General features: G+C 62.7%; 107 protein-coding genes and 2 tRNA genes (2 of these 109 cut by a window edge). 37 read left to right on the forward strand and 72 right to left on the reverse strand.

The features are described 5' to 3' along the window. The 18 genes from ACR3EL_RS11325 to ACR3EL_RS11410 form a co-directional block, all read right to left on the reverse strand. Nucleotides 1-111, reverse strand: partial view of a hypothetical protein gene (locus ACR3EL_RS11325; protein ID WP_170340398.1) — the start only. Its footprint begins 267 nt before the window's first position; only the first 111 of its 378 coding nucleotides appear in the window; the start codon lies at nt 109-111; its stop codon lies beyond the left edge, outside the window. Then, the gene (locus tag ACR3EL_RS11330) at nt 111-527 is read right to left on the reverse strand and encodes an MAPEG family protein (RefSeq protein WP_170340397.1); all 417 of its coding nucleotides are present in this window, start codon (nt 525-527) and stop codon (nt 111-113) included. Before ACR3EL_RS11330 ends, ACR3EL_RS11325 begins: the two co-directional genes overlap by 1 nt. 5 nt (nt 528-532) lie before the next feature. Further along, nucleotides 533-1,831, reverse strand: coding sequence for an NADH-quinone oxidoreductase subunit NuoF (nuoF, locus tag ACR3EL_RS11335; protein WP_170340395.1), 1,299 nt, complete (start codon nt 1,829-1,831; stop codon nt 533-535). A gap of 12 nt (nt 1,832-1,843) precedes the next feature. Further along, entirely contained in the window at nt 1,844-2,065 is a 222-nt protein-coding gene (locus ACR3EL_RS11340; RefSeq protein WP_093964908.1) for a DUF5337 domain-containing protein, read from the reverse strand. Nucleotides 2,066-2,097: 32 nt separating this feature from the next. Further along, complete coding sequence (locus ACR3EL_RS11345) at nt 2,098-3,246, reverse strand: NADH-quinone oxidoreductase subunit E (RefSeq protein ID WP_480721625.1); 1,149 nt, start codon at nt 3,244-3,246, stop codon at nt 2,098-2,100. Next, nucleotides 3,246-4,469 (reverse strand): NADH-quinone oxidoreductase subunit D, encoded by a 1,224-nt coding sequence (locus ACR3EL_RS11350; RefSeq protein WP_170340391.1) that lies wholly within the window; start codon nt 4,467-4,469, stop codon nt 3,246-3,248. Before ACR3EL_RS11350 ends, ACR3EL_RS11345 begins: the two co-directional genes overlap by 1 nt. Beyond that, nucleotides 4,469-4,594, reverse strand: a complete 126-nt coding sequence (locus tag ACR3EL_RS11355; protein ID WP_261391884.1) for a hypothetical protein — start codon at nt 4,592-4,594, stop codon at nt 4,469-4,471. Before ACR3EL_RS11355 ends, ACR3EL_RS11350 begins: the two co-directional genes overlap by 1 nt. Nucleotides 4,595-4,601: 7 nt before the next feature. Beyond that, nucleotides 4,602-4,775 (reverse strand): hypothetical protein, encoded by a 174-nt coding sequence (locus ACR3EL_RS11360; protein ID WP_010442775.1) that lies wholly within the window; start codon nt 4,773-4,775, stop codon nt 4,602-4,604. A 2-nt stretch (nt 4,776-4,777) separates the two neighbouring features. Next, nucleotides 4,778-5,380, reverse strand: coding sequence for an NADH-quinone oxidoreductase subunit C (locus ACR3EL_RS11365; protein ID WP_170340389.1), 603 nt, complete (start codon nt 5,378-5,380; stop codon nt 4,778-4,780). A 12-nt stretch (nt 5,381-5,392) separates the two neighbouring features. Next, nucleotides 5,393-5,926, reverse strand: a complete 534-nt coding sequence (locus ACR3EL_RS11370; RefSeq protein WP_093964904.1) for a NuoB/complex I 20 kDa subunit family protein — start codon at nt 5,924-5,926, stop codon at nt 5,393-5,395. After that, nucleotides 5,917-6,282, reverse strand: a complete 366-nt coding sequence (locus ACR3EL_RS11375) for an NADH-quinone oxidoreductase subunit A (protein ID WP_093964903.1) — start codon at nt 6,280-6,282, stop codon at nt 5,917-5,919. The genes ACR3EL_RS11370 and ACR3EL_RS11375 overlap by 10 nt, the downstream gene beginning before the upstream one ends. 187 nt (nt 6,283-6,469) lie before the next feature. Beyond that, the gene (locus ACR3EL_RS11380; RefSeq protein ID WP_480721628.1) at nt 6,470-7,258 is read right to left on the reverse strand and encodes a crotonase/enoyl-CoA hydratase family protein; all 789 of its coding nucleotides are present in this window, start codon (nt 7,256-7,258) and stop codon (nt 6,470-6,472) included. A 9-nt stretch (nt 7,259-7,267) separates the two neighbouring features. Next, nucleotides 7,268-8,122: a hydroxymethylglutaryl-CoA lyase gene (locus ACR3EL_RS11385; protein ID WP_170340385.1), complete on the reverse strand. Its 855-nt coding sequence runs from the start codon at nt 8,120-8,122 to the stop codon at nt 7,268-7,270. 57 nt (nt 8,123-8,179) lie between these two features. After that, the gene (locus ACR3EL_RS11390; RefSeq protein ID WP_170340384.1) at nt 8,180-10,111 is read right to left on the reverse strand and encodes an acetyl/propionyl/methylcrotonyl-CoA carboxylase subunit alpha; all 1,932 of its coding nucleotides are present in this window, start codon (nt 10,109-10,111) and stop codon (nt 8,180-8,182) included. Between the two features lie 5 nt (nt 10,112-10,116). Further along, the gene (locus tag ACR3EL_RS11395; protein ID WP_170340382.1) at nt 10,117-10,533 is read right to left on the reverse strand and encodes an ASCH domain-containing protein; all 417 of its coding nucleotides are present in this window, start codon (nt 10,531-10,533) and stop codon (nt 10,117-10,119) included. A gap of 13 nt (nt 10,534-10,546) precedes the next feature. Beyond that, the gene (locus tag ACR3EL_RS11400; protein ID WP_170340380.1) at nt 10,547-12,151 is read right to left on the reverse strand and encodes a carboxyl transferase domain-containing protein; all 1,605 of its coding nucleotides are present in this window, start codon (nt 12,149-12,151) and stop codon (nt 10,547-10,549) included. After that, on the reverse strand, nt 12,148-12,948 hold the full coding sequence (locus ACR3EL_RS11405; RefSeq protein WP_170340378.1) for a hypothetical protein: 801 nt from the start codon (nt 12,946-12,948) through the stop codon (nt 12,148-12,150). Before ACR3EL_RS11405 ends, ACR3EL_RS11400 begins: the two co-directional genes overlap by 4 nt. Continuing rightward, nucleotides 12,938-14,470, reverse strand: a complete 1,533-nt coding sequence (locus ACR3EL_RS11410) for an AMP-binding protein (protein WP_170340376.1) — start codon at nt 14,468-14,470, stop codon at nt 12,938-12,940. Before ACR3EL_RS11410 ends, ACR3EL_RS11405 begins: the two co-directional genes overlap by 11 nt. A gap of 136 nt (nt 14,471-14,606) precedes the next feature. Between ACR3EL_RS11410 and ACR3EL_RS11415 the strand changes: the two genes are divergently transcribed. After that, nucleotides 14,607-15,212: an OmpW/AlkL family protein gene (locus ACR3EL_RS11415; protein WP_093965074.1), complete on the forward strand. Its 606-nt coding sequence runs from the start codon at nt 14,607-14,609 to the stop codon at nt 15,210-15,212. A gap of 51 nt (nt 15,213-15,263) precedes the next feature. On the opposite strand, the gene ACR3EL_RS11420 is transcribed toward ACR3EL_RS11415, so the two are convergent. From ACR3EL_RS11420 to ACR3EL_RS11430, 3 genes are all read right to left on the reverse strand, one after another. Beyond that, nucleotides 15,264-16,427 carry an isovaleryl-CoA dehydrogenase gene (locus ACR3EL_RS11420; RefSeq protein WP_170340374.1) on the reverse strand — a complete coding sequence of 388 codons (1,164 nt, stop codon included), beginning with the start codon at nt 16,425-16,427 and terminating at the stop codon, nt 15,264-15,266. A gap of 156 nt (nt 16,428-16,583) precedes the next feature. Beyond that, nucleotides 16,584-17,774, reverse strand: coding sequence for a DegT/DnrJ/EryC1/StrS family aminotransferase (locus ACR3EL_RS11425; RefSeq protein WP_480721633.1), 1,191 nt, complete (start codon nt 17,772-17,774; stop codon nt 16,584-16,586). 40 nt (nt 17,775-17,814) lie between these two features. After that, nucleotides 17,815-18,486 carry an HAD-IA family hydrolase gene (locus ACR3EL_RS11430; protein WP_480721634.1) on the reverse strand — a complete coding sequence of 224 codons (672 nt, stop codon included), beginning with the start codon at nt 18,484-18,486 and terminating at the stop codon, nt 17,815-17,817. 133 nt (nt 18,487-18,619) lie between these two features. Between ACR3EL_RS11430 and glmU the strand changes: the two genes are divergently transcribed. The 3 genes from glmU to ACR3EL_RS11445 are packed head-to-tail and all read left to right on the forward strand — an operon-like array spanning nt 18,620 to nt 22,493. After that, nucleotides 18,620-19,972, forward strand: a complete 1,353-nt coding sequence (gene glmU / locus ACR3EL_RS11435) for a bifunctional UDP-N-acetylglucosamine diphosphorylase/glucosamine-1-phosphate N-acetyltransferase GlmU (RefSeq protein ID WP_480721636.1) — start codon at nt 18,620-18,622, stop codon at nt 19,970-19,972. Between the two features lie 4 nt (nt 19,973-19,976). Further along, nucleotides 19,977-21,800: a glutamine--fructose-6-phosphate transaminase (isomerizing) gene (glmS, locus tag ACR3EL_RS11440; protein WP_480721638.1), complete on the forward strand. Its 1,824-nt coding sequence runs from the start codon at nt 19,977-19,979 to the stop codon at nt 21,798-21,800. Between the two features lie 6 nt (nt 21,801-21,806). Next, nucleotides 21,807-22,493 (forward strand): DNA alkylation repair protein, encoded by a 687-nt coding sequence (locus tag ACR3EL_RS11445; protein ID WP_170368166.1) that lies wholly within the window; start codon nt 21,807-21,809, stop codon nt 22,491-22,493. On the opposite strand, the gene ACR3EL_RS11450 is transcribed toward ACR3EL_RS11445, so the two are convergent. Next, nucleotides 22,481-22,885 carry a hypothetical protein gene (locus tag ACR3EL_RS11450; protein ID WP_170368165.1) on the reverse strand — a complete coding sequence of 135 codons (405 nt, stop codon included), beginning with the start codon at nt 22,883-22,885 and terminating at the stop codon, nt 22,481-22,483. The two genes, ACR3EL_RS11445 and ACR3EL_RS11450, sit on opposite strands and share 13 nt — an antisense overlap. 91 nt (nt 22,886-22,976) lie before the next feature. On the opposite strand from ACR3EL_RS11450, the gene moaA reads away from it, so the two are divergent. Both moaA and ACR3EL_RS11460 read left to right on the forward strand, forming a co-directional pair. Next, the gene (gene moaA / locus ACR3EL_RS11455; RefSeq protein WP_093964889.1) at nt 22,977-23,984 is read left to right on the forward strand and encodes a GTP 3',8-cyclase MoaA; all 1,008 of its coding nucleotides are present in this window, start codon (nt 22,977-22,979) and stop codon (nt 23,982-23,984) included. 1 nt (nt 23,985) lies between these two features. After that, nucleotides 23,986-25,296 carry a 3-deoxy-D-manno-octulosonic acid transferase gene (locus ACR3EL_RS11460; protein ID WP_170340362.1) on the forward strand — a complete coding sequence of 437 codons (1,311 nt, stop codon included), beginning with the start codon at nt 23,986-23,988 and terminating at the stop codon, nt 25,294-25,296. A 39-nt stretch (nt 25,297-25,335) separates the two neighbouring features. Here ACR3EL_RS11460 and ACR3EL_RS11465 read toward each other — a convergent pair whose 3' ends face one another. The 5 genes from ACR3EL_RS11465 to ACR3EL_RS11485 are packed head-to-tail and all read right to left on the reverse strand — an operon-like array spanning nt 25,336 to nt 31,919. After that, nucleotides 25,336-26,499 (reverse strand): M20 aminoacylase family protein, encoded by a 1,164-nt coding sequence (locus ACR3EL_RS11465; protein WP_170340360.1) that lies wholly within the window; start codon nt 26,497-26,499, stop codon nt 25,336-25,338. A gap of 25 nt (nt 26,500-26,524) precedes the next feature. After that, a complete protein-coding gene (locus ACR3EL_RS11470) occupies nt 26,525-27,688 on the reverse strand; it encodes a M20 aminoacylase family protein (RefSeq protein ID WP_170340358.1) in 1,164 nt (387 codons plus the stop codon). A gap of 16 nt (nt 27,689-27,704) precedes the next feature. Next, nucleotides 27,705-28,871 (reverse strand): M20 aminoacylase family protein, encoded by a 1,167-nt coding sequence (locus tag ACR3EL_RS11475; protein ID WP_170340356.1) that lies wholly within the window; start codon nt 28,869-28,871, stop codon nt 27,705-27,707. A 55-nt stretch (nt 28,872-28,926) separates the two neighbouring features. Beyond that, on the reverse strand, nt 28,927-30,093 hold the full coding sequence (gene argE / locus ACR3EL_RS11480; protein WP_170340354.1) for an acetylornithine deacetylase: 1,167 nt from the start codon (nt 30,091-30,093) through the stop codon (nt 28,927-28,929). Between the two features lie 5 nt (nt 30,094-30,098). Next, on the reverse strand, nt 30,099-31,919 hold the full coding sequence (locus ACR3EL_RS11485; RefSeq protein WP_170340352.1) for an ABC transporter ATP-binding protein: 1,821 nt from the start codon (nt 31,917-31,919) through the stop codon (nt 30,099-30,101). A gap of 282 nt (nt 31,920-32,201) precedes the next feature. Here ACR3EL_RS11485 and ACR3EL_RS11490 point away from each other — a divergent pair, with 282 nt between their 5' ends. From ACR3EL_RS11490 to ACR3EL_RS11500, 3 genes are all read left to right on the forward strand, one after another. Then, nucleotides 32,202-33,908: a peptide ABC transporter substrate-binding protein gene (locus ACR3EL_RS11490; RefSeq protein WP_093965071.1), complete on the forward strand. Its 1,707-nt coding sequence runs from the start codon at nt 32,202-32,204 to the stop codon at nt 33,906-33,908. Between the two features lie 94 nt (nt 33,909-34,002). Continuing rightward, nucleotides 34,003-35,010 (forward strand): ABC transporter permease, encoded by a 1,008-nt coding sequence (locus tag ACR3EL_RS11495; RefSeq protein ID WP_170340351.1) that lies wholly within the window; start codon nt 34,003-34,005, stop codon nt 35,008-35,010. After that, nucleotides 35,003-35,983 (forward strand): ABC transporter permease, encoded by a 981-nt coding sequence (locus ACR3EL_RS11500; protein WP_093964881.1) that lies wholly within the window; start codon nt 35,003-35,005, stop codon nt 35,981-35,983. Before ACR3EL_RS11495 ends, ACR3EL_RS11500 begins: the two co-directional genes overlap by 8 nt. A 7-nt stretch (nt 35,984-35,990) precedes the next feature. On the opposite strand, the gene ACR3EL_RS11505 is transcribed toward ACR3EL_RS11500, so the two are convergent. The 6 genes from ACR3EL_RS11505 to ACR3EL_RS11530 form a co-directional block, all read right to left on the reverse strand. Beyond that, complete coding sequence (locus tag ACR3EL_RS11505; RefSeq protein ID WP_170368163.1) at nt 35,991-37,127, reverse strand: MFS transporter; 1,137 nt, start codon at nt 37,125-37,127, stop codon at nt 35,991-35,993. A 69-nt stretch (nt 37,128-37,196) separates the two neighbouring features. Next, nucleotides 37,197-38,474 (reverse strand): DUF3422 family protein, encoded by a 1,278-nt coding sequence (locus ACR3EL_RS11510; protein WP_480721644.1) that lies wholly within the window; start codon nt 38,472-38,474, stop codon nt 37,197-37,199. A 105-nt stretch (nt 38,475-38,579) separates the two neighbouring features. Continuing rightward, nucleotides 38,580-38,936 carry a VOC family protein gene (locus tag ACR3EL_RS11515; protein WP_480721645.1) on the reverse strand — a complete coding sequence of 119 codons (357 nt, stop codon included), beginning with the start codon at nt 38,934-38,936 and terminating at the stop codon, nt 38,580-38,582. A 98-nt stretch (nt 38,937-39,034) separates the two neighbouring features. Further along, entirely contained in the window at nt 39,035-40,489 is a 1,455-nt protein-coding gene (locus ACR3EL_RS11520) for an NAD(P)(+) transhydrogenase (Re/Si-specific) subunit beta (RefSeq protein WP_093964877.1), read from the reverse strand. 13 nt (nt 40,490-40,502) lie between these two features. After that, a complete protein-coding gene (locus ACR3EL_RS11525; protein ID WP_170340345.1) occupies nt 40,503-42,074 on the reverse strand; it encodes a Re/Si-specific NAD(P)(+) transhydrogenase subunit alpha in 1,572 nt (523 codons plus the stop codon). Nucleotides 42,075-42,204: 130 nt separating this feature from the next. Then, complete coding sequence (locus ACR3EL_RS11530; RefSeq protein ID WP_093964875.1) at nt 42,205-42,654, reverse strand: methyltransferase family protein; 450 nt, start codon at nt 42,652-42,654, stop codon at nt 42,205-42,207. A 198-nt stretch (nt 42,655-42,852) separates the two neighbouring features. Between ACR3EL_RS11530 and kynU the strand changes: the two genes are divergently transcribed. Beyond that, nucleotides 42,853-44,046 (forward strand): kynureninase, encoded by a 1,194-nt coding sequence (kynU, locus tag ACR3EL_RS11535; RefSeq protein WP_170340343.1) that lies wholly within the window; start codon nt 42,853-42,855, stop codon nt 44,044-44,046. Here the strand turns inward: kynU and ACR3EL_RS11540 are convergent. Beyond that, complete coding sequence (locus ACR3EL_RS11540; protein ID WP_480721647.1) at nt 44,039-44,617, reverse strand: TetR/AcrR family transcriptional regulator; 579 nt, start codon at nt 44,615-44,617, stop codon at nt 44,039-44,041. The two genes, kynU and ACR3EL_RS11540, sit on opposite strands and share 8 nt — an antisense overlap. A 99-nt stretch (nt 44,618-44,716) precedes the next feature. Here ACR3EL_RS11540 and ACR3EL_RS11545 point away from each other — a divergent pair, with 99 nt between their 5' ends. Continuing rightward, nucleotides 44,717-45,181, forward strand: a complete 465-nt coding sequence (locus ACR3EL_RS11545; protein WP_170340339.1) for a (2Fe-2S)-binding protein — start codon at nt 44,717-44,719, stop codon at nt 45,179-45,181. A gap of 3 nt (nt 45,182-45,184) precedes the next feature. Further along, the gene (locus ACR3EL_RS11550) at nt 45,185-47,425 is read left to right on the forward strand and encodes a xanthine dehydrogenase family protein molybdopterin-binding subunit (RefSeq protein ID WP_170340337.1); all 2,241 of its coding nucleotides are present in this window, start codon (nt 45,185-45,187) and stop codon (nt 47,423-47,425) included. A gap of 64 nt (nt 47,426-47,489) precedes the next feature. On the opposite strand, the gene ACR3EL_RS11555 is transcribed toward ACR3EL_RS11550, so the two are convergent. The 3 genes from ACR3EL_RS11555 to ACR3EL_RS11565 form a co-directional block, all read right to left on the reverse strand. Then, nucleotides 47,490-48,269: a gamma-glutamyl-gamma-aminobutyrate hydrolase family protein gene (locus tag ACR3EL_RS11555; RefSeq protein WP_170340336.1), complete on the reverse strand. Its 780-nt coding sequence runs from the start codon at nt 48,267-48,269 to the stop codon at nt 47,490-47,492. A gap of 188 nt (nt 48,270-48,457) precedes the next feature. Next, nucleotides 48,458-48,883 (reverse strand): GlcG/HbpS family heme-binding protein, encoded by a 426-nt coding sequence (locus ACR3EL_RS11560; RefSeq protein WP_170340334.1) that lies wholly within the window; start codon nt 48,881-48,883, stop codon nt 48,458-48,460. Nucleotides 48,884-48,919: 36 nt separating this feature from the next. After that, on the reverse strand, nt 48,920-51,055 hold the full coding sequence (locus tag ACR3EL_RS11565; protein ID WP_170340332.1) for a malate synthase G: 2,136 nt from the start codon (nt 51,053-51,055) through the stop codon (nt 48,920-48,922). A 215-nt stretch (nt 51,056-51,270) separates the two neighbouring features. On the opposite strand from ACR3EL_RS11565, the gene pepN reads away from it, so the two are divergent. The 6 genes from pepN (at nt 51,271) to ACR3EL_RS11595 (ending at nt 59,210) form a co-directional block, all read left to right on the forward strand. Next, complete coding sequence (gene pepN / locus ACR3EL_RS11570; RefSeq protein ID WP_480721649.1) at nt 51,271-53,823, forward strand: aminopeptidase N; 2,553 nt, start codon at nt 51,271-51,273, stop codon at nt 53,821-53,823. Next, nucleotides 53,820-54,263 carry a hypothetical protein gene (locus ACR3EL_RS11575; RefSeq protein ID WP_480721651.1) on the forward strand — a complete coding sequence of 148 codons (444 nt, stop codon included), beginning with the start codon at nt 53,820-53,822 and terminating at the stop codon, nt 54,261-54,263. Before pepN ends, ACR3EL_RS11575 begins: the two co-directional genes overlap by 4 nt. A gap of 142 nt (nt 54,264-54,405) precedes the next feature. After that, complete coding sequence (locus ACR3EL_RS11580; RefSeq protein WP_480721652.1) at nt 54,406-55,653, forward strand: hypothetical protein; 1,248 nt, start codon at nt 54,406-54,408, stop codon at nt 55,651-55,653. A gap of 90 nt (nt 55,654-55,743) precedes the next feature. Further along, nucleotides 55,744-57,255: an Asp-tRNA(Asn)/Glu-tRNA(Gln) amidotransferase subunit GatB gene (gene gatB, locus ACR3EL_RS11585; RefSeq protein ID WP_170340324.1), complete on the forward strand. Its 1,512-nt coding sequence runs from the start codon at nt 55,744-55,746 to the stop codon at nt 57,253-57,255. Nucleotides 57,256-57,403: 148 nt separating this feature from the next. Then, on the forward strand, nt 57,404-58,660 hold the full coding sequence (gene pepT, locus ACR3EL_RS11590; protein WP_480721653.1) for a peptidase T: 1,257 nt from the start codon (nt 57,404-57,406) through the stop codon (nt 58,658-58,660). Between the two features lie 82 nt (nt 58,661-58,742). Next, nucleotides 58,743-59,210: a DUF4177 domain-containing protein gene (locus tag ACR3EL_RS11595; protein ID WP_170340321.1), complete on the forward strand. Its 468-nt coding sequence runs from the start codon at nt 58,743-58,745 to the stop codon at nt 59,208-59,210. 12 nt (nt 59,211-59,222) lie between these two features. Here the strand turns inward: ACR3EL_RS11595 and ACR3EL_RS11600 are convergent, their stop codons facing one another. Both ACR3EL_RS11600 and ACR3EL_RS11605 read right to left on the reverse strand, forming a co-directional pair. After that, nucleotides 59,223-59,612 carry a DUF805 domain-containing protein gene (locus ACR3EL_RS11600; RefSeq protein ID WP_170340319.1) on the reverse strand — a complete coding sequence of 130 codons (390 nt, stop codon included), beginning with the start codon at nt 59,610-59,612 and terminating at the stop codon, nt 59,223-59,225. A gap of 81 nt (nt 59,613-59,693) precedes the next feature. Continuing rightward, a complete protein-coding gene (locus ACR3EL_RS11605) occupies nt 59,694-59,948 on the reverse strand; it encodes a BolA family protein (protein ID WP_093964863.1) in 255 nt (84 codons plus the stop codon). A 107-nt stretch (nt 59,949-60,055) separates the two neighbouring features. On the opposite strand from ACR3EL_RS11605, the gene ACR3EL_RS11610 reads away from it, so the two are divergent. Continuing rightward, nucleotides 60,056-60,676, forward strand: coding sequence for a J domain-containing protein (locus ACR3EL_RS11610; protein WP_170340931.1), 621 nt, complete (start codon nt 60,056-60,058; stop codon nt 60,674-60,676). Nucleotides 60,677-60,681: 5 nt separating this feature from the next. Here the strand turns inward: ACR3EL_RS11610 and ACR3EL_RS11615 are convergent, their stop codons facing one another. Continuing rightward, entirely contained in the window at nt 60,682-61,521 is an 840-nt protein-coding gene (locus ACR3EL_RS11615; RefSeq protein ID WP_170340930.1) for a Hint domain-containing protein, read from the reverse strand. Nucleotides 61,522-62,189: 668 nt separating this feature from the next. Here ACR3EL_RS11615 and cobS point away from each other — a divergent pair. From cobS to ACR3EL_RS11635, 4 genes are all read left to right on the forward strand, one after another. Continuing rightward, the gene (cobS, locus tag ACR3EL_RS11620) at nt 62,190-63,176 is read left to right on the forward strand and encodes a cobaltochelatase subunit CobS (protein WP_093964859.1); all 987 of its coding nucleotides are present in this window, start codon (nt 62,190-62,192) and stop codon (nt 63,174-63,176) included. A gap of 125 nt (nt 63,177-63,301) precedes the next feature. Beyond that, nucleotides 63,302-65,179 carry a cobaltochelatase subunit CobT gene (cobT, locus tag ACR3EL_RS11625; RefSeq protein WP_170340315.1) on the forward strand — a complete coding sequence of 626 codons (1,878 nt, stop codon included), beginning with the start codon at nt 63,302-63,304 and terminating at the stop codon, nt 65,177-65,179. Between the two features lie 84 nt (nt 65,180-65,263). Further along, on the forward strand, nt 65,264-67,054 hold the full coding sequence (locus ACR3EL_RS11630; protein WP_480721660.1) for an aminopeptidase P family protein: 1,791 nt from the start codon (nt 65,264-65,266) through the stop codon (nt 67,052-67,054). A 78-nt stretch (nt 67,055-67,132) separates the two neighbouring features. Further along, nucleotides 67,133-67,477, forward strand: coding sequence for a DUF427 domain-containing protein (locus tag ACR3EL_RS11635; RefSeq protein WP_170340310.1), 345 nt, complete (start codon nt 67,133-67,135; stop codon nt 67,475-67,477). 33 nt (nt 67,478-67,510) lie between these two features. On the opposite strand, the gene ACR3EL_RS11640 is transcribed toward ACR3EL_RS11635, so the two are convergent. From ACR3EL_RS11640 to ftsW, 17 genes are all read right to left on the reverse strand, one after another. Beyond that, the gene (locus tag ACR3EL_RS11640; protein WP_170340308.1) at nt 67,511-68,176 is read right to left on the reverse strand and encodes an outer membrane protein; all 666 of its coding nucleotides are present in this window, start codon (nt 68,174-68,176) and stop codon (nt 67,511-67,513) included. Between the two features lie 123 nt (nt 68,177-68,299). Continuing rightward, entirely contained in the window at nt 68,300-69,985 is a 1,686-nt protein-coding gene (locus ACR3EL_RS11645; protein WP_170340306.1) for a chloride channel protein, read from the reverse strand. A gap of 101 nt (nt 69,986-70,086) precedes the next feature. Beyond that, nucleotides 70,087-71,736 carry a DNA repair protein RecN gene (recN, locus tag ACR3EL_RS11650; protein WP_170340304.1) on the reverse strand — a complete coding sequence of 550 codons (1,650 nt, stop codon included), beginning with the start codon at nt 71,734-71,736 and terminating at the stop codon, nt 70,087-70,089. Between the two features lie 36 nt (nt 71,737-71,772). Continuing rightward, a complete protein-coding gene (locus ACR3EL_RS11655; RefSeq protein WP_480721663.1) occupies nt 71,773-72,636 on the reverse strand; it encodes an outer membrane protein assembly factor BamD in 864 nt (287 codons plus the stop codon). A gap of 125 nt (nt 72,637-72,761) precedes the next feature. Continuing rightward, a complete protein-coding gene (gene lpxC, locus ACR3EL_RS11660; protein WP_093964852.1) occupies nt 72,762-73,682 on the reverse strand; it encodes a UDP-3-O-acyl-N-acetylglucosamine deacetylase in 921 nt (306 codons plus the stop codon). A gap of 213 nt (nt 73,683-73,895) precedes the next feature. Beyond that, a complete protein-coding gene (ftsZ, locus tag ACR3EL_RS11665; RefSeq protein WP_170340301.1) occupies nt 73,896-75,527 on the reverse strand; it encodes a cell division protein FtsZ in 1,632 nt (543 codons plus the stop codon). Between the two features lie 344 nt (nt 75,528-75,871). Further along, a complete protein-coding gene (locus ACR3EL_RS11670) occupies nt 75,872-76,255 on the reverse strand; it encodes a hypothetical protein (protein WP_367646650.1) in 384 nt (127 codons plus the stop codon). Nucleotides 76,256-76,274: 19 nt separating this feature from the next. Further along, nucleotides 76,275-77,609, reverse strand: a complete 1,335-nt coding sequence (gene ftsA / locus ACR3EL_RS11675; protein WP_170340546.1) for a cell division protein FtsA — start codon at nt 77,607-77,609, stop codon at nt 76,275-76,277. Between the two features lie 7 nt (nt 77,610-77,616). Then, nucleotides 77,617-78,624, reverse strand: a complete 1,008-nt coding sequence (locus ACR3EL_RS11680) for a cell division protein FtsQ/DivIB (protein WP_170340297.1) — start codon at nt 78,622-78,624, stop codon at nt 77,617-77,619. Further along, nucleotides 78,612-79,532 carry a D-alanine--D-alanine ligase gene (locus ACR3EL_RS11685; protein ID WP_170340296.1) on the reverse strand — a complete coding sequence of 307 codons (921 nt, stop codon included), beginning with the start codon at nt 79,530-79,532 and terminating at the stop codon, nt 78,612-78,614. Before ACR3EL_RS11685 ends, ACR3EL_RS11680 begins: the two co-directional genes overlap by 13 nt. Nucleotides 79,533-79,636: 104 nt before the next feature. After that, nucleotides 79,637-80,563: a UDP-N-acetylmuramate dehydrogenase gene (gene murB, locus ACR3EL_RS11690; protein WP_170340294.1), complete on the reverse strand. Its 927-nt coding sequence runs from the start codon at nt 80,561-80,563 to the stop codon at nt 79,637-79,639. After that, a complete protein-coding gene (locus ACR3EL_RS11695) occupies nt 80,560-80,853 on the reverse strand; it encodes a hypothetical protein (RefSeq protein ID WP_170340293.1) in 294 nt (97 codons plus the stop codon). Before ACR3EL_RS11695 ends, murB begins: the two co-directional genes overlap by 4 nt. Before the next feature lie 25 nt (nt 80,854-80,878). Continuing rightward, the gene (locus ACR3EL_RS11700) at nt 80,879-81,145 is read right to left on the reverse strand and encodes a DUF2484 family protein (RefSeq protein ID WP_005984154.1); all 267 of its coding nucleotides are present in this window, start codon (nt 81,143-81,145) and stop codon (nt 80,879-80,881) included. Then, nucleotides 81,142-81,390: a DUF2484 family protein gene (locus ACR3EL_RS11705; RefSeq protein ID WP_170340291.1), complete on the reverse strand. Its 249-nt coding sequence runs from the start codon at nt 81,388-81,390 to the stop codon at nt 81,142-81,144. Before ACR3EL_RS11705 ends, ACR3EL_RS11700 begins: the two co-directional genes overlap by 4 nt. A gap of 75 nt (nt 81,391-81,465) precedes the next feature. Continuing rightward, nucleotides 81,466-82,875, reverse strand: a complete 1,410-nt coding sequence (gene murC / locus ACR3EL_RS11710; RefSeq protein ID WP_170340290.1) for a UDP-N-acetylmuramate--L-alanine ligase — start codon at nt 82,873-82,875, stop codon at nt 81,466-81,468. After that, nucleotides 82,872-83,969, reverse strand: coding sequence for a UDP-N-acetylglucosamine--N-acetylmuramyl-(pentapeptide) pyrophosphoryl-undecaprenol N-acetylglucosamine transferase (locus ACR3EL_RS11715; protein WP_170340288.1), 1,098 nt, complete (start codon nt 83,967-83,969; stop codon nt 82,872-82,874). Before ACR3EL_RS11715 ends, murC begins: the two co-directional genes overlap by 4 nt. Then, nucleotides 83,969-85,132 (reverse strand): putative lipid II flippase FtsW, encoded by a 1,164-nt coding sequence (gene ftsW, locus ACR3EL_RS11720; RefSeq protein WP_093964841.1) that lies wholly within the window; start codon nt 85,130-85,132, stop codon nt 83,969-83,971. The genes ACR3EL_RS11715 and ftsW overlap by 1 nt, the downstream gene beginning before the upstream one ends. Nucleotides 85,133-85,261: 129 nt before the next feature. Here ftsW and ACR3EL_RS11725 point away from each other — a divergent pair, with 129 nt between their 5' ends. Next, nucleotides 85,262-86,443 (forward strand): BaiN/RdsA family NAD(P)/FAD-dependent oxidoreductase, encoded by a 1,182-nt coding sequence (locus ACR3EL_RS11725; RefSeq protein ID WP_170340286.1) that lies wholly within the window; start codon nt 85,262-85,264, stop codon nt 86,441-86,443. Here ACR3EL_RS11725 and ACR3EL_RS11730 read toward each other — a convergent pair. From ACR3EL_RS11730 to mraZ, 9 genes are all read right to left on the reverse strand, one after another. Beyond that, nucleotides 86,440-86,814, reverse strand: coding sequence for a glycine zipper family protein (locus ACR3EL_RS11730; RefSeq protein WP_093964839.1), 375 nt, complete (start codon nt 86,812-86,814; stop codon nt 86,440-86,442). The two genes, ACR3EL_RS11725 and ACR3EL_RS11730, sit on opposite strands and share 4 nt — an antisense overlap. A gap of 110 nt (nt 86,815-86,924) precedes the next feature. After that, nucleotides 86,925-88,319: a UDP-N-acetylmuramoyl-L-alanine--D-glutamate ligase gene (murD, locus tag ACR3EL_RS11735; protein ID WP_170340284.1), complete on the reverse strand. Its 1,395-nt coding sequence runs from the start codon at nt 88,317-88,319 to the stop codon at nt 86,925-86,927. Between the two features lie 150 nt (nt 88,320-88,469). Then, entirely contained in the window at nt 88,470-89,552 is a 1,083-nt protein-coding gene (gene mraY / locus ACR3EL_RS11740) for a phospho-N-acetylmuramoyl-pentapeptide-transferase (RefSeq protein ID WP_093964837.1), read from the reverse strand. A 34-nt stretch (nt 89,553-89,586) separates the two neighbouring features. Beyond that, on the reverse strand, nt 89,587-90,981 hold the full coding sequence (locus ACR3EL_RS11745; protein ID WP_170340283.1) for a UDP-N-acetylmuramoyl-tripeptide--D-alanyl-D-alanine ligase: 1,395 nt from the start codon (nt 90,979-90,981) through the stop codon (nt 89,587-89,589). After that, a complete protein-coding gene (locus tag ACR3EL_RS11750; protein ID WP_480721669.1) occupies nt 90,978-92,459 on the reverse strand; it encodes a UDP-N-acetylmuramoyl-L-alanyl-D-glutamate--2,6-diaminopimelate ligase in 1,482 nt (493 codons plus the stop codon). Before ACR3EL_RS11750 ends, ACR3EL_RS11745 begins: the two co-directional genes overlap by 4 nt. Nucleotides 92,460-92,480: 21 nt before the next feature. After that, nucleotides 92,481-94,268 carry a peptidoglycan D,D-transpeptidase FtsI family protein gene (locus tag ACR3EL_RS11755; RefSeq protein WP_170454582.1) on the reverse strand — a complete coding sequence of 596 codons (1,788 nt, stop codon included), beginning with the start codon at nt 94,266-94,268 and terminating at the stop codon, nt 92,481-92,483. Continuing rightward, on the reverse strand, nt 94,265-94,633 hold the full coding sequence (ftsL, locus tag ACR3EL_RS11760; RefSeq protein WP_093964833.1) for a cell division protein FtsL: 369 nt from the start codon (nt 94,631-94,633) through the stop codon (nt 94,265-94,267). The genes ACR3EL_RS11755 and ftsL overlap by 4 nt, the downstream gene beginning before the upstream one ends. Beyond that, on the reverse strand, nt 94,630-95,625 hold the full coding sequence (rsmH, locus tag ACR3EL_RS11765) for a 16S rRNA (cytosine(1402)-N(4))-methyltransferase RsmH (RefSeq protein WP_170340544.1): 996 nt from the start codon (nt 95,623-95,625) through the stop codon (nt 94,630-94,632). The genes ftsL and rsmH overlap by 4 nt, the downstream gene beginning before the upstream one ends. 4 nt (nt 95,626-95,629) lie before the next feature. After that, nucleotides 95,630-96,133 (reverse strand): division/cell wall cluster transcriptional repressor MraZ, encoded by a 504-nt coding sequence (mraZ, locus tag ACR3EL_RS11770; RefSeq protein WP_093965061.1) that lies wholly within the window; start codon nt 96,131-96,133, stop codon nt 95,630-95,632. Between the two features lie 917 nt (nt 96,134-97,050). On the opposite strand from mraZ, the gene ACR3EL_RS11775 reads away from it, so the two are divergent. Beyond that, complete coding sequence (locus ACR3EL_RS11775; protein WP_093964832.1) at nt 97,051-97,275, forward strand: DUF1127 domain-containing protein; 225 nt, start codon at nt 97,051-97,053, stop codon at nt 97,273-97,275. Between the two features lie 514 nt (nt 97,276-97,789). Here the strand turns inward: ACR3EL_RS11775 and ACR3EL_RS11780 are convergent. Next, a complete protein-coding gene (locus ACR3EL_RS11780) occupies nt 97,790-100,192 on the reverse strand; it encodes an ATP-dependent helicase (protein ID WP_170340277.1) in 2,403 nt (800 codons plus the stop codon). A gap of 161 nt (nt 100,193-100,353) precedes the next feature. On the opposite strand from ACR3EL_RS11780, the gene ACR3EL_RS11785 reads away from it, so the two are divergent. Further along, nucleotides 100,354-101,514 carry an alpha-hydroxy acid oxidase gene (locus ACR3EL_RS11785; protein ID WP_480721673.1) on the forward strand — a complete coding sequence of 387 codons (1,161 nt, stop codon included), beginning with the start codon at nt 100,354-100,356 and terminating at the stop codon, nt 101,512-101,514. A 120-nt stretch (nt 101,515-101,634) separates the two neighbouring features. Next, nucleotides 101,635-105,072, forward strand: a complete 3,438-nt coding sequence (locus ACR3EL_RS11790; protein ID WP_170340273.1) for a pyruvate carboxylase — start codon at nt 101,635-101,637, stop codon at nt 105,070-105,072. Nucleotides 105,073-105,134: 62 nt separating this feature from the next. Here ACR3EL_RS11790 and ACR3EL_RS11795 read toward each other — a convergent pair whose 3' ends face one another. Continuing rightward, complete coding sequence (locus tag ACR3EL_RS11795; protein WP_170339495.1) at nt 105,135-106,103, reverse strand: hypothetical protein; 969 nt, start codon at nt 106,101-106,103, stop codon at nt 105,135-105,137. A gap of 123 nt (nt 106,104-106,226) precedes the next feature. Beyond that, nucleotides 106,227-106,379, reverse strand: a complete 153-nt coding sequence (locus ACR3EL_RS11800; RefSeq protein ID WP_170340270.1) for a hypothetical protein — start codon at nt 106,377-106,379, stop codon at nt 106,227-106,229. A gap of 148 nt (nt 106,380-106,527) precedes the next feature. On the opposite strand from ACR3EL_RS11800, the gene ACR3EL_RS11805 reads away from it, so the two are divergent. The 3 genes from ACR3EL_RS11805 to ACR3EL_RS11815 all read left to right on the forward strand — a co-directional run bounded on the left by ACR3EL_RS11805 (nt 106,528) and on the right by ACR3EL_RS11815 (nt 107,663). Further along, nucleotides 106,528-106,602 (forward strand) — tRNA-Gly (locus tag ACR3EL_RS11805). Between the two features lie 34 nt (nt 106,603-106,636). After that, nucleotides 106,637-106,711 (forward strand) — tRNA-Gly (locus tag ACR3EL_RS11810). An 88-nt stretch (nt 106,712-106,799) separates the two neighbouring features. Then, nucleotides 106,800-107,663 carry a GNAT family N-acetyltransferase gene (locus tag ACR3EL_RS11815; RefSeq protein ID WP_170340268.1) on the forward strand — a complete coding sequence of 288 codons (864 nt, stop codon included), beginning with the start codon at nt 106,800-106,802 and terminating at the stop codon, nt 107,661-107,663. A gap of 3 nt (nt 107,664-107,666) precedes the next feature. On the opposite strand, the gene ACR3EL_RS11820 is transcribed toward ACR3EL_RS11815, so the two are convergent. Then, complete coding sequence (locus ACR3EL_RS11820) at nt 107,667-107,906, reverse strand: Lrp/AsnC family transcriptional regulator (protein ID WP_050602861.1); 240 nt, start codon at nt 107,904-107,906, stop codon at nt 107,667-107,669. Nucleotides 107,907-108,059: 153 nt separating this feature from the next. On the opposite strand from ACR3EL_RS11820, the gene hisB reads away from it, so the two are divergent. Both hisB and hisH read left to right on the forward strand, forming a co-directional pair. Then, the gene (gene hisB, locus ACR3EL_RS11825; RefSeq protein ID WP_170340267.1) at nt 108,060-108,647 is read left to right on the forward strand and encodes an imidazoleglycerol-phosphate dehydratase HisB; all 588 of its coding nucleotides are present in this window, start codon (nt 108,060-108,062) and stop codon (nt 108,645-108,647) included. After that, entirely contained in the window at nt 108,648-109,286 is a 639-nt protein-coding gene (hisH, locus tag ACR3EL_RS11830) for an imidazole glycerol phosphate synthase subunit HisH (protein WP_170340265.1), read from the forward strand. 4 nt (nt 109,287-109,290) lie between these two features. On the opposite strand, the gene ACR3EL_RS11835 is transcribed toward hisH, so the two are convergent. Next, a complete protein-coding gene (locus tag ACR3EL_RS11835) occupies nt 109,291-109,698 on the reverse strand; it encodes a DUF2147 domain-containing protein (protein WP_005977442.1) in 408 nt (135 codons plus the stop codon). Between the two features lie 135 nt (nt 109,699-109,833). Here ACR3EL_RS11835 and hisA point away from each other — a divergent pair, with 135 nt between their 5' ends. Further along, nucleotides 109,834-110,556 (forward strand): 1-(5-phosphoribosyl)-5-[(5-phosphoribosylamino)methylideneamino]imidazole-4-carboxamide isomerase, encoded by a 723-nt coding sequence (gene hisA / locus ACR3EL_RS11840; RefSeq protein ID WP_170340263.1) that lies wholly within the window; start codon nt 109,834-109,836, stop codon nt 110,554-110,556. A gap of 4 nt (nt 110,557-110,560) precedes the next feature. Further along, nucleotides 110,561-111,043, forward strand: a complete 483-nt coding sequence (locus ACR3EL_RS11845; RefSeq protein WP_170340261.1) for a DUF2867 domain-containing protein — start codon at nt 110,561-110,563, stop codon at nt 111,041-111,043. 6 nt (nt 111,044-111,049) lie between these two features. Here the strand turns inward: ACR3EL_RS11845 and ACR3EL_RS11850 are convergent, their stop codons facing one another. Then, nucleotides 111,050-111,496, reverse strand: coding sequence for a DUF302 domain-containing protein (locus ACR3EL_RS11850; protein WP_390895973.1), 447 nt, complete (start codon nt 111,494-111,496; stop codon nt 111,050-111,052). A 117-nt stretch (nt 111,497-111,613) separates the two neighbouring features. Between ACR3EL_RS11850 and hisF the strand changes: the two genes are divergently transcribed. The 3 genes from hisF to ACR3EL_RS11865 all read left to right on the forward strand — a co-directional run. Continuing rightward, complete coding sequence (hisF, locus tag ACR3EL_RS11855; RefSeq protein ID WP_170340259.1) at nt 111,614-112,375, forward strand: imidazole glycerol phosphate synthase subunit HisF; 762 nt, start codon at nt 111,614-111,616, stop codon at nt 112,373-112,375. Then, nucleotides 112,372-112,689, forward strand: a complete 318-nt coding sequence (locus ACR3EL_RS11860; protein ID WP_170340257.1) for a phosphoribosyl-ATP diphosphatase — start codon at nt 112,372-112,374, stop codon at nt 112,687-112,689. Before hisF ends, ACR3EL_RS11860 begins: the two co-directional genes overlap by 4 nt. Nucleotides 112,690-112,774: 85 nt before the next feature. Then, nucleotides 112,775-113,165: the 5' portion of a hypothetical protein gene (locus ACR3EL_RS11865; RefSeq protein ID WP_254436584.1), read on the forward strand. Its footprint extends 185 nt past the window's final position; only the first 391 of its 576 coding nucleotides appear in the window; its start codon is at nt 112,775-112,777; its stop codon lies beyond the right edge, outside the window.

Genomic DNA, 113,165 nt, shown 5'->3' on the forward strand with positions numbered 1-113,165 from the left:
CCGGTCGCTTGTTGGAGCCGTCCCGCAGGCCGAAAGCAGCGTCAGCAGAACAAGCACACCGACAGCCGGGCGACGCAGGTTCGCGGTGATATCAACAAGTGTGACGGCCATCAGAACGCAGCCACCAATGCAAGGATCCCAAGCACAAACATGCAGGCCCAAGCCACCACATACAGGACTGAACGAATACCGCTATGCGGTTTGCCAACGCCCTGAATGTGTACGACAAGCATCACCAGTCGCGCGACCAAGGCAATCGCGGCCAGCCAGTTCACCCAGACCGGGCTGGCGCCCAACAGAATGGCTGCCACAGTAACGGTCAGAAACGCGGGCAAAGTCTCGGTGCCGTTCAGATAGGCACGGTTCAGGCGATAAGCCTTGTCGGCATAGTCCTGGTCGGGGGTCGCGCCAGGAGCCAGCCCTTTGCCCTGTTTCGCCAGTGCCGAAAACGGCGATAGGAACAAAACGACCAGTGTGAAAATCACCAAAGACGCAATCGCGTGGGAATACTCTGCATAGGCTTCCATCGTTGTCACTCCGCCGCCAGCGCACCCATACGGCCCGATTTCTGAGCCTTGATGCGGTCTTCGATTTCTTCGCGGAAGTTGCGGATCAGGCCCTGGATCGGCCATGCGGCCGCGTCACCCAGCGCACAGATCGTATGGCCTTCGACCTGCTTGGTCACCTCGAACAGCATGTCGATCTCTTCCAGTTCGGCCTCGCCGCGCACCAGGCGGTCCATCACCCGCATCATCCAGCCCGTACCCTCGCGGCAGGGCGTACACTGGCCGCAGCTTTCGTGCTTGTAGAATTTCGACAGGCGCCAGATGGCCTTGATGATGTCGGTGGACTTGTCCATTACGATCACCGCCGCCGTGCCAAGCCCCGAGCCCAAATCGTTGCGCAGATAGTCGAAATCCATGATCGCGTCGCGCATGTTCTCGCCGCGCACGCAAGGCACGGACGAGCCACCGGGGATCACGGCCAACAGGTTGTCCCACCCGCCGCGGATGCCACCGCAATGGGTCTCGATCAATTCTTCAAAGCTGATCGACATCGCCTCTTCGACCACACAGGGGGTATTGACGTGACCCGAGACGGCAAAAAGCTTGGTGCCCGCGTTGTTCTGGCGGCCGAAACCGGCGAACCAGTCGGCGCCACGCCGCAGGATCGTGGGGACAACCGCGATGGATTCCACGTTGTTCACCGTGGTCGGGCAGCCATACAGACCCGCCCCCGCCGGGAAAGGCGGCTTCATGCGCGGCATGCCCTTCTTGCCTTCCAGGCTTTCGATCAGCGCGGTTTCCTCGCCACAGATATAGGCGCCTGCCCCGTGGTGCAGGAACAGGTCGAAATCCCATCCCGATCCGGCGGCGTTCTTGCCCAGCAGGCCCGCATCATAGGCCTCGTCGATTGCAGCCTGCAGTGCCTCGCGCTCACGAATGTACTCGCCGCGCAGGTAGATGTAGCAGGTGTGCGCATTCATCGCGAAAGACGCAATCAGGCAGCCTTCGATCAGCGTGTGCGGATCGTGGCGCATGATCTCGCGGTCCTTGCAGGTGCCCGGTTCGGATTCGTCGGCGTTGACCACCAGATAGGACGGGCGGCCATCGCTTTCCTTCGGCATAAACGACCATTTCAGGCCGGTCGGGAAGCCCGCACCGCCACGCCCGCGCAGGCCTGAGTCTTTCATCGTCTGGATGATCCAGTCGCGACCCTTTTCCATCAGGCCAGCAGTGCCGTCCCAATGCCCCCGGGCCTGGGCGCCCTTCAAGGTGCGCTCGTGCATCCCGTAGATGTTGGTAAAGATCCGGTCCTGATCCTTCAGCATCGCGTGTTACCTTCAGCTGTCCTGACGCATGCGCCAGAGTTGAAATATGTTGACGCCCGCATAGATGAACGCCGCGATCGCGGCGAAATCGAACAGCAGCGCAAAGCGTCCCGGCAGCTCCAGGGCCGGGCCGATGAACAGGGTCATGGCAAGCCACAACAGCATGGTCACCGCGATGACCACGCCGATATGTCGGCCCTTGCGGGCGATGGCCTGTTCCTTGTCCTTGTCCATCACACTCCGATGCACGTATCGGGCACCGTCTCTCAGTCTTCGTAGGTGCCGTCTTGCTTGGCACGTTTGGAAAATTCGGTTTCCTCACCAGCAGCCAGCTTGGCCGCCTGCTCGATCCAGCCGTCGCGTTCGATCCGGCCCTTGAACTTCAGCCGGGCATCAACCCAGGCCACATGTTCGGGCGTCCAGGCCGCGATCTGATCGAAGTGGTAGAACCCGAGCTCGTTCAGCGTCTGCTCGAGCTTCGGCCCCACACCTTTCAGCAGCTTGAGGTCGTCGGGCTTGCCGTCGCGCGCACCGCTCAGCGTTTCGGGCTGAGCCTCAGCCGTTTCCGGCTTGGCCGCGGCGCCCTCGGGCGAAGATGGCTCGGCCTTGGCGGATTTCTTGGGTGCGGCCTGGCGGGCGGCTGGTTTGCCCTGCTCTGGCACCTTCGGCGGCTTGGGCGCGGCTTTCGCGCCGGCGACCTTGCCATCCTTGCCCAACCAAGGCGTCAAAATCGGAACCTCGGTTCCGTCGATGCGCTTGACGGTATCGCCCAGTTCCGTGGCCAGTTGCACACTGGCATTGTGCTTTGCCTTGCCACCCTCGTAGTCCTCCAGGCTGGTCACCCCGCCCAGAGGCTCGGCCGCATAGCGCCCATTCTGGGGACCCGGCACCGGAACCTTGCCAGCGACCACTTCATCAATGATCCGACCAAAACTCTCGGCGGTCAGGTCCTCGTAATAGTCTTTACCGATCTGTGCCATCGGGGCGTTGGTGCAGGAGCCCAGGCACTCGACCTCTTCCCAGCTCAGCTTGCCGTCCGCCGACAGCTGGTGCGGCTTGGGCGCGATCTTTTCGCGGCAGACCGCGATCAGGTCTTCGGCCCCGCAGATCATGCAGGACGTGGTGCCACAGACCTGAATATGCGCAACGGACCCAACCGGTTGCAGCTGGAACATGAAGTAGAAGGACGCAACTTCGAGCACCCGGATGTACGACATGCCCAGCATGTCAGCGACGGTTTCAATCGCCGGACGGCTCAGCCAGCCCTCCTGCTCTTGTGCGCGCCACAGCAGCGGGATGACCGCGCTGGCCTGACGGCCCTCGGGGTACTTGGTGATCTGCGCCTTGGCCCAATCCATATTGGCGGGAGTGAAGGCAAAGCTATCAGGTTGTTCGGGATGAAGACGGCGGAGCATTAGCGGTCAATCTCTCCAAATACGACGTCCATGGTGCCAATGATGGCGGCGACGTCGGCCAGTTGGTGGCCCTTGGCGACGTGGTCCATGGCTTGCAGGTGCAGGAAACCGGGCGCACGCAGCTTGGCGCGGTACGGCTTGTTGGTGCCGTCGGCGACGAGATAGACGCCGAACTCGCCCTTGGGCGCTTCGACGGCGGCATAGACTTCACCCGCCGGAACGTGGAACCCTTCGGTGTACAGTTTGAAGTGATGGATCAGGCTCTCCATCGAGGTCTTCATGTCCGAGCGTTTCGGCGGCGTGATCTTGCCGCGGGCCAGAATGTCGCCCGGGCAGTCGCGCAGCTTGGCGATGGCCTGACGGATGATCGACACCGACTGGCGCATCTCTTCCATCCGCACCAGGTAGCGGTCATAGCAGTCCCCATTCTTGCCGACGGGGATTTGGAACTCGAACTCGTCGTAGCATTCATAGGGTTGCGCGCGACGCAAGTCCCAGGCGAGGCCCGATCCGCGCACCATCACGCCCGAGAAGCCGTATTGCTGGATATCCTCCTCGGTCACCACGCCGATGTCGCAGTTGCGCTGTTTGAAGATCCGGTTCTCGGTCAGCAGTCCGTCAATGTCGTCCAGAACGGCGGGGAACTCGTGGCTCCAGGTCTCGATGTCGTCCAGCAACTCGGGCGGCAGGTCCTGATGCACACCGCCGGGGCGGAAATAGGCCGCGTGCAGGCGCGCACCGCAGGCACGCTCGTAAAACACCATCAGCTTTTCACGCTCTTCAAAGCCCCACAGCGGCGGGGTCAGCGCGCCCACGTCCATCGCCTGCGTGGTCACGTTGAGCAGATGGTTCAAAACGCGCCCAATCTCGGAATACAGGACCCGGATCAACGAGGCCCTGCGTGGAACTTCGACGCCGGTCAGCTTTTCGATGGCCAGGCACCAGGCATGTTCCTGGTTCATCGGCGCCACATAGTCCAATCGGTCGAAATACGGCAGGTTCTGCAGATAGGTCCGGCTTTCCATCAGCTTTTCGGTACCGCGGTGCAGCAGGCCGATATGCGGGTCGCAACGCTCGACGATCTCGCCGTCCAGCTCAAGCACAAGACGCAAAACTCCGTGCGCCGCAGGGTGCTGCGGGCCGAAGTTGATATTGAAGTTGCGGATCTTCTGTTCTCCGCTCAGCGCGTCCGTGCTGCCGTCATCGTATCTTGAGCCGTCCATCAACGCCCTCGTTTCTTTTTCGCTTCGGCCCGAACCCGGACCTTTTCCGCCTCAAGCGCTTTGGCTGCGGCCCCCGCCAGCAGGACCCCCAGCGCACCCAACGCAATAAGTTCCCCCAGCAGCATGACCATCTCAGCGGCGCTCCAGTTCCTGCAGTTTCAACCCGACCCACCACAGCAACGCGATCGTGCCGAATGGGACCAGGCAGAGAAGGCACCAGTATTTGTTGATCCCGAAAAACGGCAAGATCTTCACCATCGGAATGATGGTCAGTGCAGAAAGGATCAGCCACCAGATGCCACCCATTGTCAGGTCTCCTGTTTTTCATCCCCCGGCAGAACATAGTTCGCACCTTCCCACGGGCTCATGAAATCGAACTGGCGATATTCCTGAACCAGCGAGACCGGTTCGTACACGACCCGTTTCTGCGCTTCGTCATAGCGGACTTCGATATACCCGGTGGTCGGAAAATCCTTGCGCAACGGATAGCCGCGAAAGCCATAGTCGGTCAGAATGCGACGCAGGTCCGGGTGGCCCGAGAACAGGATGCCGAACATGTCGAACACTTCACGCTCGAACCAGTTGGCCGAGGGGTGCACATCGACGATCGACGGAACCATGTCTTCCTCGCGCACCGAGATCCGGATCCGGATGCGCTGGTTCTGGTACATCGAAAGAAAGTGGTAAACCACGTCGAACCGTTTGGCGCGTTCGGGGTAGTCAACTCCGGTAATGTCGACCAAGGTAGAAAACTTGCAGTTCTGATCCGTTTTCAGAAACTCGACAAATTCCACCAGGCTCGAGGGCGCAACATCAACCGTCAGCTCGTCATGGGCCACGCTCCATGACAGAACACAGTCCGTGCGCTTGAGCTCGATATGCGTGCCGAGTTCCTTGAGTGCTTCGCTCATCTCGGTCCCTCCTCAGCGGACAATAGTGCCGGTGCGGCGGATCTTGCGCTGCAGCTGCAGCAGACCGTACAGCAGAGCCTCGGCCGTCGGCGGGCAGCCGGGCACATAGATGTCCACCGGAACAATCCGGTCGCAGCCACGCACGACGGAATAGGAATAGTGGTAGTACCCGCCACCATTGGCGCAGGACCCCATCGAAATCACATAGCGCGGCTCGGGCATCTGGTCATAGACCTTGCGTAGCGCCGGGGCCATCTTGTTGGTCAGCGTACCGGCCACGATCATCACGTCCGACTGGCGCGGGGATGCGCGCGGCGCGATGCCGAAGCGTTCGGCGTCGTAACGCGGCATCGAGGTGTGCATCATCTCGACCGCACAGCAGGCCAGACCAAAGGTCATCCAGTGCAGCGAGCCGGTGCGCGCCCAGTTGATGATGTCCTCGGACGAAGTCAGCAGGAACCCTTTGTCCTGCAACTCGGCGTTCAGGGCCTGGGTGGCGACTTCCTTGTCGACGCCAGCGGTGTTTGCACCCGTCATCACTCCCATTCCAGGGCCCCCTTCTTCCATTCATAGGCAAAGCCGATGGTCAGAACGCCGAGGAACACCATCATCGACCAGAAGCCGACATCGCTGATGTCCTTGAAGCCCACGGCCCAGGGAAACAGGAACGCAATCTCGAGGTCGAAGATGATGAACAGGATCGACACCAGATAGAATCGGACATCGAACTTCATCCGCGCATCGTCGAACGCGTTGAACCCGCACTCATAGGCGCTGACCTTTTCGGGGTCGGGATTTCGGACTGCCAGAACGACGGCGGCCAGAATCAGGACGATTCCAAGGCCCACGGCGACGGCCAGAAACACCAGGATCGGGAGATACTCCCGCAACAGCTCTTCCACGAGTGGCTCCTTTCCTGCGCATCCCGAACGAGACACGCCGTCAATTGGCGTGTTGACTGGACATTCTCTATCCGCGCGGGGTCAGAGGGTCAACCGAGCAGAAGCGCGCATGGCACCGAATATTCGGCTTGCCAACGCCCAGCGCTGCACTAGGCGCAAACCCTTGGCTTCAAATGGTCGCGGGCGGTCAAACCTTACTATTCCATGAAGGTTTTCGCTTGTCGAAGAAAGCGCCGATTCCCTCACGCGCCTCGTCAGTTTCCCAGCGGTCGACCAGCGCCCGGATCGTGTGGTCGATCACCGCGTCGTCCATACGCGGTCCGAGGTTCCGAACCAGCGCCTTGGCCGAGGCCACGGCGCCCGGCGCACAGGAGAGATAGGGCTGCACTTCGGCTTCTATCGCGGCATCCAACTCATCCGCCGGAACGGCCCGCGCCAACAGGCCAAGATCCACCGCCTCGGCCGCGTCGAACAGACGGGCCGACATGAACACGCGCCGCGCGCGGGCCTCGCCCATGCGGGCGATGACATAGGGGCCGATGGTGGCCGGGATCAGCCCCAGCCGGGTTTCGGTCAGCCCCATCTTCAGGCTGTCCACGCCGACGGCCACATCACAGACCGCGGCCATGCCCACGCCACCGCCAAAGGCGTTGCCCTGAAGCGCGCCGATCAAGGGTTTTGGCAGGGTGTTCAGGGCGTTCAGCATCTCGGCCAGCTTGCGCGCCTCGACAAAGCGGGTCTCGGGGTCGGCGGCCATCTGGGCCTGCATCCAGCCCAGGTCACCCCCGGCGCAGAAGCTCTTGCCCGCGCCGGTCAGAACTACGACACGCACGTCGTTGGTTTCCCCCAGTTGCGCGGCGGCCCGGGTCAGCTCGGCGATCATCTGCGCCGACATCGCGTTGTGTTTTTCCGGCCGGTTCAGCGTCAGCGTGGCAACGCCGCGCAAATCGGTGGAGATCGAGATGGTCTCAAACATGTCAGCCTCTTATCCCGCCCGCATCGCGCGGGCCATTTCCGCCGCTTGGTTCAGCACGGCAACGTCCAGCCCGGTATCATAGCCCAGCCGTTCGAGATGCGCGGCAACGGCTTCGGTGGCCACATTCCCGGCCGCGCCAGGCGCGTAGGGGCAGCCGCCCAATCCGCCCACGGCTGCGTCGAACACCCGGACGCCCAGCGCAAGAGACGCGTCGATATTGTCGATCGCCCGCCCGTTGGTGTCGTGGAAATGCCCGGCCAGACGGGTCGCGGGCACGTATTCACGCACCGCCAGCAGCATTCGTGCGATGCTGTCGGGTGTCCCCTGCCCGATCGTGTCGCCCAGCGAGATCTCGTAACAGCCGTGCGCGAACAGCAGGTCGGCCACCTCGGCCACCTTGGCGGGTGGCGTCGGCCCGTCATAGGGGCAGTCGGTCACGCAAGAGACGTATCCCCGCACCGGCAGGTCGATATGGCGCGCCGCCTCAAGGATCGGGACGAACCGCTCGATGGATTCGGCGATGGTCGCGTTGATGTTGGCCTTGGAAAACCCCTCCGACGCCGAGGCAAACACCGCGATCTCATCCGCCCCGGCGGCCAGCGCGTCCTTATAGCCACGCATGTTCGGGGTCAGCGCGGCGTAGCGCACGCCGGGGGCGCGGGTGATCCCGGCCAGCACCTCGGCGCTGCCGGCCATTTGCGGCACCCATTTGGGCGATACGAAACTGGCCACCTCGATCCGGCTGAACCCCGCCCGGCTGAGGCAGTCGACCAGCGCGATCTTCTCGGAAACCGGGATTTCACGCTTTTCGTTCTGCAGCCCGTCGCGCGGCCCCACTTCGAAAATCTCGACACGTTCCGCCATGGCGGTGCCCTCCTGTACAGTCCCGGCCCGCCCCGTTCAGGGCGGGCGTTCAGGGTTTCAGTCGTCTTCCAGCCGGACCAGCGCCGCACCGGCCTCGACCTGCGATCCGGCCTCGGCCAGAACCTCGGCCACGACACCGTCGCGGGCGGCCAGCAGCGAATGCTCCATTTTCATGGCCTCGAGGATGGCCAACCGGTCGCCTTCCTTCACCGCCTGCCCCGGCGCGGCAAATACCGCCTTGACCAGCCCGGGCATCGGCGCTTCGACCACGTTGGTGTCACCGGCGGCGCTGACATCGCGGTCCAGCGGGTCCAGCATCTCGAAGTTCACGCCATAGGCGTCGAACACGGTGACATCGTGGCCCGCAATCGCAACCGGAGGCATCGGCTGGCCGTCGATGATCCAGCGGCCGTTGACCCGTTCGGCGATCACGCTGGCCCCGCCAACCTGCCAGTCCTGCCGGTCCGGCCCTGCGACCTGGACGTCCAGATCCAGAACCTCGCCGTCGCGCTTCAGCTGAAGCGCCCGGTGCAGCGGGGCCCAGAGGGTAAATCCGGTATCCTGGGCGGGTTTGTCCAGCCCGGTCGCGGCCATCGCCGCCGCAACGGTCATTGCCGGGGTGACGGCGGGTTCGCGCACCAGATCGTCCAGATCGCGGCCGATCAACCCGGTATCGACATCGCCCGCCGCAAACCCGGCGTGCCGGGTCAGTGCGCCCAGGAAAGACAGGTTGGTGACGGTTCCCGCCACCTGCGTCCGGCGCAGCGCGCGGTGCAGTTGTTCCAGCGCCACCGCGCGGGTCCGGCCGTGCACAATCACCTTGGCGATCATCGGGTCATACCATGGGCTGATCGTGTCACCCGCCCGCACGCCGCTGTCGGCGCGGCAGCCGTGCGGAAACTCCAGATGGGTCAGAGTGCCCGTCGCGGGCAGGAACCCTTTGGGCACGTCCTCGGCATAGAGCCGGGCCTCGAAGGCATGACCGTTGATCGACAGCTCTGCCTGCCGCTTGGGCAGGCTTTCCCCGGCTGCAACCCGCAACTGCCATTCGACCAGGTCGATTCCGGTGATGGCCTCGGTCACCGGGTGTTCGACCTGCAGGCGGGTGTTCATCTCCATGAACCAGAAGCGGTCGGGGCGCAGCCCGTCCGAGGCATCGACGATGAACTCCACGGTGCCTGCGCCCTTGTAGCCGATGGCCTCGGCCGCGCGCACGCCCGCCTGGCCCATCGCTTCGCGCATCTCGGGCGTCATTCCGGGCGCCGGTGCTTCCTCGATCACCTTCTGGTGGCGGCGCTGCAGCGAGCAGTCGCGTTCGAACAGATGCACGGCATGGGTGCCGTCACCAAAAACCTGAACCTCGATATGACGGGGCTTGGCCACGAATTTCTCGACCAGAACGGCATCATTGCCAAAAGCAGTCTTGGCCTCACCCCGGGCGCTGTCCAGAGCAGCGGCGAAATCCGCCGGCCTCTCGACCAGCCGCATCCCCTTGCCACCACCGCCGGCCACCGCCTTGATCAGAACCGGATAGCCGATGGTGTCGGCCGCTCCGGCCAGATGCTCAGGGTCCTGGTTGTCGCCGTGATAGCCGGGCACGACCGGGACGCCGGCGTGCTCCATCAGCGCCTTGGCGGCATCCTTCAGGCCCATCTTGCGGATCGCATCCGCCGAGGGGCCGATGAAGGTCAGGCCCGCGGCCTGCACGGCATCCACGAAATCGGGGTTCTCGGACAGAAACCCGTACCCTGGGTGGATCGCCTGCGCGCCGGTATCCAGCGCGGCCTGAATGATCACGTCGCCCTTCAGATAACTGTCGGCCGGAGCCGCCCCGCCAATATGTACGGCCTCATCCGCCATCTGCACATGCTTGGCGGCCGCGTCCGCATCCGAGTACACGGCAACGCAGGCCACGCCCATCTTGTGCGCGGTTTCGATGACCCGGCAGGCAATCTCGCCTCGGTTGGCGATCAGGATCTTGTCAAACATGGCTGTTACCCTTTCCCTGCCAGATCTTCCACAAGGCGAAACCGTTCGCAGACCAACTCCATCTTTGGGTCGAAGCCGCCGTTTCGTTCGAAATATCTGCGATGATCCTCGCGCCAGCCTTCCAGGCTGTCGTTTTCGCCCTCGGCCAAGGCAAATGCCTCGTCCACATCGCAATAGCGCCGGACCGTCACATCGACCGTTTCGATGACCAGCGCGGGCTGCCCGTCCCAGTCCAAAGCGATGTCGCGGCGGCCAACTTGCGGCATTGCCTCGCCATCCGCCGTAAAGTCACGCAACGCGCCACATGTCGCGGTCTTGCGGCCCGAGCGGACAAGAGCCAGCAATTCGTCGCACAATGCACGGTTGTCGCCGAACTGAAAGGTCTCGGCCCCCGGATATCTTTCTTTCAGGTTTTCCAGCATCAAACCGCCCCTTCTACATCCGAAACACGCCAAAGCGCGTGTCCTCGATGGGCGCGTTCAACGCGGCGCTCAGCGACAGGGCCAGGACGTCACGGCTTTTGCGCGGGTCGATGATGCCGTCATCCCACAGCCGGGCAGAGGCATAAAGCGGGTGCGACTGCTCCTCGAACATCTCGAGCGTTGGGCGTTTGAATTCGGCCTCTTCTTCGGCCGACCATGTGCCGCCCTGCCGTTCGATCCCGTCGCGCTTGACCGTTGCCAGAACACCGGCGGCCTGCTCGCCGCCCATGACCGAGATACGGCTGTTTGGCCACGTCCACAGGAAGCGGGGCTGATAGGCGCGCCCGGCCATGCCATAGTTCCCGGCCCCGAACGAGCCGCCCACCAGCATTGTGATCTTGGGCACGCTTGTGGTGGCCACGGCGGTCACCATCTTGGCGCCATGGCGCGCGATGCCTTCGTTCTCGTACTTGCGGCCAACCATGAAGCCGGTGATGTTCTGCAGAAAGACCAGCGGAATCTTGCGCTGGCTGCACAGTTCGACGAAATGCGCGCCTTTCTGCGCGGCCTCGGAGAACAGCACGCCATTGTTGGCGATGATGCCGATGGGGCAGCCTTTGACATGAGCAAAGCCTGTCACCAACGTTTCACCGAACCGAGGCTTGAACTCGTCAAAGCGCGAGCCATCGACCAGACGCGCGATCACCTCGCGAATGTCGTACGGTGTGCGCAGATCGGCCGGGACGACGCCCAGAATTTCCTCGGGGTCATAGGCCGGTTCTTCGGGGCTGGCCCAATCCACCGTCTGCGGCTTGTTCCGGTTCAACGAGCCAACGGCCCGGCGGGCCAGAGCCAGCGCGTGGGCGTCATCCTCGGCCAGATAGTCCGCGACGCCGGACAGGCGGGTGTGCACGTCGCCGCCGCCCAGGTCTTCTGCACTGACAACCTCGCCCGTTGCCGCCTTGACCAGCGGCGGACCGGCCAGAAAGATCGTGCCCTGTTCCTTGACGATGATCGTCACGTCGGACATGGCCGGCACATAGGCGCCGCCAGCGGTGCACGAGCCCATGACCACGGCGATCTGCGGAATGCCCTTGGCGCTCATCCGGGCCTGGTTGTAGAAGATGCGGCCGAAATGGTCGCGGTCGGGAAAGACCTCATCCTGGTTGGGCAGGTTCGCGCCGCCGCTGTCGACCAGATAGATGCAGGGCAGATGGTTTTCCTCGGCGATCTCTTGCGCGCGCAGGTGCTTTTTGACCGTCATCGGATAGTAGGTGCCGCCCTTCACGGTGGCGTCGTTGCAGACCACCATGACCTCTTGCCCCTGCACCCGGCCGATCCCTGCGATGACACCGGCACAGGGGGCCGCACCACTATACATGCCATGCGCCGCCGTCGCGCCGATTTCGAGGAACGGAGACCCCGGATCCAGCAGGTTGGCCACCCGCCGGCGCGGCAGCATCTTGCCCCGCGACACATGGCGGTCGCGCGATTTCTCGCCCCCGCCCATACGCGCGGCCTCGGCGGCGTCCGAGATCTGCGCCAGCGCCTCAAGGTGCGCGGCACGGTTTTGCTTGAAGCCATCGGACGAGGGCAAAGCGGAAGATCGCAGCTTCATCTGGTATACTCTCTCAGAAATTCGCGAACGGGGTTTTCGCTGACGCCAAAGCTCTGCATGATGCGCGCATAGCCCTGCGACACGTTGCTGGAACAGACGGTGTCCAGCTTCTTGATTTCCGGCTCTTCGAGGAAATCCTCAAGGTCCCACATCGGAACCATGAAATAGTATTCGAACGGCTGCATCTCGGCCGCCATTTCCATCGCCTCGACGGCCTGGTCCTGTTCACCCCGGCACAGATAGGCCAGCGACAGGTTACGATAGGCGCTCCCGAGGCTCTCATAGTCGTCGTCTGCCTCGTATTGGCTGACCGCAAGCTTGAGCCGCCCCACGACCTGACGGTCGAAATACCCGTCATCCGCCTGTGCCTCGGGCAGGAACATTGCGACATAGGCCAGCTTCTCGTCGTGCCAGCCGTCGGTCTGCATCTCGTTGCTGAAGACGCTGTGCAGCATCCGGATTTCCGGTTCGAATTTCAGGGTGCCGTCGGAATCGGCCACCGCATCCAGATAGTTGTCGTAGAACGCGATCCTGCGTTTGTCTTCAGCGTCCAGCCTCGCGACCCGATCGGCGATCTTGCGCAATTCCGAGATGGCCTCATCCGGGTAGCCGTATAAAACCAGAAGGTCGGCCAATTGCAGTTTTTCGATGACGGCGATCTTTTCTTCGACAGCCTTGTCGATCGTGTCGTGCATCCACGTTTCGAAATAGGTCTTTCCGGCCCACACAGCCCCGATGACCGCGATGACGGTCGCGCTGAACTCGATTCCGGTCCGGACGCTGGATTTATCTGCCATGGCATATCTCCTCGGACGCGCGACGTTTCAATTCCTTGCGAATGACTTTTCCCGTCACGGTCAAAGGCAAGTCTTGCACAAAAGCCACCTCACGCGGGTAGGAATAATGCGCCAGACGGTCCTTGACCCAATCCTGCAACTCGGCCTCCGAGGCCTCAGACCCCGGTTTCAGCACCACATAGGCCTTCACGATCTCGGTCCGCAGCGGATCGGGTTTGCCGACCACGCCCACGGTGGCCACCGCCGGATGGGTCAGCAGGCAATCCTCGATCTCGGCCGGGCCGATGCGGTATCCGGCCGAGGTGATCACGTCATCCTCGCGGCCGACAAAGCGCAGATAGTCGCCCTCCCACAAGCCGCGGTCACCGGTGATCAGCCAATCGCCGCGAAACTTCTCGGCCGTGGCCTGCGGGTTGTTCCAGTATTCCAGCAGCATCGAGGCCGAGCCGCGCCGGATGGCCACGTCGCCCTCGGCGTCGGTCGGGTTGCCTGTGGCGTCGATCACCGCGACCTCGTGGCCCGGCACTGGCTTGCCGATGCAACCGGGGCGCGCGGGGAAATCCTCGGCACAAGACGAGACAACCATATTGCATTCGGTCTGGCCGTAGAATTCGTTGATCGTCAGGCCAAAGGCCCGCTCTCCCCACGCCAGCATTTCCGCGCCCAGCGGCTCGCCGCCCGAGGCCACGGACCGCAGACCGGGGATCGTCATGTCCGCGGCCTTCAGCATCCGCAGCGCCGTGGGGGGAAAGAACACGTTGCGCACGCCGCCGCGAGCGATCAAATCCGCGCAGGCCTCGGGAGTGAACTTGTCGAGCCGCGCGGCAACGACCGGGATGCCCAGCGCCAGCCCAGGCATCAGCACGTCGAACAACCCGCCGATCCAGGCCCAGTCGGCCGGCGTCCACAGGCAGTCGCCCGCGCGCAGATGGTTGTGGCTGATCGAAACGCCCGGCAGATGCCCGGTCAGCACCCGGTGCCCATGCAGCGCGCCTTTGGGTTTGCCCGTCGTGCCCGAGGTATAGATCAGCACCGCCGGATCCTCGGGGCCGGTGTCAGCAAAATCCACGGCGGGCCCGTCCGCCCCCAGCTCGGACACGATCAGCGGCTGCGCCAAATTGCCCAACATATCGGCGCCCTCGCCGTCGGTCAGCACATACCCGGCCCCCGCATCGCCGATGCGCGAGGCCAGGGCATCGCGCTTGAACAGCTTGAACAACGGCACCGAGATTGCCCCGATCTTCCAGATGGCCAGATGCGCCGCCGCGCACCACGGCGACTGGCTGAGCAGCACGCCGACCCGGTCGCCGGGTTGCACGCGGCCCAGCAACCCGCGCGCCAGCCGGTCGGTCATTAGGTCAAGTTCACCATAAGTGATCTCGGTCGTAGCCGCGGAAGACAGATCGAGTATCGCCACCTGCTCAGCGGGCCGCGAGAGACACTGGTGCGCCATGTTCAGCCTGGGCGGTATGTCCCAGCTGCCACCAGACCGCAAACCCGGTATGAGCTCAGCGGGACACATGGCGTTTTTCCCTTATATTTATACAGGTTGCTGCGCCAAGTTGAATATCGAACATCGTCGAAACTTGATGCAGATCAGAGTGGGCGCCCCATCCTGCGGGCATGGTCGGCTTGCACACAAAACCAAAGGCAAGAACATGACCAGCAAACTCGCCATCCTCACCCTTTCCACCGCGTTGGCCGCTGTTTCGGCCCCCGCATTCGCCCAGTCTCAGGGGGACTGGACCGTTGGTGTCGGTATCGGCTACCTCGACCCGAAATCCGACAACGGGTCCCTCGCCGGCTTCAGCGCCGACGTCGACTCGGACACCCGCCCGATCTTCACCGCCGAGTATTTCATCCGCGACAATCTGGGCATCGAGCTTTTGGCCGCAACACCGTTCAGCCATGACATCACGCTGGGCGGAAGCGTCGACGCGGGCAGCGTCAAGCACCTGCCGCCCACACTGTCGCTGAACTACCACTTTGCAACCAACAGCGCCTGGAAACCCTATGTCGGCGCCGGTTTGAACTACACCGTGTTCTTTGACGAGGAATCGCCGCTGGGCGATCTCAAGGTCGACGACTCGTTCGGCGTGTCGCTGCAGGCCGGCCTGGACTACATGGTCACGGACAAGGGCGCGGTTCGCCTGAACGTCCGCTGGTTCGACATCGACTCGGACGTCACCCTCAACGGAGCCGACATCGGCAAGGCCGAGATCGATCCGTGGCTGGTTGGCGTGTCCTACGTCCATCGCTTCTGATCCCTTGATCGGAAACGCCTCGCCGTGACCTCGTCGGCGAGGCGTTTTTCTTCAGAGCATTTCGTTCATCAATTCGCGGCCGATCAGCATCCGGCGGATCTCGCTGGTGCCCGCGCCGATCTCCATCAGCTTGGCATCGCGGAAGATCCGGCTGACTGGCGCATCCGCCAAGAACCCGGCCCCGCCCATGGCCTGAACAGCCTGATGCGCCTGCACCATCGCCTGCTCGGACGCATAGAGGCAGCACGCCGCCGCATCCTGCCGGGTCACGTCGCCCCGGTCACAGGCCTTGGCGACCTCATAGACATAGGCCCGGGCCGAATTCATCGCGGTGTACATGTCGGCGATCTTGCCCTGCATCAGCTGGAAGGTTCCGATCGGTTTGCCGAACTGCTTGCGCTCGGCCAGATAGGGCATGATCTCGTCCAGGCAGGCAGCCATGATGCCGGTGCCGATCCCGGCCAGAACCACGCGCTCATAGTCGAGGCCCGACATCAGCACGGCGACGCCCTTGCCTTCTTCGCCCAGCACGTTCTCGAACGGCACCTCGACATCTTCAAAGATCAGCTCGGCCGTGTTCGAGCCCCGCATACCCAGCTTGTCGAAATGGGGCGAGGTCGAGAACCCTTTCATCTCTTTCTCGATCAGGAAGGCCGTGATGCCCTTGGACCCGGCCTCCGGGTCGGTCTTGGCATAGACGACCAGCGTATCGGCATCCGGCCCGTTGGTGATCCAGTATTTGTTGCCGTTCAGGCGGTAATGGTCGTTGCGCTTTTCCGCTCGCAGTTTCATCGACACAACATCCGACCCCGCCCCGGGTTCCGACATTGCCAGGGCACCTACGTGTTCGCCCGAAATCAGGCGCGGCAGGTATTTCTGCTTCTGTTCTTCAGTGCCGTTCAGCTTGATCTGGTTGACGCAGAGGTTGGAATGCGCCCCGTAGGACAGCGCCACCGATGCCGAGGCGCGTGCGATTTCTTCAACCGCGATCGTATGCGCCAGATAGGTCATTTCGGCGCCGCCATACTGTTCGGGAACGGTTACGCCCAGCAGACCGAGTTCACCCATTTCCTTCCACAGTTCGTTGGGAAAGGCGTTGGTCTTGTCGATCTCGGCCGCCAGCGGCTTGACCCGCTCCTGCGCCCAGCGGTGCACCATCTCGCGCAGCGCGTTCACATCTTCACCCAGATCGAATTGCATTGTCGCCGTGAACATCCGCGCTCTCCTCTTTCGCGTTAATGAACAGGTGTTCAATAAACTGATACAGACCTTTCCCCGCGCGGTCAATCATCGCGTGACCCAAATGAAAAAGCCGCCCCAAGGCGGCTTTTTCAGGATTCGAGCGTGCGCCGCATGGCGCACTCGATTGAATTACTGTTGGAAAACAGCGCCGACCTCGGCGCGGATGATGCCGGCAATCAGGCGGCAATCGTCCAGCGAGAAGGTCAGCGGAACGCGCATGTCGATGATCCCGCGCAGAATCCGGTCGGTCTCGGGCATCCGCTCCGACTCGGCATAGCGCCAACTGTCATAGCGCGAGGTGAACCCGGTCGGCTCGGCCCCACCGAACCATTTCAGCTCGACCCCGCGATCTGCGCAGCGCCGCAAAACCTCGGCGATTTGCTCAGGCGCCCAATCCAGCAGCAGGAACTGGATCGACGAGCCGACATAGCTCTCCTCGGCGGGCCGCTCGACGATGGTCAGGCCGGGCGTGCCGCGCAGGCCCGACTCGATCTCGGCATAACGTTCGTTCCAGCGCCGCACCTGCCGATCCAGATCGCGCAATTGGGGCCGCAGGATCGCCGCGCGCAGATTGTCCATCCGCCCCGACACGTTCGGCGTGGTGTACTTGATCCGCTCGAACACCTCGGGACCCGGCGCCGCAAGGTGGCGTTCATACAGCATGTACGAGCCCGAAAGCATTGTGGCCTTGGCCGCCAGCATCTCGTCATCTGTAACCAGCAGACCACCCTCGCCCGAGTTCACATGTTTGTAGGTCTGGCAGGAATAGCAGCCGATCGCCCCCTGACGGCCGGACAGTTGCCCGCGCCAAGCGGCGCCCATCGTGTGGGCGCAGTCCTCGATCACCGTCACTCCGGCGGCGTCGCACATCTGCATCAACCGGTCCATGTCACACAGATGCCCGCGCATGTGGCTGAGCATCAGAACTTTGGCGCGGTCCAGCTTGGCCGCCAGATCGCCCAGATCGATGGTCAACCCCTCGGTCACGCCCACAAATACCGGGCGCGCATTGACCGAGGCGATCGCCCCCGGCACCGGGGCCAGCGTGAAAGCGTTGGTCAGAACCGCATCCCCCGGCTGGACCCCCACGGCACGCAGGGCCGTGGCCAGCGCATAGCCGCCCGAGGACACGGCCAGACAGTATTTCGCGCCCATCTGCGCGGCAAATTCCTGTTCCAACAGAGCGGTTTCGCTCAGCTCTCCCGGGGCCACGTTGTAGCGGTGCAACCGCCCGTGACGCAGAACGGCCAGCGCAGCCTCGATCGCCTCGTCGGGGATCGGCTCCTGCTGGGTGAAACTGCCAGAAAATCGCTCGGTCATGGAGTCGTTTGTGGGGCCAGTCGCAGCGCGGGTCAAGAGATCAGGCCGCCGCGCCCACAAGCTCGGCGACGATTGCGGGCAGATCGTCAAAATGGTGCAGCAGCGCCTCGGGCTGCAGCGCGGCCATGTCATCGCCGGACGGGCCGAAGGTCACAAGGATCGACGGCACTCCGGCGGCGCGGGCCGTGTTCCGGTCGGTATCCGAGTCGCCCACCAGAATGCAGTGGTCGGGATGCCCACCGGCCCGGCGCGCCGCTTCGCGCAACGGCGCGGGGTCGGGCTTGCGCACCGGCAGAGTATCCGCCCCCACCAGCGAGCCGAACAGCGCCCGCGCGCCCAGCCGCGCCATCAGCAGCTCGGCCAGCGCCTCGGGCTTGTTGGTGCAGATGCCGACACCGTACCCGGCGGCCTTTAGCGCCTCGACCGCCTGCAGCGCGCCGGGATAGAAGGTGGTGTGGGTGTCGATTGCCTGGGCGTAAGCATCCAGAAGGACCGGGTAATAGGCATTCACGGTCTCTTCGTCGTAGGCGCCCACGCGTTTCAACCCGTGGGTCAACATCATCCGTCCCCCACGCAAAGCCACCGCCGCATCCTGCCCGTGCACCAGCACATCGCCATGCCCCATCTGCCGGAAACAGTGGTTCGCCGCCGCCAGCAGATCCCCCGACGTATCGGCCAAAGTCCCGTCCAGATCGAAGATGACCGTGCGCATTCTGTCTCCTTGCTCGGCAGTTTTCCGCCATCTCGTGTTGCAAACGGCAATCTTGTTTGATGGCCGAACGGCTTGCGCCTTTGCCCTCAGCGGATAAAACGGACCGCGACAAAACAAAAGAGAAAACGCATTCATGAGCACTGCCCTTGTCATCCTTGCCGCCGGAAAAGGCACCCGGATGAATTCGGATATCCCAAAGGTTCTGCACCCGATCGCCCAGGTTCCGATGCTGGTGCACGCCATGCGCGCGGGGTCGGTTCTGGAACCCGAACGCACGGTCATCGTCACCGGCCACGGCGCTGAGGCGGTGGCCAAGGTCGCGCAGGCCGAGGATGAAGACGCGCGCATCGTCGTGCAGGACCAACAGTTGGGCACCGCCCATGCCGTCGCCCAGGCGCGCGCGGCTTTGGACGGGTTCACCGGCGACGTGGTCGTTCTGTACGGCGATACCCCGTTTCTGCAGCCCGACACGCTGGAGCGCATGATCGCCGCGCGGGCTGACAACGATCTGGTGATCCTGGGCTTCGAGGCCGCCGACCCGGCCCGGTACGGCCGTTTGGTGGTGAACGGCGACGCCCTGGAGCGGATCGTCGAGTTCACGGATGCTTCAGATGAAGAACGCGCCATAACCTTCTGCAACTCGGGCCTTCTGGCCTGTAACGCGGGCACTCTGTTCGACCTGATCGACGCGGTCGGAAACGAAAACGCCTCGGGCGAGTACTACCTGACCGACGTGGTCGCGATCGCGCGCGACCGCGGCCTGAAGGTCACAGCCGTTTCGTGCGACGAGGCGCAGACGCTGGGCGTGAACTCGCGCGCCGATCTGGCCGCGGCCGATGCCGTGTTCCAGGCCCGCGCCCGGGCCGAACTGCTGGATCTGGGCGTCACCTTGATGGCCCCCGAGACGGTCTATCTGGCCGCCGACACGGTGATCGGCCGCGACACGGTGATCGAACCCAACGTGGTCTTCGGCCCCGGCGTCACGGTCGAAAGCGGCGCGGCGATCCGGGCGTTTTCGCACCTGGAAGGCTGCCATGTCAGCCGCGGCGCCGTGGTCGGCCCCTATGCCCGGCTGCGTCCGGGGGCGGAACTGGCCGAGAACACCCGTATCGGCAATTTCGTCGAGATCAAGAATGCCGAAATCGCCGAGGGCGCCAAGGTCAATCACCTCAGCTATATCGGCGATGCGTCGGTCGGCGCGGGTACGAATATCGGCGCGGGCACCATCACCTGCAACTATGATGGCGTGATGAAGCACCGCACGGTGATCGGCGAGAACGTCTTTGTCGGCTCGAACACCATGCTGGTGGCCCCGGTCACCGTGGGCAGCGGCGCGATGACGGCCACGGGCACCATCGTGACCCGCGACATCGAACCCGACGCCCTGGCGGTGGGTCGCGCCAAACAGGAAAACAAACCGGGCTATGCCCGCAAGCTGTTCGAGATGCTGAAGGCGAAAAAGGCACGCCGGGACAAGGGAGCCTGAGTAAATGTGTGGAATTGTTGGCGTATTGGGCAAGCACGAGGCGGCGCCCATCCTGGTCGAAGCACTGAAACGACTGGAATACCGCGGCTATGACAGTGCGGGCATCGCAACCCTAAACGGCGGCAAGCTGGGCCGTCGGCGCGCGGTTGGCAAGCTGGTCAATCTCAGTGACCTGCTGGTGCATGACCCCCTGCCTGGCAAGTCCGGCATCGGGCACACGCGTTGGGCGACCCATGGCGCACCCTCTGTCAGCAACGCGCACCCGCATCAGGCCGGGCCGGTCGCCGTGGTCCACAACGGCATCGTCGAAAACTATCGCGAGTTGCGGGCCGAACTGGCTGAGAACGGCATCGATTTCCAGACCGAGACCGACACCGAAACCGTCGCGTTGATGACGGAATTCTACATGAAATCGGGGCTGAGCCCGGTCGAGGCCGCCTTCAAGACCATCGACCGGCTGCAAGGCGCCTTTGCGCTGGCCTTCCTGTTCGACGGCGAAGATGACCTGATCGTCGCCGCCCGCAAAGGCTCGCCGCTGGCCATCGGGCACGGGGATGGCGAGATGTTCGTCGGCTCGGACGCCATTGCGCTGGCGCCGCTGACCGACCGGATCACCTATCTGGAGGAAGGCGACCGCGCCGTGGTCACCCGCACTTCGGTCGAGATCCGCAACGAGGCCGGTGAGATCGCAAATCGCGAGATCCGCAAGATCCAGCTGGATCAGACCCGGACCGACAAGGGCGGGCACAAGCACTTCATGGCCAAGGAAATCGCCGAACAGCCGGTGGTGGTGGCCGAGGCGATCCGCTCGTACCTGCCCACCGGCGGCGACCGGGTGGTTCTGCCGGACACTGATCTTGATTTCTCCAAGCTGGACCGCCTGACCATGGTGGCCTGCGGCACGGCCTTCTATGCCTGTCTGACCGCCAAGTACTGGTTCGAGCAGCTGGCCCGGATGCCGGTCGAGGTCGATATCGCCAGCGAGTTCCGCTATCGCGAACCGCCGATCACCGACCGCACGCTGGCCCTGTTCGTCAGCCAGTCGGGCGAAACCGCCGACACCTTGGCCGCGCTGCGCTATTGCGAGGGCAAGGCCGACAAGATCGTTTCGGTGGTCAATGTCCCCGAAAGCTCGATCGCGCGGGAAAGCGACGTGGCACTGCCCATCCATGCCGGGGTCGAGATCGGCGTGGCCTCGACCAAGGCCTTCACCTGCCAGCTGAGCGTTCTGCTGATGCTGGCGCTCAAGGCCGCGGCCGACCGGGGCACACTGGACGACGATGCGCTGGCCGATCACGCCGCCGCGCTGCGCGGCCTGCCGACACTGCTGAATGCCGCGCTGGACCAGGAGGAGGCGATCCGGAAATCCGCCCAGCGCCTGTCCGAGGCGCGCGACGTTCTGTTCCTGGGACGCGGCCTGATGTACCCGCTGGCCCTCGAAGGGGCGCTGAAACTCAAGGAAATCAGCTATATCCACGCCGAGGGCTATGCCTCGGGCGAGTTGAAGCACGGCCCCATCGCCTTGATCGACAAGCACATGCCGGTGGTGGTGATGGCCCCGCGCGATGCGGTGTTCGACAAGACCGTGTCGAACATGCAAGAGGTCATGGCACGCAAGGGCAAGGTCATTCTGGTCTCGGACGACGACGGGATCGCAGATGCCAAGGACGGCGTCTGGAGCACGATCCGAATGCCGCATGCCCACGCCTCGGTGGCGCCGATCCTGTATTCGGTGCCCGCGCAGCTGCTGGCCTATCACACGGCGGTCGCCAAGGGCACCGATGTGGACCAGCCGCGCAACCTGGCGAAATCCGTCACGGTCGAGTAAGCCGCCATGCCGGACAGCCCCTTGGACCAGATCAAGGCCCATGCCGACCCGGACCGGGCCGCCCAGATGGCGGCCTATCACAAGGTCGATCGCCCCTATCTTGGGGTACCGAATCCGGTGCTGAATGATCTGACCAAAAGCTGGCGGCAGCAGATGGACGTGGACGCCCGTGTCGCGCTGGCCGATCAGCTGTGGCAGACCAACATCCACGAGGCGCGGCTGGCCGCCGCCAAGCTACTGACGCAGGCGCGCATCCGCCCCGATCAGGCGGTTTGGGACCTGCTGCAAAGCTGGCTGTCCGATTTCGACGCTTGGGCGGTGGCCGACCATGCCAGCATGGCCATGCAAAAGCGCCTGTGGGCCGATCCGTCGCGGCTGGATCAGGTCGAAGGCTGGACGACCTCGGATCACATGTGGACCCGACGCGCGGCACTGGTCGCCACCCTGCCCTGGACCAAGCAAAACCACCCCAAGCCCGAGGACCTACAGCGCCGCGACCGCATCCTGGGTTGGGCCGCCAAGTATGTCCCCGATCGCGACTGGTTCATCCAGAAGGCGGTGGCCTGGTGGCTGCGCGACCTGTCCAAACACGATCCCAATCGGGTCCGGGCGTTTCTGGCCACGTACGGTGACGCGATGAAGCCCTTTGCCCGCAAAGAGGCTGGCAAGTACCTGAAAGATCAATTGGAATAAACGTCCAGTTCGACCAGTTCGTCAAACGGCACCAGCAGCGCACGCATCGCCTCAACCGACAGGCGGCTGCCGCCCGAGGGTGCTGGCACAAGGGTGATGTAAGCCTGCGCGCCCGTCTTGGGTACGACCACCCGGCCATTGATCTCAGTTTCGACCAACGGCGTTTCAAGCCAGCGTCCGGGCTTGTTCGGATCGCCCAGTCCGGCAATCGTTGTCTTGGCGCCGGCCCATCCGGTGTTCACGGCCGCAACAGGCGTTGCTTCCACCTCTGCGGTCGCAGCGGCGGCTTCTGTCGCTTGCGCAGGTTCCGCATCCGGGGCGCGATCAAGGCCTTGCCGCACCGCATCACAGCCGGTCAGAAACGCAGGAAGAAGGACAAACAGGTATCGCATGCGACCAGCCTACCCCTGCCCGCGCCCGCGTTCCACCCCTCAAGCGCAGTTCTGACTTGTCGCAAGGCACCGTGCGCTTTACCTATTGAGCATGACTGCTCCGCTGATCGACCCGTTTGCCCGCGCAATCACCTATCTCCGCGTCTCCGTCACGGACCGCTGCGATTTCCGCTGTGTCTACTGCATGTCGGAGAACATGACCTTTCTGCCCAAGAAAGAGCTGCTGACGCTAGAAGAACTGGACCGGATGTGCTCGACCTTCATCCGGCTGGGCGTGGAAAAGCTGCGGATCACCGGCGGTGAGCCGCTGGTGCGCCGTGGGATCATGGGCTTCTTCGACTCGATGACCCGGCATCTGGACAGCGGCGCACTGAAAGAGCTGACGCTGACCACCAATGGCTCGCAACTGGCCCGGTTCGCCGACGACCTGTATGCCGCCGGGGTGCGGCGGGTGAATGTTTCGCTCGACACGCTGGACGAGGATAAGTTCGCCAAGATCACCCGTTGGGGTCGCTTGAAACAGGTCTTGGGCGGGATCGATGCCGCACAGAAGGCCGGGTTGCGCGTCAAGATCAACGCGGTGGCCCTGAAAGGGTTCAACGAGGAAGAACTGCCCAAGATCACACGATGGTGCGCCGAGCGCGACATGGACCTGACCTGGATCGAGGTCATGCCGATGGGTGACATCGGCAACGAGGATCGGCTGGACCAGTACTGGTCACTGAAAGACGTGCGGGCCGAGTACGAAAACCACTATACCGTCACTGATCTGGCCGAGCGCACCGGCGGCCCGGCGCGCTATGTCCGGTTGGAGGAAACCGGGCAAAAGATCGGTTTCATCACACCGCTCAGCCATAATTTCTGCGAAAGCTGCAACCGCGTACGCCTAACCTGTACGGGCGAGTTGTACATGTGCCTGGGGCAAGAGGACATGGCCGACCTGCGCGCGCCCCTACGCGACCACACCAACAGCGAAGAGCCGCTGGAACAGGCGATCCGCGCGGCGATTACCCTCAAGCCCAAGGGCCATGATTTTGACTATTCCCGCCAGAAGATCGACGGCCAGATGAGCCGTCACATGAGCCATACGGGCGGCTGACATGTCAGACTTGTCGGGGCGACCCACGGCGCTGTACCGTGTGTACTGCGCGTTGACGTCCATCGCCATGCCGTTGGCCTGGCGCACCGTTCGCGCCAAGCTGCAATCGGCGGGTGTTTCCGAAATCCGTCAGCGCGAGCGGCTGGGCCATGCGAGTCTGCCCCGCCCTAACGGTCGGCTGATCTGGTTCCATGCGGCCAGCGTTGGCGAAAGCCTGTCGGTTCTGAGCCTTATCAGGCGCATGAGCGAACGGATCGAGGATGCACAGTTCCTGATCACCTCTGGCACCCCGACCTCGGCGGCGCTGGTGGAAAAACGTCTGCCGCCGCGCACCCGCCACCAATACCCCCCTCTGGACAGCGCCGGCCCGGTGGCGCGGTTCCTGGATCACTGGCGGCCCGATGCCGGCGTCTTTGTCGAAAGCGAGATCTGGCCACGACTGATCGTCGAGACCGCCCAGCGTGGGACACCACTGGCCCTGCTGAACGCGCGCCTGTCCGAGAAATCGGTGGCCGGGTGGAAGAAGCGCCCCGACACCGCCCGCTTTGTCCTTAGCCAGTTCCGCCTGTTCCTGACGCAAAACGACCGCACGGCCGCAAACCTGATCGCCATGGGCGCGCCCGCCGATCTGGTGCAGCCCGGAACCAACCTCAAGGCCATGTCCGATCCGCTGCCGGTGGATCAAGACACGCTGATACAGATCCGCGCGCAGATCGGCGCGCGGCCGGTTTGGATCGCCAGCTCGACCCACGCAGGCGAGGAAGAGACCGTTCTGGCCGCCCATGCCGAATTGCTGAACCGCTGGCCCGGCCTGCTGCTGCTGCTGATCCCCCGCCACCCGGAACGGCGGGACGAGGTCTGCGCCCTGATTGATGCCGCAGGTCAAAGCCACGCCCTGCGCAGCGCCGGGCAGCCGATCACCGGCGACACGCAGGTCTATGTGGCCGATACGCTGGGCGAAACCGGAACGTGGTACGCTTTGTGCCCGATCGTGTTTCTGGGCGGGTCGCTGAAAGAGATTGGCGGCCACAACCCGTTCGAGCCGGCGCAGGCTGGCGCCGCGGTGATCACCGGGCCGGGTTACTACAATTTCGCCGAGACATTTGCCCCGCTGGTGGACAGCGGCGGCGCGGTCGAAGTCGCTTCGGCGCCGGAGTTGGCCAAGGCGGTCGAGCTCTGGCTGTCGGACAAATCGGCGCTGGCAGCGGCGCAAGCGGCGGCGCAATCCTGCGTGAACACCCAGAAATCGGCGCTTGATGCGATTGTGGATACGCTGTGCGACAAACTGGATCTTGAGGACGCAGGCCCCTGACCGCAAGCGGCAGCGGGGGCCTGCGCCCCCGCCACGGTATCAGGCTGCGGGCATCCGCTGTTCGACGATCTCGGCCCACCAGCTGCACCCGGCAGGGATCGCCTCGTCGTTGAAATTGTATTCCGGGTGGTGAACCATCGCCGTGTCGCCATTGCCGACCAGGATATAGGCGCCGGGGCGCTCTTCCAGCATGTAGGCGAAATCCTCGCCGCCCATGACCAAAGGCGCCTCCTCGCAGGCCCCCGAAACCGAGCGGGCGACCTCGGCGGCGAACTCGGTCTGCTCGTCGCTGTTGATCATGACCGGATAGCCCCGGATATAGTTGACATCGGCAGTACCGCCGAATGTCGCGGCGACGCCCGAGCAGATTTCGTTGATGCGCTGCTCAGCAAGGTCGCGCATCTCTTTGCTCATCGTGCGCACGGTGCCCTTGATCTGCACTTTCTGCGGGATCACGTTGAACGCCTTCGACGAGGTCTCGAACGAGGTGACCGAAACAACGACCTGATCGATCGGATCGGCATTGCGCGACGCGATGGTCTGCAACGCCAAAACCGCCTGCGCAGTCATGACAGTGGTGTCCACGGTTTCGTGCGGTTTGGCGGCATGACCGCCACGACCTTCGAAAGTGATATCGAACTGGTCAGTTGCCGCGAAGAACGCCCCCGGACGGATCGAGAAGCTGCCCACAGGCTTACCGGGCCAATTGTGCATTCCGTAGACTTCCTGAATGCCCCAACGCTCCATCAGGTTGTCTTCGCACATTTCGCGGCCGCCGCCGCCACCCTCCTCGGCGGGCTGGAAGATCACAACGACGGTTCCGTCGAAATTGCGCGTTTCGGACAGGTATTTGGCCGCCCCCAGCAGCATGGCGGTGTGGCCGTCATGGCCGCAGGCATGCATCGCACCCGGCGTTTTCGAAGCATAGTCCAACCCCGTCGCCTCGTGGATCGGCAAAGCGTCCATATCCGCCCGCAATCCGATCACCTTCCCCTTGGTGTCGGCCTTGCCTTTGATCACCCCGACCACTCCGGTGCGGCCAATCCCCGTGACCACCTCGTCGCAGCCGAATTCTTTCAGCTTTTCCGCGACCAGCGCACTGGTGCGATGCGTATCGAACAGAATTTCAGGATTCTCGTGAATATCACGCCGCCAGGCGGTGATTTCATCCTGCAATTCGGCAAAGCGGTTCTTCACTGGCATTTTCGTCTTCTCTCCTTAAAAAATCTCAGGCCACCGGCATCCGGCGTTCGACCATTTCTGCAAACCACGAGCATCCGATCGGAATGATCTCGTCATTGAAATCGTATTCGGGGTGGTGAAGCCCGGCGCTGTCGCCATTTCCCAAGACTATGAAGGCCCCGGGACGTTCCTGCAACATGAACGAGAAGTCTTCGCCCCCCATCACCATCGGTGCCTCGGCACAGCTGCCACCGACGGCAATTGCCGCGGATTCTGCATATCCAGTCTGCTCTTCCGCGTTGATCGTGACGGGAACGCCGCGCGAGTAGGTCACCGTGGCGGTGCCACCCATGGTCGCCGCGACACCTTGCACAACTTCTTTCAGCCGCTGTTCGATCAGGTCGCGCATCTCGTTCGAATGGGTGCGAACGGTGCCACGCAGCCGGGCCGATTGCGGGATCACGTTGAACGCTTTCGACGAGGTCTCGACCGCAGTGACCGACAGAACGGCCTGCAAGATCGGGTCGGCGTTGCGCGAAACGATGGTCTGCAGGGCCACGATCAGTTGCGACAGCATGACCGTCGTGTCCACGGTTTCCTGCGGCTTGGCGGCATGACCGCCGCGGCCTTCAAGATGGATGTCGAACTCGTCCGCCGCTGCCAGCAGAGGCCCGGAGCGAATGGCAAACTGCCCGGTCGGCAGGCCCGGCACGTTGTGCATCGCATAGACTTCCTGGATTCCGAAGCGGTCCATCAAACCGTCCTGGCACATGGCTTCAGCACCGTTGCCGCCTTCTTCGGCCGGCTGAAAGATCACGATCGCGGTCCCATCGAAGTTCCGGGTCTCGGCCAGATATTTGGCGGCGCCCAGAACCATCGCAGTGTGACCGTCATGGCCACAAGCATGCATGGCGCCCGCAGTCTTGGAGGCATATTCCGCTCCCGTCTGCTCCTGCATTGGCAGCGCATCCATATCGGCCCGCAGACCGATCACGCGGCCTTGGGTGTCGGTCCTGCCCTTGATCACACCGACCACCCCGGTCCGGCCAATCCCGGTCACGACATCGTCGCAACCGAACTCCTTCAATTTTTCGGCAACCAATGCGCTGGTCCGATGGGTATCGTAGAGAATTTCAGGGTGTTGATGTATGTCGCGCCGCCAACCGGTGATTTCGGGGTGCATTTCGGCAAAACGGTTCTTGATCGGCATGACTGTCTTTCCTGTTTCAGGCGATGGGCATTCGTCGTTCGACAAGCTCGGCGAACCAGCTGCATCCGGCCGGAATGGCCTGGTCGTCGAAATTGTATTCGGGATGGTGGCACATGGCCGTGTCGCCGTTCCCCAAGAAGATGTAGGCTCCGGGCCGTTCTTCAAGCATGTAGGCGAAGTCTTCCGACGGCATGATCGGATCCGTTGCGTCATTGACCTTGCCGGCCACCGCCTCGGCGGCTTCGGCGGCGAAGGCCGTTTCCGCTTCGGAATTCACCGTCACCGGGTAGCCGGGCGTCCAGGTCACGCGGGCTTTGGCGCCAAAAGCCGAGGCTGTGTCTTCGGCGATCCGGCGCACGCGCTCCTCGGCGATGCCACGGTATTCCGGGTCCAGTGTGCGAACCGTGCCCTGCAGCCGGACCGTGTGCGCAATCACGTTCGAGGCGACGCTGTCAGTTTCAAACGTCCCCACCGTCAGCACCACCCGTCGGATCGGATCGACGGTGCGGGATACAACCGATTGCAGCGCAACCACGATATGCGATGCGACCAAGGTTGTGTCGATGGCTTCATGCGGTGCGGCGGCGTGGCCACCTTTGCCGGTCACGACAATCTCGAACTCGTCCGACGACGCCAGCAGCGCGCCGGGCCGGATTGCGAACTCTCCGACAGGCAGGCCGGGCATGTTGTGCAAGCCGTAGACTTCCTGAATGCCCCATCGATCCATTAGCCCATCACGGCACATGGCCAGACCGCCGGCCCCGCCTTCTTCAGCCGGTTGAAAGATCAGTACCACCGTTCCGTCGAAATTGCGCGTCTCGGCAAGGTATTGCGCAGCGCCGAGCAAGATCGACGTGTGCCCGTCATGCCCGCAGGCATGCATCTTGCCCGGCACGGTCGAGGCATAGTCCACTCCGGTCGCCTCGTTGATCGGCAAGGCATCCATGTCGGCCCGCAACCCGATCACGCGGCCCTGCGTGTCCGTCCGCCCTCGGATCACGGCCACGACACCGGTTTTGCCTATACCCGGCGTGATTTCATCGGCACCGAACGCCTTGAGCCGGTCGACAACGAAGCCGGCGGTTTCATGCACGTCGTACATCAACTCGGGATGCGCATGCAGGTGCCGCCGCCACTTGGTGATCTCGGCGTGCATTTCGGCAAGTCTGTTTTTGACCGGCATGTTCAACTCTCCGAGCTTCTGACTGAAATCCTGAGTTTCCAGTGCCTCTTTTGGGTCACGCCGCCAGTTTGTAGATCAGACGCTGCATGAAGTCATGGCCGGCGTTGAACTGAGCGATCGTGATGTATTCGTTCGGCTGGTGCGCCTGGGCGATATCCCCGGGCCCACAGATCACGGCCGAGTATCCGGCTTCCTGAAACTGACCGGCTTCGGTGCCATAGCTGACGACATGGGTAGCGTTGTCGCCCGTAAGGGCGCGCACCAGCGTCTCGGCTTCGCCATCGGTTTCCGGGACCAACGCCGGAACGGCAAAGCTGGCCTTCACCTCGATATGGGCGTCCGGATGCACTTGCTGCATCTTCCTTTCCGCCGCTCTTACCTGTTCCAGATAGGCTTCTTTCCACGTCGATGCCTGCTCGCCGGGGACGACCCGGAAATCCATCATGAAACGGCAATCCTTGGCCGTGATGTTGTGCGCAGTGCCGCCCTTGATCATGCCCACGTGACAGGTTGTCCAAGGAGGATCAAAGACTGCCGCGATGTCGCTGGGGTCCGCCGCCATGTTGATGTCGTTCTGGGCATTTGCCCAGTCGATCAGCGGCGCTGCATACATGATCGCATTGACACCGGTATGCATGATCGAACTGTGCACCTCGTATCCAACCACATGGGTATCATAGCCGAAACCGCCCTTGTGGCCGGTGACGGCCTGCATCATCGACGGCTCGCCCACCACCACGGCCGAGCCCTTGGGCAAAACCTCCTGCATGGCGACGATCATGGGCGGCGCACCGGTGCAGCCGACCTCCTCGTCAAAGCTCAGCGCCAATTGCAGCGGGCGTTTGACGTCGGCGTACTGCGCCTCGACCAGCGCCCAGATGGCGAGGGCGTCAAAGCCCTTCATGTCACAGGTGCCACGTCCGAAATACTTGCCGTCCCGTTCGGTCACGACAAACGGGTCGCTGTCCCAGGGTTGTCCGTCCACCGGCACCACATCCGTGTGACCGGAAAGCACGACCGCGCCTTCCTCCCAGGGGCCGACATGGGCAAACAGGGCCGCCTTGTGCGGCTGATCCGGATCCGGCCATCGGTGGGCACGGATACCGTGGCCGTTCAGGTAGTCTTCGACCCAGTCGACCAGCGGCAGGTTGCTGTCGCGGCTGACGGTGGGAAACGAGATCAGCTTGGTCATGATCTCAAGCGGAGTCAGGCGCTGTGGCATATGGGTCAGTAACCGCTGTCGGTCGTCAGAATGAAGTGACCCGGCTCGACCTCGCGGTATTCCGAAGGCGCAGGCTCATAGCCGATTGGGTGAATTGGAGACGGGATCGGTTTGAAATTCAGATCTTTTTCCGACTTGCGCTGATTGGGATCGGCGATCGGAACCGCCTTCATCAATGCCTGCGTATAGGGGTGCTGCGGGTTCTCAAAAACACGCGCCCGTGGGCCCAGTTCGACGATCCGGCCCAGATACATCACACCCACGTGGTGGCTGACCCGCTCAACCACGGCCATGTCGTGGCTGATAAACAGATAGCTCAGGCCAAGTTCGGACTGCAATTCCATCATCAGGTTCAGAACCTGCGCCTGAACAGAAACGTCCAGCGCGGAAACGGCTTCGTCCGCAATGATCAGTTTCGGGTTCAGGGCCAGCGCCCGGGCAATCGCAATTCGCTGCCGCTGCCCACCCGACATTTCGTGCGGGAACCGGCGCATGAAGCTGCGTGGCAGGTGCACCTTGTCGAACAGCTGTGCGACCCGGTCCTGCAGTTCCGACCCCGATGCCACGCCATAGTTGCGCATCGGCTCGGCCACCTGATCAACCAACTGCATCTGCGGGTTCAGCGATGCGAATGGGTCCTGAAAAATCATCTGCATATCCAGACGGGCCTTGCGCAGGCCCTTCTGTTCCAGCTTCATGATGTCCACACCATCAAGACTGATTTCGCCGGCCATCGGCTCTATCAACCGCAGGATCGAGCGGCCGGCCGAGGATTTTCCACAACCCGACTCCCCAACAAGGCTCAACGTCTGCCCTCTGTTCAGGGTGAATGAGACATCTTCAACCGCATGCACATTCGAAATGGTGCGGCGCAGGATCCCGCCTTTGACCGGGAACCGCGTGGTCAGGTTCCGGACTGACAGCAAAACTTCCTCGGTTCCGGGAATCGGGGCGATCTTCTGTCCTTCGACACCCAACAACTTCATCGGCTCGGGGGCGGACTTTCCGCGCATCTCACCCAGCTTGGGCACCGCGGCTAGCAGAGCCTTGGTGTAGTCATGCTGGGGATTCTCGAAAATCTCGGTGACGGTGCCCTCTTCGACCTTGTTGCCGCGGTACATGACGACGACCCTGTCGGCCATCTGGGCGACCACGGCCATGTCATGGGTGATGAACATGACCGCCGTGCCGGTTTCACGCTTCAGCCGATCCATCAGAGCGAGGATCTCGGCCTGGATCGTCACGTCCAGCGCCGTGGTGGGTTCATCGGCGATCAGCAGGCGCGGCTCGCAGGCCATGGCCATTGCAATCACAACCCGCTGGCGCATCCCACCCGACAATTCGTGCGGATACTGCTTGAGCCGCCGCTCGGGTTCGGGGATACGGACCTGTTTCAGCAGTTCCAGGGCCCGTGCTTCGGCCTGGGACTTGGACATATCCTTGTGAATCCGCAACCCTTCGGTCAGCTGTCGCCCAACCGTGAAGACGGGGTTCAGCGCCGTCATCGGCTCCTGAAAGATCATCCCGATTTCGTTGCCGCGAATCTGCTTCATAAGGTCCTGATCGGTCTTGGCCAAATCCAGCTCGGTTCCGTCGGTACGGTCGAAAATCAGCTGTCCGCCGGCGATCTCACCCCCGCCAAATTCAACAAGGCGCATCAACGACAGCGAAGACACGGACTTGCCCGACCCCGATTCGCCCACGATGCAAACGGTTTCGCCCGGACGGACCTCGAACGAGACGTCCTCGACCCCGACGACGGGCCCATCCTTGGTTTGGAATTCGACCCGAAGTTCCCTGATCTGGGCGATAGGCTGATCCAGCACGCGAGCGCTCCCCTTGGCTGCATGAGTGTTTTGATTGCCGAACGCTAAGGCGGGCTGACAGGAAAAGTCAAACGCATTGCCAGTTTCGCTGCGGCAAGGCTTGCAATTTCTGCAAACTCTGTTTCGATACCCCGCGTAACCGTGCCGAGAAATTGGGCGTAGTGCGCAGACATTTGCGCAATTGTCTTTTGTTTCAGCGACTTGAGCCCGGCACGGCAACGCCAAATCCGCAGGCCTTGCGGAGAAAATCGAGACACGAATGTGTCCAACAAGGAGTGTATGATGAAAATCAAAACCCTTTTGCTTGGTGCGATTGCAAGCACGGCGATGGCCCCGATGGCCATGGCCGAGCGCGGATCGGACGGCAACGTCAGCATCATCTATTGGCAAGCACCCTCGATCCTGAACCCGTTCCTGTCGGGCGGCACCAAAGACGTCGAAGCGGCCTCGCTGGTGATCGAACCCCTGGCACGCTACGACCAAGACGGCAACATGGTGCCCTATCTGGCAGCCGAAATCCCGACCGTCGAAAACGGCGGTGTGAGCGAGGATCTCACCTCGATCACGTGGAAGATCGCTCCGGGGATCACCTGGTCGGATGGCACGCCGTTCACCTCGGCCGACGTGAAATTCACCGCCGATTACTGCATGGACCCCGAAGGTGGCTGTGCGCAGGTGACCAAGTTCGAAGGCGTCACCAGCGTCGAAGCTGTGGATGATCTGACCGTCAAGGTCACTTTCGACAAGCCGACCCCGTTCCCCTACGGTCCGTTCGTCGGCGGCGAAAGCCCGATCATCCAGGCAGCTCAGTTCGCGGACTGCATGGGCGCGAAAGCTCCGGAATGCACCGAGCAGAACTTCAACCCGATCGGCACCGGCCCGTTTGTCGTCACCGAGTTCAAGCCGAACGACGTGATCACCTTCAAGGCCAACGACAACTATCGTGACCCGGCGAAACCGGCCTTCGCAACCGTGACCTTCAAGGGCGGCGGCGATGCGACCGCGGCCGGTCGCGCCGTGATGGAAACCGGCGAGTTCGACTATGCCTGGAACCTGCAGCTGGCGCCCGAAGTGATCGCGCAGATGCAGGAAGGCGGCAAAGGCACTCCGGTGGCAGGCTTTGGTCCGCTGGTCGAGCGCATCATGCTGAACCAGACCAACCCGTCGCCCGAACTGCCGGAAGGCGAGCGTTCGACGGCCAAGCACCCGCACCCGTTCCTGCAGGATCCGGCGGTCTACAAGGCTATGTCGATGGCAATCGACCGCCCGCTGCTGGTTGAGATCGGCTATGGCCAGGCGGGTAAAGTGACCTGCAACTGGGTACCGGCTCCGGCTGCGTTCAACTCGACCTCGATGACCTGCGACACGCAGGATATCGAAGGCGCCAAGAAACTTCTGGATGATGCCGGCATCGTCGACACCGACGGCGACGGCGTCCGCGAGAAGGATGGCGTTCCGCTGAAGATTGTCTATCAGACCTCGACCAACGCTGTCCGCCAGGACTTCCAGGCGCTGATCAAGGAATGGTGGAGCCAGATCGGCATTGAAACCGAACTGCGCAACATCAACGCTTCGGTCTTCTTCGGTGGTGACCCGGGCTCGCCCGACACGTTCCAGAAGTTCTATGCGGACGTTGAAATGTACGCCAACACCTTCAACGGCACCGACCCGCAAAGCTATCTGGGCAACGGCCTTTGCGACAAGGCACCGCGTCCCGAGACCCAGTGGCAGGGTGAGAACATCAGCCGCTTCTGCAACGAAGAGTTCGACAAGCTGCACGCCCAACTGGCGCAGACCGCCGGTCTGGAGCAGCGCGCCGAAATCGCGAAGCAGCTGAACGACATCATGGTTCAGAACGGCGGCATGATCCCGCTGGTCCACCGTGGTCGTCTGTCGGCCCACGCCAACACTCTGGGCGGTGTCGTCCTGAACGTGTGGGACAGCGAACTGTGGAACATCGCTGACTGGTACCGCAAGACCGGTTCCTAAGCGCTAGCCTTGCACAGCCGCGTCCCGATCTGTATCGGGGCGCGGTCTTTCGCAAGTTCCACCAACAAGAAGACGCATATAAAGGCGCCTCTTAATGCTCAACTTCACCATTCGACGACTGATTCTGGCCGTTCCGACGCTCTTGTTCATCAGCCTCGTCATCTTCCTGCTGCTCGAGCTCGCCCCCGGCGACCCGATGGCACAGGTTCCGCTTACCGTTCCGCCCGAAGTCAAAGAGAAGATGCGCGAGGCGCTTGGCCTCGGCCAGCCGATGCATGTCCGGTTCTGGAAATGGATCGTGCAGTTCTTCTGGATCGAACCGCAGGTTCTGGTCGACCACATCTTTGGCACCACCTTTTCCGAAGGTGACCTGCGTGTGATTTCGTGGCAGACCCGCTCGCCCGTCATGGACATCGTCGTTCAGCGTATCCCGCAGACCCTGTGGGTTGTCGGCACCGCTTATGTGGTCGCCATCCTGATCGCGCTGCCCATCGGCATCTATTCGGCCTATCGCCAGTATTCGTGGTTCGACCAAATGGGTACTTTCGTGTCGATGGTCGGTTTCTCGGTTCCGCCGTTCTTCTCGGGGGTGCTGGTGATCGTGATCTTCTCGGTCCAGTTGGGCTGGTTCCCGTCGATCTATGACACGACGCATGTGGTCAATGACTGGGACAGCTTCGTCGTTCAGCTGAAACAGATGATCATGCCCGTGATGGTGCTGGCGTTGCAGATCACCGCGCAGCTCAGCCGGTTCATGCGCGCCTCGATGCTGGACAACCTGAACCAGGACTACGTCCGTACTGCTCGCGCCAAGGGCCTGAGCGAGTACACCGTCGTCATGGTGCATGTCCTGCGCAACTCGATGATCCCGGTGGTCACCGTGATCGCCCTAGGGATCCCGGCGATATTTGGTGGCGCGATCATCACCGAGCAGGTGTTCAAGGTGAACGGCATCGGCCAGCTGCTAATCGGCGCCATTCAGGCCAATGACCTGCCGATGGTGCAGACGCTGACCTTCATCTTTGCCGTGCTGATCGTCCTGTTCAACCTGATCGCAGACGTTCTCTATGGCATTCTGGACCCGAGGATCCGCTATGACTGATCACAATCAATCAGACACGCTGGTCCCTGATGAGGGCCTTGCGCCGGCCTCGACGGCCTTGCCGACTGCCGATGTAATGGAAGAACTGACCACCCCGCCCCGCAGCCAGTGGCGCGACGTGTGGGACCAGTTCAAGACCCACAAGGGCGCCATGATCGGCGCAATGCTGTTCATCTTCATCGTCGCAGCCGTCTACCTGGGCCCGTTCCTGTGGACCATCGACCCGACCCAGATCGACATCCGTGCCCGCAACCAGGGGCCCAGCTGGGCCCACCCGTTCGGCACCGATCAGCTGGGCCGGGACATCATGGCGCGAATGATGTCGGGGGGGCAGACTTCGGTCTCGGTCGGCATCACTGCGATGCTGCTGGCGCTGTTCCTGGGGTCGTTCATCGGCGTGGTTGCCGGGTTCTTCAAACGGCTGGACGGGCCGCTGATGCGCCTGACTGACCTGTTCCTGGCCCTGCCGCTGCTGCCGCTGCTGCTGGTGATGATGCTGCTGTTCCGCGAGCCTCTGTCCGCTGCGTTCGGGCTCGAGCGCGGGATCTTCATCCTGATCGTCTGCGCCATCGGAATCACCTCGTGGATGCCTACGGCGCGGATCGTGCGCGGCGACGTGCTGGCCATCAAGGAACGCGAGTTTGTTCTGGCTGCCCGCTCGATCGGCACAAGCAACACGCAGATCATCACCCGGCACATCCTGCCCAACGTGCTGTCGCCGATCATGGTGTCGGCCACGCTGGGCATCGCCACGGCGATCATCACCGAAAGCGCGCTGTCCTTCCTGGGGCTGGGCTTCCCGCCCGATTTCCCCACCTGGGGCCGGCTGCTGTTCGATGGTGTCGACTATCTGCAGCAATACCCCGAGCGTGTGTTCTGGCCCGGCCTGGCGATCTCGCTGACCGTTCTCAGCGTGAACTATCTGGGCGACGGCCTGCGCGATGCGCTCGATCCGCGGATCCGCGGACGCTGAACCAAAGTCAGTCGGCGCGCCTGAGCGCGCCGGCCAACACCACGATCACAACGGCCAGCGGCAGCAGGACAGCAAAGGCCAGCCGCAGTGACAGAATACCTGCCAGAAGCCCGATCAGCGGCGGACCGATCAGCAAACCTCCGTATCCCAAAGTGGCCACACTGGCGATGGCCTGCCCCGGCGGGACATGCGGGTCGTTCGCGGCCCGGCTGAAAGCCAGCGGCATGATCACCGCATAGCCCACGCCCATCATCGCGAATCCAACCAGCGCCCCGACCGCGCCTCCGGCCGATACCACCAGGAACACGCCAACGGCCGCGCAGACTCCGCTGACCCGGGCCACCGGCACCGGGCCGAACCGGGCGATCACGAGACCGCCCAGCAGCCGCACAGCAACCATGAACACCGAAAAGACGGCATAGCCCAAGGCCGCAACGCTTTCAGCCACACCCGTGACATCCCGCAGGAAGATGGCGCTCCAGTCAGCCACTGCGCCCTCGCCCAGCGCGCCGCACATCGCGGTCAGCCCGACCAGAACCAGAACGCCGCTGGGCAGGGCAAAGATGGCGGTTACATCAGACTGCACCCGCCGCGATGTCCATCGAACCCAAGACAGGGCAAGCGCCAGCGCCACGGTTGCCCCGCCGGCCAGCAGGAAATGCGGCAACACGTCAAGCTGCAGCTGAACCGCGCCATAGCCGCTGAGCGCTCCCAACCCGGCGCCGAGGCTCCACATCGCATGGAACGAGGACATCACCGGTTTGGCATAGGCCTGTTCGACCTCGGCGGCCCAGGCGTTCATTGCCACATCCATCGAGCCGTGGAAGGCCCCGAAGATGAACAGGAACGCTGCCAGCATGGCGAAGCTGTCGGCGGCCGCAAGAAGGATCAGTGATGCTGTGTACAGAACCGCGATCACCCGCGTCACCGTTACCGCGCCGAACCTGTCGGTCAGGCGTCCGGTGACCGGAAAGGAACACACCGCGCCGGCTGCCATGAACAACAGGCCATAACCAAGCTCCTCGTGGCTCAGCCCCAGACGGTCACGGACGGCCGGAATGCGCGAGGCCCAGATGCCGAACAGGGCGCCGTTCAGGATGAACATGGCGGCCACGGCCCGCCAGGCTGAAACCAATCCGATCATGAAACCTGCCCTGCCTGCGAAATATCTGCTTTGCAGCAATACAGGCGGCGCGCCGGTTGGCAAGCCGCGCTATTCCAGCTTGCGGCGGATGCGGCGAACGGCCAGCCAGACAAGCGCCACAACAGGCAGCGTCACGCCTGCGGTCAGCAGCCCCTTGCTGATCCCGGCATTGGTCAACGGGTACAGCAGGTAACTGACCAGCGACACGGCGTAATAGCTGATGGCGACCACCGACAGGCCTTCGACCGTGTGCTGCAATCGCAGCGCCAGATCCGCCCGGCGGTCCATGCTCTCCAGCAAGGCCTGGTTCTGCGCGCTGCGCTCGACATCGACCCGAGTTCGCAGCAGGTCACCGGCCCGAATGGCCCGGTCCGAAAGCGCCTGCAGCCGACGTTCGGTCGCTTTGACCGTGCGCATGGCCGGGTCATAGCGGCGCATCATGAAATCGGCGAATGTCTGACGCCCATGAAAGCGATCCTCGCGCAGCGCCTCGATCCGCTGGTGCACGATGGCCTCGTAGGCCCCCGTCGCGGCAAAGCGAAAGGCCGAACGCGCCGACAGCGTCTCGAGCTCGGTCGAGGTGGCCAGCAATTGCGGCAGCAGGTCGTCGGGATGGGTCGTGTCCTTGGTCATTTCGCCCATCAGCTGGGTCAGTTGCCGGTCCAACTCGCCGATCTGGGGCATCAGGGCCTTGACCCGAGCAAAGCCCAACATGGACATCGCCTTGTAGGTCTCGATCTCGCACAGGCGTTGGATGATCCGGCCGGTGCGCCTGCGCCCGGTGCCCTCGGACACGAACAGGGCAAACCGCATGTGACCCGCTGGGTCGATGCGAAAATCGCTGGCGCAGATCGCCGAGTCGTCCAGCACCCGCGACACCGCCAGGCTTTCCGGCTCGAACCAATCCGCCAGCGTGGCTTGCGTGGCCCCGTCATCCGGGCGCGGCACCACCCGCAGCATGATCGAGGTCACGCGCTGGCCCGGACTGGCCATCAGCCAGTCGGGGGGGAATACCTCGAAATCGGCGGGGTTGAACGCGCGCTCGCTGACATTCTGAGTAATGGCCGTATAGGTCACGAATTCCGTGTGGTGCTCCCACTTCAACCAATGCCGACCGATCTGGCCGGCATAGTGGGTGGCATCGGGCTGCGGATGCTGCGCCCCGTGGCGGTCCAACAGGTCGATCAGGTGGGCCATATCTTCGGCCCGGTCGCGCGCCACCGCGGCGACCGGCTTTTTGATCGCAAGGAAGACAACCGTGCACGGCGCCTGCGCCACGGGGAACGGCCGCGCGTGCAATTCATTGGCCAACGCATAGCGCAGCGGATGATCCTCGATTGGCGTCATGAACAGCTCCTTGTGTTCCGGGCACTATACGACACCGGAGGATTTCATCAATTCTCTTTTATTTCATATACTTACGTGGATACCGCGGTATACAAGCCGGCTATCTCATTGATTTGGCTGCCAGAGCTCAATGGGATTGCCCTCGGGGTCGTGCAAGCGGGCGAATTTTCCGATCTCGCTGTTCCATTCGTCACGGGTCTCCACCTCGATTCCAGCCGCACGCAGTTGGTCGACCATGGCCGCCAGATCGTCGACTCGGAAATTGATCATCCATTGTTGCGCCGCATCGCCGAAATAGTCCGTGTCTGCGGCGAAAGGGGCAAACACGGTGTAGCCTTCGCGCTGCTTCCACGGGACCGGGTCATAGTGATTGACGCCCAGATGGGCCTCGTACCATTGCGACAGAGCCTTCGGATCACGGGCGCGGAAGAACACTCCGCCAATGCCGTTTACCTTCTGCATGGAACACCTCCTGCCGTTGGGGGTTGATACGGCATCATACCCTGAAACGAAAAAAGGCGCCCGCGAGAGGCGCCTTTTCCAAGGATATGAGCCACGGATCAGTCGATCATTGGCAGCAGCTTGTCCAGCGACTGCTTGGCGTCGCCATAGAACATACGGGTGTTTTCCTTGTAGAACAGCGGGTTTTCGATGCCCGAATACCCGGTGCCCTGCCCGCGTTTCGAGACGATCACCTGCTTGGCCTTCCAGCATTCCAGAACCGGCATCCCGGCAATGGGGCTGTTCGGGTCCTCCTGCGCCGCAGGGTTCACGATGTCGTTCGAGCCGATGACGATCGCCACATCCGTTTCCGGGAAATCGTCGTTGATCTCGTCCATTTCCAGCACGATGTCATAGGGCACCTTGGCCTCGGCCAGCAGCACGTTCATGTGGCCCGGAAGACGGCCCGCGACGGGGTGGATGGCAAAGCGCACATTCTTGCCCTTCGCGCGCAGCTTACGGACCAGCTCGCTGACCGATTGCTGCGCCTGCGCCACCGCCATTCCGTAGCCGGGGATGATGATGACGCTGTCGGCATCGTTCAACGCTGCTGCAACACCGTCGGCGTCGATCGCCACCTGTTCGCCTTCGACTTCCATCTGGGGCCCCGAAGTGCCGCCAAAGCCGCCCAGGATCACGCTGACAAAGTGACGGTTCATCGCCTTGCACATGATGTAGGACAGGATCGCGCCCGACGAGCCGACCAGCGCGCCGACGACGATCAGCAAGTCGTTGCCCAACGAGAAACCGATCGCAGCCGCGGCCCAGCCCGAGTAGCTGTTCAGCATCGAAACCACCACCGGCATGTCGGCACCGCCGATGCCCATGATCAGGTGATAACCGATGAACAGCGCCGCCAGCGTCATCAGGAACAGCGGGAAGAAGCCACCCGAAGCGGTGTACCAAATCAGACAGATCAGCGAGAGGCCAGCCGCCGCCGCGTTCAGCGCATGCCCGCCCGGCAGCTTGGTGGCCGCCGAGGTGACCTTGCCGGCCAGCTTGCCATAGGCCACGACCGAACCGGTAAAGGTGATCGCACCGATGAAGATGCCCAGGAACAGCTCGACATGCAGAATGGCCAGCTCGGCCGGGGTTTTCTTGGCGATCAGTTTCGCGAAGGCCCCCAGATCCGACAGGTCGGCATCCTTGGCCGCGTCAACGATCGCAAAGACTTCGGCGACGTTCTTGATCTCAAAATGGGCGTTGTAGCCGACAAAAACCGCCGCCAGACCCACCAGCGAGTGCATGGCGGCCACAAGCTGCGGCATCTCGGTCATCTGGACGCGCTGCGCCACGTATTGACCAATCAGACCACCGCCGATGATCAGCAGCAGCGACAGCAGCCACAGGCCCGACCCGGGGCCGACCAGCGTGGCGAACACCGCCAGCGCCATGCCGACGATGCCGTACCATACCGCGCGCTTGGCGCTTTCCTGGTTCGACAGGCCGCCGAGCGAAAGGATGAACAGAACAGCCGCAACGACATAGGCGGCAGTGGTGAAGCCAAATTCCATGTGCCCGGCCTCCTTAAGATTTCTGGAACATGGCGAGCATGCGCCGGGTTACGAGGAAACCGCCGAAGATGTTGATCCCGGCCATGAAGATCGACAGCGCCGCCAGCAGAATGACGAGGAAAGACCCCGACCCGATCTGCATCAACGCGCCTACGATGATGATCGAGGAAATCGCGTTGGTGATCGCCATCAACGGTGTGTGCAGACTGTGGCTGACGTTCCAGATCACTTGGAAGCCCACAAAAACGGCCAGCACGAAGACGATGAAATGCTGCATGAAGCTGGCCGGAGCCACCAGCCCCACCAACAGCATCAGCGCCCCGCCCACGCCCAGCAGGGTAACCTGCTGCTTGGTCTGCGCCTTGAAGGCCGCGATCTCTTGCGCGCGCTTTTCTTCGGGCGTCAGTTCCTTGACCTCGGCCTTGGGTTTGGCCGCGATGGCCTGCACCTTGGGCGGTGGTGGCGGGAATGTGATCTCACCTTCGTAGGTGACGGTCGCGCCACGGATCACGTCATCTTCCATGTTGTGATTGATCTGACCGTCCTTGTCGGGGGTCAGGTCAGTCATCATGTGACGGATGTTGGTCGCATAAAGCGACGAAGACTGAGCCGCCATCCGGCTGGGAAAGTCGGTATAGCCGATGATGGTCACGCCATTGTCGGTCACGACCTTTTCATCCGGCACGGTGCCTTCGACATTGCCTCCACGCTCGGCCGCAAGGTCTACAATGACCGAGCCGGGCTTCATCGCCTTGACCATATCCTCAAGCCACAGCTTGGGGGCCGGGCGGTTGGGGATCAGGGCCGTAGTGATAACGATGTCCATCTCGGGCGCCAGCTCGCGGAACTTGGCCAGCTGAGCATTGCGGAACTCCTCGGACTGAACGGAAGCATACCCACCGGTGGCCGAGCCATCCTGCTGTTCTTCCTCAAAGTCCAGATAGACGAATTCGGCGCCCATCGACTCGACCTGTTCGGCGACCTCGGGGCGCACATCGAACGCATAGGTGATCGCGCCAAGCGACGTCGACGTCCCGATGGCGGCCAGACCTGCCACGCCGGCACCAACGATCAAAACCTTGGCCGGCGGCACCTTGCCCGCGGCCGTCACCTGGCCGGTGAAGAAACGGCCAAAGTTGTTGCCCGCTTCGATCACCGCACGGTACCCGGCGATGTTGGCCATCGAAGACAAAGCGTCCATCTTCTGCGCGCGGCTGATGCGGGGCACCATTTCCATCGCGATGACATTGGCGCCCTTGGCTTTCGCCAATTCCATCCCTTCTTCGTTCCCTGCCGGGTTGAAGAACGAGATCAGCGTCTTGCCCTTGGTCAGGCGCTTCATTTCGGTCTCGGTGGGCACGCGCACCTTGGCGATGATGTCCGACGATTTCCACAAAGAGGCGGCTGTCTTGACGATTTCCACCCCGACGGCCTCGTAAGCCTCGTCCGAGAAACCGGCGGCAGCACCGGCCCCCTTCTCGATGGCGCATTCGTAGCCCAATTTCTGCAGCTGCACGGCTGACTCCGGAGTCATCGCGACCCGGTTCTCGCCTTTCAGTATTTCCTTTGGCGTGCCTATTTTCACCGGCAAGTCCCCCTAATTTTCACTCTGACCGAGCGGGTGGTCGGTATTGTTTGTTAAGCAAAGATCTATCCTGCGCAACATTATTTCGCAAGCGCAGCATTCATTACGTTGTGTCACGGGTCGGCGCATTTCAGATCCACCGACGGGTTTTGCGTTCGTAACGCGCGAAGTCCGCACGGAAGGTGCGGCGCAGGCGGTCCTCTTCGGGCAGGATGAACCGCCGTTCCAGTACCCAGACGAAGACCGGAACCAAAACCAGCGACAGCACGGCATCGAAGCGCAGGATCAACCCGGCAAGGATCAGGACATCGCCCAGATAGATTGGATTGCGGCTGCGTTTGTAGATGCCCGATTGCACCATTGCGGTGGGTGTTTCATGCGGAATGACCGTCGTACGGTGGCGGCGGAATTCTACGATTGCCAGAACCGCCAACAGGATACCCCCACCAATCAGCAGACCGCTCAGCAGGTCGGTCAACCCGCCTTCCAGCGACAGGCCGAGCGACAGATAACGGCCCTGCAACCAGGCCAACACCGCGAAGCCCAAAAGCCACAGTGGCGGTACGTCGATACGGCGCATGTGCATCCCTTTTGAATGACGACATGCACCGACACATGTCGCTTCCGGGCCAAGTCCTACCGCTTTCAGACCCCGATGGCAAAGCATCTTGGCCCTGCGGCCGAATATTGTGCACCCGAGCCACAAACAGGTGGGCGTAGACAGCCCGGCACCGATCCGATACCCCGGTTCGGACACAAGAAAACACCGGGATTGATCATGACCGATTTCGCCGCCACCAAAGCCATGTTCCACCTGCCGGAAGGAGTGCTGTATCTGGACGGCAACTCGCTGGGCCCTCTGCCCAAGGCGGCGGCCGCGAAAGTGCAGAAGATGCTGACCGAGGAATGGGGCCAAATGCTGATCACCGGGTGGAACAAGGCCGGATGGATGAGCATGCCGACTGACCTGGGCGATCGGATCGGCCGCCTGATCGGCGCCGCACCCGGCACGGTCGTGGTAGGCGACACGCTGTCGATCAAGGTCTATCAGGCGGTTGCGTCGGCATTGGAGCTGAACCCGGGGCGCAAGGTGGTGCTGTCAGACAATGGCAACTTTCCCTCCGATCTCTACATGGCTGACGGGCTGCTGCGCTCGCTGGGCGAGGAGTACGAGCTTCGGGTCGTGGACCCCGAGGCCGTGGCCGAGCACATTACCGACGAGGTCGCGGTGCTGATGCTGACCGAGGTCGACTATCGCACCGGTCGCAAGCACGACATGAAGGCGTTGACCGAACTGGCACATGCTCGGGGCGTCATCACCGTGTGGGACCTGGCCCACTCAGCCGGGGCCATCCCGGTGGACCTGGCCGGTTGCAACGCCGATTTCGCGGTCGGGTGCACCTACAAATACCTGAACGGCGGTCCGGGCGCCCCGGCCTTCATCTATGTCGCGCCGAAATGGGCCGACACCGCGCGCCCGGCCCTGTCGGGCTGGCTGGGGCACGAGGCCCCCTTTGCCTTCGACCTCGATTATCGCCCCGGCGCGGGCATCGAGCGCATGCGCGTCGGCACGCCTCCGGTGATCCAGATGACCGCGCTGGCCGCGACGATGGATATCTGGGACATGGCCGACATGGACGATGTGCGCGCGCAGTCCATCGCCCTGACCGAGCAGTTCATCCAGCAGGTCGAGGCCACCTGCCCCGATCTACAACTGGCCAGCCCCCGCGACCCCGCGATGCGCGGCAGCCAGGTCTCGTTCCGGTTTGCCGACGGGTACGCGGCGATGCAGGCCCTGATCGCCCGCGGCGTGATCGGGGATTTCCGCGCGCCCGACATCATGCGGTTCGGCTTCACGCCGCTGTATATCGACGAATGCGACGTGTCGCGCGCCGTCGAGATCCTGACTGACATCATGCAGAACCGTTTGTGGGACAGACCGGAATTCAAGGTCCGGCAGCGGGTTACCTGACCTCAAGCCCCGCGCCGATCAGCGCGGACAACTGGGCAATGCGCTGCTCGAACTCCTCGGCGTTCGAGGCGGTCATCTTGATCCCCTTCAGCGCGGCGGTGATGGTCCGCGCGGTCTCGGCCGGACCGTCCGGCAGGCGCACGCGACCGGCCGCCAGTTCGCGCTTTAGCCATTCAGCGTAGAGATCCGCCAGCGCCGCCTCGCCCTCGGCCACGATGTCGGCAGCGGTGGACTTGCTGGTATCCAGCATCTCCAGCCCATGCGGCGATGCCAGTATGGCCGCCATCCCGGCGATCTGCGCTTCAATCGCCCGCGCCAGGATCTCGGACACCGCTCCGTCGCCCTGCAGCGCATGTGCCACCGCCGCGATCTTTTCGGCGTAATGCGCCTGTGTCAGGCTGCTAACGATGGCCTCTTTGTTCTTGTAATGCAGATAGACCGCTGGACGGGACATGCCCGCGCCACGCGCTATGTCATCCATCGAGGTCTTGCGGAACCCATAGGCGGAAAAGGCCTGAAACGCCGAAGTCAGGATCGCCTTTGCCCGTGTATCATCCAGTTTTTCCGCCATGAATTGACCTCTGACAGTTTCGCGCGAAATTGTCAATTGACGCACTGACATTTTTCATCAATTATGTCAGAAACCAGCCACAGCCAAAAGAGGTACGCCATGGCGACCACGCTGACGATCAACGGAAAGCCACATCAGGTCGATCTGCCCGACGATGTCCCCCTTCTGTGGGTGCTGCGCGACGAGGTGGGCCTGACCGGAACCAAGTTCGGCTGCGGTGTGGCCGCCTGCGGAGCCTGCACGGTGCAGATCGACGGCGAGGCCGTCCGCTCGTGCCAAGTTGCCCTGTCCGATGTCTGGGGCGAGGTCACCACGATCGAAGGGTTGGGGACGCCCGACAACTTGGCCACGATCCAGCAGGCCTGGGTCGACCATCAGGTCGCGCAATGCGGCTATTGCCAGTCGGGGCAGATCATGCAGGCCGCCGCGCTGCTGGCCGAAAACCCTGCCCCCTCTGACGAAGAAATCGACGAGGCGATGCAGGGCAACCTGTGCCGCTGCGGCACCTACCCCCGCATCCGCGCCGCGATCAACGACGCCGCCGCCAAGCTGAAGGAGGCCTGATCCATGGCCAGCATCGGAAAAATCCTGCGCCGCACCTTCCTGATCGGATCTGCCGCCATCGTCGGCGGCGTGGCTTTCGGGGTCTATTACGTCAACCGTCCCGCCAAGAACCCGCTGAAACCGGGCGAGGGCGAAGCGGCGCTGAACCCTTTCATCCTGATCGACCAGAACGGCGTGACCCTGTTTGCGCCCCGCGCCGAGATGGGCCAGGGCGTGAAAACCACCTGGGCCGCCCTGATTGCCGAGGAACTGGACGTGGATCTGGATCAGGTCACCGTTCTGCACGGACCTGCGGCGGCGGCTTATTACAACTCGGCCCTGATCGGCGAGAGCCTGCCCAACAAGGGCTATGACGTCTCGAACTTCCAGCACAATCTGGGCGAGGCCCTTGGCGTGATCGGCAAAGCGCTCAGCCTGCAGGTCACCGGCGGCTCGACCTCGATGAAGGACGGGTTCGAGCGAATGCGCGCGGCTGGTGCCTCCGCCCGCGAGACGCTGAAACAGGCCGCCGCCGACCGACTGGGGGTGGATCGGGCTCAGTTGAAGACCGCTTCGGGCCATGTCATCGCGCCTGATGACAGCAAGATCGCCTATACCGACCTGGCTGCAGACGTGGCGCAGATGGAACCGATTGAGGCAGAGCTGCGCGACCCGTCCGAGTGGCGTTATCTGGGCCGGACCCTGCCGCGTCTGGACATGGTGGAAAAGGCTACCGGCACCGCCCAGTTCGGCGTTGACGTGCGCCTGCCCGGCATGAAATTCGCCAGCGTCCGGATGAACCCCAAGCTGGGCGGCCAGATGAACGGCTTTGACGACAGCGCCGCCAAGGCAATGCCGGGCGTGGAAAAGATCGTCGATCTGGGCAACGGTGTCGCGGTGATCGCCACCAACACCTGGCTGGCCAACCAGGCGGTCGAGGCCATCGGCGTTGATTGGGGCGAGGCCCCCTATCCCCCTGAAACCGACGCCATCTTTGCCGAGATCGCCAAGGCCTTCGACGCGGATCCGAACTCGACCATGCGCGATGACGGCGATGTCAGCATCGTTCCCGAAGGCGCGACCGTAATCGACGCTGAATACACTGTCCCCTACCTGGCCCACGCCACGATGGAACCGATGAACGCCACCGCGCTGTTCACCGGCGACGCCTTGGAACTGTGGTGCGGCAACCAGGCCCCCACGCTGATCCAGTTCCGCGTTGCCAACACGGCCGGTTTGGACACCGAAGCCGTCCAAATCCACACCACCTATCTGGGCGGCGGGTTTGGTCGCCGCGGAGAGCTGGATTTCGGCGACATCGCCACCAAAGTGGCCATGGCGATGCCCGGCACTCCGGTCCAGACCACCTGGAGCCGCGAAGAAGATATGCGTCACGACTACTACCGCCCCGGTGCGATGGCACGGATGCGCGGTGCGGTTCAGGATGGCAAAGCAGTGCTCATCGATGGTGCGGTCGCCGCGCAGTCCTGCACGCAGCAAGCCGTTGAGCGCTATACCGGAATGCCCGGCGCTGGCCCGGACAAGGTTCTGGTCGAAGGGTTCTTCAACCAGCCCTACGCGGTGCCCAACTATCGCATGAGCGGCCATATCGCCGACCTGAAGATCCCGGTGGGTTTCTGGCGCTCGGTCGGCAACAGCCACAACGGTTTCTTCCACGAGACCTTCATCGACGAGATGGCCCATGCCGCCGGACGCGACCCGCTGGAGTTCCGGCTGGAGCTGATGCGCGACGAACACGCGCCCTCGGCCGGGTGCCTCGAGGCGGTGCGCGACATGTCCGACTGGACGGGCAAGACCCCCGATGGCGTGGGGCGCGGCGTGGCCTTCACCTACAGCTTCGGCACCCCGGTCGCGCAGGTGATCGAGGTGACCGACGAAGACGGCACCATCCGCATCAGCAAGGCCTGGATCGCCTGCGACATGGGGTTGGCGCTGGACCCTGAAAACGTCAAGGCGCAGATGTCCGGCGGCATGATGTATGGCCTGTCGGCGGCTTGCTACGGCGAGATCACCTTCGCCGATGGCGAGGTCGAACAGATGAACTTCCCCGACTATGACGCGCTGCGCATGCACACCGCGCCGCAGGTTGAGGTTCAGGTGTTGGAAACCAACCGCTTCATGGGTGGCGCGGGCGAGCCCGGCACGCCCCCCTCGATGCCGGCGCTTGGCAACGCGCTGTTTGACCTGACCGGCCAGCGCGCTCGGACCCTGCCGCTCAACAAGCAGTTCAACCTGCTGGTGTGAAACGAAAAAAGACCGGCGCGGTGATTGCCGCGCCGGTCTTTTGAAGAAATCCGAGAGCCGATTGTCAGGCCGATTGCCGCACCGGCGTCGGCATTGCACTTGCCGACCAAGCCCGCACCGCGTCGCCGAAAGCCTGAAACAGAGGCCGCGACACCGGGTCATTCGCGGCATCCCATTCCGGGTGCCATTGCACCGACAGGGTGAACCCGGGCGCATCCTGGATATAGATCGCCTCGGGCGTACCATCCGGCGCGTGGCCGTCGATCACCACGCCCTTGCCCACCGTCTTGATGCCCTGCCCGTGCAGCGTATTGGTCATCACCTCACTGGCACCGAACAGGCGGTGGAACACCCCGCCCTCGGTCAGCTTGACCACATGGCGCAGGGCGAATTTCTCTTCCAGCGTGCCATCGGGCGGCATGCGGTGGTTCATCCGGCCGGGCAGATCGCGGATTTCCGGGTACAGAGTGCCGCCCATGGCCACGTTGACCTCCTGGAAGCCCCGGCAGATGCCCAGAAAGGGCTGGCCGCGTTCCACGCAGGCCCGTACCAGCGGCAGGGTGATCGCATCGCGCGCCCGGTCGAATTCGCCATGTGCGTCAGTTGCCGACTCGCCGTATTCCTCGGGGTGAACGTTGGGGCGGCCACCGGTCAGCAAGAACCCGTCGCACACCTCAAGCAGCTCGGTCACGTCGACATAGCGCGGATCGGCCGGGATCAGCAGCGGCAGACAGTTCGAGACATTCGCGACCGCGTCCGAATTCATCGTCCCCCCGGCATGGGTGGGGTACTGGTCGTTCATCAGATACGAATTGCCGATGATGCCAACGACGGGTCGGGACATTGTGCTACCTTGCTGTTTTACTTGAACTGGTCGGAAATTATCCGCCCCTTCAATAACGTGCAAGAAAACACGCCCTGCACCATGGCGCAAGGACGTGTTCAGATACGCACATATTGTTCCCGATTTCCGCAGAGCGCGGGACGAATTTCCCGAAACAGGCGGCCGCGGCGGGACGGCGCTTGTGCAGATCAGGTCTCGCCGGTCAGCCCGGCGGCCTCGATCCCGGCCATGGCGGCAGCGGCGTCGTTGTCCGAGGTGTCTCCGGTTACCCCGACGGCACCGATCACTGCGCCCTTGCGGTCGCGCAGCAGTACGCCGCCCGGAACCGGAACGACCTGCCCGCCATAAACCCCGTTCACCGCAGCCATGAAATAGGCCTGCGCCTCGGCCCGCTTCATCTGGGCGGTGCCTGCCATGCCCAGCATGACCGATCCATAGGCCTTGCCATGGGCAATCGCGAACCGGCCCGGGGCCGCGCCGTCCTCGCGCTCGAAGGCGATGACATGGCCGCCGGCGTCCAGAACCACCACCGACAGGGGTTTCAGGTCCATCTCGCGCCCTTTCTCAAGGGTTTTGCGAATGATGGTGCGGGCCTTTCTAAGTGAAACCGACATGATCTTGTCCTCTGTCTGCGGTGGTCTGCCCCGGTTCTAGCCCTGACGAGCCTTCAGTTCCAGCCGTCGCGCATGCAGGACCGGCTCGGTATAGCCCGAGGGCTGCACCCGCCCCTTGAACACCAGATCGCAGGCGGCCTGGAAGGCGATGCCGTCGAACCCCGGCGCCATGGGCCGATAGGCCGGGTCGTCCGCGTTCTGGCGGTCGACAACGGCGGCCATCTTCTTCATTGCGGCCATAACCTGATCAGCGCCGATCACGTCGTGATGCAGCCAGTTGGCCAGCGCCTGGCTAGAAATCCGGCAGGTGGCGCGATCCTCCATCAGACCCACGTCGTTGATATCGGGCACCTTCGAGCAGCCGACACCCTGATCGACCCAGCGCACGACATAGCCCAGGATACCCTGCGCGTTGTTCTCGATCTCGCGAGTGATTTCATCGTCGCTGAGGTTGCGGCCGCTCAGCAGCGGGATGGTCAGCAGATCGTCCAGCGTGCCGCGCGGACCTCCGGTAGCGATCTCGTCCTGACGGGCCAGAACGTCCACCTTGTGGTAATGGGTCGCGTGCAGGGTCGCTGCGGTGGGAGACGGCACCCAGGCACAGGTCGCACCGGCCATCGGGTGGCCGATCTTGGCCTCGAGCATCTCACCCATCCGGTCGGGCATGGCCCACATGCCCTTGCCGATCTGCGCCCGGCCCTTCAGCCCGCAGGCCAGCCCGATATCGACATTGCGATCCTCGTAGGACTGGATCCAGGGCGTATTCTTCATGTCGCCCTTGGGCAGCATCGGCCCGGCCTCCATCGAGGTGTGGATCTCATCCCCCGTCCGGTCCAGGAAGCCGGTATTGATGAAGGCCACCCGCGATTTCGCCGCACGGATGCATTCCTTGAGGTTCACCGAAGTCCGGCGTTCCTCATCCATGATGCCCAGTTTCACGGTGTTGCGCGGCAGGCCCAGAATGTCCTCGACCATGTCGAAGATCTGGACCGAGAACGCGACCTCTTCTGGGCCGTGCATCTTGGGCTTGACCACATAGACCGAACCGTGGACCGAGTTGCCGCCATCACGCTGCAGGTCGTGCATCGCGATCAGCGTGGTGCACAGCGCGTCCATCAGCCCCTCGCCGATCTCGTTGCCTTCGGCGTCCAACACGGCGGGGTTGGTCATCAGGTGCCCCACATTGCGCACCAGCATCAGCGACCGGCCCTTGAGGCTGCCGGCCGATCCGTCGGGCCGGATAAAGGCGATGTCCTCGGACAGTTTGCGGGTAAATGTCCGGCCGCCCTTGGTAACCTCCTCGGTCAGGTCGCCCTTCATCAGGCCCAGCCAATTGCCATAGGCCACGACCTTCTCCTCGGCATCGACACAGGCCACCGAATCTTCGCAGTCCATGATAGTGGACAGGGCCGATTCCAGGCGCACGTCGGAAATGCCCGCCGGGTCCGAGGCGCCAATGGTGCTGGACGGGTCGATCATGATCTGGACGTGCAGACCGTTGTTCTTCAGCAGCACGAAGTCCGGACCCTCGGCCGCGCCGCCGAAGCCCACGAATTTCCCGGGTTCGGCCAGCGCTGGAACCAATGCGCCGCCTTCGACCTTCAGACCGGCCACATCGGCCCAGCTGCCTTGGGCCAGCGACGCGGCCTCGTCCAGAAACGCCTTGGCCCAGGCGATGACCCGCGCACCGCGTGCCGCGTCATAGCCGCCCCCCTGCGGCAGGTCGCCCATCGCGTCGGTGCCATAGAGCGCGTCATACAGGCTGCCCCAGCGGGCATTGGCCGCGTTCAGGGCAAAACGCGCATTGGTGATCGGCACCACCAGTTGCGGGCTGGGCGTCGCGGCGATCTCGGGGTCGACATTCGCCGTGTCGATCTGGAAATCGGGGCCTTCATCCAGCAGATAACCGATTTCGCGCAGGAACGCCTGATGCTCGGCCATGTCGATGGGTTGGCCTTTGCGCGCAAGGTGCCAAGCGTCGACACTGCCCTGGATATCCGAACGCTTTTGCAGCAAGTCGCGGTTTTTCGGGCCAAACTCGGACACCATCCGCGAAAGACCAGCCCAGAATGCATCGGGCTCAACGCCCGTTCCGGGAAGCGCGCGTTCCTCGATGAAATCGATCAGAACCTGATCTACGTCCAATCCGCTCCGGATAGCTCTGCCGCTCATGACTCGAATCTCCTGCCCATCGTGTGCCGTTGTATGCAGTCTTCAATTAGGGGCATTGTTTCCGATAGGCAACTTGCCGCTGCATCAATCCGCCTTTCAATTCCGCCTGAAACAGCTTCAAACCGTGCAAGGTAATGCCGCCCAGACCCGCCTGCTTGCAGCGCCACGGCGATCCTCCTAACGTCGCGCGGGAACACACCGACACGAGGCCCCAGATGCGCGACGCTGCCCCCACCACGATCTACCTGTCCGACTATTCGCCCTTCGGTTTTCTGATCGACAGCGTTCACCTGACCTTCGATCTGGCCCCGCAGGCAACGCGCGTGACATCGCGCATCGCGTTCCGGCCCAATCCGCAGGCCACCGACCGCACGTTCTTTTTGCACGGTGAAGAGCTGAAGCTGATCCGCGCCAGCATCGACGGCACCCCGATCGCTCCTGACGTCACCGAAAAGGGCCTGACCGCAAGCGTCCCCGACGCGCCGTTCATTTGGGAGGCCGAGGTCGAGATCGACCCCGGCAACAACACCGCGCTCGAAGGGCTCTATATGTCCAATGGCATGTACTGCACCCAGTGTGAGGCCGAGGGGTTCCGCAAAATCACCTTCTATCCCGACCGGCCTGACGTGATGACCACCTTCACCGTGCGCATCAACGGCGACCTGCCGGTGCTGCTGTCGAACGGCAACCCGACGGGCAAGGGCGAAGGCTGGGCCGAATGGACCGACCCTTGGCCCAAGCCCGCCTATCTGTTCGCTCTGGTCGCCGGAGAGTTGGTTGCCCATTCCGACAGTTTCACCACCAAATCGGGACGGCATGTCGATCTGAACCTCTGGGTCCGCCCCGGGGACGAGGGCAAATGCGCCTTCGGCATGGAGGCCCTGAAGCGGTCGATGAAATGGGACGAGGACGTCTATGGCCGCGAATACGATCTGGACGTGTTCAACATCGTCGCCGTGGATGATTTCAACATGGGCGCGATGGAGAACAAGGGGCTGAACATCTTCAACTCGTCGGCGGTGCTGGCCAGCCCTGAAACCTCGACCGATGCAAATTTCGAACGGATCGAGGCGATCATCGCGCATGAGTATTTCCACAACTGGACCGGCAACCGCATCACCTGCCGCGACTGGTTCCAGCTGTGTCTGAAAGAGGGGCTGACCGTGTTCCGCGACGCGCAGTTCACCTCGGACATGCGCTCGGCCCCGGTCAAGCGCATCCATGACGTGATCGACCTGCGCGCGCGCCAGTTCCCCGAGGACAACGGGCCGCTGTCGCACCCCGTGCGCCCCGAAAGCTTTCAAGAGATCAACAACTTCTACACCGCGACCGTCTATGAGAAAGGCGCCGAGGTGATCGGAATGCTGAAAACGCTGGTCGGGGACGAGGCCTATTCCAAGGCGCTGGATCTTTATTTCGAACGCCATGACGGGCAGGCCTGCACGATCGAGGACTGGCTGAAAGTGTTCGAGGACACGACCGGCCGCGACCTGACACAGTTCAAGCGGTGGTACAGCCAGTCTGGCACGCCCCGGGTGAAGGTCGAGGAGGATTGGGCCGACGGCACCTATACCCTGACCCTGTCTCAGAGCACCCCAGCCACGCCCGGCCAGCCCGAGAAGCTGCCGCAGGTGATCCCCGTGGCCGTGGGCCTGCTGGGTCCGAATGGCGACGAGGTGCGCGGCACCGAGGTGCTGGAACTGACCGAAGCGCGCCAGAGCTTCACCTTCGAGGGGCTGGCCGCGCGGCCCGTCGCCTCGATCCTGCGGGGGTTCTCGGCGCCGGTGATCCTTGAACACGACCGCCCGAACGCCGAACGCGCGTTTTTGCTGGGCCATGACACCGATCCGTTCAACCGGTGGGAGGCCGGGCGGACGCTGGCGCAAGACACTTTGCTACGGATGATCACCCAGGACACGGCCCCCGATGCCGAATACCTGGATGGCCTGCTGGCGGTTCTGCGCGACGCCGATCTGGACCCGGCCTATCGCGCGCTGATGCTGGGCCTGCCGACCCAATCGGAACTGGCCGCCGCGCTGCACGAACAGGGCGAAACGCCCGACCCGATGGCGATATGGCGCGCGTTCGAGACCCTGCGCCAGGCCACCGCCCAGCACATGCAGGACCTGCTGCCCCCCCTGCACTCCGAGGCGCTGGTGGACAGCCCCTATTCGCCCGATGCCGAACAGGCGGGCAAGCGCGCCCTGGGCAGCGCCGCGCTGGCGCTGACCACCCGGCTGGACGGCGGGACCATGGCGGCCGAGGTCTATGCCAAGGCCGACAACATGACCCTGCAGCTCAGCGCCCTGTCCTGCCTGCTGCGTGCTGGCAAAGGTCAGGCGGAACTGGCGGCATTCTACGATCAGTGGCACCACGACCGGCTGGTTCTGGACAAATGGTTCGGGCTTCAGGCCTCGCTGGCCGCCCCGGACGATGCGCCGCGGATCGCCCGCGCCCTGTCCGAGCATCCGGATTTCAACTGGAAGAACCCCAACCGATTCCGTGCGCTGATGGGTGGGCTGGCAATGAACCATGCCGGGTTCCACCACGCCAGCGGCGAGGCCTACGCCCTGCTGGCCGACTGGCTGATCCGGTTGGACCCGGTCAACCCGCAGACCACCGCGCGCATGTGCACCGCCTTCCAGACCTGGAAACGCTATGACGCCGACCGTCAGGACCTGATCCGCGCCCAACTGACCCGCATCGCCGAAACCCCGAACCTGTCGCGCGACACGACCGAGATGATCTCGCGCATCCTCGGGGCATGACGGCGGCCGAGGGCTCCGGGTTTCGCTTTACCCGACACAACCGATCGCCCCGCAGCATCGCCATCCTGGCCGCTGTCTATGCGGGGCTGCTGGCACTTGTGCTGGTTTTCGGCGCGGCCTGGTGGCTGATCGGGTTGCTGGCGCTGGGCACCCTGCCCGCGTTGTGGGACGTGCTGCGCGACACCGATGCCGGGCTGAACCTGGACCCGGCCAAACTGAGCTGGCATTCGGGCGCGCGGCAGGGCGAGATCGACCTGACCGAGATCGACTTCTTCCGCTTCGACACGCGCTGGGACTTCTCGGTGCGCGTGTCCGTCGTTCTGACCAGCGGCAAGCGGTTGCGCCTGCCGGACGAGGCCCTACCGCCGCACAAACATCTGGAACAGGCGCTGCAACAGGCCGGGTTTCGAGTCGACCGGCACCATTTCACGGTTTTCTGAAACGATTCACGGAATCCGCGTCGATTGATCCTGTCTGATCCATTGAAGCAGAAAGTTTAATGTTAGAATCCTTGAACTGGTCACAATTCCGGTTCAGAATTCATCGTTAGTTAACAAGTTTGTACAGTTTCGAGTGTTTTCGATGTTCCGGTCGTTCTGGGCAGGTCTTGCCCGTATCAGTCCCCTATCAAGTCACGTGGCTCCGGTTTCGGACGCGGGTTCCCGCTGTCTGGAAGATGTCGGGCGTCTCAATATTCCCGTTGCGGAACTGGGTGCGGCTGACCTGATCGGGCGGGACATGATCGAACGCGGGCGCCATCATGCTCGGCAGGATCGCTGGGCCGAACTGTCAGCCGAGATCCGGGCCGCGGACCAAGCGCGGACAACTGCCCCGGACGGGCTGCCCATCGCCGATCTTCTGGCGTTTGGCGCGCGATCGGATGTTGTCCTGGCCGCCGAACACGCGCTGTCCGACGGCGGTGCGATCGCCGAGTACGACCTGCTTGGCGGTATTTCCGAACTTGAGGGTGTGAAACAGGATCATCCCGATGATCCGATGATTGCTCTCATCGTCGCTCTGGCCCACATCGATCTGGCATGGGCGTGGCGTGGCACGGCTCTGGACGCGGCGCTGCCGCCGCTGCATCGTTCACGCTGTGCTGCACATTTCGACCGGGCTGCAGCCATCCTTCCCGAGTGCCGAAAGGCGCTGCCGGACAGCCCTGTGGTCGCCGCCGCCGACTGTGCCCTGCTGGCTGGTCAGCGCACCAAGAGGGCCCGGGTGGCGGATCAATACGAACGCCTTATTTCGCTGGATCCGCGAAACCATCGACACATGCGCGCGATGGGCAGCCACCTGCTGCCGCGATGGTTCGGCAGCTATGAAGAGCTTGAGGTGCAGGCCCTGCGCAATGCCGCGAACACGCGCGACACGTGGGGTGCCGGCGGATACACATGGGTTCAGTTCGACGCAATTGCATTGGATGAACAAGCCTGCGCGCGGCTGGACATCGAGTATTTTCTGGAAGGTCTACGCGACATCGTGCAACGGATGCCGGACCAGAAAACGATCAACCTGCTGGCCTCGTATTGCGCGATCACGGTGCAGAATGGGTTCGGTCTGGACGACAAGGCCGATCTGGTCCGGTCCCAGATCAGGGAGGCCGCCCAATGGCTGATCCGCGATCATTTGACCGAACTGCACCCGCTGATCTGGGCCCACGCGGCCAACGGGTTCAACAACTCGGTCCGCGTCAACTCACCCGAGCGGTTCGCGGCACGTGGACAGCGTGACGCCTTGCGCGCCATCGGTGATCTGTTCCGCGAGGAATTGCGCAACGGGACCGACGTGACCTTCACGCCTTCAGGTCTGCAACTGACCAGCCACTGAGAATTGCGTCTCGGCGCCCTTTGCCCCTTGCCCCTTGGCCTTGCCGGGCATAATACCCATGCCTGAACTTCTGCGGAAATGAGGCGCGCCATGCTCGACTTGACCTATGAACTGCCCAAACCCAAGACCATCGCCGGTGCCAAGCACGACTGGGAACTGGTGATCGGGATGGAGGTGCACGCGCAGGTCTCGTCCAATGCCAAGCTGTTCTCGGGGGCATCGACCAAATTCGGGGCCGAGCCGAACTCGAACGTGTCTTTCGTGGATGCGGCCATGCCGGGCATGCTGCCGGTGATCAACGAATTCTGCGTGGAACAGGCAGTGCGCACGGGTCTTGGCCTGAAAGCGCAGATCAACCTGAAATCGGCCTTTGACCGCAAGAACTATTTCTATCCCGACCTGCCACAGGGCTACCAGATTTCCCAGCTGTATCACCCGATCGTGGGCGAAGGCGAAGTTCTGGTGGAACTGGGCGACGGCACCGCGCGCATGGTGCGCATCGAGCGTATCCACATGGAACAGGACGCAGGCAAATCGATCCACGACATGGATCCGAACATGTCCTTCGTCGACCTGAACCGCACCGGCGTTTGCCTGATGGAGATCGTCAGCCGCCCCGACATCCGCGGCCCGGAAGAGGCCGCCGCCTATATCGCCAAGCTGCGCCAGATCATGCGTTATCTGGGCACCTGCGACGGCAACATGCAGAACGGCAATCTGCGGGCCGACGTGAACGTGTCGATCTGCCGTCCGGGCGACTATGAGAAATACATGGAAACGCAGGACTTTTCGCACTTGGGCACGCGTTGCGAGATCAAGAACATGAACTCGATGCGTTTCATCCAGCAGGCCATCGAGGTCGAGGCGCGTCGCCAGATCGCCATCGTCGAGGGCGGGGGCAAGGTCGAGCAGGAAACCCGCCTGTATGACCCCGACAAGGGCGAGACGCGCTCGATGCGGTCCAAGGAAGAGGCGCACGACTATCGCTATTTCCCCGATCCCGACCTGCTGCCGCTTGAGATCGAGCAAGCTTGGGTCGATGGCATCGCCGCCAAGCTGCCCGAGCTGCCAGACGAGAAGAAAGCCCGGTTCATCAATGATTTCGGCCTGACCGACTATGACGCCTCGGTGCTGACCGCCGAGGTTGAATCGGCCGTGTACTTCGAAGAGGTCGCCAAGGGTCGCAACGGCAAGCTGGCCGCGAACTGGGTCATCAACGAGCTGTTCGGCCGCCTGAAGAAAGATGACCGCGACATCACCGACTCGCCGGTTTTGCCCGCGCAGCTGGGTGAGATCATCGACCTGATCGCCTCGGACGCCATCTCGGGCAAGATCGCCAAGGACCTGTTCGAGATCGTCTATACCGAAGGCGGCGACCCGGCGCAGATCGTCGAAGAGCGCGGCATGAAGCAGGTGACCGACACCGGTGCCATCGAGGCTGCTTTGGACGAGATCATCGCTGCCAACCCGGCCCAAGTCGAGAAGGCCAAGGTGAACCCAAAGCTGGCCGGCTGGTTCGTCGGACAGGTGATGAAGGCCACCGGCGGCAAGGCCAACCCCAAGGCGGTCAACCAGTTGGTTGCGCAGAAGCTGGGCCAATAAGGTCTTTCCATTTGTACAGGCCCGGCAGCCGGGTTTGCCCGGTTGCTCAAAGTTTTACCCGGAGTTCTTGACGCCTTCCAGGCTCGAGGCGGCGCTTGACTCGGGCGGCCGGTTGCGGCCTTTGTCTTGGCCAGAGAGGTAAGGTGCCATGCAGAACAGATTTGACCAGGAGCTGGAGGACCGGCTGGTTCGCTACGCTGCTATCGACAGCCAGAGCGACGAAAACTCACCCACCACCCCCAGCACGGAAATCCAATACGACATGCTGAACCTGCTGCGGCAGGAACTGACCGAAATGGGCGCGCAGGATGTGACCATGACGGACTATGGCGTCGTTCTGGCCACCATTCCGGGCACCGCGCCGGGGCCGACTATCGGCTTTCTGGCCCATGTGGACACTGCACCGCAGTTCAACGCGACCGGGGTCAAGCCGCGGGTCATCAAGGGCTACAATGGCGGCGACATCACCTTTCCCGACGATCCGTCGCTGGTGCTGTCCCCGGCCGAGCATCCCTATCTGGCCAGCAAGGTCGGCGACGACCTGATCACCGCCTCGGGCACCACGCTGCTGGGCGCCGACGACAAGGCGGGCGTGTCGATCATCATGACCATGGCCCGGCACCTGTTGGCCGATCGGACAGTCGCGCACGGACCGATCCGCATCGCCTTTACCCCCGACGAGGAAATCGGCCGCGGTGTGACCGAGGCGCTTCCCAAGGATCTGGGCGCCGACTTCGCTTATACGCTGGATGGGCAGCAACTGGGCGAGATCGAATACGAGAGCTTCTCGGCTGACCGGGCGGTGATCAGGATCGAGGGCGTTTCGATTCACCCCGGCCTGGCGAAGGACAAGATGGTGAACGCGACCCATCTGGCGGCCAAGATCGTGCAGACGTTGCCGCAGGCCACCATGACCCCCGAAGTCACCGACGGGCGCGAAGGGTTCATCCACGTGACCGACCTGAACGGCGGCTCGTCCGAGATGGAGATCAAGCTGATCCTGCGCGATTTCGAGATGGACGGGCTGGAAGCCAAGGGCGAACTGGTGCGCAAGGTCTGCGACGCGGTTCAGGCCAGCGAACCGCGCGCCAAGATCAGCGTCGAGATCAGCCACCAGTACCGCAACATGCGCTATTGGCTGGAAAAGGACATGACACCGGTGGATCTGGCGCGCGAGGCCTGCCGGGACATGGGGATCGATCCGGTCTCGGTTCCGATCCGCGGCGGCACCGACGGGTCGCGCCTGACCGAATTCGGCACCCCCTGCCCCAACATCTTTACCGGGATGCAATGCATCCACGGGCCGCTGGAGTGGATCTCGGTCCAGGACATGGCGGTGGCGACCGAGCTGTGCCTGAAGATCGCCTCAAAGGCGACGCAGGGGGAAAGCAACAGTCGAGGCTGAAATTCGCGGGGCGCGAAGTTTTCTGTTCCCCGTCCCGGACGGAACGATACATTGCCCGCCAACACCAGTTCAGGAACCATTGATGCAGCGTTACGAATACAAGGTCGTCCCGGCCCCCAAGAAAGGCACCAAAGCCAAAGGGGTCAAAACACCCGAGGGCCGGTTTGCCGTCACCATCGAGCAATTGCTGAACGAGTTGGGTGCGAAAGGCTGGGAGTACCAGCGCGCCGAGCTACTGCCCAGCGAGGAGCGGGTCGGCCTGACCGGAACCGCGGAAAACTGGCGCAATGTTCTGGTGTTTCGCCGTGCGGTCGAAACCGAAGTCGCCAACGACGACGTCGCCGCACTCCTGACCCCGCCAGAAGAGGATGACACTCCTCTGGCACGGCCGGTTCCTGGCCCGGACGATGCGGCTGAGGCCGGTCAAGTCGAGGCTCCGGCCCGCATCGCGCAGGATCACGACGACCCGCCGTTGACGCTGAAACCGGCCAAGTCAGAAGATGCCCCCAAAGCGGATGCCGAGGACGAAAAAGAAAAGCCCGACAGCTAGGCTCAGACCGCGTCAGGCCGGCGCGGCACCATAGGCGTTTTCGGCCTGCTCGCTGGGTTGAATGTAGAAATACAGAAGGATCAGCGTGCCGATCAGCGGAATCAAACCGATCAGGATCCACCAACCGGACCGCCCGGTGTCATGCAGACGTCGCACGCCCACCGCGATGTTCGGCAGGATCACGCCCAACGAGACTAGCCACGACAGCGGTTGACCGGCTTCCGAAGCGAAAGCATCGAACCCCAGCAAAGGCGCCACCACCGCACCGTCTATCAACTGTGTGACAACCAGCACCAAAAAGAGCGCCAACACCCACCACCAGAACTCGGAGCGCGGCGCGCGCCCCTGAAAGGTTGCGTATTTTGACAGCACCGTACGAACGGCGTGGCTCATCTGTTCCATAGTTTCCTCCGCGCAAATCACGGGAAACATAGCAGACTATTGGAAAAACCGACAATAATCGGAAAAGTCGGACGGAAGGCTTCAATCACCGATGTCCAAAGCCAGGGCGTGGATGCGCGGAACGATGTCGCCCAGGGCCTTGTGAACGGCCCGGTGGCGCGCAACGCGGGACTGCCCCTGAAACGCGGCAGCGCGAATGCGGACGTTAAAGTGGCTTTCGCCGCCTTCCTGAAACCCTGCGTGGCCGCGATGGCGTTCACTGTCATCCACGACTTCCAGTTCACGCGGGTTGAACTCGGCCTGCAGTCGCTGGCGGATTTCGTCGGTCACGGTCATTTTTGCGCTCAGCGGCAAATATTTTGCCGCGCCCCTCTTCTACTTTCGATCACTTAGATTAAACTGCTGCCTCCGAGTCGAAAAGACGCGTTCATGAGGATGAGCATATGGTGAAACCAGATCCCTTCGGATTCGACATGTCGGTGTCCAGCGCCAAGAAGAAAAATCCGCGCGGGCGTCGGGGCATGTCGGGCGCGTCCGAGACTTCGACCCGGGTCTGTGACCACGAAGGATGCCAGGAAGCCGGCAAGTTCCGCGCGCCCAAGGCACCGGATGTGCTGGACGACTTTTTCTGGTTCTGCCAGCAGCACGTGCGCGAATATAACCAGAAGTGGAATTTCTTCGACGGCACCACCGAGGCCGAACTGAACGCCCAACGGTCGAAAGACAAAGTGTGGGAGCGCGAAACCAAGCCGATGGGCGATCCCGAGGCGCGGGCTTGGGCCCGGCTTGGCATCGAAGATCCGCATCAGGTTCTGGGCGAAAACGCGACCAAGAACCCCGGTCGGGCCGCAACAGGCCGTCGTCTGCCGCCTACTGAGCGTCGTGCGATCGAAATCCTCGAAGCCAAGGACACCTGGACCAAGGCCGAGGTTCGCAAAGCCTACAAAAAGCTGATCAAGGTGCTGCACCCGGACATGAACGGCGGCGACCGCAGCCAGGAAGAACAGCTGCAGGAAGTCGTCTGGGCCTGGGATCAAATCAAGGACAGCAGAAACTTCAAATAGCGGTTTTAGTGCGCGAACGTATCGCGTAACGCAGCAGCTTCGGGGCGTTTTAGGCAACGTACGCGCGTTTGCTCAAAAGCGGATGCCGCGTTTCGCAGTTCGGGAAATAGCACACGGAGTTCCTCGGCATCCTCCCGATCGAAGGACATCACCGCCATTTCACCTAAAAACAGACTTTCAGTTGGCAAACCATTCGACAACAGTATCGCGTGGCGACAGCAAGCAATGTGGTAGTATGTAACGGGATCATAAGTATTTACTTGGCGAATTGTTTGTTCGTTAACGAGATGAACTGCCGCGGCGAAAACTTTTGGCTCTCCAAACAGCAACTCTGCGCGCCAACCCTCCACGACAATCCTATGTTGTGGAGAAACGTACAAATCTCGGTCAGGCAGTCCTTTTCCGAATGCACCTTTCTGAATGCAAACCGGACGTAACTGGGGGTTTCGCTTCAAAGCTTCTGCCTGCAGGGTCTTCTCTCCGATCCACTCGATGCGTAGCAGTTCACCACTGGAAGCACGCACTTTGTCACCAACAGCGAGTTCCTCAACAGCGCGACAGCCACTTTCAGTTTCAATCAATGTCCCTTTCACGAAACACGGCACCGTTCCAGCGGGCAACCTAACGGTTACCCCAATCGAGGCATTGTTGCCATTTCCAGGCCCGCTGGAGGCTCTGACGATCAAACTCAGAGTTGTATTTGGGGGAACAATAACCCCCGGCTGCAGGTCCACTGTTAGTAAACCAGCACTGGAAATCGTAACCGAGTAATCTGAAGGGGAAAGAAGTCCGTCATCTGTTACAGATACAAACCAAGACGCTGGCTTGCTGGAGTTGTAGTCCACAGAAAATGTGTCCGTGTTCGGAGGAAAGAAAATCCTCGTTGGACCGGTAATTACTAAAGCCATGGCAACCTTTTACTTAAACTAAGTCCGAAATAGTGTACCACCTCCACAACACATTTCAATATCTGCACGTGACGAGCCGCAAGTTGTGACGATTTCTTGTGGCATTTGCCCGAGGTCACTTTCCCGTTCGCCGAAAGTGTTGCCCTGCCTAGTTTCTACACGTCCTTAGGATGACGCTGAATCCAGAAACTGCCATCTCGACGTCTGGTATTGCCACCTGACAGTTCTGGCTCGCGACTAGCAAAGAAATCTGCTGTGTACTTGAGCAACTTGCAAAAAGCCCCATGAGACCATTTTTCATATGTCTGATAAGGTCATTTTCAACATTTGGATTATTGAATACTTACCTGCATACAGCATTTCCGACACATGGATCGGCATGTGCGTCCGAACAGGCCGCAGTGCCTTTGTTGACAAACGCGGCTTGACCTGCACCTGGTACGCGTCGCGACCAAGGATCGCCCGCGCGTCAATAGGGCCAGTTTGAAAGAAAAACCTGCTCACCTTTCCAAGGGGGCCGCTTTCCCTTGCCCTTATCTGCAATATGTTGCACCACACACGGGTTCAAACCCGGCAAAACGGGCCAAAGGATAAGGACAAGGCGAATGGCTGACGGATCGACCGATATCAACGCAAAACCCACCGAAGAGATCTCGGTCCGTGACGTGTTCGGGATCGACAGCAATATGTCCGTCAAAGGGTTCGCCGAAAGCAGCGACCGCGTTCCGGCAATCGACCCTACCTACAAGTTTGACCCCGAAACCACGCTGGCAATTCTGGCCGGGTTCACCCACAACCGCCGGGTGATGATCCAGGGCTATCACGGCACCGGCAAATCGACCCATATCGAGCAGGTTGCTGCGCGACTGAACTGGCCTGCTGTGCGCGTCAATCTGGACAGCCACATCAGCCGGATCGACCTCATCGGCAAGGATGCGATCAAGCTGCGTGATGGCAAACAGGTGACTGAATTCCACGAGGGCATCCTGCCCTGGGCGCTGCGCAACCCTGTGGCCATCGTGTTCGACGAATACGATGCAGGCCGCGCCGACGTGATGTTCGTGATCCAGCGGGTTCTGGAGCATGACGGCAAGCTCACCTTGCTGGACCAGAACGAGATCATTACGCCCAACCCCTATTTCCGCCTGTTCGCCACTGCCAACACCGTCGGCCTGGGTGACACCACCGGCCTGTATCATGGCGTTCAGCAGATCAACCAGGCCCAGATGGACCGCTGGTCGCTGGTGGCGACGCTGAACTATCTCAGCCACGACGCCGAGGTCATGATCGTTCTGTCCAAGGCGCCGCATTACAACACCGAAAAAGGCCGCAAGACCGTCAGCCAGATGGTCACCGTTGCCGACCTGACCCGGACGGCGTTCATGAACGGCGATCTGTCGACCGTGATGAGCCCGCGTACGGTTATCAACTGGGCGCAGAACGCCGAAATCTTCCGCGACGTGGGCTACGCCTTCCGCCTGTCTTTCCTGAACAAATGCGACGAGTTGGAACGGCAGACCGTTGCCGAGTTCTATCAGCGTTGTTTTGATGAAGAACTGCCGGAAAGCGCGGCCAGCGTGAGCCTGGGTTGATGGCATCGGCTGCGCCCGGTTCGGGCGCAACGCCCCCGGCGGGGACATCGGGGGCCAGATGAAGGCGGGGTCCGGTAACTTCGACCGGGCGTCGGGCCTAAGGGCGTGAGTGAGGGCTGATAGATATGGCGCAGAAGAACGACAACCCTGCTGATCCGTTCAAGAAGGCTCTGGCCGAGGCGACCAAGGTCATGGCCGATGATCCCGAGTTGTCGGTAAGCTATTCCGTCGACCCGTCGGGCCTGTCCGGGGACTCGATGCGCCTGCCGCAGGTGTCACGTCGAATGACACGCGAAGAGGTTCTTTTGGCGCGGGGCACAGCAGATGCCCTCGCGCTGAACCGGCGCTACCATGACGATGCGACGCATGCGCGCTATGCGCCTCCGGGAGATATGGCGCGCGACCTCTATGAAGCGATGGAAACCGCCCGGTGCGAGGCGATGGGCGCCCGGGACATGCCCGGCACGGCTTCGAACATTGACGTCAAGATCGGTCACGAGGCGTTGCGGCGCGGCTATGACCAATGCAAGCAACCCTCCGAGGCACCGCTTGCGGTGGCGGCGGGTTATCTGATCCGTCATCTGGCGACCGGGCGTGATCTGCCCGCTGCAGCCGAGAACGTCATGAACCTGTGGCGCGGGTTCATCGAGGAACAGGCCGGCGGTGTGTTGGAGAATCTCGACGAGGTGCTCTCGGATCAGGCCGAATTCGCCAAATTCGCCCGCCAGATGATCAAGGATCTGGGCTATGGCGACCAGTTGGGTGACGACCCGGACGAACTGGACGAAGATCAGGAAGATCAGGCCGAGGAAGACGCCGAAGAACAGCCCGATCCGGACAGCACCGGCCAGGACGACCAAGACGACCAGGACGCCGACGCGACGCCCGAGCAAACTCAGGAAGAGCAACAGGATCAGTCTCAGGCGCAGGTCTCGATGGACGAGATGGCCGAGGACGAGATGGGTGAAGAAGCCGAGATGCCCGAGGGCGAAGCGCCTTTGGAGCCGCCTGCCCCTCCGCCCGCCTCCGAGGCCGATCCGGACTACATGGTCTACCTGAACACACATGACGAAGAGATTGCGGCCGAGGACCTTGCCGAACCCGCCGAACTGGAACGGCTGCGCGCCTATCTGGATCAGCAGCTCGAGCCGCTGAAGGGCGCAGTAAGCCGCTTGGCCAACAAGCTGCAGCGCCGCCTTCAGGCACAGCAGAACCGCAGCTGGGAGTTTGACCGCGAAGAGGGCATTCTGGATGCCGGTCGGCTGGCGCGGGTGGTAGCCAACCCCACGACACCGCTCAGCTTCAAGGTCGAGAAGGATACCGAGTTCCGCGACACCGTGGTGACGCTGTTGCTGGACAATTCTGGCTCGATGCGTGGACGGCCGATTTCCATTGCAGCGATCTGCGCCGATGTTTTGGCCCGCACGCTGGAACGGTGCAACGTGAAGGTCGAGATCTTGGGCTTCACGACGCGGGCATGGAAGGGTGGACAAGCGCGTGAGGCGTGGCTCAACGACGGCAGACCGCAGCAGCCCGGCCGCCTGAATGACCTGCGCCACATCGTCTACAAGGGCGCCGACGCGCCTTGGCGCCGCGCACGGCCCAACCTTGGCCTGATGATGAAAGAAGGCCTGCTGAAGGAAAACATTGACGGCGAGGCGCTGGAATGGGCCCACCGCCGGATGTTGGCGCGTCGTGAACAGCGCAAGATCCTGATGGTGATCTCGGATGGCGCTCCGGTCGATGATTCAACACTCAGCGTGAACCCCGCCAACTACCTTGAGAAGCATCTGCGCGATGTCATCGCCATGGTCGAAAAGCGCAAGATGGTCGAGTTGCTGGCCATCGGCATCGGCCACGACGTCACCCGCTATTATGATCGCGCGGTCACGATTACCGATGTCGAACAGCTGGCAGGAGCGATAACCGAGCAATTGGCCGCGCTGTTCGACAGCGACCCGCGCGCGCGGGCCCGCGTGATGGGCATGAAAAAGGCCGGATGAGGCCGGTCTTGCCTCCAGCGAGAGCATTTAAAAGAAAGGTGAAGGCAGGCGACCAAGACCTGTAGTGAGCCGAAGGAGAAGCAGATGTTCCAGTCTTTCGAAGTCACGGCGCGGCCCGAACAGGGGCCGCCACGATTGGCGGCGTTGCGCACAGAATTGGAGCGCGAACGACTGGATGGCTTCATCGTTCCGCGTGCCGACGCGCATCAGGGCGAATATGTAGCCGCCCGCGACGGGCGGCTGGCATGGCTGACCGGGTTCACCGGTTCTGCCGGGTTCTGCGTTGCGCTGCGAAGCGTGGCCGGCGTATTTGTGGACGGACGGTATCGCACTCAGGTCAAGGCGCAGGTGGCGTCCGATTTCACGCCGGTACCGTGGCCAGACGTAAGCCTTGCGGTGTGGTTGAAGCAGCAGTTGCCCGATGGAGGGAAGGTGGCGTTCGATCCCTGGCTGCATTCCGCCGGACAGATCACCACAACCCGGGCCGAGCTGCAGAATAGCGGGATCGAGTTGGTTCCGTCAGACAATCTTGTGGACCGCATCTGGTCCGACCAGCCACCACCGCCAATGAACCCGGTCAAGGTGCACCCGCTGGAATTTGCAGGCGAAAGCGCCGAAAGAAAGGTCTCGCGGCTGGCCTCGGCGCTGGCTCGAAACGGGAGGTCGGCTGCCGTCATCACGCTACCGGATTCGATCATGTGGTTGCTCAACATCCGCGGGTCAGACATTCCGTACAACCCGGTTGCGCATGGGTTTGCGATTTTGCAGGCCGACGGGCACGTGGACCTGTTCATGGCCGCAAAAAAGCTGAATGGGATGGACGAGCATCTGGGGCCGCGGGTTTCGATCCACGAGCCCGACGCGTTCCTGAACGCTGTTGCGGCGCTTGAGGGCGCGGTGCAAGTGGACATGGGAACTCTGCCGCAGGCCGTTGCCGATGTGCTTGGCGACCGGGCTGTGGACGGCGGCGACCCCTGCGCCCGGCCCAAGGCCTGCAAAAACGAAGCCGAAATTGCCGGCAGCGCCGCCGCGCATCTTCGTGACGCCGCCGCAGTGATCGAAACACTGTGCTGGCTGGATGCCCAACCACCTGGCAGCCTAACCGAAACGCAAGTGGTCACACGGCTGGAGGAGAACCGGCGGCGCGACAATGCGTTGCAGGATATCTCGTTCGACACCATTGCCGGCACCGGGCCAAACGGCGCCATCATGCACTACAGAGTGACCGAGGAAACTGACAGCCGGCTTGAGGACGGTCATATTCTGGTTCTGGACAGCGGCGGACAGTATCTGGATGGCACCACGGACATCACCCGGACGATCCCCATCGGCACGGTGGGAGACGAGGAAAAGACCTGCTTTACCCGGGTTCTGAAGGGAATGATCGCGATGTCGCAACTGCGCTGGCCCGTTGGCCTGGCCGGTCGAGACATCGAGTGCATCGCCCGGGCACCTTTGTGGGCCGCGGGCCAGGATTTCAATCACGGCGTCGGTCACGGTGTCGGCGCATACCTGAGCGTTCACGAAGGGCCACAGCGCTTGGCGCGGGTCAGCCACGTTCCGCTCGAGCCCGGGATGATCCTGTCGAATGAACCGGGTTACTACCGCGAAGGTGCCTTCGGCATTCGGATTGAAAACCTGCTGGTTGTTGAGGAAGCCCCCGCCCTGCCCGGCGCAGATCCCGAGCGCGCGATGCTGTGCTGGCGGACACTGACATATGTCCCCATCGATCGACGCCTGATCGTCGTCGACATGCTGACCAGTGCCGAGCGTGATTGGCTGAACGCGTATCACCGGGACGTGGCAGAAAAAATTCGGCCAAGACTGTCACATGCCGCGCAACTGTGGTTGGATGCCGCAACCGCGCCCTTGTGACACCCGTTTGTCACATAGTGTGGGCATAGGCGAAGGCCTGAACACAACGAGGCCGCGAAGACGAGGGAAGGAGCAGACATGACAGATTACATCAAGATCCGCAAAGCACCTGGCAAGTGGTGCGTCAGGTCCGGTGGCGCGATTCTGGGCGAAACGTCCAACGCCCTGGAATTGTTGGAAGGCGATCTGGCCCCCGTCATCTACTTTCCGCGCGCAGACATCGCGATGGCCTTTCTGGACAAGACCGACAAGTTGACCCATTGCCCGCACAAAGGCGATGCCACGCATTACTCGATCGTCAACAAGTCGAGCGTGACGCAAAACGCGGTGTGGAGCTATGAAGATCCAATTCCCGCCGTTGCCGAAATCAAGGGCTACCTTGCGTTCTACCCGCTGGAGTCGGTGAAGGTCGAACAGATTTGAGGGTCGGACAAACCTGGCCCTCAACTACGTCTGTCAGAAACTGTAGCTGTATCCGAGAATGAGCGAGTGCGAAGAGTAGCGGCCATTCGTGAGATCTGTCGGAATGAAAACTTGGGTCGTGGTGAAATCAAGATCGCCGGTCGTCTTGTAGCGGTACCCGATGTCAATGTTCCCGCGTTCCCCTACCTGAAAGCGTCCGCCAAACCCCAATTGCCCCGCAATGGCGGTGTCACTGTCATCGACCAATGTGACGCCAGCACCGGACTGACCGTCGTGGGACACGCGCGCAAACCCGAGCCCGCCACCAACATAGGGCTTGAACCTGCCCTGTACCGGGACGTCATACCAAAGGTTTGCCATTCCGAAGGTCGCATCAAAGCTTCCGTCATACTGAGTAAACGGGCGACCGATTTCCTTGGCATCATTCGAAGCATATGAAAGTTCGAACTCGGCCCGTAGATTTGACGCGAAACGTAGTCCGACGGCCAGACCGTAGGTTACTCCATTGTCGGTTGTGATGGTGCCTTGGCCAACCACGACCGAAGGAATTGTCTGGAAAAAATCAAAATCATAGTCGCCCATATCGGTGATACCGAGAAAGCCGGTCACATACGGAGCCTCCTGCGCCCGCGCGGGGACAGCACCAATCATCGAAACCGCAACCACGACAGTCAGCAAAGAAGACCGTTCGAAAACCATGTTTACACCTCAATCAAAGTGGCTATCAGGAGTACTTCTTCAATCAGGCTAGAATGCTCCCACTTTTTGACAAGGTATCAAAATCAAAGAGAAACCCTCAGTGGCTCGCCAGCCACTGCTGCGTCATGAGTGTTCCTCGGCAGCTGTTGCGGCCAGTGCACGGTTGTACGCCTTCAATGCGTCCACGTGGTACAAGGCTCCGACCGGGTTCTCGACCCCGTCATCATCCCGAACAACCACCGGGAGCCAGGTGATTCCGTCTCGATCGAAATACGGCATTGCCGCCTCGAGGGTTGCGCTGGCCCGGACGCAGAGGCCCTGCTCGATCATCTCCTGAACCTCTTCCCTGCTTGCCGTATTCGGATCTCCCAGCGGTCGCATCACGGCCCCGGCGCGCAGCATCGCCAGCAAATAAGCCTGTGGCCCGGCGGCCAAATGCACCCCGCGGCGCTCGAGCTGGGTCAGGAAGAAGGACCGGTCCACAAGGCGGGAGGCCAACGCCGTGGACATCGACACCGAGACCATCACGGCAAGCCCGATCTGCCAGTCTCCGGTCAATTCAAACACAATCAACGTGGTCGAAATCGGAGCGCCCAGAACCGCCGCCGCGACAGCACCCATGCCGGCAAAGGCATAAAGCGTATGCGTGCCCGAAACGCTTGGCAGAAGGCCTGTGGCGATCAGGCCAAAGGCAAGGCCGGTTAGCGCGCCGATCATCAACGACGGAGAAAACACCCCGCCGCCCATACGACCACCCATGGTTATGGCCACTGCCACGGTTTTCATCACTGCAAACAGAATGGCCGTGGTCAGCACCAGATCTCCGGTCAGGGCACGGATGGTCGTCTCGTATCCGACGCCGATGATATGCGGGAACCACACCGCCAGCACGCCCAGCATTGCGCCGGACACGGCGGGTCGCAGCCAGCGCGGCAGCGACAGGCGCGCCTGCACGTGATTGCCAAAGTCTTCGGCAAAAAAGATCGACCGCATCAGCAACAGCGAGACCAGCCCACAGATCAGCCCAAGGATCAGAAAGGCCGGAAGTTCGACGTAAAATTGCAGGGATCCGGGCGTATCCAGGACAAACTCTGTCACATCGCCATATGCCAGCCGGTTGATGACGGTGCCGGCCACCGACGCGATCACGATCGGAGCGAATGCGTGGACTGCAAAATGGCGCAGCACGACTTCCAGCGCGAACAGCGCTCCGGCGATCGGGGCGTTGAAACTGGCCGATACAGCGGCGGCCACTGCGCAACCCAGCAGGTCGCGGCCGGTTATTCCATCCGCATTGATGCGCTGGCACACCCAGGTCGAAATCACGCCGGCCATGTGCACGACAGGTCCTTCCCGGCCCGTCGACCCGCCCGTGCTGAGTGTGATCAGCGAGGCGAAAAACGACGCGACCCCGGCCTTGGTTTCGACCCGGCCATCGCTGATCGCGGATCCTTCGATCACATCGGCGACAGACCGAACTCTCCCGTCATCGGTAAAACGGTGCAGGATGATCCCGACGACCAGCCCTCCAACCGTGGGGATTGCCAAAATCCAGGTCCAGTGCAGTTTCTCCGCAAAGCTGTGCAAAAACAGGATGTCATCGGTCTGATAGACCAGCGCTTGCAGAGCCGTGATCCCCTTGCGAAACCCCAAAGCCATGAAGCCCGCCGTGATCCCGATCACCAGCGCGATGAACCAGAACTGGATCTGGCTTGGCCCGCGGTGCCGCAGCACCCGCCACGCGTCCTTGAGCGCGGCCAGGGCCTGGTTGAGCTGAGTGCGCAGGACGGTTCGGGTTGATTGTGTCATAGGGCTTTGTGGATAAACAGGTATCCCTTACTAAGCCACGCCGGGCCCTTAGAAAAGTCGGCTGACAAGATATTGAAGGCAAGTGTCGCCGCCCGGCTGCATCAGGCTTGCAACAACGAACGGGCGGCCGCGCGGGCTTCTTCCGTGATGACGTCGCCCGAAACCATGCGCGCGATCTCGTCGATACGGTCCGGTTCGGACAGCGGCAGGACGGTCGACAGGGTTTGCCCGTCGGTCACGTGTTTCTGAACCCGCCAGTGATGCGCCGCGCGGGCCGCGACCTGCGGCGAATGGGTTACCACCAGCACCTGCCCACCCTGCGCCAGCGCCGCCAGCCTGCGGCCCACGGCGTCCGCGGTGGCGCCACCCACCCCGCGGTCGATTTCGTCAAAGATCATGGTGCGGGTGCTGTCGTCGCCCGACAGGCACACCTTGAGCGCCAGCAGAAAGCGGCTGAGTTCTCCACCCGAGGCGATCTTGTTCAGCGGACCCGACGGCGCGCCCGGGTTGGTGGCCACGGTAAAGGCCACGGCGTCCTGCCCTTCGGGTCCGGGGTCGGCGGGCGTGATCTGGGTTTGGAACACCGCACGCTCCATCTTCAGCGGCGCAAGCTCGGCCATCACCGCCGCGTCCAGCCGGCCGGCCGCCTCGTGACGCAGAGCGCCGAGCGCCTCGGCGGCCGCGTCATAGGCGGCCTGCGCGGTCTGAACCGCAGCACGGCGGTCGGCCAGGTCAGCGTCTCCGGCCTCAAGCTGGCCCAGACGGGCGCGCAGCGTGTCGGCGAAACCGCTCAGGTCATCGGGGGCCACGTCATGTTTGCGGGCCAGTGCGCGGATGGCAAACAGACGTTCTTCGGTCTGCTCCAACTCGACAGGGTTGAAGTCCAGCGCCTCAAGGCAGGCGGTCACGCCGTCCTGCGCCTCGCCCAGTTCGATCAGGGCGCGCCCCAAGGCGGCGATCGGCTCGTCCAGCTGGCCCTCGGCCCGGTCGGCGACACCTTCCAACCAGCGCACGGCATCCGCCATCGCCCCTTCGGCCCCGTCACCGCCCAGCAGAGCAAAGGCGCGGGCCACGTCGTCGCGGATGCGCTCGGCCCCCTGCATCATCCGGCGGCGGGCGTCGAGCTCGGCATCCTCTCCGGGTTGCGGATCGAGCGTGTCGAGTTCACCCACGGAGTGCCGCAGAAATTCCTCTTCGCTGCGCACGGCGGCCACAGCGGCCTCGGTCTCGGCCAGGGCCTTGCGGGCGCGTGCCATCTCGGCCCAGGCAGCGCGTACGGCGGCCAGTTGCGGCTCGGCCCCGGCATAGACGTCCAGCATGGCGCGATGGCCGCGCGGGTTCAGCAGGCCCCGGTCATCATGTTGGCCGTGCAGTTCGACCAAGGTTTCCGACAACGCGCGCAGCACCTCGCCCGAGCATCGGCGGTCGTTGACCCAAGCGGTTTTGCGCCCCTCGGCAGTGTTGACGCGGCGCAGGATCAGTTCCGACCCGCCGGGTAAACCAGCCTCGGCCAGGATCGCATGGGCGGGATGGCCCTCGGGCAGTTCGAACTCGGCCACGACCTCGCCCTGCGCAGCCCCCTGCCGGACCAGTTCGGCCCGTCCGCGCCAGCCTAGCACGAAGCCCAGCGAGTCGAGCAGGATCGACTTGCCCGCGCCCGTTTCGCCGGTCAGCGCGTTCAGGCCCGGCTGAAAGGTCAATTCCAGCCGGTCGATGATCAGCATATCGCGGATATCAAGGGCGCGCAGCATCGGGTCGTCAGCGTCCCAAGCCTGTGACCATGGCGACTACAACCACTGGCCCTTGATGGTCTGGCGGTAGATCGTGCTGAGCCAGTTGTTGCCGCGGCTCTTGAGTTCAAGCCCGCGCGAGGTCAGCAGATTGTAGGCCGCATCATACCATTCAGACGACTGGTAGTTGTAACCCAGGATCGCGCCGGCCGATTGAGCCTCGTCGACCAGACCCAAGGCCAGATAAGCCTCGACCAAGCGGTACAGCGCCTCGGCTGTGTGGCTGGTGGTCTGGAAATCCTCGACCACAACACGGAAACGGTTGATGGCCGCGGTATAGTGATCCTGACGCAGGTAGTAGCGCCCAATCTCCATTTCCTTGCCTGCCAGATGGTCGAAGGCCAGATCGAATTTCAGCACCGCCGAGGTGGCGTATTCGCTGTCGGGATAGACCTCGATCACCATGCGCAGCGCCTGCAACGCCTGGAAGGTCAGGCCCTGGTCGCGGCCGACCTCGTCGATCTGGTCATAATAGCTGAGCGCCAGAAGGTATTGCGCATAAGCTGCGTCTTCGTCGGTTGGGTAGAAGTCTATATACCGCTGCGCGGCTGCGCGGCTTTCCTCATACTCCTTGTCCGAGTGGAACGCGAAAGCCTGCATGATCAGTGACCGCTTGGCCCAGTCGGAATAAGGATAAAGCCGTTCGACTTCGGAAAAGTACCAGGCCGCATCTGCGGGGCGATTCTGAGCAAGCTCGTATTCGCCACGGGTGTAGATCTGCTCGGGCGTAAAGCCTTCAAGGTTCTGGGATTTGTCCGCGCCCCTGTTGCCAAACAGGCCGCCTGCGTTGCCGCAGGCCGTCAAAGTAGCTGCCAGAAGAATCGCGCCCGCAAGCCTGACTGCCGCTTTGGTGCCAACCATACCGCCCATCCTAGTCGTCTTGTCTCTTTGGGTAACCCCGGATTGAGCTTTGGTCTAGCACATAAAATTCCGGTGCAAAACGCCTTATCGGCCCCGCGACCGATTTGTCGCCGGGCCGTGCCGGATCAGGCAACTTCGGGGATTTCGTCCCAGACCAACCCCTGCCCGGGCAGTTGCGCGGCTTGTTCAGGCGTACACAGCACCGGGCGCACGGCGCCAGGCGTTTCGAACAGCTTGCGCAGCAATGTGTTGGTCATGGCATGGCCGGATTTCTCGCCGACGAAGTGACCAAAGATCGGGCCGCCGGCCAGATACAGGTCTCCCAACGCGTCCAGCATTTTGTGGCGCACGGCTTCATCCTGGTGACGGAAGCCACCCGGTGTCAGCACTTCGGCCCCTTGAACAACAACCGCATTCTCCAGTGTGCCGCCCAAGGCCAGACCGTTTTCGCGCATCGCCTCGACATCGGTTCGGCGGCAGAAGGTCCGGCAGTCGGACAGTTCCCGAGCAAACGACCCGTTGCGCATATCCAGGATCTTCGACTGGCTGCCGATCGCAGTGTCTTCGAAATCAATGTGGAACTCGATGATCAAACCGTCTGCCGGCCGGATCGACGCACGGGCACCTTCCCGCTCGGCCACGACCGGCTTGAGGACCTCATACGCCAGAACCGGGCTGGCCTGACGGCGAACGCCCTTGGCGATGATACCCCGCACGAAGTCGATCGACGAACCGTCCATGATCGGAACTTCGGGTCCATCAATCTCGATCAATGCGTTGTGGATCCCGCACCCTGCCAGCGCGGCCATGATATGCTCGACGGTCGACACCGAAACACCAGCGTCATTGACCAGGCGCGTACACAGTTGGGTTCTTTCGACCACATCGTAGATGGCCGGGATCAACGCATTGCCCAGTTCGATATCGGTCCGCTTGAACCAGATCCCGTGACCGGCAGCCGCCGGTTTAAGAACCATCGTCGCGGGCTTGCCGCTGTGCAGACCCACGCCTTTGAACGTGATCGAAGATTTGAGCGTCTGTTGCAAATTGAACCTCGGTGAGCGGTGTCCAGCCTTTTTCGGCTGTGTTGCACCCTCAGTTAAGGAAGCGCGGGTCAAGGCTCAACTCACTCTTTGCAACTGAATGAAACAGTTCTGCAACAGATCGGCAAAACCCTGCTTACTGGCACTTAAACGTTTGCACCAAAAGGAAAAAGGGCCGCCTTTCGGCAGCCCCGTGAGTGGATATTGTTACCGCGATCAGTTGGCCTGACGGCGCAGGAAAGCCGGAATTTCGATCCGCTCCTGCTCGGGATCGACCTCTTCATGCGAGGGTGCCGTGGCGTCAGTCTGGCGCATCGCAGGCTGTTGCCGGGCCGGTTGAGCGGGGGTATCCGGGGCGTGCCCAGTCATCCGGTCGATCAAACGGTTGAACCCGAACCGCGGCCGTTCCTCGGCGGCGGGCTGGCGCTGCGGCGCCGGTTCCTGCGGGCGCGACGCGGTCAGACGCTGGGCCGAAGTCGGTACGTTCTGAACAGCCGCCTGCAGCCGTTCCAGCGCGGCAGGCGAAGGCGTTCCAGGAGTATGCGGCACCTGTTGCGGCTGATAGCTGTCCGCCGGGCGTTCGACCGGCTCGGGCTGTGGATCGAACTCGGCGCTGCGCGGCTGGTAGGCCGGAGGAGGCAGCCCGTCGTCATCGTCCTCGACAGCCTCATCGGCGCCGTGACCGAATTGCAAAGTCGTGTGCGAAGGCTCTTCGGCCGCTTCAAACAGAGACGGTTCGCGCGGAGCTTCGGGCTGCGGAGCCGGTTCAGAAACTTCCGCCGCGACCGGAGCCGGCTGTGCTGCTTCTTCTTCCGCCGATACGGTACGGGTCAGAGGAGCGGACATGGACCGGCGCGGAGCCGGCGCCTCGGAGCCGCTTTCGCTGGCATCGATGCCGGTTGCCACGACCGAGACGCGCATCTTGCCTTCCATCTCGGGATCCAGCGTCGAGCCGACGATGATGTTGGCCTCGGGGTCCACTTCCTCGCGGATGCGGTTGGCGGCCTCGTCCAGTTCGAACAGGGTCAGGTCATGGCTGCCAGTGATGTTGATCAATACGCCCTTGGCGCCCTTGAGGCTGATTTCGTCCAGCAGCGGGTTGGCGATGGCCTTTTCCGCAGCCTGGATGGCTCGATCTTCGCCCTCGGCCTCGCCTGTACCCATCATGGCTTTGCCCATCTCGTCCATCACCGCGCGGACGTCGGCGAAGTCGAGGTTGATAAGGCCCGGACGCACCATCAGGTCGGTTACGCCCTTGACGCCCTGATACAGCACGTCATCGGCCATCGAGAAGGCCTCGGTGAACGTGGTCTTTTCGTTGGCCAGACGGAACAGGTTCTGGTTGGGGATGATGATCAGCGTATCGACGACCTTCTGCAGCGCCTCGACACCGTCTTCGGCCTGACGCATGCGCTTGGCGCCTTCGAACTGGAACGGTTTGGTCACTACGCCCACGGTCAACACACCCAGTTCACGCGCGGCTTGCGCGATGATCGGAGCGGCGCCGGTGCCGGTGCCACCGCCCATGCCGGCGGTGATGAAGCACATATGCGCGCCGGCCAGGTGATCGACGATCTGTTCGATGCTTTCTTCGGCGGCGGCGGCGCCGACCGATGCGCGGGCACCCGCGCCCAGACCCTCGGTCACCTTGATGCCCAACTGCACCCGCGCCGACGAGCGGCTTTGCTGCAGTGCCTGCGCGTCCGTGTTGGCCACCACGAAGTCAACGCCGTCGAGTTGTTTTTCAATCATGTTGTTGACGGCGTTTCCACCTGCACCGCCTACGCCAAATACCGTAATCCGAGGCTTGAGTTCGTCGTGCCCGGGCATCGAAAGATTCAATGTCATGCTCTGTCCGCCTGTATTTATGATCCCGCAAAGCGGTGTTTTTCTTGCCTATCCGCTTGTGATTCTACCTTTCCAAACGTCAAACGTCACGCCAAAAATCGCGTGAATCCACAAAATATGGAAGAAATAAGGCGGTTTTTCGCGGCATTTCGCCCGACTGCGCAAATCTAGCGGTTCAGGGCGGACAGACCACCACACACGCGAAAACCCCCAGCCTGATTTGGCGGGTGCGATGCTGGACATCCTGTTCAAACTGCGGCTGACTGCTCGGGTCCTGCCGACGAGCCTCTGACGGGCCTTGTCGATATTCTGAGGGATAAATCCCTGCACCGCAACCGGAATTTTCAGCTGATGGGAACGGAAGGACAATCCAGGCCGTCGTCCGAAAACCCGCTGACTTCCTGGATTTCGCCATCCCCCAGCCGCGCGATCCTGACCAGCAACCGCCCATCATGCTCGAATGGCCACCAGCATACCGGGCCGGGCTCGGTGTCATAGAGGAAGCACAGCTTGCCGTCCGGCGTCGTGATCCGGCCATGGACGCAGCCCTCGCCCTCTCGCCGCCAGACCGAGCGGGTTGGGCTGAGGAACTCCTCGGTGCCCACAAGCATACCGCTGGTCAATTCGTGGAACGTGACGGTTTTCCCGACCACCGCGTCCAGGAATGCTTCGGGCGAGATACGGGTCTGCGCGACAGCCGCAGCCGGAACCCAGGCTGCGCAAAACACCGCAGCCCGGAGCAGGAACCTACCAGTTGTCACGGAACCAGCGCACGGCACGCTTGAATGGCCGTGCTGCGTAGGTATCGACCGGGATTTCAAAGTCCCACCATTCATCCTGCGGATGCGCCGCAAACAGCGCAAGACCAACCGCCGACGAGAACCCCGGGCCTGTCGCAGATTGCGGCAACCCATGCACACGCAGCGGTCGGCCCAGACGCACCCGCTGACCTAGTATCCGGCTGGCCAGCCCATCCAGACCGGGGATCTGACTGGCTCCACCGGTCAAAACGATCTGTTGGCTTGGCATATGTTCGAACCCTGCAGCGTCCAGCCGAACGCGGACTTCCTCGAGGATTTCCTCGACTCGCGGGCGCATGATGCCGATCAGCTCGGCACGGCTGACGGTACGCCGGTCGTGTTCCCAATCCCCAGTGTCGCCGCCAATGTCGATCATGTCGCGGTCATCGGCTCCGGTGGCGTGAACCCCGCCATTGAAGGTCTTGATCCGCTCGGCGACCGAGGCGGACACACCAAGCCCCATAGAGATGTCACTGGTGACGTGATCCCCGCCCATGCGGACACTGTCGGCATAGATCATGTGCTTTTTGATGAAGATCGAAACGCCGGTGGACCCACCGCCCATGTCGATACAGGCCGCTCCAAGTTCCTGTTCGTCTTCTACCAGCGCAGAAATCCCCGACACATAGGCCGAGTTCGCGATGCCAGCCAATTCCAGGTCGCACCGCTTGACGCAACGAACGATGTTCTGAATCGCAACCGCATCGACCGTCAACATGTGCATGTCGACCGCAAGCGTCTGCCCCATCTGCCCTCGCGGGTCGATCAAGCCAGATCGGTTGTCCAGAGCGAAGTTCACAGGTTGTGCATGCAGCACCTCGCGCCCTGACCCATAGTCCGGGACATCGCACGCGTTCAGGACACGACCGATCTCGGCCTCGGTCACCAGCTGACCGTCCAGATCCACCTGCGCATCCAGCCCATAAGACCGAGGGTTTGCCCCCGAGAAACAGGCGATCACATGGTCTACCCGGATATCGGCCATCTTCTGAGCGGCCTGCAGCGCGGTGCGGATGGCGCGCTCGGTCTCCTGCATGGCCGTGATCTCACCAAAGCGCACCCCGCGCGATCGGGTCGTCGCCGCACCGATCACCCGGAACCCGGTCTGCCCGGCCATGGACCCGATCGAGTTGTCCTCGCTGAGCCGCGCCGACCCATCAAAACGCAGCACAAGACAGGCGATCTTGGAACTTCCGACATCCAGGATCGCAACGACACCGCGTTGCATGGCCTGTCTGCGCATCTGGCGCATTGCGCGTTGAGACTGATAGAGATCCGTCATCATCGTATTACTGCCCGTTACCCATAGTCACTTTTGTATTCCACCAGTCTGCGCTGGCGGCTTCTGTCATCCGAATGGTCGGCCGCGCCCCTATGCGCATATCGACCACGGCAACATCCCGTTCCAGAAGGTCCTGCACCTCGTTCACCGCCAGTACACGCTCGAGCGCGCGCACCGGGCGCTCCGTCGGCAGCATGACCCGTTGGCCTCGGTCCAGAACCAGGTCCCAGCGCCGCTCGCCGACGCGGACCAGACCGCGCACCCGGCTGCCCAGGCTGCGCGCAGTGGCCAGAAGCTCCAGTGCCTCGGCCACATGCTGATCTGCACCCTGACCGGCAATCAGCGGAAGATCGGAGCGCTCGGTCCGAGCCGCGATCTCGGCCACGTGTGTGCCCGTTTCGTCCAACAGCTGGATGCCTTCACGGGTGCGCCAGACGATCACGGGCTGACGTTCGACAACATCGACCTGCAGAATGCCGCCCGGACGGATCCGCACGGTTGCCGATTTGACCGGGTCCAAGCCGGTGATCGTGTCCCGGATCTGCTCGACATCCAGATCCCAGGAGCTGAGCGGGAAGTCCAAAGGCACGACTTCGCGGATGTCATCAGCAAGGCCGGCCCCCGCCCCGTCGATCGCCATGAGCTTGACCATGAATTCAGGACGCTCCTGGAACGACGTGATCAGGTTGTCCACCTGCGCCCGAACCGCTTCTCGCCGCTCTTCGGCCGCGAAGTAGAGCCCAACCGTCGCCACGACGGCGCAGAGCGGCACTCCGATCTTGACCCCCAGCCGGATTCCCGGCGTCAGCATCCATCGCTGGAACCGATAACTGAACCGCGACGGTGCCGGGTCCGCACGGCCCTTGCCACGGCGGAAGAACCGACCACCGCGCAACCGCAATTTGGGCTCTGCGCGGTCGGCGTCGGCATCCGCAGACTGGAACTCGGCATCCGGGCCGGAAAGAGGCTTGGCGCGGTGGATCACCGGCGCACGTGTGGCGGTCAGCGGTCGCATGAGGCGTCCTCGACCATCCAGGCGCAGAGCTGACCGAAGGTCATGCCCAGATGCGCGGCTTGTTCAGGCACCAGCGAGGTGGGGGTCATACCCGGCTGGGTGTTGGTCTCCAGTAGAAACAGGCCCTCTTCGCCCTTGGCGTCGTCCCAGCGGTAGTCGGTACGGCTGACGCCGCGGCACCCCAGAACCTGATGGGCGCGCAGGGCATATTCCATGCACAACTCGAAGATCCGCGGCGGGATCTCGGCCGGCAGCACGTGGCGCGATCCGCCGGGCTTGTATTTGGCGTCGTAGTCGTACCAACCGTCGGTCAGAATCTCGGTCACGGTCAAGGCGCGGTCGCCCATCACGGTCACCGTCAGCTCGCGCCCCGCCACGTATTGTTCGACCATGACCTGTTCGGGCATGTCATCCGACAGCTGCGGCGGGCCCTTCGACCCTTCGAACACAAGGTAGATCCCGACGCTCGAGCCTTCGTTGTTGGGCTTGACCACATATGGCGCGGGCATGACGTGCCCCGCCATCACGTCCGATTTCGGAACGATCACGCTGTCGGCTACAGGCAGGCCGGCCGCGCGGAAAACCTCTTTGCTGCGCTGTTTGTCCATGGCCAGCGCCGAGGCCAACACGCCGGAATGCGTGTAGGGCATTCGCAGCCACTCCAGCAGACCCTGCACGCAACCATCCTCGCCCCAGCGGCCATGCAGGGCGTTGAAAACCACGTCAGGCTTGATGTCCTGCAAACGCGCACAAAGGTCAGGACCGGCGTCCAGTTCGACGACCTCGATCCCTTCTCCCACAAGGGCGGCTGCGCATTCGCGCCCGCTGCTGAGAGACACCTCGCGTTCCGCCGAGGGGCCACCCATCAATACCGCCACTTTGGGGTTTGTCCTGCTCGACCTACCCACGTTCGTGCGCCTCAATGTCCCCGGACCTTATCTGGTGGTCCGTATTTCGTTATGCCTTTGATCCGTCGCCTGAATTTGCCTGTTTTGGTCTGACGGTCGGGGCTTTAATCTGTCAGCGGATCACCAACCCGCATGATTTCCCACTCTAGCGTGATCCCGCTTGTTTCGTAAACCTTTTTTCGCACCTCTTCGCCCAGCCCTTCGAGGTCGGCGGCGGTGGCGTTTCCGGTATTGATCAGGAAATTCGAGTGCTTGGGGCTCATCTGTGCGCCCCCGCGCCGGGCGCCGCGCATTCCGGCGTCGTCGATCACCTTCCAGGCCTTCAGGTCGTGAACATCGTCCGACCTCCCGGTCGAGGAGAATCCGGCCGGATTGCGGAAGGTCGACCCGGCGCTGCGGTCCTTGGTGGGCTGGGTCTCGTCGCGCTTTTTCAGCTGCGCCTCCATCCGGGCGTGCAGGTCGGCCGGATCACCCGCCGGGCCCTGGAACGTGGCCGACACCAGCACCGCACCCTCGGGCAGGTCGGACTGACGATAGCGGAAGTTCAGATCGGCCGGCGCCCGTTCGACCACCTCGCCCTGCCGGGTGACGATGGTAGCCGATTTCAGAACATCCGCCGTGTAGCTGCCATAGCACCCGGCGTTCATCCGCACGGCCCCGCCGATAGAACCCGGAATGGTGCGCAGAAAGGTGAGGTCCACCCCCGCATCCGCCGCCTTGCGCGCCACATGCGCATCCAGCGTGGCCGCCCCCGCGGTGACGGTGGTGCCCTCGACCGAGATGCCGTTGAAGCCGCGCCCCAGCCGGATCACCACGGCCCGCAAGCCCCCATCGCGGACGATCAGGTTCGAGCCGACGCCCATGGGAAACACCGGCACCTCGGCCGGAAGGTCGCGCAGGAAAGCCTGCAAATCCTCAAGGTCAGCCGGCTGAAACAGATAGTCCGCCGGGCCGCCGACACGCAGCCAGGTGAGGTCGTTCAGAGCACGGGCCGCAGTCAGACGGCCACGAGGCGTTGGGATCGTGGTCATTGTCCGGATCGCACCGCCAGGCTGCGCCCGACGACTCCGCCCATGATTTCCGCGAACAGAATCGGCAGAACACCTCCGGTCAGCCAGACGAAGTGCCCAAAGGCCTGCTCCTCCTCGCCCGTGCCGACGCCTGCCAACATCACGATCAGGACAAGCGCAACAACCGAAGTCAAACCGATCAGCCACAACAGCGCGCGCAGGCCAAGCCATCGCGCGGCGACAAAGCCGGCCAGCGTCCCGAGCACAAGCGCCGCGAGCGGCAGGTAAGCAAATGTGGCGATGTCCGTCATCGTTGGTCTCCGAAGGGGTGTCGGGTTATTTGTCCGCCGCCTTCATGCCTTGCATTTTCGCCTTTGTCCAACGGGTCAGATAGATCACCGGCCAGCGCAACACCGACATGCCGGCGGCGAGAACGAACAGGCCGACCCACGGCCCGTTTTCATAGGTGACATAGCCTAGGATCGGAATGCCCACCGCGATCAGCGCATAGGCGCGGGTCCAGTGGTTGTCCTTGCTGGGGATCATAGCCAGCACATTGGCGGCGATGCCCCACAGGGCGGCAAGTGCGATCGACCAGCTCATTGCTCCACCTCGCGGCCCGACCATTTGCGCCAATAATACCGGATAGGATTGCGGAACATCGATACGAACCCCGCAAAGGCCAGCGCTCCGATCAGCCAGCCATGCGCCACGCCCAGCCAGACGATCAGAACCGGTGCGCAGATCAGCAGCACGATGCCCGGCGGGAATTGCAGGCGCATCGGCAGCAGTGCCACGACAGTGGCGCAGATCACCCAAAGGGCGGCAAAGATGACGGAATAATCCATGGTTCTCTCCGCAAATGAGTCACGCACCAAGGCAGCGACACATCCGCAAGTTGTGCACCCAAATGCCTGCTAACGTCAAACGGCTTGTTTTTCCTTCAGCCGGTCAGGCAGCGCATTTGCCCAGGTACTGATGGTGCCGGCACCCAGGCAGACGACCATGTCGCCGGGCCGGGCCTGCTCGCGGACCAGACGCTCTAGGTCGCCTTCGTCCAGCAGCGCGCGCGCGTGACGGTGGCCGTGACGGATCAGGCCCTGCACCAGATCGTCGCGGCTGGCACCTTCGATCGGATCCTCACCGGCAGAGAAGACCTCGGCAATGGCCACGACATCGGCGTCGTTGAAACAGGCGCAGAAATCGTCGAACAGGTTGGACAAGCGTGAATAGCGGTGCGGCTGGTGCACGGCGATCACGCGGCCTTCGGTTGCCTGACGTGCAGCCTTGAGCACCGCCGCGATTTCCACAGGGTGATGGCCGTAATCGTCGATGATGGTGACGCCGTTCACCTCGCCCACCTTGGTAAAGCGGCGGTTGACGCCGCCGAAATTGGCCAGCGCGTCGCGGATTTCAGCGGTTTTCATGCCCAGATGACGTGCCACGGCCACGGCTGACAGCGCGTTCGAGACGTTGTGATCGCCCGGCATCGGGAGGGTGCAACCCTCGATCACGGTATCCTCGTATTGCAGGTGGATGTCGAAATGCGCGATGCCGCCCTTGTAGGTCAGGTTGACTGCACGCACGTCGGCTTGGGCGTTGAACCCATAGGTGCGCACGCGGCGGTCGGTGATGCGGCCCACCAACGCCTGAACCTCGGCATGGTCGGTGCAGCACACCGCCAGACCGTAGAACGGGATGTTCGAGACGAAATCATGAAAGCCCGCGCGCAGCCGGTCGAAATCACCCCAATGCTCCATGTGCTCGGGGTCGATATTGGTGACGATGGCGATGGTCGCCGGCAGCCGGTTGAACGAGCCGTCGGACTCGTCGGCCTCGACCACCATCCATTCGCCCTGCCCCATCCGCGCGTTCGAGCCGTAGGCATGGATCACGCCGCCGTTGATCACGGTCGGGTCGAAATCGCCCGCCACCATCAACTCGGCCATCATCGTGGTGGTCGTGGTCTTGCCGTGGGTACCGGCGATGGCAATGTTGGATTTCAGCCGCATCAGCTCGGCCAACATGTCGGCGCGGCGCACCACCGGCAGGCCCAGCGCACGAGCGCCGTCCAATTCAGGGTTGCCCGGCTTGATCGCTGTCGAGACGACCACGACGGTCGCATTGTCGAGGTTTTCAGCCCGCTGACCCACAAAAATCTCAGCCCCCAGCGAGGCCAGCCGGTCGGTGATCTTCGACGCTTTCAGATCGGATCCCTGCACTTGGTACCCAAGGTTCAGCAGCACCTCGGCGATGCCCGACATTCCGATGCCACCGATGCCCACGAAATGGATCGGTCCGACATCCTGCGGGAGTTTGGTTGCTGGATTCATGGGGTCTCCTTCTGCGCCAGCTGTTCGACAAGGGCCACCAGACGCTCGGTCGCGTCGGGCGCCCCGACCGACAGGGCAGCATGGGCCATTTTCTGTGCAGCTTCGGGGTTGGTCAGAACCAGTGCGATTTGCTCGGTCAGGGCGGGAACGTCAAGCGCATTTTCGGGGATCATGATTGCCCCGCCCGCCTGCACCAGCCCGCGCGCATTAGCGGTCTGGTGATCGCCTGCGGCGGCGGCGAAGGGGATCAGGATCGAAGGTCGCCCGATCACCGAGATGTCGGCCACGCTGGACGCACCCGAGCGGCTGATGACCAGCTGCGCCTCGGACATGCGGCGGGGCACGTCGTGGAAAAAGGGCTGGACCTCGGCCAGAATCCCGTGGTCGGCGTAGAAGGCGCTGACCCGTTCGGTGTCCTCCTCGCGCGCTTGGTGAGAGACGCGGATATACTGGCGCAGGCTCTCGGGCAGTGCAGCTATGGCGCCGGGGACTACATCGCTGAGGATACGGGCGCCCTGGCTGCCGCCCATCACAAGCACCGACATCGGATAGTCTCCGGGCGGGATGTAGGGCGCGGCCGCACGTTCCAGAACGGCAGCCCGGACGGGGTTGCCGGTGTGGATACCGTGGGCGCCCTCGGGCAGGTCGGTGGGCCAGACACCGCAGGCCACATGCGCAACCCGCGTGGCGAACAACTGGTTCACGCGCCCCAAAACGCCGTTCTGTTCGTGGATCATGCGGGGCAGACGCAGCATCACCGCCGCGCTCAGCGCCGGGATCGACGGATAGCCGCCGAACCCAACCACCACGTCCGGCCTGTCGCGCAGCAACTGGGCCGTCATCCCGGCCACACCGGCCGCGATCCGCGGGCCGGCCAGCGCCTTGGCCGCCAGCCCGCCGCGGGCGAAAGTGGCCGAGGAGACCTCGACGATCTCGGTTGAATGCGGGAAACCGCCGGTATAACGCGCGCCGCGCGCATCGGTGGACAGGCGCACGCGCCAATCCTTGTTCAGCATCGCCTCGGCCAGCGCCTGGGCGGGGAACATGTGGCCCCCGGTTCCGCCAGCCGCGATCAGCAAATAAGGGTTCGTCATCAGCCTCGTCCGCGCAGAATGTCGCCCAGTTCGCCCTGTGGGCGGGTGCGGGTGAAGGCCAGCAGCATGCCCAGTGCGATGCCGCCCGCGATCAACGACGAGCCGCCGTAGCTGACGAAAGGCAGCGTCATGCCCTTGGCCGGCAGCAGGCGCACCGCGACGCCCATGTTGATCATCGCCTGAACACCGAACATGCAAGCCAGCCCCGTGCCTGCCAACCGGGTGAACATGTCACGCTCGCGCATCAGTCGCAGCAGGGACCGTACCACGATGATTGAATAGAGCGCGATGATGATCAGCACCAGGATCAGGCCGTATTCTTCGGCCGCGACGGCGATGATGAAATCGGTATGTGCATCGGGCAGCGACCATTTCACCTGCCCCTCGCCAACCCCAACCCCAAACAGCCCGCCCTCGCGGATTGCGTTGGTGGCATAGCCCAACTGGGTCGTCGGATCGACCTCTTGATTCAGGAAACCATCGATGCGCCGGGCGAAGTGTTCAGAATTGGCGTAGGCGAACATGCCACCCAAGACGACCGCCCCGGCCATTCCCAGCAGCAGGAACATCGGTGCACCCGCTACGAAATACATCACGCCCCAGCCGAACAGGATCAGACAGGCCTGACCGAAATCAGGCTGCATCACCAACATGCCAACAATCGACATACACAGCGCAAACGACCACAACCGCCCCGGGGGGCCATTGATCTCCTGCGCTGCGGCCAGCAGCCACGCGGCCACGACAATGAAGCCCGGCTTCAGAAACTCGGACGGTTGCAGCGAGGCGAAGCCCAGCGAATACCAGCGCACCGCACCTTTGCCGAAATCGGTTCCGAAGACCGGCAGAAAGGCCAGCGCAACAAATGAGGCCAGAAAGCCCAGCACCGCCAACCGACGCACCAAGGTGGGTGACATCATCGAGGTCAGCATCATCGCGATCAGCGCCAACACACCGAAAAGGGCCTGACGCTCGACATAGTGGAACGGATCGAACCCGTTGCGCTGCGCCAACGGCGGCGACGAGGCCAGCCCCAGCAGAAGCCCGATCGCAAACAGGATCAGCACGCAGGACATCGTCCAGCGGTCAATCGTCCGCCACCATTTCGGAAGGATCGGTTCACCGCGCTGGTCCTGGACCGCGCCATACACCATCTCAGTCATGAGATACCGCCACTATCTGCCTCGTTAACGTCCCGTTTTCGGGATCTGTTTGAGAGTCTACAGGGAAAATGCCCCTCAGGCCAGCCTCTTCCTCTTGTCATTGGCGTCAATCCGCGCCAAGGGCGAGGGATGCGATTTGACACGATCATACTGGGCGCCGGAGCCGCCGGCATGATGTGCGCCGCCCATTGCGGCGGGCGTGTACTGGTGATCGATCACGCCAAGGCGCCGGGGGAAAAGATCCGCATCTCGGGCGGGGGGCGGTGCAACTTCACCAACCTCCACGCCGGACCACAGAACTTCTTGTCGCAGAACCCGCATTTCTGCAAATCTGCGCTGGCGCGGTACACGCAATGGGATTTCATCGACCTCGTGGACCGTCACGGCATCGCATGGCATGAAAAGACGCTGGGACAGCTGTTCTGCGACGGCTCATCGAAGCAGGTCATCGCCATGCTGCTGGCCGAGATGGACCGCGCAGGCGCCGAGCTGTGGTTGCACACGTCGCTGCGCGATCTGCGCAAGACCGAAACCGGCTTTGAAATGATGGTCGAGCGCGAGGGTGCGCGATATGACCTGAGCTCTGCCAACGTGGTATTGGCCACCGGCGGAAAATCCATCCCCAAGATGGGTGCGACCGGGCTGGCCTATGACATCGCCGCGCAGTTTGGCTTGCACGTCACCGAAACCCGTGCCGCTTTGGTGCCGTTCACCTTCCCCGACGGGCGGTTCAAAGACTTGTCCGGTGTTTCCGTGCCGACGCGATTGTCGAACGATCGCAAGAGTTTCGACGAGGCACTGCTGTTCACCCATCGCGGCCTGAGCGGGCCGGCTGTGCTGCAACTGTCCTCATACTGGCACGAGGGCGAGGCGATCCGGGTCAACCTGATCCCCGAGCTGCCCCTGTTCGACCTGCTGCGCGAACGGCGGCAAAGCGCAGGCCGCAAGGCCCTGACAACCGAACTCGCGCGCCACCTGCCCGCCCGCCTGGTCGAGTATCTGAGCACCCATATCCCGATGCGCGGCAACCTGGCCGATCAGTCGGATGCGGCGTTGCAGGCACTGACCGATTCGCTGTCCGACTGGGCACTGACCCCCTCGGGCACCGAAGGGTATCGCACCGCCGAAGTCACCTTGGGCGGCATCGACACGGACGGCCTGTCGTCCAAAACGATGGAGGCCAGGGATGTCCCCGGCCTCTATGCGATTGGTGAAGCGGTGGATGTCACCGGATGGCTGGGCGGGTACAATTTCCAATGGGCGTGGTCCTCGGGCCACGCCGCCGGAATTGCGATCGCCGGTCGCCTTTAGCCTACGACGTTATAGCCGCGGCCGCGCATGCAGTTGCGGACGATGACTTCCTGCTTCTGGGTGTTTTGCAGAGCGCTGGCCCCTGCCCCCACCAGTGCGCCAGCGACGGCCGCACGGCCCAGATCGCTTGCGCTGTCGTCGATGATGGCTTTGGTGCCCGCTGCACCCGCCGCGCCAATGGCCGCCGCGCCAGCGGTATTGCTGTCGATCGTGCCCTGCTGCCGCGCCACGGCCTGACACTGCGCCAAGTCTGCGTTGTAATTCGGGCTGACGGGTCCATCCACAATGGGCTGGTAGTTCGCGCCTGTGTTCGTGCAGGCCCCTGCCACCAGGATGGCCGGCAGGATCATTGAAAGCTTGCGGTTCAGCATGGTCTTAACCTCGTGTTGGATTCCTAGGGTAACAAAATCATTAATTCTGGTGCGTCAAGCTGATAGCACTTCAATTTGGCCCAACCGGCGGTTCATTGCAAATGCGCAGTTCAAAGCCGCTTTTGTACCTGCGCCACGAAATCGTCACCGCGCTGTTCGAAATTGTCGTACTGGTCGAAACTGGCCGCCGCGGGCGCCAGCAGCACGGTCTCACCCGGCGCGGCGTCGCGCATGGCCTGTTCGACCGCCTCGGCCATGGTGGTGCAAACGCGGGCTTCAACCGACAACTGCATGGCGAAGCCGGCCGCCTCGCGCCCGATCACGTAGGCGCACAGAACCTCGTCGGTCGCGTCGTTCAGCGCTGCGATACCGCCCTCTTTCTCAAGCCCGCCGCAGATCCAGCGGATCTTTTTGAACGCGCCCAGCGCCTTGGCGGCGCTGTCGACATTGGTGGCCTTGGAGTCATTCACGAATGTCACACCGTTTGCCTCAGCGATGATCTGGCTGCGGTGCGGCAAGCCTGGATAGCTGAGCAACGCGTCCTCGATCAACTTGGGCGCCAGCCCCAGCGCGCGGCAGGCGGCATAGGCCGAGCACGCGTTTTGGTGGTTGTGCGTTCCGGGCAAGCCCTTGATGCCGCGCAGGTCGATCGACGCGGCCTGCCGCCCCTTGCGGTACTCCGACAGGAACCCCTTGCGGGCAAAGACCTGCCAACCCGGACCGGCCAATTTGCGCGCCACAGAGACGCGGATCACCCGGTCGTCGCCCGGCCCTTCGGCCAGTTGCCCAGCGAGAAACGCGCCTTCGATCTCGTCCACGCCGATCACGGCACGGTCGGGACCGCCTTCTGAGAACAGGCGGCGCTTGGCGGAAAAATAGCCGCCCATGCCCCCGTGTCGGTCCAAATGGTCGGGCGAGAGATTGGTGAACACCGCCACGTCGGGCGTCAGCGCACGCGCCAGCTCGGTCTGATAGCTGGAAAGCTCCAGCACCACCACTGATCCGTCGCCGCCGGGGTCGATATCCAGAACGCCGCGCCCGATATTGCCCGCCAGCTGCGCCTCGCGCCCCGACTGGGTCAGGATGTGGTGGATCAGCGCGGCCGTGGTCGATTTCCCGTTCGAACCGGTGACGGCGACCACACGCGGCGGCACATCGAACTTGTCCCATTCGGCACCGCCCAACGAGCGGAAGAACAGACCAATGTCATTGTCGACCGGTACGCCAGCCTGCAGTGCGGCGGCAACAACCGGGTTGGGTTCGGGATAAAGATGGGGAATGCCGGGTGAGACGATCAACGCGGCGATCGCGTCGAAGGCGCCCTGCCGTCGCAGGTCCTGACACAGGAACCCCTCGGCCTCGGCCTTTTCGCGCGCGGCAGGGTTGTCATCCCAGCAGACCGGCTCGGCCCCACCAGCCCGCAATGCGCGCGCCGTGGCCAAACCCGACCGCCCCAGCCCCAGAACCGCAACCTTATGTCCTGAAAACCCTTTGACCGGGATCATGCCGCGCACCTTCTTCCATCTGCCAATGCGCCGCCACCCTGTACCGAAGAATTGACCCTTGGCAAGGGCGGCGACAGGCTCGCGCCCTCGGCGCGAGCCGGGCCCAACGGGCACAGGCGGGCCGCAGGCCCACCGCGCCCGGCTGGAGCCTTACCGTACTTTCAGTGTTGCAAGGCCAATCATCGCTAGGATCAGCGAGATGATCCAGAACCGGATCACGATAGTCGGTTCGGCCCACCCCTTCTTCTCATAGTGGTGATGGATCGGCGCCATCAGGAAGACCCGCCGCCCTGTGCGTTTGAAATACAGCACCTGGATAATCACGCTCAACGCCTCGACCACGAACAGGCCGCCGACGATGGCCAGAACCAGCTCGTGCTTGGTGGCGACGGCGATGGCGCCCAGCGCACCGCCCAAGGCCAAAGACCCGGTATCCCCCATGAACACCGCGGCGGGCGGGGCGTTGTACCACAGGAACCCAAGCCCGCCTCCAAACAGCGCGGCGGTGAAGATCAGGATCTCACCCGTGCCGGGCACATAATGCACGTCCAGATATTCGGTAAAGTCGACGCGACCCACCGCATAGGCGATCACGCCCAAAGTCGACGCCGCGATCATCGCGGGCATGATGGCCAGCCCGTCCAGCCCGTCGGTCAGGTTCACTGCATTCGCCGCCCCCACGATCACCACGATCGAGAACGGAATGTAGAAGATACCCAGATTGATCAGCGTGTCCTTGAAGATCGGCACGGCCAGCTGGTTCTGCAGCATCTCCGGGTGGTGCAGCGTCGCCCACAGCGCGGCCAGCGCGGCGATGATGATGCCCAAAGCCAGGCGCATTTTGCCTGAAACGCCCTTGGTATTCTGCTTCGACACCTTGGCATAGTCGTCCGCGAATCCGATGGCCGCATAGGCCAGCGTGACGAAAAGAACCATCCACACATAAGGATTGTCCCACCGTGCCCAAATCAGCGTGGACGTCACCAGGGCACCTACAATCAGCAGACCACCCATCGTGGGCGTGCCGGCCTTGGTAAAGTGCCCCTCGGGGCCGTCATCCCGGATTGGCTGACCTTTGCCCTGTTTCCTGCGCAGCACGTTGATCAACGGCTTGCCGAACAGGAAGCCAAAGATCAGGGCCGTCAGAAAGGCGCCGCCTGCGCGGAAAGTTATGTAGCGGAAGAGGTTGAAGAAATCCCCTCCGTCCGACAGGCTGGTCAACCAATAGAGCATTACAAAACCTTTCTCACACCGCGGTCATGGGTGGTCATGCATCAAGCGCGCCCACTTGCCCCATTTTCCGCAAACCGTCAACAATCCGTGCCAGCGCCATGCTGAGAGAGCCTTTGGCCAACACGGCATCGCCCGCCCGAACCAGCTGCGGCAGCTCTTGTGCCATTTCCGCGCTCGTCTCAAACCACAGCCCGCGCTTGTCCTCGGGCAGGGCCTCGTGCAGCGCCCGCATCAACGGACCGATGCAGTGCACCTTGTCGATCTGCTTCATGGCCGGCACTTCTGCCATCGCTGTGTGCATCGCGCGTTCATCGGGCCCCAGCTCTTTCATGTCGCCCAGAAAGGCGATGCGCCTTTCGCACTTAGCTGCCGCCAGCACATCCAATGCCGCCGCCATCGAGGTCGGATTGGCGTTGTAGCTGTCATCCAGCAGTTCGATCTGCCCGCCATCCGGCAGGGCCAGCGTCTCGCGCACGCCCCGCCCCGTGACCGGCGCCCATTTGGCCAGGCCGGCAATGGCCGCGTCCAGATCGACACCCAGCGCGACGCAGGCAGCCAGCGCGCCCAGGGCGTTCATGGCAAAATGCGTCCCCGCCGATTGCACGTCGAAGGCGAAAGGCTGGCCCATAACGTCGGCGGTGACGTGAATGTCCGTGGGCGACTGGGTCACGCCGGTCAGCCGATAATCCGATGCGGTGCGGCCGAAATCCACGATCACGGCGCCATGCCGGGCGGCGCAGGTGCGCAGGATGTCGGTGTGATCCAGGTCGGCGTTCACGATGGCAGTGCCGCCGGCCTCCAGCCCATCAAAGATGGCGGCCTTTTCGTGGGCTATGCCGGCAACCGACTCGAACGCCTCGAGGTGAACCGCGGCGACGGTGGTGACCAGCGCCACATGCGGGCGGGCCTGCCGCGCCAGGGGGGCAATTTCGCCGGGGTGGTTCATGCCGATCTCGATCACCGCATATTCGGTGTCGCGCGGCATCCGGGCCAGAGTCAGCGGCACGCCCCAATGGTTGTTGTAGCTGGCGACGCTGGCATGGGTGCGGCCCTGATCCGACAGGATGGTCGCCAGCATCTCCTTGGTCGAGGTCTTGCCGACACTTCCCGTCACCCCAACCACGCGGGCCTTGCACCGGTCACGGGCGGCGCGGCCCAACGCCTCGAGCGCGGTCTGTACGTCATCGACGATCAGCAGCGGCGCATCGGGGGCCACACCGTCGGGCACCCGCGAGACCAGCGCGGCGGCGGCCCCTTTTTCCAGCGCCTGCGCCACGAAATCATGCCCGTCGCGCGCCGCCTTCAACGCCACGAACAGGTCGCCCGGTTGCAGCGTGCGCGTATCGATGGACACGCCGCCCGCCTGCCAGTCGGTCGTGGCCCGTCCGCCCGTCGCGGCGGCGGCCTCGGATGCGGTCCAGAGCGTCATGCGACCCTCCCGTCCAGTGCGGCCACGGCGATGCTGGCCTGCTCCACATCATCGAAGGGCAGAACCTGGTCACCGACGATTTGCCCGGTCTCGTGCCCCTTGCCCGCGATCAGCAGCGCATCGCCCGGCTGCAATGCATCGATGCCGCGCAGGATGGCCTCTGCCCGGTCGGCAACCTCGGTTGCGTCGGGGCCCCCGGCCATCACCGCGGCGCGGATGGCGGCGGGGTCTTCCGAGCGCGGGTTGTCGTCGGTGACAAACACGATATCGGCGTTCTCGGCCGCGGCGCGGCCCATCAGCGGGCGCTTGGTCGCGTCGCGGTCGCCGCCCGCGCCGACGATGGCGATCAACCGGCCCATCACATGCGGACGCAGTGCCTGCAACGCGGTGGCCACAGCATCGGGCGTGTGCGCGTAGTCGACGAATACCGCCGCCCCGTTGCCGCGGGTCGCGGCCAACTGCATCCGCCCCCGCACCGTGGTCAGATGCGGTAGGGTGTCGAAGACATGTTCAGCCTCGTCTCCGCTGGCGATGACCAATCCGCAGGCCAGCAGAACGTTTTCCGCCTGGAACCCGCCGATCAGTTTCAGCCGGGTCTGGAAGGTCTTGCCGCGCCAGGCAAAGCGCAGATCCTGCCCGGTGGCGTCGAACCGTTGATTCAACAGGCAAAGATCGACATCCCCGCTGCCCACGGTCAGAACTGTCTGACCGCGTGCTTGCGCGATATCACGGATCGCGACGCCTTTCGGATCATCCATGTTGATCACGGCCGTTCCGTCCTGCGGCAGAACCCGGTCGAACAGGCCGGCCTTGGCGGCGAAATACGCCTCGAACGTCGCGTGATAGTCCAGGTGATCCTGGGTGAAATTCGAAAACCCCGCCGCCGTCAGATGCACGCCGTCCAGCCGGCGCTGTTCCAGCCCGTGCGACGAGGCCTCCATCGCGGCGTGGGTCACGCCGGCCTTGGCGGCCTCGGCCAGACAGCGATGCAGGGTAATGGGTTCGGGCGTCGTGTGGGCCAGCGGTGCCGTCCACGCGCCCTCGACCCCTGTGGTGCCGAGGTTGACGGCCATGTGTCCCAACTCGGTCCAGATCTGGCGCACGAAGGTTGAAATCGAGGTCTTGCCGTTGGTGCCGGTGACCGCCACCATGGTGCGCGGCTGCGCCCCGAACCACAATGCGGCGGTGTATGCCAGCGTCTGGCGCGGGTCCTGCACCACCACCAGGGCGGCGTCCGAGGCGGCCAGTTCATCAGCGGCGATCCGTGCGCCTTCGGCATCGGTCAGAATGGCGGCGGCCCCCATGCGCAGGGCATATTGGATGAATTCGCCGCCATGCACGCGCGTCCCCGGCAGCGCCGCGAACAAAAAGCCGTCCTTGACCTGACGGCTGTCAACGGCCAGCCCGGTAATCTCCGGGTCGGCACCGCCGCGCGCGGTCAGGGCCAGTTGGCTGAGTTTCTTTGACCTTGCGCCCATGACCCACCTCTGTCGGACTGCCTAATTCGAGGTCAGCGTTATAGCAGCGCGATCCTCAGGCTCAAGCCGCGGACGCAGCCCCAGCAGCGGCGCGATGCGGCCGATCAACTCGGCCGCCACGGGCACCGCCGTCCAGCCTGCCGTGCGGCGCTTTTCGCCGTAGGCCAGGATCGACGGTTCGTCCAGCGCAACGATCAGTACATATTTCGGATCGTAGGCCGGAAAAACCGAAGCGAAGGTGGCGATCACCTTGTCATCATAGTAGCCGCCGCGCGGCTTGGGCTTGTCGGCGGTGCCAGTTTTGCCGGCCACAGCATAGCCCGGAACGTCACCAAAGCTGGCGGTTCCATCCGTCACCACCTTGCGCAGCATCATCAACGATTGTTTGGCCGCGCTTTCCGACATCACGCGCGGCCCGTATTGCGGGCCGTTGCGGCGCAGGATCGTGGGACTGACATAATGCCCGCCATTGGCGATGGCCGCATAGCCCGCCGCCAGATGCATCGGGCTGGTCGACAGGCCGTGGCCGTAGGAAATGGTGACGGTGCTCAATTCACCCCACTTCTTGGGCTTGAGCGGCACCCCACCCTTGGCCTCGACGATCTCGAACGGCGTGGGGTCGAACATGCCCAGCGCGTCCAGGAACTGTTGCTGGCGCTCGGCGCCGATCTGCAGCGCCAACCGCCCCGTGCCGCGGTTCGAGCTGTGCACAATCACATCGGCCACGCTGATCTTGCCGTAATTCTTGCCGTTGAATTCGCCGATCGGGAAACGCCCGATCTTCATCGGGCCCGAGGTGTCGATGATCGTGTCTGCATTTACCAGCCCCAGATCGACCGCTTGCGCGGCAGTGAAGATCTTGAAGATCGACCCCAATTCGTACACGCCCTGCACATAGCGGTTGAACAGAGGGCTGTCCGAGGGGTCAAAGCCCGAGGTCGGCGGGCGCGGACGGTCGTTCGGATCGAACGAGGGCAACGAGGCGGCAGCAATCACTTCGCCGGTATGGGCGTTCATCAGAACCGCCGAGGCGCCTTTGGCGTTCATGATCTTCATGCCGCCGTCCAGCACTTGTTCCACCGCTGCCTGAACGGTCAGGTCAAGCGACAGCTGCAGCGGCTTGGTTCCGTTGGCCGGGTCGCGCAGATAGTCATCGAACTGTTTTTCCACCCCGGCCACACCGATCACCTCGGCAGCCGAGACGCCTTCGCGCCCAAAGCCTGACCCGCCAAGGATATGCGCGGCCAGCCGGCCGTTGGGATAAAGCCGCATTTCGCGCGGACCGAACAGGATGCCCGGATCGCCGATGTCGTGCACCGCCTGTTTCTGCTCGGGCGAGATGCGTTTCTTGATCCACAGGAATTTGCGCTTGCCGGTGAAGTCCTTGACCAACCGCTCTTTGTCCAGATCCGGGAAGATCGCCACCAGCTTTTCCGCGGCCGCGATCGGATCGATCATCAGCGGGGGCTGGGCATAAACGGAATAGGTATCGAGGTTGGTCGCAAGGATTCGGCCTTCGCGGTCCACGATATTCGCCCGCTGCATGGCAATCGACGCGCCCGGGGCGCTCGCCAGCGGCTCTTGCGCCTCCGAAGTAGCCAAAGCGCCCATCCGGAACCCGACAACGGCAAAAGCCGCAAAGAAAAACGCGCTGAGCACCAGCAACCGCCCCTCGGCGCGAGCGCGGGCGCGGTCCTTCATCTCTTCGTGGCGGCGGCGGATATTCTCGCGTTCGATCACCTTTGGGTTTTCCCCGCGGGCGCGGGCCTCGAGGATGCGGGCAAGCGGGCGGAGCGGTGTTCGGGTCATGGGATCTGCACCTCGCCCAGGGCCTGGGTGTCGGTGATCGCCTGCAATTCGATCGGGTCGGCGATGGGCAGGTCGGGATCCTCCGCATAGGCGATCTGGTCCGCGCGTCCGAACTGCTCGGCACGAAGCGGCAGCAGGCCCAGACGCTCGAAATTCAGGTCAGCCAATTCACGCAGTCGGTCCGGGCGGTTCAGATAGGCCCATTCGGCCTGCAACACAGCCAGCCGGGCCTGCGCCGCGCCGATCTGGTGCTGCAGGGACTGGGTTTCCTTCAGTACCTGTTGGGTGCGGTAGTTTTCCTGATAGGCCCACAAGGCCAGCCCGAAAACACCCAAGGCGGTCAATACAAACAGAATACTCTTCATCTTGCCTTTCCCCCGATCATGGGCATGCCAATGGCGCGGGCATCAATTTCCCCCGCCGGAGCATCGGTACGAACAGCAACCCGCAACTTGGCCGAGCGCGCGCGCGGGTTGTCCTGCAACTCCTGCGGGTCGGGGCCGATGGCCTTGCGAGTCTTCAATGTGAATTGCGGCTGATCCTGCTGGATCTCGGGCGCATAGCGGTTGGCACGGCCGGTCTTGCCCGCGCGCGACTGGAAAAAGCGTTTGACCATTCGGTCCTCGACCGAGTGGAAGGTGACCACGGCCAGTTGCCCGCCCGGCTTCAACGCGCGCTCGGCGGCCATCAGGCCCTGGAACAGCTCCTCGTATTCGGCATTCACCGCAATGCGGAGCGCCTGGAACGACCGAGTGGCCGGATGGGATTGTCCGGGCTTGGCGCGCGGCAGGCAGGATTCGACGATCTCGGCCAGACGCAGGGTGGTGGTGATGGGCGACTCGGTGCGGGCCTTGACGATGGCGCGCGCGATGCGGCGGCTGGCCCGTTCTTCGCCATAGTGGAACAGGATGTCGGCCAACTGCTCCTCGGTCGCGCTGTTGACCAGATCAGCTGCGCTTTCGCCCTCCTGGCTCATGCGCATGTCCAGTGGGCCGTCCTTCATGAAGGAAAAGCCGCGCTCGGCCTGATCCAGCTGCATGGACGAGACACCAAGGTCCAGCACCACGCCATCGAGGTTGCTGGCGTATTCATCCATGCGAGAAAAGACACCCGGCTGCATCACCAGCCGATCGCCATATACGGCTGCCCACTCCGCCGCCATTTCAAAGGCCAACGGATCGCGATCGACACCGATAACCGTGTCGGCGCCAGCCTCAAGCAAACCCCGGGTATAGCCGCCTGCACCAAAGGTGCCATCCAGCCACGTGCCAGATACCGGATGAACCGCGTCCAGCAACGGGCGCAGCAGAACGGGAATGTGGGGTTTATCAGATGAAGTGTGATCCGCGCCGGCCATGCCGTCACGCACCTTCGATGCCATCAAGGAACTGCATCGGATCGAAATCCTCGGGCAGTTCGTCCAACCAGTCTTCGGTGGCGGCCAGTTCCTCGGCCTCGTATGTCTCGGGTTTCCAGATCTGGAACGTGTCGCCCGCGGCGATGAAGAACGCCTCGCCTTCCAGCCCGATCTTGTTGCGCAGCTTGGCCGGCAACACCAGGCGTCCGGTTTCATCGACGTTGGTCGGGAAAGACTGCCCGTGGAACAGGCGCTGCAACATCTTGCGCTGCATCGAGCCGCGCGGCAGCGCGTCGATCTTGGCGTCGACCTCGTCGATCGCCTCCATAGTATAGCATTCAAGGTATTTGCGGCGGTGGTCACCGTATACGATTACCAGTTCAGGATTGTCGCCAGGCTGCCAGTTGGGGTCCGAGGCCTCGAGCACACGGCGAAACGAGGCCGGGATCGACACCCTGCCCTTCGCGTCCACCTTGTGGTGGCTTTCACCTCTAAACCTGCGCGCCAAGACGACTGTCCCTTTCGCTTGCGCCCCACCTACGTCTTCCCCCGGATGAAAAACGGCGGGTTGATCTGCTGCCACTGATCAACCCGCCGCATTGACCCGCTTCGCGGGATGTCCAGCTGCGCGCGCCACCTGGGGGGATGTCTGCTCGCCCGCGCGCCGGATCTCTTGAGTGATGAAAGCGAGATGCCTGTATGAAACCTGTTTATTTTTGGTTCGGGGTCGTTTGGCGCCCCATGTGCCTCGTCCTCATCGGATGAATAAGGGATGCCATGGGAATTCATGGAAATCAATGAGATTTTTTTCCAATAAGGTTAGATTCGGAAAGCTACAGCAGTAGAAATCCATACGCAAACATGAAATCCGTCCACAGTTAGACGCACTAAACCAATCCAACACAACATATAGACAAATATCGCGCTGGAAAATTTTTCCCACGATTTCCCACATTTTCTGCGGAACGACCCTGAGTCCGTCCAGTACCCCCACTAATTCGGCCATATGGCGCCGAATCACCCTGCGTTCCTGGCCGAGCCCCGGAGAGACCGCCCCGGATTTCCCACCAATTCCCGCCAGTCCCACAAAGTCCCATGACCCCACCCAAATCGGGAGTTGACCCAGACGCACAAAAATCGCGCAATCCTGAACCGCACAAATTCCACGTTTACGCGCGCAAATTTTCATCAAAATGATGGGCGGTAGCCAGACCCGAGCAATGCCCCGCAGTTCGCGCTAACGAAAATATCCATATTTTAAAGGTATATTTTCGGGTGTCTGGATTCCGGCAGTCAATCTATGCACTTGCTGCATAGCAGCATTGATCCTGTCCGGTATTGTGCAATCGCAGCATTTGCCTATCTTCAGTCTCAAGCAAGCGCCGGAACATCGCGGCGGAAACGACAGATGATTGGGTAACGAACATGGCAGTCGCAAGCACCAACAGCGCACACAAAAGCGCATCGACATTTGGTTTCGCCTCTCTGATCGAAACCATGAAGACCCGTATCGCACGCTATCGCGTGTACCGCCAGACGGTGAACGAACTGTCAGAACTGTCGGACCGCGAGCTGGCCGATCTGGGCCTGCACCGTTCGATGATCCGTCGCCTGGCCATGCAGGCCGCCGAAGAACAATTTGCGCGCTAAGCGCCACGAAACACCGAGATCAGGTCCACTCCTCCTCCCATAGGACCTGTATTTCAGCGGCAGCATCTCTCCTCCTCCCTGATGCTGCCGCACCCTATACCGGCCTCAACCTGCCGGATGCTGATACATCGGGGCTCTCCTCCTCCCTGCTCTGATGTTGAAAGCGCGCGGTGGCATCTTCCTCCTCCCTGATGCCACCGCGCCCTTCAAATACCGGGCCAGACCCGGAAACGCATACATCGGGTTCTCCTCCTCCCTTCCCGATGTGAAAAGAGCGCGGTGGCACCCTTCCTCCTCCCTGGTGTCACCGCGCGCTTCAGATACCGGGGAAAACCCGGGTTCGGATACATCGGGGCTCTCCTCCTCCCTGCTCTGATGTTGACAAGAACGGCGGTTCCCTCCTCCTCCCTGGGAACCGCCGTTTTTTTTCATTCGGCATGAAAAAGGCGCCACGGGCAGGACCGGGCGCCAAACAAAAAAGTCGAGCATGTGCCGGGAGGCACATTCCGCTGGATCAGAACGGCACGTCGTCTTTTGCGGATAGATACTGCGCGACGACCTTCTTGGTTCCGGCCTTGTCGAACTCGACCTCGACCTTGTCCCCCTCGATCCCGACCACGCCGCCATAGCCGAACTTCTGGTGGAACACCCGCTCGCCCAGGGTAAAGCTGGCCACGGCGGTCGCGTCGATCACGGTGTTGCGGGATTCACGCGGCTGCGACATGCCGTATTGCCCCTGCCGCGCCTGCATCCGTTTCCAGCCCGGCGAGTTGTAGACATTGGCCTGCGCCGCGCGGGTCTCGATGCCTGCCGACATCTGCCGGTTGCCGTGCAAACCTGCCCCGGGCAAAACCTCAACATGATCCTCGGGCAATTCGTCGATGAAGCGCGAGGGCATCGCGTTCTGCCACTGCCCGAACACCCGCCGGTTGGCGGCGAAGGAAATGGTGCAGACCTCCTCGGCACGGGTGATTCCCACATAGGCCAGCCGCCGTTCTTCCTCGAGCCCCTTGAGGCCGGTTTCGTCCATCGACCGTTGCGAGGGGAACAGACCGTCCTCCCACCCCGGCAGGAACACGGCGGGAAACTCGAGCCCCTTGGCCGCGTGCAGGGTCATGATCGAGACCTTGGGCCCGCCGCTGTCCTGTTCGTTGTCCATCACCAGGCTGACATGTTCCAAGAACCCTTGCAGGTTTTCGAAATTGTCCAGCTGGTTGACCAGTTCCTTCAGGTTTTCCAGCCGCCCCGGCGCCTCGGGCGTCTTGTCGTTCTGCCAGTGGGCGGTATAGCCGGACTCGTCCAGCACGATCTGCGCCAGTTCGATATGCGACACCTCGGGCGGGCCATAGCGCACGGGCGCGCTGCCGTCGTCGATGACCGCATCATCCTCGATCTCGATCCGGGGGCCGCGGGTCATCGCGTTCCAGCGCGCCAGCCCTTCGACCAGTTCGCGCAGAGCTGCGCCGCCCTTGCCCTTGATCAGCCCTTGCTCCACAGCGATCCGCGCGCCCTGGACCAGCGACACACCATGTTCGCGCGCGGTGCGCTGGATCGTCTGCTGCGCCTTGTCTCCAAGGCCGCGCTTGGGGGTGTTCACGATCCGCTCGAAGGCCAGATCATCCTCGGGGCTGACCACCAACCGGAAATAGGCCATGGCATCGCGGATCTCCATACGTTCATAGAATCGAGGGCCGCCGATCACCTTGTAGGGCAGACCGATGGTCAGGAACCGATCCTCGAAGGCGCGCATCTGGTGGCTGGCGCGCACCAAGATGGCGATTTCGTCCAGGTTCATCGGCCGCACGCCGCGGGTGCCGCCCTGCATGGCGTCGATCTCCTCGCCGATCCAGCGGGCCTCCTCCTCACCATCCCAGTGGCCGATCAGGCGGACCTTTTCGCCCCCGGGCTTGTCGGTCCACAACTCCTTTCCCAGACGGCTTTCATTGCCACGGATCACGTTCGAGGCGGCGGCCAGAATATGCGGGGTCGAGCGGTAGTTCTGCTCCAGACGCACCACATGGGCGCCGGGAAAGTCCTTCTCGAACCGCAGGATGTTGCCCACCTCGGCCCCGCGCCAGCCATAGATCGACTGGTCGTCGTCGCCGACGCAGCAGATATTCTTGTGCCCGCCCGCCAACAGCCGCAGCCACAGGTACTGGGCGATGTTGGTGTCCTGGTATTCGTCCACAAGGATGTAGCGGAACCAGCGCTGGTATTGTTCCAGCACGTCCGCGTGGGTCTGGAAGATGGTGACCATGTGCAACAGCAGGTCGCCGAAATCCACCGCGTTCAGCTCGCGCAGGCGGGCCTGGTATTGGGCATAAAGCTCGACGCCCTTGTTGTTGTAGGCCCCGGCATCGGCGGCGGGCACCTTGTCGGGCGTCAGGGCACGGTTCTTCCAGTCGTCGATGATGCCGGCCAGCATCCGTGCAGGCCAGCGCTTGTCGTCGATATTGGCAACCTGCACCAGTTGCTTGAGCAGGCGCAGCTGGTCGTCGGTGTCGAGGATGGTGAAGTTCGACTTCAGCCCCGCCAGTTCGGCATGGCGGCGCAGCAGCTTGACGCAGATCGAGTGGAAGGTGCCCAGCCACGGCATCCCCTCGGCGGGCTGCCCCAGGAGGCGGCCGACCCGTTCCTTCATCTCGCGCGCGGCCTTGTTGGTGAAGGTCACCGCCAGAATCTCGTTCGGGCGGGCCCGCCCGGTGTTCAGCAGATGCGCAATGCGGGTGGTCAGGGCCTTGGTCTTGCCGGTGCCCGCCCCGGCCAGCATCAGGATCGGGCCATCCAACAGCTCGACCGCTTCCCGCTGCGCCGGGTTCAATTCATTCAAGTAGTCCGCCTCGGGCCGAAGCGCGGCCATGGCGCGGGCCGACAGCGAGGCGCCCTCGAAGGCGTCATTTTCATCGAAACTGCTCATGCGCCCAAACTAAGCCGGAAGCGCGCCGAGGGAAAGGGTTTGTTCACGGCTTGTTCGCACGGTTTTGCGAATTTCTTTCGTAGCGCTGGTTGAGCCGTCAGGCGCAGGCTGCATCCGACTGAAACCCTTGCCGAATCGCGCGGCAGGTCGGATCAATCGACATGGACCTGCACAGCACCTATCCGGGCATCGAGGATCTGAAGCGCCGCGCACGCCGTCGGTTGCCGCGCTTTGTCTGGGACTATGTCGACAGCGGCACCGGGGCCGAGACCGCGCTGAAACGCAACCGGGCGGCGCTGGACCGCATCGGGTTTCTGCCCGCCATCCTGAAAGGCCCGCTGGAATTCGACACCAGCACCCGCTTTCTGGGGCGCGACCATCCGCTGCCCTTCGGCATGGCTCCGATCGGGATGTGCGGGCTAGTCTGGCCTGGGGCCGAGGCGCTGATGGCGCGCGCCGCCGCGCAGGCGGGCATTCCGTATGTTCTGTCCACCGTCGCCAGCCAAAGCCCCGAGGACATGGCCCCGCATATCGGACCCGACGCCTGGTTCCAGTTGTACCCGCCCAAGGACCCCGAGATTCGAGCCGACCTGCTGAACCGCGCCCGGTCCGCCGGGTTCGGCACGCTGGTGCTGACCGTGGACGTGCCCGTGGCCTCGCGCCGGGAACGGCAGACCCGCTCGGGCCTGACCCATCCGCCGCGCCTGACGCCGCGCCTGCTGGCGCAGATCGCCGCCCGCCCGGCCTGGGCCTGGGGCATGGCGCGTCACGGCAAGCCCCGGATGCGCACGCTGGACAAATATATCGACGGCACCGCCAACCTGCCGCCCACTGCGCATATCGGATACCTGCTCAGGACCTCTCCGGGCATGGATTACGTCGAGTGGCTGCGCGATCACTGGCAGGGGCCGTTCATTATCAAGGGCGTGCTGCGCCCCGAGGATGCCGAGCGGCTGAAACAGGCCGGGATCGACGCGCTTTGGGTGTCGAATCACGGTGGCCGTCAGTTCGATGGCGCGCCGGCCAGCATCGACATGCTGCCCGCCATCCGCGCCGCAACCGACCTGCCGCTGATCTTCGACAGCGGCGTTTCGGGCGGGCTGGACATTCTGCGGGCGCGGGCCTTGGGCGCCGATCTGGTCATGCTCGGGCGGGCTTTCCTCTATGGCGTTGCAGCATTAGGCGTGCGCGGCCCGGCCCATGTCATCGATATGTTGCGGCAAGATATGCTTGCAAATATGGGACAATTGGGTGCCGCAACGCTAAAAGATTTGCCTGATGTTAACGCAAACATTGATGCCGCGATGCAGCATGTGCCATAAAACGCCGCAATAGGCGGCGTTTGCGAGCGATAACATGCCGGTTCTACCCAGAACTACAGATATATCTGCGCGTAATCTCGGTCTATTAACACGGCCAAATGCAAAAGACCGGGACTTGCCATGACTGACTTCAAGAAAATCCTGATCGCCAACAGGGGTGAGATTGCCATTCGCGTGATGCGCGCCGCGAACGAGATGGGCAAACGCACTGTTGCCGTCTATGCCGAGGAGGACAAGCTGGGCCTGCACCGGTTCAAGGCGGACGAGGCGTATCGCATCGGCGAGGGTCTGGGCCCGGTCGCGGCCTATCTGTCGATCGACGAGATCATCCGCGTCGCCAAGGAAAGCGGCGCTGACGCCATCCACCCGGGCTATGGCCTGCTGTCGGAAAACCCCGATTTCGTAGATGCCTGCGTTCAGAACGGCATCACCTTCATCGGCCCCAAGGCCGAGACCATGCGCGCCCTGGGCGACAAGGCCAGCGCCCGCAAGGTGGCGATTGCCGCCGGTGTGCCGGTGATCCCGGCGACCGAGGTGCTAGGCGACGATATGGACGCGATCCGCAAGGAAGCGGCCGAGATCGGCTACCCGCTGATGCTCAAGGCGTCCTGGGGCGGCGGCGGCCGCGGGATGCGCCCGATCTATTCCGAAGACGAGTTGGAAGAGAAGGTTCTGGAGGGCCGCCGCGAGGCCGAGGCCGCATTCGGCAATGGTGAGGGCTATCTGGAAAAGATGATCACCCGCGCCCGCCATGTCGAGGTGCAGATCCTGGGCGACAAACACGGGCAGATCTATCACCTGTATGAACGCGACTGCTCGGTCCAGCGCCGAAACCAGAAGGTCGTGGAACGCGCCCCTGCCCCCTATCTGACCGAAGAGCAACGCGCCGAGATCTGCGACCTAGGCCGCCGCATCTGCGCGCACGTGAACTATGAATGCGCCGGTACGGTCGAATTCCTGATGGATATGGAGACCGGCAAGTTCTACTTCATCGAGGTGAACCCCCGCGTCCAGGTCGAACACACCGTGACCGAAGAGGTCACCGGCATCGACATCGTGCAGGCGCAGATCCTGATCGCCGAGGGCAAGACCCTGGCCGAGGCCACCGGCAAGGACAGCCAGGACGAGATCCGCCTGAACGGCCACGCGCTGCAGACGCGCGTCACCACCGAAGACCCGCTTAACAACTTCATCCCCGACTATGGGCGCATCACGGCCTATCGCTCGGCCACGGGCATGGGCATCCGGCTGGATGGTGGCACGGCCTATGCGGGCGGGGTGATCACCCGGTATTACGACTCGCTTCTGACCAAAGTCACTGCCTGGGCGCCGACTCCGGAAAAGGCGATCGCCCGCATGGACCGCGCCCTGCGCGAGTTCCGCGTGCGCGGCGTTTCAACCAACATCGCCTTTGTCGAGAACCTGCTGAAGCATCCGACCTTCCTGTCGAATGAATACACCACCAAGTTCATCGACGAGACGCCCGAGCTGTTCCAGTTCAAGAAGCGCCGCGACCGGGGCACCAAGGTTCTGACCTATATCGCCGACATCACGGTCAACGGGCACCCCGAGACCAAGGATCGCCCGCGCCCGCGTGCCGACCTGAAAGAACCCAAGCCCCCCGCGCCCAAGGCCGAACCGCTGATGGGCACGCGCAACCTGCTGGAACAGAAAGGCCCGCAGGCCGTGGCCGACTGGATGAAGGCCCAGCGCCAGTTGCTGATCACTGACACCACAATGCGCGACGGGCACCAGTCGCTGCTGGCCACCCGCATGCGCTCGATCGACATGATCCGCGTGGCACCCAGCTATGCCGCGAACCTGCCGCAGCTGTTCAGCGTCGAATGCTGGGGCGGGGCGACTTTCGACGTGGCCTATCGTTTCCTGCAGGAATGCCCCTGGCAGCGCCTGCGCGACCTGCGCGAGGCCATGCCCAACCTGATGACCCAGATGCTGCTGCGCGGTGCCAATGGGGTGGGCTATACCAACTATCCCGACAACGTGGTGCAGGAATTCGTGCGCCAGGCCTCGCGGAATATCGACGTGTTCCGGGTGTTCGACTCGCTGAACTGGGTCGAGAACATGCGCGTGGCGATGGATGCGGTCATCGAGAACGGCAAGATCTGTGAAGGCACCGTCTGCTATACCGGCGACATCCTAGACCCGAACCGCGCCAAGTATGATCTGAAATACTATGTCGGCATGGCCAAGGAACTGCGCGACGCCGGCGCCCATGTTCTGGGCCTCAAGGACATGGCCGGCCTGCTGAAACCCGCCGCCGCGCGGGTGCTGATCCGCGCACTGAAGGAAGAGGTCGGCCTGCCGATCCATTTCCACACCCACGACACCGCCGGCATCGCCAGCGCCACCATCCTGGCCGCCAGCGAGGCGGGCGTGGACGTGGTGGATTGCGCGATGGACAGCTTCTCGGGCAACACCAGCCAGGCGACGCTGGGCACCGTGGTCGAGGCCCTGCGCCACACCGACCGCGACACCGGGTTGGACGTGAAGGCGATCCGCGAAATCAGCGACTACTTCGAGGCGGTGCGCGGCCAATACGCGGCCTTCGAATCCGGGCTGCAGGCCCCCGCCTCCGAGGTCTATCTGCACGAAATGCCGGGCGGCCAGTTCACCAACCTCAAGGCGCAGGCGCGCTCGATGGGGCTGGAGGAACGCTGGCACGAAGTCGCGCAGATGTATGCGGACGTGAACCAGATGTTCGGTGACATCGTCAAGGTGACGCCGTCCTCGAAAGTTGTGGGTGACATGGCGCTGATGATGGTCAGTCAGGGCCTGACCCGCGAGCAGGTCGAGGATCCCTCGACCGACGTGGCCTTCCCCGATTCAGTCATCGACATGATGCGCGGCAATCTGGGCCAGCCTCCGGGCGGTTTCCCCGAAACGATCTTGACCAAGGTGCTGAAAGGCGAAAAGCCGAACACCGAACGGCCGGGCAAAGACGTGCCTCCGGTTGATTTGGAGGCCACCCGCGCGGAGCTCTCGAAACAGCTGGAAGGCATGGAGGTCGATGACGAGGACCTGAACGGATACCTGATGTATCCCAAGGTGTTCCTGGACTACATGGGCCGTCACCGCATCTATGGCCCGGTACGCACCCTGCCCACCCGCACCTTCTTTTACGGAATGGAGCCGGGAGAGGAGATCTCGGCCGAGATCGACCCGGGCAAAACGCTGGAAATCCGCTGCCAGGCCATTGGGGAGACGGACGAGAATGGCGAGGTCAAAGTGTTCTTTGAACTCAATGGCCAACCGCGCGTCATCCGCGTTCCCAACCGCCTTGTGCAAGCTTCGACCGCCCAGCGCCCGAAGGCCGAGGTCGGAAACGCCAACCATGTCGGCGCGCCGATGCCGGGCGTGGTTTCGACTGTGGCGATCACCGCCGGGCAGGAGGTCAAAGAAGGTGACCTTCTGCTGACGATCGAAGCCATGAAAATGGAAACCGGCATCCATGCCGAACGCGACGCAACCGTGAAGGCGGTGCATGTCCAGCCCGGCGGCCAGATCGACGCCAAGGATCTTTTGGTCGAGTTGGAATAAAACCGTTAAAACACAGAAAGGCGCGCCATCAAGCGCGCCTTTTTTCATCCGAGCGGGCGAGTTCAGCCGTCGCTTGACTCCGCGACGGGCTGCTGCGGCAACTGTTCCGGCGTGCTGTCGATCGAAACCTCTTCCCCGATCGGCGCTGGCAAGCCCAACAAATCGTGCAGTTCATGAAGAGCCGGATCGGACAAGTCACGGCCACCGGTCAAGGTATCAAGTGCTTCCTGCGGATCATCCGCCCCTGCCAAGGCTTCTTCGGCTTCGGTCACAGCCTGCTCCGCTTCGGCCACGGCATCCTCGTATTTGTCCTGTGCGGTGATGCCCTCGGCTGCTTCTTCTTCAGTTGGCGCAAATTGGTCCTCGATCTCCGCTTCGGTCAGACCTTCCAGTTCGGACAATTCCTGTTCGCGCATTTCAAGCTCCTCTGTCGCGCCAGAGAAACCAAGTATACTCTGCTGATAGCTGTAGAGCTTGCCCGGCATGCTGTTCGGGGCCGCATTCATCAGGGCAGTCTGGCTGGCGTGCGCGGCATTCAAGCCCTTGAGCTCGGACGCGATTTTGCCGTGCTTGATTGGTTTGACATACGGCTCCTCGACAACTGCCGCCGCTACCCGCGCTTTACGGATCGGCTTCTCGACTTTCTTTTTTCCAGTGAAGAATTCGTCGAGTTTGGCTGCAAAACCGTTCTGCCCTTTGGTCCGTGATGTAGTTTTGGTGTTCTTTCGTTGTGCCTTTGGTTTAGCGAGACCGAGACCGGCGAGAAAACCCTTGCCCTGGCCGGACCCACCCTTCGTGCTGCGCGCAGATCCTCCGAGGCTGGCACTGGATTTTTCGGCGCTTTTGCCATTTCCGTTGCCGCCACCGTTACTATTTCCGTTTCCACCACCGTTACCATTTCCGCCTCCATTGCCATTCCCGTTCTTGGCTATGGCGATATCTGGCGTAGCCAACACCGCAACGAAGCTAACTGCCCCGGTCAGCAACAAAGATGTCGCCACAACCCGTGACATGGAAATAAACCAGTGCATGCCAATCCCCTCTTAGGTATCCAAATACTTGCGCCAACCGGCACAAGTTTGAGCAGAAATTTCGCATTATGCATATACTAGTTATCGAATACGGCAAAATTTGGCCTTCGAACGAAACCGCTGTTACCCACTCAGTTCGAGAGAATTGACCTCGGGCGGAAGTTTGAAAATATCATTAACTTCATAGGCTTGCTCGTTTCTCAACTGACCTGCAAAGAGGCTCAGAAGCATGGCTCCGACCAACGCAGTCAGTTTTATGTTCTCAACCTTGTTCATCCCTCCGTCTCCACCGTTGTCAATATCCGTGGCTGTAGGTTTCAACGGCTCAGCACACCTTTTCCGTCGCAAATTTTTTTCCGGCCAAGTGCGTTTTTCCTCTTGCAGCTTTCCGCCAGAATTTATAGTTCACGCCTCACTCGACGGCGCGGGCGTAGCTCAGGGGTAGAGCATAACCTTGCCAAGGTTAGGGTCGTGAGTTCGAATCTCATCGCCCGCTCCAACGAGGACCGAAAGGTCGCACAAGATATCTGATTGCGGGCGTAGCTCAGGGGTAGAGCATAACCTTGCCAAGGTTAGGGTCGTGAGTTCGAATCTCATCGCCCGCTCCAGATATCCACCTTCCCACAACAAGCACTGGCAGATCGGTCGGTCCTGCGCCATTCTGTTCTGACATGCAGCAGTCAGATGGACGCCCCGATGTCAGACTACCACATTCGCACGCTGACCGCCGAAGAACTGCGCCACGCAGTGGATTGGGCCGGACGCGAGGGCTGGAACCCAGGTCATGAGGACGCTGTCTGTTTCCGCTCGACCGACCCCGACGGATTTCTGGGCGGGTTTCTGGATGGCGAGATGATCGCCTCGGTTTCAGCCGTGAACTACGACGACGCATTTTCGTTTCTGGGTTTCTATATCGTGCGGCCCGAGTATCGCGGATCAGGTCATGGTCTGGAAATCGCCCAGCACGCGCTGGCGCATTGTACAGGGCGAAACATGGGCTTGGACGGGGTGGTCGAACAACAGGACAACTACCGCAAGTCGGGCTTTGTCTTCGCCTACAACAATTATCGGTTCTCCGGCACGGTTTCAGCCATCCTGTCCAGCCTACCCAAAACCGGTATCCGGGTCGCGCCCATCAGTGGCCTGTCCGAAGACCTTCGCATCTATGACCGTGCTCTGTTCCCCGCGCATCGGGATGCCTTTCTGACGAAATGGCTGAGCGCACCGGGCCACGTCTCGCGTGTTTGTATCCAGAAAGGTCGCATCGCCGGATATGCAACTTTGCGCCCCTGCCTGAATGGCTACAAGGTAGGGCCACTGTTCGCCGACGATCCGGACATCGCGCTGGCGCTTTTGGCTGCGGTTCTGGCCGAAGTTCCCGCTGATCACCGCAGCTCTGAGGTCTATGTCGACATGCCACAGCCCAACGCGGCGGCCTTTGCACTGGCTGACGCTTTGGGTTTGGAAAAAGTCTTTGAAACCGCGCGCATGTATTCCGACCACGAGCCGGATATCGACCTGAACCGAGTGTTCGGCGTGACGACGTTCGAACTTGGCTGAGCCTTAGAACGCCTTGAAGGTCATTGTCGTCAACGACCGCTCGATGTTCGGAATGACCAGAAGGTGTTCGTTAATGAAATGGCCCACATCCTCGGTTTCGGGGATGTAAAGCTTGAGCAGCAGATCATATTCACCGCTGGTGGAGTAGAGTTCCGAGTGGATTTCGCGCAGAGCGATCTCTTCGGCCACCTTGTAGGTGGTGCCGGGCTTGCAGCGGATCTGGATGAAAACGCAGGTGGACATTTCGTGGCCTTGTTGCTTCCGTTTGGCGCAGGCTGGCACGCCCCACGCCCGGGCGCAATCCCCTGCAACAGTTTGCTGCGATTGCAACGATCGGGCTGGATAAGGCCGCCCGTCCCCGTCTATAAGCGCCCCTGTAGCAAGAGGATTTCGCCAATGCGCACAGCTTCGATCAGCCGCAAGACCGCCGAGACCGCGATTACGGTCGAGGTCAACCTCGACGGCACCGGCACCTATGACAACCAGACCGGTGTGGGGTTCTTCGATCACATGCTGGACCAGTTGGCGCGGCATTCGCTGATCGACATGACGATCCGGGCCAAAGGCGACTATCACATCGACGATCACCACACGGTCGAAGACACCGGCATCGCGCTGGGTCAGGCGCTGACGCAGGCGCTGGGGGACAAAAAAGGCATCCGTCGGTATGGCGAGTGCCATCTGCCGATGGACGATGCGCAGGTGCGCTGCGCGCTGGACTTGTCGGGCCGACCGTTTCTGGTGTGGAACGTGGATCTGCCGACGCCCAAGATCGGCAGTTTCGACACCGAGTTGGTGCGCGAGTTCTTCCAAGCGCTGGCCACCCATGGCGGCATCACTCTGCATATCGACCAGTTGCACGGTTTCAACAGCCACCACATCGCCGAGGCCGCCTTCAAGGCCGTCGCCCGCGCCCTGCGCCAGGCGGTCGAGACCGACCCGCGCAAAGCGGATGCGATACCGTCCACCAAGGGCGCGCTCTAGATGCTGACCGCGATCATCGACTACGAAAGCGGCAACCTGCACTCGGCGGAAAAGGCGTTTCAACGCATGGCGCGCGAGCTGGACGCGGGCGAGGTCGTCGTGACCTCGGATGCCGACGTCGTCGCGCGCGCCGACCGACTGGTGCTGCCCGGCGACGGCGCCTTTCCCGCCTGCGCGGCCGAGCTGCGCGGGCACAAGGGCATCCACGATGCGATGGTCGAAGCGGTCGAGCAGAAGGGCCGCCCGTTCCTGGGCATCTGCGTCGGCATGCAGCTGATGGCAACCACGGGCCGCGAATATACCGACACGCCGGGCCTGAATTGGGTGACCGGAGACGTGGTGCGGATCGAGCCCGAAGACCGGGCGCTGAAGGTTCCGCATATGGGGTGGAACGATCTGGTGATCGAGAGCGAGCACCCGGTGTTCAACGGCGTTACCTCAGGCGATCACGTTTATTTTGTCCACTCCTACCATTTCCGCGTCGCCGATCCGGCGCAACGTCTGGCCCATGTGGACTATGGCGGGCCGGTCACGGCCGTGATCGGCCGCGACACGATGATCGGAATGCAGTTTCACCCTGAAAAAAGCCAGGATGTGGGCCTGCGGATGATCGGAAACTTCCTGACCTGGGCCCCCTGACCGGTTACTGCACGCGGGTCCAGGCCTGGCCGCGGCAGATCAGGCCGCCCGCGACGCAACCCTTGACCGTCAGCTTGTTCTGACCGTCAAGCGACATCTTGGAATTGTAGGTCTTGTCCCGGTCCGGCGCCCAGATCTTGCCGCCGCTATAGCTGCCGCCGCCATCCGCGACCATGTCCCAGATGATCTTCTTGCCAAGATTCTCGTAATCCAGCTGCTGGTTTCCGTCCTTGTCGAAGGCGCTGTCGATGGTGCCGCAAACGGCGCTGCCGCAAGGCCCGATCGAGACGTGCAGATATCCGCCGGTATCGCCCGGCTGGGTTTTCCAAAGCCCGTCGACCGGGTCATCCGCCCGTGCGCCGGTGGCCAAGGTGACAAGTGCCGCCGCAGCGGCCAGAGCAAGTTTGTTCATGGTATCCTCCCTGATTTGCAGCCAGTCTGACCGCCGGCACTGGTTCGGGCAAGATTGACTTTGCGTCGCGTTGCATCCCCTGCCCCGCCTGTGCCATATCCCGCGCCAGTACCAGTCACGAAAAGGCCGCCCGACATGATCCTCTATCCCGCAATCGACCTGAAAGACGGCCAGGCCGTGCGCCTACTGCGCGGCGAGATGGACAAGGCCACGGTCTTCAACGAAGACCCCGCCGCCCAGGCCCGCGCCTTTGTCGAGGCCGGCTGCGAATGGCTGCATCTGGTGGACCTGAACGGCGCTTTCGCCGGGGAACCCGTGAACGCCGCCCCGGTCGAGGCGATCCTGAAGTCCTGCGACGTACCGGCCCAGTTGGGCGGCGGCATCCGCGACATGGCCACTATCGAGACCTGGCTGGACAAAGGCCTGGCCCGGGTGATTCTGGGCACGGTTGCCGTGGAAAACCCCGATCTGGTCCGTCAGGCAGCCAAGGCCTTTCCCGGCCAGGTCGCCGTCGGCATCGACGCGCGCAACGGACGTGTCGCCACCAAGGGCTGGGCCGAGGAAACCGACGTGATGGTGACCGACCTGGCGCGCAGCTTCGAAGACGCGGGCGTGGCGGCGATCATCTACACCGACATCAACCGCGACGGCGCGATGCAAGGCCCCAATGTCGAAGCCACGGCCGATCTGGCCCGTGCAGTCTCGATCCCGGTGATCGCCAGCGGCGGGGTCAGCTCGCTGGACGACCTGATCGCCCTGCGCGACTGCGGCGCAAACCTGAACGGCGCGATTTCAGGTCGCGCGCTCTATGACGGCGCGCTGGATCTGCGCGAAGCCCTGGCGGCGTTGAAGGGTTAGGATATTGCAAGCGGTCCGCAAACAGGTTCTGCCCGAGCAGTCTGAATTGTGGTCGCTGTTCACTCCGGGTGATTTTGTTGATGGGTACTCGGTCCAAAGCGACCTTGCACCGTTTGACGCGATGAAAATCGGTCTGAACATGCCGGGGTGGGTGAAGATCCTGATGGGAATCCGGAACGCAATCGTTGCCCCATTCGGCTTGAAGGGCCGCAAGCACTTGAACACCGACAATGGCTCGCCCGACGCAGGCACCGGCGCGATTTTTCCCGTGACCTACAGGGATGAGACAGAGGTCATCGTGGGAATCGATGACCGCCATCTGGATTTCCGCATCGCCGTGCATCGCGACAAAGACCGCGTAGTCATGGCAACTTGGGTGCGGACTCACAATCGTTTGGGACGGATCTATCTGACGGTGATCATGCCCCTTCACATTCTGATCGTGCGCAATTGCATGAAACGGATCGCACGCGCTTCTCAGGTATGACGCCGATCAGTTGGCTGCGGCATCCGTCAGCTTGCTCAACGCACCGCGCATCTTGTCGATCACCGGGGATTTTTCCACCGCATCAAGCTCGTCCATGGTTTCCTTGGGATCCTCGTAGGCCAACCAGACCTGGCCGTCGGCATCCTCATAGGCCTGCACCTTGAGCGGAAGGAACAATCCCGCACGCGGGTCGATCTGCATGGCGGGCGTTCCCAGGGCCGGGTTTCCGAAGATCAAAACCTGATTGGGCGGTATCGTCATGTCGACCTTGTGCGCACCGGCCGCGTGGTCAACGCGGGCAAATACAGTCGCGCCTGCATTTTCGACAGCAGCCTGCAGCGCGTCGATGGCCTCGGTCACGGACTTGTCGGTCGGGACCTTGATGATGTCGTCAGCCATTGCCCAGGTCGCACCGGACAGAATGAAAGCGGTTGTAAGAAACAAGTTGCGCATGGTTTTCACCTCCTGCTGAAATCCGCTTCAGTTTCACGAGGTTCCGGGCGCAGGACAATCACAACTCTGGCATCGGCGGGGCTTTGCCGGTAGAGGTGCGGCAACAAAGGACAAACCATGCTGAAAACCCGCATCATTCCCTGTCTGGATGTCGCCGATGGCCGCGTGGTCAAGGGCGTGAATTTCGTGGGCCTGCGCGACGCGGGCGATCCGGTGGAATCGGCCAAGGCCTATGACGCCGCCGGCGCTGACGAGATCTGCTTTCTCGACATCCACGCCACCCACGAAAACCGCGGCACCATGTTTGACGTGGTTCAGCGCACGGCCGAGCAGTGCTTCGTACCGCTGACGGTGGGTGGCGGCGTGCGCACCAAGGAAGACGTGCGCGCGCTGTTGCTGGCGGGGGCCGACAAGGTCAGCTTCAACTCGGCCGCCGTGGCCAACCCCGACGTGATCGCCGAGGCTGCCGACCAGTTCGGCAGCCAGTGCATCGTCTGCGCCATCGACGCCAAAACCGTCAGCCCCGGCAAATGGGAGATCTTCACCCACGGCGGACGCAAACCCACCGGCATCGACGCGGTAGAGTTCGCCAAGACCGTCGTCGCCAAGGGCGCGGGCGAGATTCTGCTGACCTCGATGGACCGCGACGGCACCAAGGCGGGGTTCAACATTCCGCTGACGCGCGCCATCTCGGATGCGGTCGACGTGCCGGTGATCGCCTCGGGCGGCGTGGGCAATCTGGATCATTTGGTCGAAGGCGTGACCGAAGGCGGAGCCAGCGCGGTGCTTGCGGCCTCGATCTTTCACTTCGGCGAATACACGATCCGCGAGGCCAAAGAGCACATGGCATCCGCGGGTATCCCCATGAGGCTGACATGAGCATACTGAACGAGCTGGCCGCCACGATCGCATCCCGCAAGGGCGCGGACCTCGAATCAAGCTGGACCGCCAAGCTGCTGTCCAAAGGCCCCGAGAAATGCGCCGAGAAGTTTGGCGAAGAGGCCGTGGAGGCGATCATCGAAGCCGTGAAGGGTGACCGCGACCGGCTGACATCCGAGGCCGCCGATGTGCTGTATCACCTGCTGGTCATGCTGGCCGCGCGCGACGTGGCGCTGGAAGACGTTCTGGCCGAGCTTGCCAAGCGGCAGGGCACCAGCGGCATCGCCGAAAAGGCCGCACGCGACCGGGGCTGAGACCCGGCTTTCACCAATAGCGTCCGCGCCCTATACTGATTGACCGAAGCGCCTGCTGGGCGCAGGGGCGACGAGGGACACAGGCATGTTCAAACCCATGATCTGGGCACTGACGACGCTGGCCATTCTGGGGCTTGGCGCATGCTCATCCGCGCCGCCCGCTCGCAGCGACGACGTCGCGCGGCTTGCAGCCCAGATCCAGGCGCTGGGGCCCGAGGTCGACCCGGAAGAGGCCCAGCGCGCGGCCCGCGTCACCTATGCCTATACCGCGCAGCTGGCGCAGGAATACCAGATCACAGACCCCCCTCTGATCCATAACGCCAAGGTCAACAAAGGGGTGCGCCCGCGCGGGCTGTGCTGGCACTGGGCCGAAGACATCGAACGGCGCTTGAAACAGGAGAACTTTCGCACGCTGACCCTGCACCGCGCGATCGCCAACGCCGACAACCCGTTCCGAATCGATCACAGCACGGCAA

The organism is Ruegeria sp. BJ3 (assembly GCF_056535665.1).

Coding starts and splice junctions, on each gene's coding strand:
- ACR3EL_RS11330 (WP_170340397.1), bottom strand. CDS start 527: ATGGAAGCCTATGCAGAGTATTCCCACGCGATTGCGTCTTTGGTGATT.
- nuoF (WP_170340395.1), bottom strand. CDS start 1,831: ATGCTGAAGGATCAGGACCGGATCTTTACCAACATCTACGGGATGCAC.
- ACR3EL_RS11340 (WP_093964908.1), bottom strand. CDS start 2,065: ATGGACAAGGACAAGGAACAGGCCATCGCCCGCAAGGGCCGACATATC.
- ACR3EL_RS11345 (WP_480721625.1), bottom strand. CDS start 3,246: ATGCTCCGCCGTCTTCATCCCGAACAACCTGATAGCTTTGCCTTCACT.
- ACR3EL_RS11350 (WP_170340391.1), bottom strand. CDS start 4,469: ATGGACGGCTCAAGATACGATGACGGCAGCACGGACGCGCTGAGCGGA.
- ACR3EL_RS11355 (WP_261391884.1), bottom strand. CDS start 4,594: ATGCTGCTGGGGGAACTTATTGCGTTGGGTGCGCTGGGGGTCCTGCTG.
- ACR3EL_RS11360 (WP_010442775.1), bottom strand. CDS start 4,775: ATGGGTGGCATCTGGTGGCTGATCCTTTCTGCACTGACCATCATTCCG.
- ACR3EL_RS11365 (WP_170340389.1), bottom strand. CDS start 5,380: ATGAGCGAAGCACTCAAGGAACTCGGCACGCATATCGAGCTCAAGCGC.
- ACR3EL_RS11370 (WP_093964904.1), bottom strand. CDS start 5,926: ATGGGAGTGATGACGGGTGCAAACACCGCTGGCGTCGACAAGGAAGTC.
- ACR3EL_RS11380 (WP_480721628.1), bottom strand. CDS start 7,258: ATGTTTGAGACCATCTCGATCTCCACCGATTTGCGCGGCGTTGCCACG.
- ACR3EL_RS11385 (WP_170340385.1), bottom strand. CDS start 8,122: ATGGCGGAACGTGTCGAGATTTTCGAAGTGGGGCCGCGCGACGGGCTG.
- ACR3EL_RS11390 (WP_170340384.1), bottom strand. CDS start 10,111: ATGTTTGACAAGATCCTGATCGCCAACCGAGGCGAGATTGCCTGCCGG.
- ACR3EL_RS11395 (WP_170340382.1), bottom strand. CDS start 10,533: ATGCTGGAAAACCTGAAAGAAAGATATCCGGGGGCCGAGACCTTTCAG.
- ACR3EL_RS11400 (WP_170340380.1), bottom strand. CDS start 12,151: ATGAAGCTGCGATCTTCCGCTTTGCCCTCGTCCGATGGCTTCAAGCAA.
- ACR3EL_RS11405 (WP_170340378.1), bottom strand. CDS start 12,948: ATGGCAGATAAATCCAGCGTCCGGACCGGAATCGAGTTCAGCGCGACC.
- ACR3EL_RS11410 (WP_170340376.1), bottom strand. CDS start 14,470: ATGTGTCCCGCTGAGCTCATACCGGGTTTGCGGTCTGGTGGCAGCTGG.
- ACR3EL_RS11415 (WP_093965074.1), top strand. CDS start 14,607: ATGACCAGCAAACTCGCCATCCTCACCCTTTCCACCGCGTTGGCCGCT.
- ACR3EL_RS11420 (WP_170340374.1), bottom strand. CDS start 16,427: ATGTTCACGGCGACAATGCAATTCGATCTGGGTGAAGATGTGAACGCG.
- ACR3EL_RS11425 (WP_480721633.1), bottom strand. CDS start 17,774: ATGACCGAGCGATTTTCTGGCAGTTTCACCCAGCAGGAGCCGATCCCC.
- ACR3EL_RS11430 (WP_480721634.1), bottom strand. CDS start 18,486: ATGCGCACGGTCATCTTCGATCTGGACGGGACTTTGGCCGATACGTCG.
- glmU (WP_480721636.1), top strand. CDS start 18,620: ATGAGCACTGCCCTTGTCATCCTTGCCGCCGGAAAAGGCACCCGGATG.
- glmS (WP_480721638.1), top strand. CDS start 19,977: ATGTGTGGAATTGTTGGCGTATTGGGCAAGCACGAGGCGGCGCCCATC.
- ACR3EL_RS11445 (WP_170368166.1), top strand. CDS start 21,807: ATGCCGGACAGCCCCTTGGACCAGATCAAGGCCCATGCCGACCCGGAC.
- ACR3EL_RS11450 (WP_170368165.1), bottom strand. CDS start 22,885: ATGCGATACCTGTTTGTCCTTCTTCCTGCGTTTCTGACCGGCTGTGAT.
- moaA (WP_093964889.1), top strand. CDS start 22,977: ATGACTGCTCCGCTGATCGACCCGTTTGCCCGCGCAATCACCTATCTC.
- ACR3EL_RS11460 (WP_170340362.1), top strand. CDS start 23,986: ATGTCAGACTTGTCGGGGCGACCCACGGCGCTGTACCGTGTGTACTGC.
- ACR3EL_RS11465 (WP_170340360.1), bottom strand. CDS start 26,499: ATGCCAGTGAAGAACCGCTTTGCCGAATTGCAGGATGAAATCACCGCC.
- ACR3EL_RS11470 (WP_170340358.1), bottom strand. CDS start 27,688: ATGCCGATCAAGAACCGTTTTGCCGAAATGCACCCCGAAATCACCGGT.
- ACR3EL_RS11475 (WP_170340356.1), bottom strand. CDS start 28,871: ATGCCGGTCAAAAACAGACTTGCCGAAATGCACGCCGAGATCACCAAG.
- argE (WP_170340354.1), bottom strand. CDS start 30,093: ATGCCACAGCGCCTGACTCCGCTTGAGATCATGACCAAGCTGATCTCG.
- ACR3EL_RS11490 (WP_093965071.1), top strand. CDS start 32,202: ATGAAAATCAAAACCCTTTTGCTTGGTGCGATTGCAAGCACGGCGATG.
- ACR3EL_RS11495 (WP_170340351.1), top strand. CDS start 34,003: ATGCTCAACTTCACCATTCGACGACTGATTCTGGCCGTTCCGACGCTC.
- ACR3EL_RS11500 (WP_093964881.1), top strand. CDS start 35,003: ATGACTGATCACAATCAATCAGACACGCTGGTCCCTGATGAGGGCCTT.
- ACR3EL_RS11505 (WP_170368163.1), bottom strand. CDS start 37,127: ATGATCGGATTGGTTTCAGCCTGGCGGGCCGTGGCCGCCATGTTCATC.
- ACR3EL_RS11510 (WP_480721644.1), bottom strand. CDS start 38,474: ATGACGCCAATCGAGGATCATCCGCTGCGCTATGCGTTGGCCAATGAA.
- ACR3EL_RS11515 (WP_480721645.1), bottom strand. CDS start 38,936: ATGCAGAAGGTAAACGGCATTGGCGGAGTGTTCTTCCGCGCCCGTGAT.
- ACR3EL_RS11520 (WP_093964877.1), bottom strand. CDS start 40,489: ATGGAATTTGGCTTCACCACTGCCGCCTATGTCGTTGCGGCTGTTCTG.
- ACR3EL_RS11530 (WP_093964875.1), bottom strand. CDS start 42,654: ATGCGCCGTATCGACGTACCGCCACTGTGGCTTTTGGGCTTCGCGGTG.
- kynU (WP_170340343.1), top strand. CDS start 42,853: ATGACCGATTTCGCCGCCACCAAAGCCATGTTCCACCTGCCGGAAGGA.
- ACR3EL_RS11540 (WP_480721647.1), bottom strand. CDS start 44,617: ATGGCGGAAAAACTGGATGATACACGGGCAAAGGCGATCCTGACTTCG.
- ACR3EL_RS11545 (WP_170340339.1), top strand. CDS start 44,717: ATGGCGACCACGCTGACGATCAACGGAAAGCCACATCAGGTCGATCTG.
- ACR3EL_RS11550 (WP_170340337.1), top strand. CDS start 45,185: ATGGCCAGCATCGGAAAAATCCTGCGCCGCACCTTCCTGATCGGATCT.
- ACR3EL_RS11555 (WP_170340336.1), bottom strand. CDS start 48,269: ATGTCCCGACCCGTCGTTGGCATCATCGGCAATTCGTATCTGATGAAC.
- ACR3EL_RS11560 (WP_170340334.1), bottom strand. CDS start 48,883: ATGTCGGTTTCACTTAGAAAGGCCCGCACCATCATTCGCAAAACCCTT.
- ACR3EL_RS11565 (WP_170340332.1), bottom strand. CDS start 51,055: ATGAGCGGCAGAGCTATCCGGAGCGGATTGGACGTAGATCAGGTTCTG.
- pepN (WP_480721649.1), top strand. CDS start 51,271: ATGCGCGACGCTGCCCCCACCACGATCTACCTGTCCGACTATTCGCCC.
- ACR3EL_RS11575 (WP_480721651.1), top strand. CDS start 53,820: ATGACGGCGGCCGAGGGCTCCGGGTTTCGCTTTACCCGACACAACCGA.
- ACR3EL_RS11580 (WP_480721652.1), top strand. CDS start 54,406: ATGTTCCGGTCGTTCTGGGCAGGTCTTGCCCGTATCAGTCCCCTATCA.
- gatB (WP_170340324.1), top strand. CDS start 55,744: ATGCTCGACTTGACCTATGAACTGCCCAAACCCAAGACCATCGCCGGT.
- pepT (WP_480721653.1), top strand. CDS start 57,404: ATGCAGAACAGATTTGACCAGGAGCTGGAGGACCGGCTGGTTCGCTAC.
- ACR3EL_RS11595 (WP_170340321.1), top strand. CDS start 58,743: ATGCAGCGTTACGAATACAAGGTCGTCCCGGCCCCCAAGAAAGGCACC.
- ACR3EL_RS11600 (WP_170340319.1), bottom strand. CDS start 59,612: ATGGAACAGATGAGCCACGCCGTTCGTACGGTGCTGTCAAAATACGCA.
- ACR3EL_RS11605 (WP_093964863.1), bottom strand. CDS start 59,948: ATGACCGTGACCGACGAAATCCGCCAGCGACTGCAGGCCGAGTTCAAC.
- ACR3EL_RS11610 (WP_170340931.1), top strand. CDS start 60,056: ATGGTGAAACCAGATCCCTTCGGATTCGACATGTCGGTGTCCAGCGCC.
- cobS (WP_093964859.1), top strand. CDS start 62,190: ATGGCTGACGGATCGACCGATATCAACGCAAAACCCACCGAAGAGATC.
- cobT (WP_170340315.1), top strand. CDS start 63,302: ATGGCGCAGAAGAACGACAACCCTGCTGATCCGTTCAAGAAGGCTCTG.
- ACR3EL_RS11630 (WP_480721660.1), top strand. CDS start 65,264: ATGTTCCAGTCTTTCGAAGTCACGGCGCGGCCCGAACAGGGGCCGCCA.
- ACR3EL_RS11635 (WP_170340310.1), top strand. CDS start 67,133: ATGACAGATTACATCAAGATCCGCAAAGCACCTGGCAAGTGGTGCGTC.
- ACR3EL_RS11640 (WP_170340308.1), bottom strand. CDS start 68,176: ATGGTTTTCGAACGGTCTTCTTTGCTGACTGTCGTGGTTGCGGTTTCG.
- ACR3EL_RS11645 (WP_170340306.1), bottom strand. CDS start 69,985: ATGACACAATCAACCCGAACCGTCCTGCGCACTCAGCTCAACCAGGCC.
- recN (WP_170340304.1), bottom strand. CDS start 71,736: ATGCTGCGCGCCCTTGATATCCGCGATATGCTGATCATCGACCGGCTG.
- ACR3EL_RS11655 (WP_480721663.1), bottom strand. CDS start 72,636: ATGGTTGGCACCAAAGCGGCAGTCAGGCTTGCGGGCGCGATTCTTCTG.
- ftsZ (WP_170340301.1), bottom strand. CDS start 75,527: ATGACATTGAATCTTTCGATGCCCGGGCACGACGAACTCAAGCCTCGG.
- ftsA (WP_170340546.1), bottom strand. CDS start 77,609: ATGACGGATCTCTATCAGTCTCAACGCGCAATGCGCCAGATGCGCAGA.
- ACR3EL_RS11680 (WP_170340297.1), bottom strand. CDS start 78,624: ATGCGACCGCTGACCGCCACACGTGCGCCGGTGATCCACCGCGCCAAG.
- murB (WP_170340294.1), bottom strand. CDS start 80,563: ATGACCACGATCCCAACGCCTCGTGGCCGTCTGACTGCGGCCCGTGCT.
- ACR3EL_RS11695 (WP_170340293.1), bottom strand. CDS start 80,853: ATGACGGACATCGCCACATTTGCTTACCTGCCGCTCGCGGCGCTTGTG.
- ACR3EL_RS11700 (WP_005984154.1), bottom strand. CDS start 81,145: ATGAGCTGGTCGATCGCACTTGCCGCCCTGTGGGGCATCGCCGCCAAT.
- ACR3EL_RS11705 (WP_170340291.1), bottom strand. CDS start 81,390: ATGGATTATTCCGTCATCTTTGCCGCCCTTTGGGTGATCTGCGCCACT.
- murC (WP_170340290.1), bottom strand. CDS start 82,875: ATGAATCCAGCAACCAAACTCCCGCAGGATGTCGGACCGATCCATTTC.
- ACR3EL_RS11715 (WP_170340288.1), bottom strand. CDS start 83,969: ATGACGAACCCTTATTTGCTGATCGCGGCTGGCGGAACCGGGGGCCAC.
- ftsW (WP_093964841.1), bottom strand. CDS start 85,132: ATGACTGAGATGGTGTATGGCGCGGTCCAGGACCAGCGCGGTGAACCG.
- ACR3EL_RS11725 (WP_170340286.1), top strand. CDS start 85,262: ATGCGATTTGACACGATCATACTGGGCGCCGGAGCCGCCGGCATGATG.
- ACR3EL_RS11730 (WP_093964839.1), bottom strand. CDS start 86,814: ATGCTGAACCGCAAGCTTTCAATGATCCTGCCGGCCATCCTGGTGGCA.
- murD (WP_170340284.1), bottom strand. CDS start 88,319: ATGATCCCGGTCAAAGGGTTTTCAGGACATAAGGTTGCGGTTCTGGGG.
- mraY (WP_093964837.1), bottom strand. CDS start 89,552: ATGCTCTATTGGTTGACCAGCCTGTCGGACGGAGGGGATTTCTTCAAC.
- ACR3EL_RS11745 (WP_170340283.1), bottom strand. CDS start 90,981: ATGACGCTCTGGACCGCATCCGAGGCCGCCGCCGCGACGGGCGGACGG.
- ACR3EL_RS11750 (WP_480721669.1), bottom strand. CDS start 92,459: ATGGGCGCAAGGTCAAAGAAACTCAGCCAACTGGCCCTGACCGCGCGC.
- ACR3EL_RS11755 (WP_170454582.1), bottom strand. CDS start 94,268: ATGACCCGAACACCGCTCCGCCCGCTTGCCCGCATCCTCGAGGCCCGC.
- ftsL (WP_093964833.1), bottom strand. CDS start 94,633: ATGAAGAGTATTCTGTTTGTATTGACCGCCTTGGGTGTTTTCGGGCTG.
- rsmH (WP_170340544.1), bottom strand. CDS start 95,625: ATGGCCGGCGCGGATCACACTTCATCTGATAAACCCCACATTCCCGTT.
- ACR3EL_RS11775 (WP_093964832.1), top strand. CDS start 97,051: ATGGCAGTCGCAAGCACCAACAGCGCACACAAAAGCGCATCGACATTT.
- ACR3EL_RS11780 (WP_170340277.1), bottom strand. CDS start 100,192: ATGAGCAGTTTCGATGAAAATGACGCCTTCGAGGGCGCCTCGCTGTCG.
- ACR3EL_RS11785 (WP_480721673.1), top strand. CDS start 100,354: ATGGACCTGCACAGCACCTATCCGGGCATCGAGGATCTGAAGCGCCGC.
- ACR3EL_RS11790 (WP_170340273.1), top strand. CDS start 101,635: ATGACTGACTTCAAGAAAATCCTGATCGCCAACAGGGGTGAGATTGCC.
- ACR3EL_RS11795 (WP_170339495.1), bottom strand. CDS start 106,103: ATGCACTGGTTTATTTCCATGTCACGGGTTGTGGCGACATCTTTGTTG.
- ACR3EL_RS11800 (WP_170340270.1), bottom strand. CDS start 106,379: ATGAACAAGGTTGAGAACATAAAACTGACTGCGTTGGTCGGAGCCATG.
- ACR3EL_RS11815 (WP_170340268.1), top strand. CDS start 106,800: ATGTCAGACTACCACATTCGCACGCTGACCGCCGAAGAACTGCGCCAC.
- ACR3EL_RS11820 (WP_050602861.1), bottom strand. CDS start 107,906: ATGTCCACCTGCGTTTTCATCCAGATCCGCTGCAAGCCCGGCACCACC.
- hisB (WP_170340267.1), top strand. CDS start 108,060: ATGCGCACAGCTTCGATCAGCCGCAAGACCGCCGAGACCGCGATTACG.
- hisH (WP_170340265.1), top strand. CDS start 108,648: ATGCTGACCGCGATCATCGACTACGAAAGCGGCAACCTGCACTCGGCG.
- ACR3EL_RS11835 (WP_005977442.1), bottom strand. CDS start 109,698: ATGAACAAACTTGCTCTGGCCGCTGCGGCGGCACTTGTCACCTTGGCC.
- hisA (WP_170340263.1), top strand. CDS start 109,834: ATGATCCTCTATCCCGCAATCGACCTGAAAGACGGCCAGGCCGTGCGC.
- ACR3EL_RS11850 (WP_390895973.1), bottom strand. CDS start 111,496: ATGCGCAACTTGTTTCTTACAACCGCTTTCATTCTGTCCGGTGCGACC.
- hisF (WP_170340259.1), top strand. CDS start 111,614: ATGCTGAAAACCCGCATCATTCCCTGTCTGGATGTCGCCGATGGCCGC.
- ACR3EL_RS11860 (WP_170340257.1), top strand. CDS start 112,372: ATGAGCATACTGAACGAGCTGGCCGCCACGATCGCATCCCGCAAGGGC.